The sequence below is a fragment of the Streptomyces sp. NPDC102451 genome (genome assembly GCF_044765485.1).
Classification (GTDB): Bacteria; Actinomycetota; Actinomycetes; order Streptomycetales; family Streptomycetaceae; genus Streptomyces.
This window is the reverse complement of record NZ_JBIWKD010000003.1, coordinates 55,771-171,113: the sequence shown is the minus strand read 5'-3', so window position 1 is coordinate 171,113 and position 115,343 is coordinate 55,771. Positions and strand designations below refer to the sequence as shown.

General features: G+C 71.6%; 98 protein-coding genes and 1 pseudogene (2 of these 99 only partly in view). 64 read left to right on the top strand and 35 right to left on the bottom strand.

Annotated features, from left to right (window positions below; genetic code table 11):
- A protein-coding gene (gene groL, locus ACIRD8_RS07695) for a chaperonin GroEL (protein WP_403987692.1) crosses the window boundary here: on the top strand, positions 1–544 show its end. 1,088 nt of this gene lie to the left of the window's left edge; the window shows 544 of its 1,632 coding nt (coding positions 1,089–1,632); its start codon lies off the left edge, out of view; its stop codon occupies positions 542–544.
- Between the two features lie 78 nt (positions 545–622).
- Here the strand turns inward: groL and ACIRD8_RS07690 are convergent, their stop codons facing one another.
- Positions 623–1,396, bottom strand: a complete 774-nt coding sequence (locus tag ACIRD8_RS07690) for an SDR family NAD(P)-dependent oxidoreductase (RefSeq protein WP_403987689.1) — start codon at positions 1,394–1,396, stop codon at positions 623–625.
- A gap of 117 nt (positions 1,397–1,513) precedes the next feature.
- Positions 1,514–2,188, bottom strand: a complete 675-nt coding sequence (locus ACIRD8_RS07685; protein WP_403987686.1) for an MOSC domain-containing protein — start codon at positions 2,186–2,188, stop codon at positions 1,514–1,516.
- 82 nt (positions 2,189–2,270) lie between these two features.
- On the opposite strand from ACIRD8_RS07685, the gene ACIRD8_RS07680 reads away from it, so the two are divergent.
- Entirely contained in the window at positions 2,271–3,161 is an 891-nt protein-coding gene (locus ACIRD8_RS07680) for a LysR family transcriptional regulator (RefSeq protein WP_403987683.1), read from the top strand.
- Between the two features lie 94 nt (positions 3,162–3,255).
- On the opposite strand, the gene ACIRD8_RS07675 is transcribed toward ACIRD8_RS07680, so the two are convergent.
- Positions 3,256–3,585 (bottom strand): WhiB family transcriptional regulator, encoded by a 330-nt coding sequence (locus ACIRD8_RS07675; protein ID WP_099173812.1) that lies wholly within the window; start codon positions 3,583–3,585, stop codon positions 3,256–3,258.
- Between the two features lie 422 nt (positions 3,586–4,007).
- On the opposite strand from ACIRD8_RS07675, the gene ACIRD8_RS07670 reads away from it, so the two are divergent.
- The 4 genes from ACIRD8_RS07670 (at position 4,008) to ACIRD8_RS07655 (ending at position 8,519) form a co-directional block, all read left to right on the top strand.
- Complete coding sequence (locus ACIRD8_RS07670) at positions 4,008–4,619, top strand: response regulator transcription factor (protein ID WP_003948568.1); 612 nt, start codon at positions 4,008–4,010, stop codon at positions 4,617–4,619.
- A gap of 456 nt (positions 4,620–5,075) precedes the next feature.
- On the top strand, positions 5,076–5,651 hold the full coding sequence (locus ACIRD8_RS07665; protein WP_030123887.1) for a sigma-70 family RNA polymerase sigma factor: 576 nt from the start codon (positions 5,076–5,078) through the stop codon (positions 5,649–5,651).
- Positions 5,652–5,787: 136 nt separating this feature from the next.
- On the top strand, positions 5,788–7,290 hold the full coding sequence (gene guaB, locus ACIRD8_RS07660; RefSeq protein ID WP_403987680.1) for an IMP dehydrogenase: 1,503 nt from the start codon (positions 5,788–5,790) through the stop codon (positions 7,288–7,290).
- 104 nt (positions 7,291–7,394) lie between these two features.
- A complete protein-coding gene (locus ACIRD8_RS07655; RefSeq protein WP_104788355.1) occupies positions 7,395–8,519 on the top strand; it encodes a GuaB3 family IMP dehydrogenase-related protein in 1,125 nt (374 codons plus the stop codon).
- Positions 8,520–8,584: 65 nt separating this feature from the next.
- Here the strand turns inward: ACIRD8_RS07655 and ACIRD8_RS07650 are convergent, their stop codons facing one another.
- Together ACIRD8_RS07650 and ACIRD8_RS07645 are read right to left on the bottom strand one after the other, a co-directional pair.
- A complete protein-coding gene (locus ACIRD8_RS07650) occupies positions 8,585–9,193 on the bottom strand; it encodes a hypothetical protein (RefSeq protein WP_403987677.1) in 609 nt (202 codons plus the stop codon).
- 120 nt (positions 9,194–9,313) lie between these two features.
- Complete coding sequence (locus ACIRD8_RS07645) at positions 9,314–10,576, bottom strand: nucleotide sugar dehydrogenase (protein ID WP_403987674.1); 1,263 nt, start codon at positions 10,574–10,576, stop codon at positions 9,314–9,316.
- 249 nt (positions 10,577–10,825) lie between these two features.
- Between ACIRD8_RS07645 and ACIRD8_RS07640 the strand changes: the two genes are divergently transcribed.
- The 6 genes from ACIRD8_RS07640 (at position 10,826) to ACIRD8_RS07615 (ending at position 23,641) form a co-directional block, all read left to right on the top strand.
- Positions 10,826–12,532: a glycerol-3-phosphate dehydrogenase/oxidase gene (locus tag ACIRD8_RS07640; RefSeq protein ID WP_403987671.1), complete on the top strand. Its 1,707-nt coding sequence runs from the start codon at positions 10,826–10,828 to the stop codon at positions 12,530–12,532.
- Positions 12,533–12,878: 346 nt separating this feature from the next.
- Positions 12,879–14,951, top strand: a complete 2,073-nt coding sequence (locus ACIRD8_RS07635; RefSeq protein WP_403987668.1) for a serine/threonine-protein kinase — start codon at positions 12,879–12,881, stop codon at positions 14,949–14,951.
- 214 nt (positions 14,952–15,165) lie between these two features.
- Complete coding sequence (locus ACIRD8_RS07630) at positions 15,166–18,036, top strand: protein kinase (RefSeq protein WP_403987665.1); 2,871 nt, start codon at positions 15,166–15,168, stop codon at positions 18,034–18,036.
- Between the two features lie 117 nt (positions 18,037–18,153).
- Positions 18,154–19,872 carry a protein kinase gene (locus ACIRD8_RS07625; RefSeq protein ID WP_403987662.1) on the top strand — a complete coding sequence of 573 codons (1,719 nt, stop codon included), beginning with the start codon at positions 18,154–18,156 and terminating at the stop codon, positions 19,870–19,872.
- A 238-nt stretch (positions 19,873–20,110) separates the two neighbouring features.
- Complete coding sequence (locus ACIRD8_RS07620; RefSeq protein ID WP_403987659.1) at positions 20,111–21,748, top strand: succinic semialdehyde dehydrogenase; 1,638 nt, start codon at positions 20,111–20,113, stop codon at positions 21,746–21,748.
- Positions 21,749–21,793: 45 nt separating this feature from the next.
- The gene (locus ACIRD8_RS07615; protein ID WP_403987656.1) at positions 21,794–23,641 is read left to right on the top strand and encodes a GMC oxidoreductase; all 1,848 of its coding nucleotides are present in this window, start codon (positions 21,794–21,796) and stop codon (positions 23,639–23,641) included.
- Between the two features lie 86 nt (positions 23,642–23,727).
- Here ACIRD8_RS07615 and ACIRD8_RS07610 read toward each other — a convergent pair whose 3' ends face one another.
- On the bottom strand, positions 23,728–24,741 hold the full coding sequence (locus tag ACIRD8_RS07610; RefSeq protein WP_403987653.1) for an LAETG motif-containing sortase-dependent surface protein: 1,014 nt from the start codon (positions 24,739–24,741) through the stop codon (positions 23,728–23,730).
- Between the two features lie 299 nt (positions 24,742–25,040).
- On the opposite strand from ACIRD8_RS07610, the pseudogene ACIRD8_RS07605 reads away from it, so the two are divergent.
- Positions 25,041–26,548: pseudogene (locus tag ACIRD8_RS07605) on the top strand (peptidase).
- A gap of 345 nt (positions 26,549–26,893) precedes the next feature.
- Here the strand turns inward: ACIRD8_RS07605 and ACIRD8_RS07600 are convergent.
- A complete protein-coding gene (locus ACIRD8_RS07600) occupies positions 26,894–27,208 on the bottom strand; it encodes a chorismate mutase (protein WP_403987650.1) in 315 nt (104 codons plus the stop codon).
- 313 nt (positions 27,209–27,521) lie between these two features.
- Here ACIRD8_RS07600 and guaA point away from each other — a divergent pair, with 313 nt between their 5' ends.
- From guaA to ACIRD8_RS07555, 9 genes are all read left to right on the top strand, one after another.
- Complete coding sequence (guaA, locus tag ACIRD8_RS07595) at positions 27,522–29,108, top strand: glutamine-hydrolyzing GMP synthase (protein ID WP_399996586.1); 1,587 nt, start codon at positions 27,522–27,524, stop codon at positions 29,106–29,108.
- 144 nt (positions 29,109–29,252) lie between these two features.
- Positions 29,253–30,008, top strand: coding sequence for an SAM-dependent methyltransferase (locus ACIRD8_RS07590; RefSeq protein ID WP_403987647.1), 756 nt, complete (start codon positions 29,253–29,255; stop codon positions 30,006–30,008).
- Between the two features lie 129 nt (positions 30,009–30,137).
- Positions 30,138–31,406 (top strand): hypothetical protein, encoded by a 1,269-nt coding sequence (locus tag ACIRD8_RS07585; RefSeq protein ID WP_403987644.1) that lies wholly within the window; start codon positions 30,138–30,140, stop codon positions 31,404–31,406.
- A 75-nt stretch (positions 31,407–31,481) separates the two neighbouring features.
- Positions 31,482–31,991, top strand: a complete 510-nt coding sequence (locus tag ACIRD8_RS07580; protein ID WP_403987641.1) for a DoxX family protein — start codon at positions 31,482–31,484, stop codon at positions 31,989–31,991.
- Positions 31,992–32,157: 166 nt separating this feature from the next.
- Positions 32,158–32,589, top strand: a complete 432-nt coding sequence (locus tag ACIRD8_RS07575; protein ID WP_403987638.1) for a hypothetical protein — start codon at positions 32,158–32,160, stop codon at positions 32,587–32,589.
- A 63-nt stretch (positions 32,590–32,652) separates the two neighbouring features.
- Entirely contained in the window at positions 32,653–32,799 is a 147-nt protein-coding gene (locus ACIRD8_RS07570; RefSeq protein WP_403987635.1) for a hypothetical protein, read from the top strand.
- A 7-nt stretch (positions 32,800–32,806) separates the two neighbouring features.
- Entirely contained in the window at positions 32,807–34,537 is a 1,731-nt protein-coding gene (locus tag ACIRD8_RS07565; protein ID WP_403987632.1) for a DUF6571 family protein, read from the top strand.
- A gap of 8 nt (positions 34,538–34,545) precedes the next feature.
- Positions 34,546–35,181 (top strand): hypothetical protein, encoded by a 636-nt coding sequence (locus tag ACIRD8_RS07560; protein ID WP_403987629.1) that lies wholly within the window; start codon positions 34,546–34,548, stop codon positions 35,179–35,181.
- 6 nt (positions 35,182–35,187) lie between these two features.
- A complete protein-coding gene (locus ACIRD8_RS07555; protein ID WP_403987626.1) occupies positions 35,188–35,796 on the top strand; it encodes a hypothetical protein in 609 nt (202 codons plus the stop codon).
- Positions 35,797–35,968: 172 nt separating this feature from the next.
- Here ACIRD8_RS07555 and ACIRD8_RS07550 read toward each other — a convergent pair whose 3' ends face one another.
- Together ACIRD8_RS07550 and ACIRD8_RS07545 are read right to left on the bottom strand one after the other, a co-directional pair.
- On the bottom strand, positions 35,969–36,217 hold the full coding sequence (locus ACIRD8_RS07550) for a hypothetical protein (RefSeq protein WP_403987623.1): 249 nt from the start codon (positions 36,215–36,217) through the stop codon (positions 35,969–35,971).
- Complete coding sequence (locus ACIRD8_RS07545; protein ID WP_403987620.1) at positions 36,204–37,538, bottom strand: PspC domain-containing protein; 1,335 nt, start codon at positions 37,536–37,538, stop codon at positions 36,204–36,206. The genes ACIRD8_RS07550 and ACIRD8_RS07545 overlap by 14 nt, the downstream gene beginning before the upstream one ends.
- Before the next feature lie 205 nt (positions 37,539–37,743).
- Between ACIRD8_RS07545 and ACIRD8_RS07540 the strand changes: the two genes are divergently transcribed.
- A complete protein-coding gene (locus ACIRD8_RS07540) occupies positions 37,744–39,045 on the top strand; it encodes a PspC domain-containing protein (RefSeq protein WP_403987617.1) in 1,302 nt (433 codons plus the stop codon).
- Positions 39,042–39,737 carry a response regulator transcription factor gene (locus tag ACIRD8_RS07535; protein WP_099173788.1) on the top strand — a complete coding sequence of 232 codons (696 nt, stop codon included), beginning with the start codon at positions 39,042–39,044 and terminating at the stop codon, positions 39,735–39,737. Before ACIRD8_RS07540 ends, ACIRD8_RS07535 begins: the two co-directional genes overlap by 4 nt.
- A gap of 13 nt (positions 39,738–39,750) precedes the next feature.
- On the opposite strand, the gene ACIRD8_RS07530 is transcribed toward ACIRD8_RS07535, so the two are convergent.
- Positions 39,751–40,506, bottom strand: coding sequence for a GNAT family N-acetyltransferase (locus tag ACIRD8_RS07530; protein ID WP_403987614.1), 756 nt, complete (start codon positions 40,504–40,506; stop codon positions 39,751–39,753).
- Positions 40,507–40,518: 12 nt separating this feature from the next.
- Positions 40,519–41,589: an NlpC/P60 family protein gene (locus ACIRD8_RS07525; protein ID WP_403987611.1), complete on the bottom strand. Its 1,071-nt coding sequence runs from the start codon at positions 41,587–41,589 to the stop codon at positions 40,519–40,521.
- 356 nt (positions 41,590–41,945) lie between these two features.
- On the opposite strand from ACIRD8_RS07525, the gene ACIRD8_RS07520 reads away from it, so the two are divergent.
- Positions 41,946–42,299: a hypothetical protein gene (locus tag ACIRD8_RS07520; protein WP_403987608.1), complete on the top strand. Its 354-nt coding sequence runs from the start codon at positions 41,946–41,948 to the stop codon at positions 42,297–42,299.
- A gap of 145 nt (positions 42,300–42,444) precedes the next feature.
- Here ACIRD8_RS07520 and ACIRD8_RS07515 read toward each other — a convergent pair whose 3' ends face one another.
- Together ACIRD8_RS07515 and ACIRD8_RS07510 are read right to left on the bottom strand one after the other, a co-directional pair.
- Positions 42,445–42,879 (bottom strand): VOC family protein, encoded by a 435-nt coding sequence (locus tag ACIRD8_RS07515; RefSeq protein ID WP_403987605.1) that lies wholly within the window; start codon positions 42,877–42,879, stop codon positions 42,445–42,447.
- Between the two features lie 92 nt (positions 42,880–42,971).
- Entirely contained in the window at positions 42,972–44,135 is a 1,164-nt protein-coding gene (locus ACIRD8_RS07510; RefSeq protein ID WP_403987602.1) for an NlpC/P60 family protein, read from the bottom strand.
- A gap of 448 nt (positions 44,136–44,583) precedes the next feature.
- Between ACIRD8_RS07510 and pcrA the strand changes: the two genes are divergently transcribed.
- Complete coding sequence (gene pcrA, locus ACIRD8_RS07505) at positions 44,584–47,022, top strand: DNA helicase PcrA (RefSeq protein WP_403987599.1); 2,439 nt, start codon at positions 44,584–44,586, stop codon at positions 47,020–47,022.
- A 42-nt stretch (positions 47,023–47,064) separates the two neighbouring features.
- Here the strand turns inward: pcrA and ACIRD8_RS07500 are convergent, their stop codons facing one another.
- The gene (locus ACIRD8_RS07500; RefSeq protein ID WP_403987596.1) at positions 47,065–48,753 is read right to left on the bottom strand and encodes a peptidoglycan DD-metalloendopeptidase family protein; all 1,689 of its coding nucleotides are present in this window, start codon (positions 48,751–48,753) and stop codon (positions 47,065–47,067) included.
- A gap of 248 nt (positions 48,754–49,001) precedes the next feature.
- The gene (locus ACIRD8_RS07495) at positions 49,002–49,652 is read right to left on the bottom strand and encodes a nitroreductase family protein (protein WP_403987593.1); all 651 of its coding nucleotides are present in this window, start codon (positions 49,650–49,652) and stop codon (positions 49,002–49,004) included.
- 109 nt (positions 49,653–49,761) lie between these two features.
- Between ACIRD8_RS07495 and ACIRD8_RS07490 the strand changes: the two genes are divergently transcribed.
- Positions 49,762–50,448 (top strand): IclR family transcriptional regulator, encoded by a 687-nt coding sequence (locus tag ACIRD8_RS07490; protein WP_403987590.1) that lies wholly within the window; start codon positions 49,762–49,764, stop codon positions 50,446–50,448.
- A 6-nt stretch (positions 50,449–50,454) separates the two neighbouring features.
- Here the strand turns inward: ACIRD8_RS07490 and ACIRD8_RS07485 are convergent, their stop codons facing one another.
- The gene (locus ACIRD8_RS07485) at positions 50,455–51,456 is read right to left on the bottom strand and encodes an esterase/lipase family protein (RefSeq protein ID WP_403987587.1); all 1,002 of its coding nucleotides are present in this window, start codon (positions 51,454–51,456) and stop codon (positions 50,455–50,457) included.
- A 342-nt stretch (positions 51,457–51,798) separates the two neighbouring features.
- Between ACIRD8_RS07485 and ACIRD8_RS07480 the strand changes: the two genes are divergently transcribed.
- Positions 51,799–52,212 carry a cobalamin B12-binding domain-containing protein gene (locus tag ACIRD8_RS07480; RefSeq protein WP_403987584.1) on the top strand — a complete coding sequence of 138 codons (414 nt, stop codon included), beginning with the start codon at positions 51,799–51,801 and terminating at the stop codon, positions 52,210–52,212.
- A gap of 60 nt (positions 52,213–52,272) precedes the next feature.
- Here the strand turns inward: ACIRD8_RS07480 and ACIRD8_RS07475 are convergent, their stop codons facing one another.
- Positions 52,273–53,901, bottom strand: coding sequence for a DUF5691 domain-containing protein (locus ACIRD8_RS07475; protein ID WP_403987582.1), 1,629 nt, complete (start codon positions 53,899–53,901; stop codon positions 52,273–52,275).
- A gap of 152 nt (positions 53,902–54,053) precedes the next feature.
- Entirely contained in the window at positions 54,054–55,124 is a 1,071-nt protein-coding gene (locus tag ACIRD8_RS07470) for a hypothetical protein (RefSeq protein ID WP_403987579.1), read from the bottom strand.
- A gap of 175 nt (positions 55,125–55,299) precedes the next feature.
- Between ACIRD8_RS07470 and ACIRD8_RS07465 the strand changes: the two genes are divergently transcribed.
- The 5 genes from ACIRD8_RS07465 to sucD all read left to right on the top strand — a co-directional run bounded on the left by ACIRD8_RS07465 (position 55,300) and on the right by sucD (position 62,477).
- The gene (locus ACIRD8_RS07465) at positions 55,300–56,412 is read left to right on the top strand and encodes an AAA family ATPase (protein ID WP_403987576.1); all 1,113 of its coding nucleotides are present in this window, start codon (positions 55,300–55,302) and stop codon (positions 56,410–56,412) included.
- The gene (locus ACIRD8_RS07460; protein ID WP_403987573.1) at positions 56,409–58,736 is read left to right on the top strand and encodes a DUF5682 family protein; all 2,328 of its coding nucleotides are present in this window, start codon (positions 56,409–56,411) and stop codon (positions 58,734–58,736) included. Before ACIRD8_RS07465 ends, ACIRD8_RS07460 begins: the two co-directional genes overlap by 4 nt.
- An 85-nt stretch (positions 58,737–58,821) precedes the next feature.
- A complete protein-coding gene (locus ACIRD8_RS07455) occupies positions 58,822–60,030 on the top strand; it encodes a vWA domain-containing protein (protein ID WP_403987570.1) in 1,209 nt (402 codons plus the stop codon).
- Between the two features lie 334 nt (positions 60,031–60,364).
- On the top strand, positions 60,365–61,546 hold the full coding sequence (gene sucC / locus ACIRD8_RS07450) for an ADP-forming succinate--CoA ligase subunit beta (RefSeq protein ID WP_403987567.1): 1,182 nt from the start codon (positions 60,365–60,367) through the stop codon (positions 61,544–61,546).
- A gap of 46 nt (positions 61,547–61,592) precedes the next feature.
- Positions 61,593–62,477 carry a succinate--CoA ligase subunit alpha gene (sucD, locus tag ACIRD8_RS07445; RefSeq protein WP_099173770.1) on the top strand — a complete coding sequence of 295 codons (885 nt, stop codon included), beginning with the start codon at positions 61,593–61,595 and terminating at the stop codon, positions 62,475–62,477.
- 116 nt (positions 62,478–62,593) lie between these two features.
- Here sucD and ACIRD8_RS07440 read toward each other — a convergent pair whose 3' ends face one another.
- Positions 62,594–63,466, bottom strand: coding sequence for a sigma factor-like helix-turn-helix DNA-binding protein (locus ACIRD8_RS07440; RefSeq protein WP_403987564.1), 873 nt, complete (start codon positions 63,464–63,466; stop codon positions 62,594–62,596).
- Between the two features lie 149 nt (positions 63,467–63,615).
- On the opposite strand from ACIRD8_RS07440, the gene ACIRD8_RS07435 reads away from it, so the two are divergent.
- Positions 63,616–65,406, top strand: a complete 1,791-nt coding sequence (locus tag ACIRD8_RS07435) for a DUF6350 family protein (RefSeq protein WP_403988677.1) — start codon at positions 63,616–63,618, stop codon at positions 65,404–65,406.
- Between the two features lie 30 nt (positions 65,407–65,436).
- Here ACIRD8_RS07435 and ACIRD8_RS07430 read toward each other — a convergent pair whose 3' ends face one another.
- Positions 65,437–66,309, bottom strand: coding sequence for a hypothetical protein (locus tag ACIRD8_RS07430; RefSeq protein ID WP_403987562.1), 873 nt, complete (start codon positions 66,307–66,309; stop codon positions 65,437–65,439).
- A gap of 239 nt (positions 66,310–66,548) precedes the next feature.
- Here ACIRD8_RS07430 and purN point away from each other — a divergent pair, with 239 nt between their 5' ends.
- The 3 genes from purN to ACIRD8_RS07415 all read left to right on the top strand — a co-directional run bounded on the left by purN (position 66,549) and on the right by ACIRD8_RS07415 (position 70,374).
- Positions 66,549–67,205, top strand: coding sequence for a phosphoribosylglycinamide formyltransferase (gene purN, locus ACIRD8_RS07425; protein WP_403987559.1), 657 nt, complete (start codon positions 66,549–66,551; stop codon positions 67,203–67,205).
- Positions 67,192–68,745, top strand: coding sequence for a bifunctional phosphoribosylaminoimidazolecarboxamide formyltransferase/IMP cyclohydrolase (gene purH / locus ACIRD8_RS07420; RefSeq protein ID WP_403987556.1), 1,554 nt, complete (start codon positions 67,192–67,194; stop codon positions 68,743–68,745). Before purN ends, purH begins: the two co-directional genes overlap by 14 nt.
- A gap of 168 nt (positions 68,746–68,913) precedes the next feature.
- A complete protein-coding gene (locus tag ACIRD8_RS07415) occupies positions 68,914–70,374 on the top strand; it encodes a DUF2079 domain-containing protein (protein ID WP_403987553.1) in 1,461 nt (486 codons plus the stop codon).
- A 62-nt stretch (positions 70,375–70,436) separates the two neighbouring features.
- Here the strand turns inward: ACIRD8_RS07415 and ACIRD8_RS07410 are convergent, their stop codons facing one another.
- Positions 70,437–71,048, bottom strand: coding sequence for a hypothetical protein (locus ACIRD8_RS07410; RefSeq protein WP_403987550.1), 612 nt, complete (start codon positions 71,046–71,048; stop codon positions 70,437–70,439).
- 238 nt (positions 71,049–71,286) lie between these two features.
- On the opposite strand from ACIRD8_RS07410, the gene ACIRD8_RS07405 reads away from it, so the two are divergent.
- The 4 genes from ACIRD8_RS07405 (at position 71,287) to ACIRD8_RS07390 (ending at position 75,518) form a co-directional block, all read left to right on the top strand.
- Positions 71,287–72,165 (top strand): bifunctional methylenetetrahydrofolate dehydrogenase/methenyltetrahydrofolate cyclohydrolase, encoded by an 879-nt coding sequence (locus tag ACIRD8_RS07405; protein ID WP_099173763.1) that lies wholly within the window; start codon positions 71,287–71,289, stop codon positions 72,163–72,165.
- 19 nt (positions 72,166–72,184) lie between these two features.
- Entirely contained in the window at positions 72,185–72,841 is a 657-nt protein-coding gene (locus tag ACIRD8_RS07400) for a DUF3017 domain-containing protein (RefSeq protein WP_403987547.1), read from the top strand.
- 423 nt (positions 72,842–73,264) lie between these two features.
- Positions 73,265–74,353 carry an XRE family transcriptional regulator gene (locus tag ACIRD8_RS07395; protein WP_403987544.1) on the top strand — a complete coding sequence of 363 codons (1,089 nt, stop codon included), beginning with the start codon at positions 73,265–73,267 and terminating at the stop codon, positions 74,351–74,353.
- Between the two features lie 175 nt (positions 74,354–74,528).
- Positions 74,529–75,518 carry a malate dehydrogenase gene (locus tag ACIRD8_RS07390; RefSeq protein ID WP_393762299.1) on the top strand — a complete coding sequence of 330 codons (990 nt, stop codon included), beginning with the start codon at positions 74,529–74,531 and terminating at the stop codon, positions 75,516–75,518.
- Between the two features lie 86 nt (positions 75,519–75,604).
- On the opposite strand, the gene ACIRD8_RS07385 is transcribed toward ACIRD8_RS07390, so the two are convergent.
- On the bottom strand, positions 75,605–76,342 hold the full coding sequence (locus tag ACIRD8_RS07385; protein WP_403987541.1) for an isocitrate lyase/phosphoenolpyruvate mutase family protein: 738 nt from the start codon (positions 76,340–76,342) through the stop codon (positions 75,605–75,607).
- Positions 76,343–76,415: 73 nt separating this feature from the next.
- Complete coding sequence (locus ACIRD8_RS07380) at positions 76,416–76,928, bottom strand: carboxymuconolactone decarboxylase family protein (protein ID WP_403987538.1); 513 nt, start codon at positions 76,926–76,928, stop codon at positions 76,416–76,418.
- A gap of 47 nt (positions 76,929–76,975) precedes the next feature.
- Here ACIRD8_RS07380 and ACIRD8_RS07375 point away from each other — a divergent pair, with 47 nt between their 5' ends.
- From ACIRD8_RS07375 to ACIRD8_RS07365, 3 genes are all read left to right on the top strand, one after another.
- A complete protein-coding gene (locus tag ACIRD8_RS07375) occupies positions 76,976–78,376 on the top strand; it encodes a PLP-dependent aminotransferase family protein (protein ID WP_403987535.1) in 1,401 nt (466 codons plus the stop codon).
- A 146-nt stretch (positions 78,377–78,522) separates the two neighbouring features.
- Positions 78,523–78,798 carry a hypothetical protein gene (locus tag ACIRD8_RS07370; RefSeq protein ID WP_403987532.1) on the top strand — a complete coding sequence of 92 codons (276 nt, stop codon included), beginning with the start codon at positions 78,523–78,525 and terminating at the stop codon, positions 78,796–78,798.
- 8 nt (positions 78,799–78,806) lie between these two features.
- Positions 78,807–79,994 carry a glutathionylspermidine synthase family protein gene (locus ACIRD8_RS07365; protein WP_403987529.1) on the top strand — a complete coding sequence of 396 codons (1,188 nt, stop codon included), beginning with the start codon at positions 78,807–78,809 and terminating at the stop codon, positions 79,992–79,994.
- A gap of 26 nt (positions 79,995–80,020) precedes the next feature.
- Here ACIRD8_RS07365 and rocD read toward each other — a convergent pair whose 3' ends face one another.
- Complete coding sequence (gene rocD, locus ACIRD8_RS07360) at positions 80,021–81,226, bottom strand: ornithine--oxo-acid transaminase (RefSeq protein WP_403987526.1); 1,206 nt, start codon at positions 81,224–81,226, stop codon at positions 80,021–80,023.
- Positions 81,227–81,394: 168 nt separating this feature from the next.
- Here rocD and trpS point away from each other — a divergent pair, with 168 nt between their 5' ends.
- Positions 81,395–82,408, top strand: a complete 1,014-nt coding sequence (gene trpS / locus ACIRD8_RS07355) for a tryptophan--tRNA ligase (RefSeq protein ID WP_403987523.1) — start codon at positions 81,395–81,397, stop codon at positions 82,406–82,408.
- Positions 82,409–82,498: 90 nt separating this feature from the next.
- The gene (locus tag ACIRD8_RS07350; RefSeq protein ID WP_403987520.1) at positions 82,499–83,089 is read left to right on the top strand and encodes a 2'-5' RNA ligase family protein; all 591 of its coding nucleotides are present in this window, start codon (positions 82,499–82,501) and stop codon (positions 83,087–83,089) included.
- A 31-nt stretch (positions 83,090–83,120) separates the two neighbouring features.
- Here ACIRD8_RS07350 and ACIRD8_RS07345 read toward each other — a convergent pair whose 3' ends face one another.
- Positions 83,121–83,879 carry a decaprenylphospho-beta-D-erythro-pentofuranosid-2-ulose 2-reductase gene (locus ACIRD8_RS07345; protein ID WP_403987517.1) on the bottom strand — a complete coding sequence of 253 codons (759 nt, stop codon included), beginning with the start codon at positions 83,877–83,879 and terminating at the stop codon, positions 83,121–83,123.
- Positions 83,880–84,077: 198 nt separating this feature from the next.
- Here ACIRD8_RS07345 and ACIRD8_RS07340 point away from each other — a divergent pair, with 198 nt between their 5' ends.
- A complete protein-coding gene (locus ACIRD8_RS07340) occupies positions 84,078–85,031 on the top strand; it encodes a YihY/virulence factor BrkB family protein (protein ID WP_403987514.1) in 954 nt (317 codons plus the stop codon).
- On the opposite strand, the gene ACIRD8_RS07335 is transcribed toward ACIRD8_RS07340, so the two are convergent.
- Positions 84,979–86,226, bottom strand: coding sequence for a D-alanyl-D-alanine carboxypeptidase family protein (locus ACIRD8_RS07335; RefSeq protein ID WP_403987511.1), 1,248 nt, complete (start codon positions 86,224–86,226; stop codon positions 84,979–84,981). The genes ACIRD8_RS07340 and ACIRD8_RS07335 overlap by 53 nt on opposite strands.
- Before the next feature lie 121 nt (positions 86,227–86,347).
- Between ACIRD8_RS07335 and ACIRD8_RS07330 the strand changes: the two genes are divergently transcribed.
- The 3 genes from ACIRD8_RS07330 (at position 86,348) to ACIRD8_RS07320 (ending at position 89,651) form a co-directional block, all read left to right on the top strand.
- A complete protein-coding gene (locus tag ACIRD8_RS07330) occupies positions 86,348–86,593 on the top strand; it encodes an SCO4848 family membrane protein (RefSeq protein ID WP_403987508.1) in 246 nt (81 codons plus the stop codon).
- A 60-nt stretch (positions 86,594–86,653) separates the two neighbouring features.
- A complete protein-coding gene (locus ACIRD8_RS07325; RefSeq protein ID WP_403987505.1) occupies positions 86,654–87,964 on the top strand; it encodes a metallophosphoesterase in 1,311 nt (436 codons plus the stop codon).
- Positions 87,965–88,097: 133 nt separating this feature from the next.
- The gene (locus ACIRD8_RS07320) at positions 88,098–89,651 is read left to right on the top strand and encodes an ABC transporter substrate-binding protein (protein ID WP_403987503.1); all 1,554 of its coding nucleotides are present in this window, start codon (positions 88,098–88,100) and stop codon (positions 89,649–89,651) included.
- Here the strand turns inward: ACIRD8_RS07320 and ACIRD8_RS07315 are convergent.
- From ACIRD8_RS07315 to ACIRD8_RS07285, 7 genes are all read right to left on the bottom strand, one after another.
- Positions 89,638–90,408, bottom strand: coding sequence for a TetR family transcriptional regulator (locus ACIRD8_RS07315; protein WP_403987499.1), 771 nt, complete (start codon positions 90,406–90,408; stop codon positions 89,638–89,640). The genes ACIRD8_RS07320 and ACIRD8_RS07315 overlap by 14 nt on opposite strands.
- Positions 90,409–90,451: 43 nt before the next feature.
- Positions 90,452–91,042 (bottom strand): hypothetical protein, encoded by a 591-nt coding sequence (locus ACIRD8_RS07310; protein WP_403987496.1) that lies wholly within the window; start codon positions 91,040–91,042, stop codon positions 90,452–90,454.
- Positions 91,043–91,216: 174 nt separating this feature from the next.
- Positions 91,217–91,984, bottom strand: a complete 768-nt coding sequence (locus ACIRD8_RS07305) for a succinate dehydrogenase iron-sulfur subunit (RefSeq protein ID WP_382994016.1) — start codon at positions 91,982–91,984, stop codon at positions 91,217–91,219.
- A complete protein-coding gene (gene sdhA, locus ACIRD8_RS07300) occupies positions 91,984–93,738 on the bottom strand; it encodes a succinate dehydrogenase flavoprotein subunit (RefSeq protein WP_403987493.1) in 1,755 nt (584 codons plus the stop codon). Before sdhA ends, ACIRD8_RS07305 begins: the two co-directional genes overlap by 1 nt.
- Positions 93,739–93,768: 30 nt before the next feature.
- Positions 93,769–94,248, bottom strand: a complete 480-nt coding sequence (locus ACIRD8_RS07295) for a succinate dehydrogenase hydrophobic membrane anchor subunit (RefSeq protein WP_403987490.1) — start codon at positions 94,246–94,248, stop codon at positions 93,769–93,771.
- A gap of 5 nt (positions 94,249–94,253) precedes the next feature.
- Positions 94,254–94,634 carry a succinate dehydrogenase, cytochrome b556 subunit gene (gene sdhC / locus ACIRD8_RS07290; RefSeq protein WP_104788456.1) on the bottom strand — a complete coding sequence of 127 codons (381 nt, stop codon included), beginning with the start codon at positions 94,632–94,634 and terminating at the stop codon, positions 94,254–94,256.
- A 166-nt stretch (positions 94,635–94,800) separates the two neighbouring features.
- On the bottom strand, positions 94,801–95,361 hold the full coding sequence (locus tag ACIRD8_RS07285) for a 2-oxo-4-hydroxy-4-carboxy-5-ureidoimidazoline decarboxylase (RefSeq protein ID WP_403988675.1): 561 nt from the start codon (positions 95,359–95,361) through the stop codon (positions 94,801–94,803).
- 382 nt (positions 95,362–95,743) lie between these two features.
- On the opposite strand from ACIRD8_RS07285, the gene ACIRD8_RS07280 reads away from it, so the two are divergent.
- The 7 genes from ACIRD8_RS07280 (at position 95,744) to ACIRD8_RS07250 (ending at position 105,703) form a co-directional block, all read left to right on the top strand.
- Positions 95,744–97,330: a glycoside hydrolase family 20 protein gene (locus ACIRD8_RS07280; protein ID WP_403987488.1), complete on the top strand. Its 1,587-nt coding sequence runs from the start codon at positions 95,744–95,746 to the stop codon at positions 97,328–97,330.
- A gap of 97 nt (positions 97,331–97,427) precedes the next feature.
- A complete protein-coding gene (locus tag ACIRD8_RS07275) occupies positions 97,428–98,249 on the top strand; it encodes a DUF4328 domain-containing protein (protein ID WP_403987486.1) in 822 nt (273 codons plus the stop codon).
- 74 nt (positions 98,250–98,323) lie between these two features.
- A complete protein-coding gene (locus tag ACIRD8_RS07270) occupies positions 98,324–98,830 on the top strand; it encodes a hypothetical protein (protein WP_403987483.1) in 507 nt (168 codons plus the stop codon).
- Between the two features lie 125 nt (positions 98,831–98,955).
- Positions 98,956–99,567, top strand: a complete 612-nt coding sequence (locus ACIRD8_RS07265; protein WP_403987480.1) for a hypothetical protein — start codon at positions 98,956–98,958, stop codon at positions 99,565–99,567.
- Positions 99,568–99,808: 241 nt separating this feature from the next.
- On the top strand, positions 99,809–103,576 hold the full coding sequence (locus ACIRD8_RS07260) for a S8 family peptidase (protein WP_403987477.1): 3,768 nt from the start codon (positions 99,809–99,811) through the stop codon (positions 103,574–103,576).
- A 373-nt stretch (positions 103,577–103,949) separates the two neighbouring features.
- A complete protein-coding gene (locus ACIRD8_RS07255; protein ID WP_403987474.1) occupies positions 103,950–104,633 on the top strand; it encodes an RNA polymerase sigma factor in 684 nt (227 codons plus the stop codon).
- On the top strand, positions 104,633–105,703 hold the full coding sequence (locus ACIRD8_RS07250) for a hypothetical protein (RefSeq protein ID WP_403987472.1): 1,071 nt from the start codon (positions 104,633–104,635) through the stop codon (positions 105,701–105,703). Before ACIRD8_RS07255 ends, ACIRD8_RS07250 begins: the two co-directional genes overlap by 1 nt.
- Before the next feature lie 177 nt (positions 105,704–105,880).
- On the opposite strand, the gene ACIRD8_RS07245 is transcribed toward ACIRD8_RS07250, so the two are convergent.
- A complete protein-coding gene (locus ACIRD8_RS07245) occupies positions 105,881–106,777 on the bottom strand; it encodes a L,D-transpeptidase family protein (protein WP_403987469.1) in 897 nt (298 codons plus the stop codon).
- A gap of 187 nt (positions 106,778–106,964) precedes the next feature.
- Here ACIRD8_RS07245 and ACIRD8_RS07240 point away from each other — a divergent pair, with 187 nt between their 5' ends.
- From ACIRD8_RS07240 to leuE, 3 genes are all read left to right on the top strand, one after another.
- The gene (locus tag ACIRD8_RS07240) at positions 106,965–108,554 is read left to right on the top strand and encodes a methylmalonyl-CoA mutase (RefSeq protein WP_403987466.1); all 1,590 of its coding nucleotides are present in this window, start codon (positions 106,965–106,967) and stop codon (positions 108,552–108,554) included.
- An 83-nt stretch (positions 108,555–108,637) separates the two neighbouring features.
- Complete coding sequence (locus tag ACIRD8_RS07235) at positions 108,638–109,243, top strand: Uma2 family endonuclease (protein ID WP_403987463.1); 606 nt, start codon at positions 108,638–108,640, stop codon at positions 109,241–109,243.
- Positions 109,244–109,301: 58 nt separating this feature from the next.
- Positions 109,302–109,955, top strand: coding sequence for a leucine efflux protein LeuE (leuE, locus tag ACIRD8_RS07230; RefSeq protein ID WP_403987461.1), 654 nt, complete (start codon positions 109,302–109,304; stop codon positions 109,953–109,955).
- Here leuE and ACIRD8_RS07225 read toward each other — a convergent pair.
- On the bottom strand, positions 109,948–111,366 hold the full coding sequence (locus tag ACIRD8_RS07225) for an FAD-dependent monooxygenase (RefSeq protein WP_403987458.1): 1,419 nt from the start codon (positions 111,364–111,366) through the stop codon (positions 109,948–109,950). The two genes, leuE and ACIRD8_RS07225, sit on opposite strands and share 8 nt — an antisense overlap.
- A gap of 38 nt (positions 111,367–111,404) precedes the next feature.
- Here ACIRD8_RS07225 and ACIRD8_RS07220 point away from each other — a divergent pair, with 38 nt between their 5' ends.
- The 4 genes from ACIRD8_RS07220 to ACIRD8_RS07205 form a co-directional block, all read left to right on the top strand.
- Entirely contained in the window at positions 111,405–112,049 is a 645-nt protein-coding gene (locus tag ACIRD8_RS07220; protein ID WP_403987455.1) for a TetR/AcrR family transcriptional regulator C-terminal domain-containing protein, read from the top strand.
- A gap of 128 nt (positions 112,050–112,177) precedes the next feature.
- Complete coding sequence (locus ACIRD8_RS07215) at positions 112,178–113,143, top strand: glycosyltransferase family 2 protein (protein ID WP_403987452.1); 966 nt, start codon at positions 112,178–112,180, stop codon at positions 113,141–113,143.
- A gap of 3 nt (positions 113,144–113,146) precedes the next feature.
- Positions 113,147–114,502, top strand: a complete 1,356-nt coding sequence (locus ACIRD8_RS07210; RefSeq protein WP_403987449.1) for a polysialyltransferase family glycosyltransferase — start codon at positions 113,147–113,149, stop codon at positions 114,500–114,502.
- Between the two features lie 57 nt (positions 114,503–114,559).
- Positions 114,560–115,343: the 5' portion of a hypothetical protein gene (locus tag ACIRD8_RS07205; protein ID WP_403987446.1), read on the top strand. 500 nt of this gene lie beyond the right edge of the window; the window shows 784 of its 1,284 coding nt (coding positions 1–784); its start codon is at positions 114,560–114,562; its stop codon lies off the right edge, out of view.

Here is a 115,343-nt window from a genome sequence, read left to right as displayed (position 1 = left end):
GAAGCTCCAGGAGCGCCTCGCGAAGCTGGCCGGCGGCGTGTGCGTGATCCGCGTCGGTGCCGCCACCGAGGTCGAGCTCAAGGAGAAGAAGCACCGTCTGGAGGACGCCATCTCCGCGACCCGCGCCGCGGTCGAGGAGGGCATCGTCTCCGGTGGTGGCTCCGCTCTGGTCCACGCCGTCAAGGTCCTCGAGGGCAACCTCGGCAAGACCGGCGACGAGGCCACGGGTGTCGCGGTCGTGCGCCGCGCCGCCGTCGAGCCGCTCCGCTGGATCGCGGAGAACGCGGGCCTCGAGGGCTACGTCATCACCTCGAAGGTCTCCGAGCTCGAGAAGGGTCAGGGCTTCAACGCCGCGACCGGCGAGTACGGCGACCTGGTGAAGGCCGGCGTCATCGACCCGGTCAAGGTCACCCGCTCCGCCCTGGAGAACGCCGCGTCCATCGCGTCGCTGCTGCTCACGACCGAGACCCTGGTCGTCGAGAAGCCGGCCGAGGAAGAGGCCGAGGCCGGCCACAGCCACGGCGGTCACGGCCACTCCCACTAGTACGGCTCCGTACGCCACCGAGGCCCGGTACCCCCGTCGCGGGGGCACCGGGCCTCGGTGCTGTCAGGGGACGGCCGGCTACTGCGGGCCGTACGTCCGGCCCGCGCGGGAGGTGACTCCGCCGAGCAGGCTGCGGGGCGTCAGCTTCACCAGGCCCATCAGCGTCTTGTAGCGCGGGTCCGGGATCGACACCGTCCTGCCGCGGGCGAGGTCCGCCAGGGCCGCGGCCACCAGCTTGTCCGCGTCGAGCCACATCCAGCCCGGGATGTTGCCCGTCCCCATCCCGGCCCGCTCGTGGAACTCGGTCCGCACGAAGCCCGGGCACAGCGCCATCAGCCGCACCCCCGAACCCGCGAGGTCCTTCGCCGCGCCCTGGGTGAACTGGACGACCCAGGCCTTCGACGCCCCGTACGTCCCGCGCGGCAGGAAGGCGGCGACGGAGGCCACGTTCACCACCCCGCCGCGACCGCGCTCACGCATCGAGCCCGCGGCGGCCGACGTCAGACGCAGCACCGCCTCGCAGTGGACCTTCAGCATCGTCAGCTCGTCGGCCATGGAGACGTCCAGGTAGCGCCCCTTGTTGCCGAAGCCCGCGTTGTTGACCAGCAGGTCGACCGGGCTCACACGGTCCGTCAGCCGTGCGGCGACCGCGTCGATCCCGGCGTCCGTGGACAGGTCGGCCGTCAGCACCTCGGCCTCGATGCCGTGTCCGTCGTGCAGCTCCGTGGCCTGGGCCCGCAGCCGCTCCGTGTCACGGGCCACCAGCACCAGGTTGTGCCCGTCCGCCGCGAGCCGCCGTGCGAAGGCGGCCCCGATCCCCGCCGTCGCGCCCGTAATCAGTGCAGTCGTCATAAGCGGCACGTTAGCCGCCGCCCGCGGGGTCGCCCGACCCGCGTCCGCTTCCTGGAAGGCGGGCACGCCGCGGCTGTGCGCTCGGCCGGTGTCCGGTGTCCCTCCCTGCCGTACGCGTCAGGAGGCGGCGGCCTGCTTCGCCACGTACGCCCGGGCCGCGCGCAGGGTCTCCGTGTGCAGCGCGTCACCGGCGTCGAGCACACGGGGCAGCAGCTCCCGTTCGGTGGTCGTCGCCCGGAACTCCAGGGCCGCGGTGATCTCGTGGCCCGGGACGTGCACCACCTCGATCAGGTCGCCGGAACGGATCGTCCCCGGCTCGATCACCCGGAGGTACGCGCCCGTCGCCCCCTCACGGGTGAACCGCTTCACCCAGCCCCGCTCGCCCATGTGGCCCGCGAACGTACGGCACGGGATGCGGCCCGACGTCACCTCCAGGAGCAGCTCGTCGCCGATCCGCCAGCGCTCCCCGATCCGCGCGTTGCTCACGGTGACCCCGGAGGTCGTCAGGTTCTCGCCGAACGCGCCGTTGGGCAGGGGGCGGCCGAGCTGCTTCTCCCAGGCGTCGAGCTCCTCGCGCGCATAGGCGTACACGGCCTGGTCCGACCCGCCGTGGTGCCGGAGATCGCACACCGTGTCACCGGCCAGGCCGCTGCCGCCGCTGCCCTTGGGGCCGGGGTCGGTGACCCGCACGGGGCCGTCCGACGGCTGCTTGCCGATCCCGGTGAGCCCGTCGGGCCCGTCGGTGTGGGGAGAGGGGGTGGGGCGGCCGAGATTCACGGTGAGCACCTTCATAACCGGACAGACTAATCGGGAGTTCCTCAAAGCCGCTCATGAATATTCTGCCCCTGCTGCAAGCGTCGCTTATGGTTGAAGGGTGATCGAAGCCCGTCATCTCCGTGTCCTGCGCGCCGTGGCCACCACCGGTTCCTTCTCCGCCGCCGCGCGGGAGCTGGGCTGCACCCAGCCCGCCGTCAGCCAGCAGATGAAGGCCCTGGAGGGCTCGGCGGGCACCCCGCTGCTGATCCGTACGGGGCGTGAGATGCGGCTGACCCAGGCGGGTGAGGCACTGGTGCGCCACGCCTCCGGCATCCTCGCGGGGCTGACCGCCGCCGAGGAGGAGATCGCCGCCATCGCCGGACTGCGGGCCGGCCGGGTCCGGCTCGTGTCGTTCCCGAGCGGGAGCTCCACGCTGGTCCCCGGCGCCCTCGCCGCGCTGCGCGCCGCGCACCCCGGCACCCAGGTCTCGCTCGTGGAGGCGGAGCCGCCGCGCTCGGTGGAGATGCTGCGCGACGGGGACTGCGACATCGCGCTGGCGTTCCGTTACGGGACGGCCGGCGGCGAATGGGACGACCTGGTGGTGCGTCCGCTGCTCAGGGACCGGCTGATCGGTCTGGTTCCCGAGGGGCACCGGCTGGCGGGGGCGGACGCGGTGGACATCGGGGAGCTGGCCGACGAGCCGTGGATCGCCGGCTGCCCGCGCTGCAGGCGGCAGCTGGTGGAGGTGTGCGAGGAGTCCGGTTTCACCCCCCGGATCGACTTCGCCACGGATGACTACCCCGCGGTGATCGGTCTCGTCGGAGCGGGTCTCGGGGTCGCGGTCCTGCCCCGGCTGGCCCTCGAATCCGTACGGCCCAAGGGGTCGCGCACCGTGACGGTGGAGCCGGCCGTGGAGCGGGAGATCGTCGCCCTCACCCTGCCCGACCTCGCCAGGGTTCCGGCGGTGGCGGCGACCCTGGACCAGCTGTCCCAGGCTGCCGCGCGCTGACCTGCCCGGCCCGCCGCACCCGTGGTGCCGCCCCCGACGGCGGGCGCGCCAGGTGCGAGGAAACGTTTCTGCAATCGGCGGGTCGTGCTGGGTGTCAGGTGTGGCCGGCCTCCGGGGCCGGTCCGGAGTGCGCGGAGATCAGCCGGTTGCGGGCACGGCCCATGAGCTCCTCGCGCTCGTCCTCGGTCAGGCCGCCCCACACGCCGTAGGGCTCCCGTACGGCGAGTGCGTGAGCGGCGCACTCGGCACGCACCGGGCAGCGCATGCAGACCTCCTTCGCCGAGGTCTCACGGGCACTCCGGGCTGCTCCACGTTCTCCTTCGGGGTGGAAGAACAGCGAACTGTCGACCCCGCGGCAGGCGGCCAGCAGCTGCCAGTCCCACAGGTCCGCGTTGGGTCCGGGAAGGCGGGAGAAATCTGCCATTGCGTGTCCCCTCGAAACCTTGCTGGTTCGGAAACGGCTTCCTCGACCGTGGTGCTCGTCGATGACCGGAGTCCCGACCGTACATCTACGGTGTTAGTAGATGTAAATATGACTGATTGCGAATCTAGCCTCAGACGCCAGCAAAAGGGAAGAAAACCCGCTAAATGGGGCAGGCTGTCGAGTGAGTGATCGGTTGGCGGGTGGATGACCCCGTGTCGCTCTCCTCCGTGCGCGGCCCCTCACTTAGAGTGCCGAACCGGATGCTTTGCCCCGTAACTCTTTCGAGTGACCGTCGTTGATGGGGGAGAGGCGGTTGACGGAGAACGAGCTCGGGCAGATGTCCGAGGGGGTCAACCGCACAGGTGACGACTTGTATCAGCCTGGAGGCTCAAGGTGACGCGCATCAGCTGCGGAGGACGGTCATGACATCCGTCCTCGTCTGCGACGACTCCCCGCTTGCCCGAGAAGCGCTCCGCCGCGCGGTTGCGACCGTGCCCGGTGTCGAGCGTGTGACGACGGCGGCCAACGGCGAGGAAGTCCTCCGCCGCTGGGGGGCCGACCGTTCGGATTTGATTCTGATGGACGTACGCATGCCCGGTCTGGGGGGTGTGGAGACGGTCCGGCGGCTGCTCTCGGCGGACCCCGGGGCCAGGATCATCATGCTGACCGTCGCCGAGGACCTGGACGGCGTCGCGCTCGCGGTCGCCGCCGGTGCCCGCGGCTATCTGCACAAGGACGCCTCGCGTGCCGAGCTGCGCGCGACGGTGACCCAGGCGCTCGCCGACCCGACGTGGCGGCTCGCCCCGCGTCGGCTGCGGTCCGCCGAGATGGGGGCGGCGCCGACCCTCACCGCGCGGGAGATCCAGGTGCTCGAAGGGATGAGCCACGGCCGTTCCAACGCGGAGATCGGGCGCGAGCTCTTCCTCTCCGAGGACACGGTGAAGACGCACGCGCGACGCTTGTTCAAGAAGCTCGGGGCCTCGGACCGTGCGCACGCCGTGGCGCTCGGATTCCGCTGGGGCCTGGTCCGCTGATGCCGTGGCGCGGCCGTTAGCCGTGCGATCCCGTCCGCACGCCGGCGGACGGGGCGACGGTGGCGGCGGACCCCCCGGCCGGGCCCTCCTCACCAGCGCTATGTGACGCTTCCTGGCCGATGCCGCATCCTTGAGGTTGTGGAGTTCCTCGGGGAACATTCGGTCGAGCGGAAGGGGAGGGCGCAGGACATGACATCCGGCGCACCCGCTCAGAACGCTGGAGCACTCGCTCGCAACGTTCACAACGCTGCTCACGACGCTCACGACGCACCTGCCGACGTGCACGCCGACGTACCGTCCGACGTGCACGGGGAAGCGCGCGCCGACCGGGCCGTGGCGTCGGCAGGCGGTTCCGGCGCGCCCGTCGAGCGTGGCCGCGCCCCCGCTGATAACGCTTCGGTGCACAACTCGGGACGCGATGCCTCGGATCGGACGGCGCCGGGGCACCATGGTCCGATGCGCGAGGACGGGACGACGGTGATCGGTGCTCTGGTGCACCGTGCCGTCGACGGTGACGCGCAGGCCACCCACGACCTGCTGGCCCACGTGCACCCCCTCGCCCTGCGCTACTGCAGGTCCCGGCTGAACCGGCTGCCCGGTGATGCCCGTCACTTCGTGGAGGACCTCGCGCAGGAGGTCTGCGTGGCGGTGCTCATGGCGCTGCCGCGGTACAAGGACACCGGCAGGCCCTTCGAAGCCTTCGTCTTCGCCATCGCCGGCCACAAGGTCGCCGACCTCCAGCGCGCCGCGATGCGGCACCCGGGATCGACGGCCGTGCCCTCCGACGAGATGCCGGAGCGGCCCGACGACTCGCTCGGACCCGAGGAGCGGGCGCTGCTCAGCAGTGACGCGGCCTGGGCCAAGAAGCTCCTCGCCAACCTTCCGGAGAACCAGCGCGAGCTGCTGGTCCTCCGGGTCGCGGTCGGTCTGACCGCGGAGGAGACCGGACAGATGCTCGGAATGTCCCCGGGCGCCGTCCGCGTCGCCCAGCACCGCGCACTGAGCAGACTGCGGGCCCTCGCGGGCCAGTAGGGACCGGTCCGGCCAGGCTCCCAGGGTGTGGAGGAAGCCACATATCCGCTAGGTGATCTTGCTCGTGGAATGAGACACCCCGTTGGGCCGTTAGCATGGACATCCGCACCGATCAAGGCCATTTGGGGAAGGTGTCATGACTGCAAACGTCGACGGAGTGCCCGAGAAATTCGCGACGCTCGGGCTGACATACGACGACGTGCTGCTGCTGCCGGGCGCATCTGATGTGTTGCCCAACGCGGTCGACACCTCGTCGCTCATCTCGCGGAACGTACGCGTGAACATCCCGCTGCTCTCCGCCGCGATGGACAAGGTGACCGAGGCCCGCATGGCCATCGCCATGGCCCGGCAGGGAGGCGTCGGCGTACTGCACCGCAACCTCTCGGTCGAGGACCAGGTCAACCAGGTCGACCTGGTGAAGCGGTCCGAGTCCGGCATGGTCACCGACCCGATCACGGTGCACCCCGATGCCACGCTCGGTGAGGCCGACGCGCTGTGCGCCAAGTTCCGCATCAGCGGAGTGCCGGTCACCGACGCCGCGGGCAAGCTCCTCGGGATCGTGACCAACCGCGACATGGCCTTCGAGTCGGACCGGACGCGCCAGGTGCGCGAGGTCATGACGCCGATGCCGCTGGTCACGGGCAAGGTCGGCATCTCCGGCGTGGAGGCCATGGAGCTGCTGCGCCGCCACAAGATCGAGAAGCTGCCGCTGGTCGACGAGGCCGGCATCCTCAAGGGCCTCATCACGGTCAAGGACTTCAAGAAGGCCGAGCAGTACCCGAACGCCGCCAAGGACGCCGAAGGCCGTCTGCTGGTCGGCGCGGCCGTCGGCGCCAGCCCCGAGGCGCTGGACCGCGCCCAGGCGCTCGCGTCCGCCGGGGTCGACTTCCTGATCGTCGACACCTCGCACGGCCACAACAGCAACGCCCTCAACTGGATGGCGAAGATCAAGTCGGCCGTGGACGTGGACGTCATCGGCGGCAACGTCGCGACCCGCGACGGCGCCCAGGCCCTGATCGACGCCGGCGTGGACGGCGTCAAGGTGGGTGTCGGACCCGGTTCGATCTGTACCACCCGTGTGGTCGCCGGCATCGGCGTCCCGCAGGTCACCGCGATCTACGAGGCCGCTCTGGCGGCCCGCGCCGCGGGCGTCCCGGTCATCGGCGACGGCGGCCTGCAGTACTCCGGCGACATCGGCAAGGCCCTGGTGGCCGGCGCCGACACGGTGATGCTCGGCTCGCTGCTCGCGGGCTGCGAGGAGTCCCCGGGCGAGCTGATGTTCATCAACGGCAAGCAGTTCAAGTCGTACCGCGGCATGGGCTCGCTGGGCGCGATGCAGTCCCGTGGGCAGGGACGCTCGTACTCGAAGGACCGCTACTTCCAGGGCGAGGTGTCGTCCGACGAAAAGCTGATCGCCGAGGGCATCGAGGGCCAGGTGCCCTACCGCGGCCCGCTGGGCAACGTGCTGTACCAGCTCGTCGGCGGCCTCCGCCAGACGATGGGGTACGTGGGCGCGGCCTCCATCGGCGAGATGGAGAGCAAGGGACGCTTCGTGCGGATCACGTCCGCGGGTCTCAAGGAGAGCCACCCGCACGACATCCAGATGACGGCCGAGGCACCGAACTACAGCAAGAAGTAACGCGACAACGCAGGTGAGGGGCGGTCCGGGGTTCCCGGAACCGCCCCTCCCTCATGTGTCGGGGATACTGGACAGCGCAGACGTAGAGGGAAAGGCCACACATCGTGACTGAGATCGAGATCGGGCGCGGCAAGCGCGGCCGCAGGGCATACGCGTTCGACGACATCGCTGTCGTACCGAGCCGCCGCACCCGGGACCCGAAGGAGGTCTCGATCGCCTGGCAGATCGACGCCTACCGCTTCGAGCTGCCCTTCCTGGCGGCGCCCATGGACTCGGTGGTCTCCCCGCAGACCGCCATCCGCATCGGTGAGCTGGGCGGCCTCGGCGTCCTCAACCTCGAAGGGCTGTGGACCCGGCACGCCGACCCGCAGGCCCTGCTCGACGAGATCGCCGAGATGCCCGTCGAGACCGCCACCCCGCGGCTCCAGGAGATCTACTCCGCCCCCATCCAGGAGGAGCTGATCGGGCAGCGCATCAAGGAGGTGCGCGACTCCGGTGTCGTCACCGCCGCCGCGCTCTCGCCGCAGCGCACCGCGCAGTTCTCCAAGGCCGTCGTCGACGCGGGCGTGGACATCTTCGTCATCCGCGGTACGACGGTCTCCGCCGAGCACGTCTCCGGCGCGGCCGAGCCGCTCAACCTGAAGCAGTTCATCTACGAGCTGGACGTCCCGGTCATCGTCGGCGGCTGCGCCACGTACACCGCCGCCCTGCACCTGATGCGCACCGGCGCGGCCGGTGTCCTCGTCGGCTTCGGCGGCGGCGCGGCGCACACCACGCGCAACGTCTTCGGCATCCAGGTCCCGATGGCGACCGCGGTCGCCGATGTGGCCGGGGCCCGCCGCGACTACATGGACGAGTCCGGCGGCCGGTACGTCCACGTCATCGCGGACGGCGGCGTCGGCTGGTCCGGCGACCTGCCCAAGGCCATCGCCTGCGGCGCGGACGCCGTGATGATGGGCTCCCCGCTGGCCCGCGCCACGGACGCGCCCGGCCGCGGCCGACACTGGGGCATGGAGGCCGTCCACGAGGACGTGCCGCGCGGCAAGCTGGTCGACCTCGGCTCCGTCGGCACGACGGAAGAGGTCCTCACCGGCCCCTCGCACAACCCCGACGGCTCGATGAACATCTTCGGCGCGCTGCGCCGGGCGATGGCCACCACGGGCTACAGCGACCTCAAGGAGTTCCAGCGGGTCGAGGTGACGGTGGCGGACTCGCAGCACCGCCGCTGACGTCCCCGTACACGTGTGAGGGCTCGGACCGCAGCTGCGGTCCGAGCCCTCACGCATGTCGTCGGTCAGCCGGCGCGCTTGGCGCCACCGAAGGCGGCGATCGGGCCCAGGGCGAGGAAGAGGTACGTCATGAAGTCGGCCTCGTGCTTCCAGACGTCCAGGACATCACCGAAGTGGTCGAAGAAGACCTCGGAGAAGCCGACGCCGAGGCCGTCCGCCAGGATCATCGACATACCGACGAGCTGGCCCAGGAAGACCGCGCCCAGGGAGAAGGCGGCGCTGACGACGCCGACGAGCGGGTTGGCTCCGCCGACCTTGCTTGCCGCGAAGCCGACCAGGAAGCCGACACCGACGGCCGCGTAGCCGACCTCGCGCTCGATCGAGCCGGCTATCACGCCGTAGAGGATCGCGGCGACGATCGCGGTACCGAGGGCGGTCAGCACGCCGAGGCCGATGTTGTTGCGGGAGGCCTGCGGGGCGGGCGGGAACGGCGTGCCACCACCGAACTGGCCGGGCTGCTGGCCGGCGAACGGGTTCCCCGTGGGCGCGGCGCCGGGGTGGGCCGGGTACGGGCTGCCGGGCTGCTGCTGACCCGCGTACGGGTTCCCGTCGGTCGGCTGCCCGCCGCCGTAGGGCTGCTGGGGCGGGTTCGGCGGCTGCACGGGCTGGCTCATGGTGGATCTTCCCCCTGGAACGGATGCGCACTGCTGTGCGACGAGTGACGCCGCAGGCTAGCAGGCCCCACCGACACAGGGCACCGGGAATGCCTTGCGGGACTTGGGATCCGGCGGGTTCTAGAGTCGGTGGGCGGCACCCGCAGGGGTGGCTCCCCTTGTGTCCAGGAGGAGTTGGGCCTTCACGGCGAGGCCCTGGAGGTCGTACGTGCGGTGGTGCTGGAGCAGCACCGTCAGATCGGCCCCGGCGGCGGCCTCGTAGAGCGAGTCGGCGCGGGGGACGGGCAGGTCGCGTACCCGCCAGTCCAGGACGTGCGGGTCGTGGTAGCCGATCTGGGCGCCCATGTCCATGAGCCGGGTCGCGATCTCGCGGGCGGGCGAGGCCTCCTGGTCGGCGAGGTCCGGCTTGTACGTGACGCCGAGGAGCAGGACCCGGGCGCCCCGGACGGACTTGCCGTGCTCGTTCAGCAGGGTCGCGCAGCGCTGGATCACATAGCTCGGCATCCGGTCGTTGATCTCCTTGGCCAGCGAGACCATGCGCAACGGGTGTCCGGGCGTACGGCTGTTGTACGGGAAGTAGCCGGGGTCCACCGGGGCGCCGTGGCCGCCGACCCCGGGGCCGGGGCGGAACGGCTCGAAGCCGAACGGTTTGGTCTCGGCGCACCTGATGACGTCCCAGAGGTCGACGCCCAGGTCGTGGCAGAGCACCGCCATCTCGTTGACCAGCGCGATGTTGACGTGCCGGAAGTTGGTTTCGAGGACCTTCGTCATCTCCGCCTCGCGCGGCCCGCGGGCCCGGACGACCTTGTCGGTGAGCCGTCCGTAGAAGGCGGCGGCCGACTCGGTGCACGCGGGGGTGAGGCCGCCGATGACCTTCGGGGTGTTGCCGTACACATGGGTGCGGTTGCCGGGGTCGAGGCGGCCGGGGGAGTGGGCCAGGTGGAAGTCGCGGCCGGCGCGCAGCCCGGAGCCCTCCTCCAGCAGGGGGCGGACGACGTTCTCGGTGGTGCCGGGGGGCACGGCCGACTCCACCAGGACGGTGGTGTGCGGCCGCAGCCGGGCGGCGAGCGCGCGGGCCGCGTCGGTGACGGCGCGGAGGTCGAGGGTGCGGTCCGGTCCGAGGGGGGTGGGGGCGCAGATCGCGGCGGTGCGCACCCGGCCGAGCTCGGCCGGGTCGGCGGTGGGCCGGAAGCCGCCCGAGAGCATCCGGCGGATGGCGGAGGCGCTGAGGGATCCCTCGACCGGCGTACGGCCCGCCGAGAGTTCGGCGAAGGGGCGTGGGTCGGTGTCGTAGCCGACGGTGTGGATCCCCACGCCGACGGCTGCTTGGGCGAGGGGCAGGCCGAGGTGACCGAGTCCGATGACGGCGAGGTCTGCGGGCATGTGGGCCGTCCTTTCCCTAAGGCCAAGAGACAGAAAGTGCAACTGCTGTGGACAGTGCTATGTCAGACTAGGCGTAAATATGACCTATATGTCGCATTCTGTGACTCGTGTGGGGCGGGTGTTGTCCACAGGCGGTGGCTGAAGTCGTGGAGCGCGGACAGAATCGAGGGGTGGGCACGGGCGCCCGGCCTCCGGCCGGTCTCCGCTCCTGTGCCCTACCCGATGCACCGGGAATACCGGGAGGCAGCAGTGAGGACAGCGACACTGGGACCCGCGGAGCGCGCCGAGGCGCTGACCGCGATGGCCGAGCGCGAACTGGACGTGCTGGTCGTGGGAGCGGGCGTGGTAGGCGCCGGGACCGCGCTGGACGCGGTCACCAGAGGGCTCTCGACCGGGCTGGTCGAGGCGCGCGACTGGGCCTCCGGCACGTCGAGCAGGTCGAGCAAGCTGATCCACGGCGGGCTGCGCTATCTGGAGATGCTGGACTTCGCGCTCGTACGGGAGGCGCTGAAGGAGCGCGGGCTGCTGCTGGAGCGGCTGGCACCCCACCTGGTGAAGCCCGTCCCCTTCCTCTACCCGTTGCAGCACAAGGGCTGGGAGCGGCTGTACGCGGGCTCGGGCGTCGCTCTGTACGACGCGATGTCGGTGTCCTCCGGACACGGGCGCGGGCTGCCCGTGCACCGGCACCTCTCCCGGCGCCGCGCCCTGCGGGTCGCCCCCGCCCTGAAGAAGGACGCCCTGGTCGGAGCCCTGCAGTACTACGACGCCCAGATGGACGACGCGCGCTATGTGGCGACCCTGGTGCGCACGGCCGCGGGGTACGGCGCGCAGGTGGCCAACAGGGCGCGGGTGACCGGCTTCCTCCGCGAGGGCGAGCGGGTCGTCGGCGCGCGGGTGCAGGACGTCGAGGGCGGCGCGGAGTACGAGATCAGGGCCAAGCAGGTGGTCAACGCGACCGGGGTGTGGACGGACGACACCCAGGCGCTGATCGGTGAGCGCGGCCAGTTCCACGTCCGGGCGTCGAAGGGCATCCACCTGGTGGTGCCCAAGGACCGCATCCACTCCTCCACGGGGCTCATCCTGCGGACCGAGAAGTCGGTGCTCTTCGTGATCCCGTGGGGCCGCCACTGGATCATCGGCACGACCGACACCGACTGGGACCTGGACAAGGCCCACCCGGCCGCGTCCAGCGCCGACATCGACTATCTGCTCGAACACGTGAACTCGGTGCTGAACACCCCGCTGGGCAGGGACGACGTCGAGGGCGTCTACGCCGGACTCCGCCCCCTGCTGGCCGGCGAGTCCGACGCCACGAGCAAGCTCTCCCGCGAACACACGGTGGCCCACCCGGCGCCCGGGCTCGTCGTCGTCGCGGGCGGCAAGTACACGACGTACCGGGTGATGGCGAAGGACGCCGTCGACGAGGCGGTGCACGGGCTGGACCAGCGGGTGGCGGACTGCGTCACGGAGGACATCCCGCTGCTGGGCGCCGAGGGCTACCGCGCCCTGTGGAACGCCCGGGCCAGGATCGCCGCCCGCACCGGGCTGCACGTCGTCCGGGTGGAGCACCTGCTCAACCGCTACGGCGCGATGACCGAGGAGCTCCTGGAGCTCGTCAAGGCGGACTCCTCGCTGGGCGAGCCGCTGGCGGGCGCCGAGGACTACCTGCGCGCCGAAATCGTCTACGCCGCTTCGCACGAGGGTGCCCGGCACCTCGACGACGTCCTGACGCGGCGCACCCGCATCTCCATCGAGACCTTCGACCGGGGCACCCGCTGCGCCCGTGAGTGCGCGGACCTGATGGCACCGGTGCTGGGCTGGGACACGGACCAGGTCGAGCGGGAGGTGGAGCACTACCGCAAGCGGGTGGAGGCGGAACGGGAGTCCCAGCGGCAGCCGGACGACCTGACGGCCGACGCGGCACGGCTGGGGGCGCCGGACATCGTTCATCTCTGAGGGCTCTCCTGAGGCCCCTTCGGCCGCTGGGGCCGTGCAACTCTTCGCCGTCGGGGGCGTTGTGGAGCGCCCGGAAGAGGGCCGCCGGGGCGGCGGCCCTCGACGGCGGACCGGGGTAGGTAGGACGATGCGGTCGTGAGGTGTGGTTCGCTTGGCGGGCTCGCGGTTCCCAGGCGAGCGGAGTCAGCACCAGCGGGGTGGCGGGCAGCGCCCTGAGTATCGGCACGGCAGGGGGGTTCCTCCCTCCGGCCGCTTCACGGCCGACCCCGGACCCGGCACCATGACCGGTCCCGGGGTGAGGGACAATGAACGCTCTGCCAGGGCGGGTTGATCGCAGAGGGGACGCATGTCGGAGGCGGAGCAGGCGCGGGAGCCCCAACGGGACAAGAACGGACGTCTCCTCGCGGGGCGGTACCGGCTCGGGGAGGTGCTCGGCCGGGGCGGCATGGGCACGGTCTGGCGTGCTGCCGACGAGACGTTGGGGCGTACGGTCGCGGTCAAGGAGCTGCGTTTTCCGTCGTCCATCGACGAGGACGAGAAGCGGCGTCTCATCACGCGAACCCTGCGTGAGGCGAAGGCGATCGCGAGGATCCGCAACACCAGCGCGGTGACGGTCTACGACGTGGTCGACGAGGACGACCGGCCGTGGATCGTCATGGAGCTGATCGAGGGCAAGTCCCTCGCCGAGGTGATCCGTGAGGACGGGACGCTGACGCCGAGGCGCGCGGCGGAGGTCGGCCTCGCCATCCTCGACGTGCTGCGCTCGGCGCACCGCGAGGGCATCCTGCACCGTGACGTGAAGCCGTCCAACGTGCTGATCTCGGAGGACGGCCGGGTCGTCCTCACCGACTTCGGGATCGCCCAGGTCGAGGGTGACCCCTCCGTCACCTCGACGGGCATGCTCGTCGGCGCACCCTCCTACATCTCGCCCGAGCGGGCCCGCGGCCACAAGCCGGGGCCGCCCGCCGACCTGTGGTCGCTGGGCGGGCTGCTGTACGCGAGCGTCGAGGGCCGCCCGCCGTACGACAAGGGCTCCGCGATCGCCACGCTGACGGCCGTGATGACCGAGCCGGTCGAACCGCCGGCCCACGCGGGCATGCTGGAGGAGGTCATCTACGGCCTGCTGGTCCGGGACCCCGACGAGCGGCTCGACGACGCCGGGGCACGTGTCCTGCTCAATGCGGTGATCAACGCTCCGGACGAGCCCGTGGTACCGCCGGCCGACTCCACCCAGGTCATGGCGCTGCCCACGATCGGTGACGGCAGGAGCAACAAGAACAACAAGAGCAACAAGGGCGACTCCAGGGGCGGTGGCAAGAAGGCCGCGGCTGCTGCTGCGGCCGCTGCCGCCGTGTCCGCCCCGGCGGCCGGCGAGGGCGCCGGTTCCGGGGTCTCCGCGGGCTCCGGGAGACCGGAGACCGGCAGCCCGGCCCCCGCGGGCCAGGGCTCCGGCTCCGCTTCCTCCTCCGCGACCACCCCGGTCAGCGCGTCCGGGATCGCCGAAGGCACGCGGGACCGGCTGCGCGGCGCCCTGCGCTCCGTCCGTAACGCGAAGTCGCCGTCGGCCGCCGCCCCGGCCGCCATGGCATCGGCCTCCGGGCCCGCCGCGGGGCCGGGGCGCCCCGCCGTGCCCCGTGCGTCGATCACCGATGTCGTGCCGCGCCGCACGCTGGCGGTCATCGCCGGTGTCGTCGTGCTCGCCGTCCTCGGCACGGTCCTGGCGCTCACCCTCGGCGACGACGACACCGGCAACGAGAGCGGCGGGTCCAAGGGCGACACCACCGCTTCGGCCGGTACGACGGCCGACGGCGACGCCGAGCCCGCCACCGGCGGAGGCGCGGGCAAGGACGACGACAGCGCGAAGGACGGCGGTAAGGACGGCCAGGGAGAGGGCGAGGGAGAGGCGACCGGCGAGGCGTCGCCCTCGGCGGAGACCGAACCGACCCCGGACCCGGACGCGCTTCCCGCCGGATTCACGACGGTCACCAACAAGCAGTTCCACTTCTCCATGGCGATGCCCGGGAACTTCAAGTTCGACAAGATAGCGGGACAGAACTCCGGCGCCATCTACAACGCCGACGGAGGCTTCCCCCGCGTCCAGATCGACTACAACGCCTCCCCGAAGGACGACGCGGCAGCCGCCTGGGCCGGGGCCGTCGCGGCCACCAGGAGCCTCAGCGACGGCTACAAGCACATCGGGATAAAGAAGGTCGAGTTCAACGGCTACCCGACCGTCGCCGACTGGGAGTTCACCCGCAACCAGCAGGGCATCCGGGTGCGGGTCCTCAACCGCGGCTTCAAGGTCGACGCCACCCACGGCTACTCGATCATGATCAGCTGCAAGGCGGACGCGTGGGACGACGAGGAGTGCCGGACGCTGCGTGAAACGGCGTTCGCCACGTTCAAGCCCACCGACTGACCTGTGCCGACGGCCGGCGGCCCGCCTCTCCGGGCGGCCGACCGGGCGGCCGGGTTGCCGTGACACGGCCGCGCGGCCGGGACTTGCCACGTATTGTGAGAGGCCGAGGACCGTACGCAGCCGGAATGGTGGGTCAATTGCACAGCAAGTGACCGCCATTGACGGATTCATGCGGTCTCGGTGACCGGGGGACAGCGCGCTCTGGGGAGGCGTCGTGGACGACTATGCGGGTCGGGTGCTTGCCGACCGCTACCGCCTTCCGCTGCCCCCGTCCGACGCCTTCGAGCTGGTCGAGACGCGGGCCTTCGACACGTACAGCGGACAGGAAGTCCTGGTGCGGCAGGTGCCGTTGCCGGAGGTCGTGGACGCGGAGGTGCTCGACGCCGACGGCCTGCCCTCGGCCAGGCGCGCCACCGGGCGTACGGTGCGGCGGCCCACGGACCCCGCGGTCCGGCGGGCGATCGAGGCCGCGCAGGCGGCGGCCCAGGTCCCCGACCATCCGCGCCTCGACCAGGTCTTCGACGTGTTCGCCGAGGCGGGATCGCTCTGGATAGTGAGTGAGCTGGTCGCCGCCCGGCCGCTCGCCGCGCTCCTCGCGGAGCGGCCCCTCAACCCCTACCGGGCCGCCGAGATCGGCTCCGACGTGCTCACGGCCCTGCGGGTGCTGCACGCGCACGGCTGGACGCACCGCAACATCACGGTCCGCACGGTGCTGGTCTGCGACGACGGCCGCGTCGTGCTGACGGGGCTCGCCGCGGGCGCCGCCGAGGAGGCGCTCTGCGGATACGTCCCGGCGCCGCACCCGGACCCGGACGAGGAGAACGCCTACGGGCCCCCGGCGGTCGAATCGGGCCCCACCGGCCCGTACGAACCCCCGGCCGCCGAACCGGACCCGTACGAAACCGAAGCCGTGGAGCCCGGGCGGTACAAGACCCCGGCCGTGGAGCCCGGGCCGTACGAGACCCCGGCCGTCGGGTCCGGTCCGTACGCGCCCCCGGCGTCGTTCCGGCCGGACGCCGCCGCCCTGCCCGGCCCCGAGGGGCTGTCCGCGCCGGAGGCCCTGCCCGCTCCCAGGGCGTCCACCGACGGCGTCCCGGCCCCCGGCCCCCGTGCCGAGATCGAGGTGGCGCCGTCCCCCTCCCTGCCCGTGGCCGAGCCCGGCGCGGGGAGCGCGGCCCAGCTGCGCGCCGCCCGTGCCGGGGCCATCGCCGCCTACCGCGCGGGGGCCCGCGCCGCGGCCCGCGCGGGCGAGGAGCGCAAGCGCGCGGAGCACGACCGCGACGACGCCCCCGAGGCGGAGCGGCGCGAGGACCCGGCCGCGCCTCCGGCCGCCTCTCCCGCCCCCGGACGGCCCGAGCTGCCCGGCGGCTGGGGCAGGGCGGCCGACGACACGTATCCGCCGTACACCTACACGTACGACGACGATGACGACGACGGCGAGGACGACGACGAGGGACCCGGTCCCACGCCCCCCGGCCGGCGTGTCCACCTCGCCGGCACCTGGGACGACGGCCCGGGCGCCGGCCGCCCCGTACCCGCGGGCGGTTCGGGCGGGGCGGGCGGCTCCGGCGAGGACGCGCTGCGCGCCGACTCCCGGCGCCTCGGCAGCGGCCCCGTGGAGCGGCGGGACCGGCTGCCGCAGCCGGTGGCAGCCCGTACGCCCGCCGGAGGGTGGGACGAGGTCGTCGCCGGGCGGGGTGAGACCCCCGCCTACCGCGGCCCGGCCACCCCCCTCGCCGCCGAACGCGCCCGGCAGGCCCGTATCGCCGTGGTCGGCGCCGTCACCGAGCGGTGGGCGCCCGAGCAGGCGGGCCCGGTCCACGACAACTGGCAGCTCGCCCCGCCCATCGGCCCGTCCACGGACCTGTGGGCGCTCGGTGCGCTGCTCTACCGCGCCGTGCAGGGCCACGCGCCGTACCCGGAGGAGAACGCCGCCGAGCTCGTCCAGATGGTCTGCGGCGAGCCGCCGGCCTTCGCGGAGGAGTGCGGCCCGCTGCGGCCCGTCGTCGAGTCGCTGCTGCGTCAGGACCCCACGGAGCGGCCGGACTTCGAGGAGCTGCGCGGCTGGCTGCGCTCCCTCGTGCGCTCGGCGCCTGAGCCCGAGGCCGGCTCCGACATCGTCACGCTGCCGCCCGCCGACGCCGCCCGCCTTCCGGTCGTACGCCGACGGGGCGAGCTGGTGCGCCGCCGCCGGGGCCGTGGCGGTGCCGCGCACGGCCGGCACCGCCAGGGAAAGCCGCAGCGCCGCGAGCAGCAGCAGACGTACGAGCGTGAGCAGACGTACGAGCGTGAGCAGGCGTACGAGAAGCCGCCGCGCACGCCCCGCGAGCCCAAGGGGCCCAAGGTCCTGCGCCAGCCGAAGCCCGGTGGCCGCGCGCCGCGCCGGCTGGGACGGCTGCTGCTGGTCCTGATCCTGCTGCTGATGGCCGCCGCCGTCGCCTACGCCATGCTGTTCATGCCCGAGTCGGGGACGGGGACGGGTGCGGCGCCCTCCAGCTCCGCACCGGCCGACCCGGGCCCCGGCAACAGCCCGTCCGGCGGGCCGTCGGCATCGGCTTCGTCGGGTTCCTCGGGATCCTCCGGCTCCTCAGGATCGGAGAAGCCGCAGACCAGCCGTTCCGCCGTCGCCCTCGCGTCGGGATACAAGCTGCGCAAGGACGCCGAGGGCTTCGAGATCGGCGTACCGGAGAACTGGCAGCGCAGTCCGGCCGGCTCCGACCGTCAGGTCCGTTACGGCAGCGACGGGTTCACCGTGCTCGTGGTGCCCGGACGGGACACCGTCAAGGCCAACGGGAGCGACCCGCTGGACTACCAGCGGACGGCGGAACCCGAGCTGAAGCCGTTCCGGGAGTCCAGCTGGGCCACCTCGACGGGCCTGCGCCGGGTCGACGTCGGCCGACAGGCCATGGCTGAGGGGCAGTTCACCTGGCAGGAGAGCAACGGCCGCCAGGTGTACGTCCGTAACCTGGTCATGATCGTGGACGGCAGGTACCACATCGTGCAGGTCATCGGCCCGGAGAACGAGCGGGACAAGATCTCCGAGATCTACGCGCAGGCCATCTCCTCGTACCGCGTGGGTTCCTGACAGCGCAACAGCGAAACGCGACAAGCATCACAGTGCGGTCTCGTGAGCGATGCGAGGTTACGTGGCACCGCCTCCCCTCCGTACCCTGGCGTACCGAGGAACGGGGCGAGGACACACGTGGAACACGCGCAGGGCACGAACGCGGGGATCGTACTGGCCGGGCGGTACCGACTGGGTGACGTCCTGGGCAGAGGCGGTATGGGCAAGGTGTGGCGCGCCCAGGACGAGGTGCTCCACCGGACCGTCGCTGTCAAGGAGTTGACCGCCGGGCTGTACGTCGCCGAGGCGGACCGCGCCGTCCTGCACGCCCGCACGCAGAAGGAGGCGCGCGCGGCGGCCCGGATCACGCACCCGGGTGTCGTCACCGTCCACGACGTCATCGAGTACGACAACCGCCCCTGGATCGTCATGCAATACGTCGACGGGCCCTCGCTCGCCGACGCGACGAAGGAGTCGGGGGAGGTCGAGCCGCGCGAGGCGGCCAGGATCGGCCTCCATGTGCTGGGCGCCCTGCGGGCCGCCCACGCCGCGGGTGTCCTGCACCGGGACGTGAAGCCGGCCAACGTCCTGCTCGCCCGGGACGGCCAGGTCCTGCTCACCGACTTCGGGATCGCCGCGATCGAGGGCGACTCCACCATCACCAGGACGGGTGAACTGGTGGGCTCCATCGACTATCTGGCACCCGAGCGGGTACGCGGCGGCGACCCGGGCCCCGCCTCCGACCTCTGGTCGCTGGGCGCCACGCTCTACACGGCCGTCGAGGGGAGCTCGCCCTTCCGCCGCACGTCCCCCATCTCCACCATGCAGGCCGTCGTCACGGAGGAGCCGCCCCCGCCGCTGCACGGCGGCGCGCTGGCACCCGTGATCATCGCCCTGCTGCGCAAGGACCCCGCGGACCGGCCGACGGCCGAGGAGACGGAGCGCATGCTGCTGGACGCGATGGAGGGGCGCAGGCCCCGTGCCGCGCAGGCGCACGTCCCGACGCAGCGGGTCTCCGAGGACGACCTGCGCGCCTTCTCCGCTCCGGACGGTTCCACCGCCCAGCTCGCCCAGCCCCTGCCGCCGCCCGCCGAGCCGCCGTACACCTCGGGGCAGGCCACCCGGAGCGGTGGCCGGGGGCGGTGGCGCACCGTCCTGCTCGTCGTGGCGGTGGCCGCGCTGATCGGCGGGGCGGCGGGCCTGGTCGCGATGAAGACGGCGGACAACGGCCGGGGCACCACCGGAGGCGGGGTGGAACAGGCCGCCGACCCGGCGCCCGCCCCCTCCGGCTCCGCCGCCGATGCCGACGACGACGCCGACAAGGCCGAGGACAAGGCCGAGGACAAGGCCAAGGACAAGGCCGAGGCCGAGGCGGCCGACCAGGCCTCGAAGGACGTCCCCGACGGCTGGAAGCGGGTCGACGACCCCGAGGGCTTCAGCATCGTCGTGCCGGACGGCTGGGAGCGGCAGTTGAACGAGGGCCAGATCGACTACACCCCGGACAACGGCGCGCACCGCATCCGGATCAGCCTCGATCCGCAGCCCGACTTCACCAACTCGTACGCGCACATGCAGAGCATCGAGAAGGACCTGGCCAAGCGGCTGCCGGGGTACGAACGGCTGGCGCTGGAGGAGAAGATCTTCCGCGACCGCCCCGGCTCCGTCTGGGAGTTCACCTGGGTCGAGTCCAAGAGCTTCCCCGGCCCGCGCCACGGCATCGACCAGATGTACTTCGCCGAGGCGGGCGGGCCGGAGTACGCGTTCTACATGACGGGGCCCGAGGAGGACTGGGCCGAGACCCGGGAGCTCTTCGACACGATGCTGCGCGGCTGGGAGCCGCCCGAGCAGACGGACTGAGGCGCCTCACCCGCCCCGGGTGCCCCGTGCGGGTCACCCCGGGGCAGCCGAACGGCTGAAGATTCACCATTCCTGACGCCCAGCCGCGTGAAGGACGACGGATCGCCCCTGATCAGCGGTTATTCCGCCAGTGATCACTGGCTGTATAGCCCGGAGTGGTCCGGCTCTCTGGTGGGCTCTGTGAAAACCTGTTACCCACGGGTACCCAAAGTGGGCGGGTGGACATACTCTCGCCCTCATGACGGACTCGCAGGCCTCCACGACCACCTCCGCCGCCTCCGGCGCCCGCGTCGGCACCAATCCGGTGGCCGCCGCCCCGGCCGGCGCGCGCACCGCCGCCGACGTGGTCACACCCGAGGTGATCGCCCAGCTGACCCGTGACGTCATCGGCTCCGGCCGCACGGCCAACCACAGCCCCTTCACCGGGGAGAAGCTGGCCGACCTGCCCGAGTCCACCCCCGAGGACGTCGCCACCGCCTTCGACCGCGCCCGCGCCGCCCAGCCCGCCTGGGCCGCGACGCCGGTCCGGGCCAGGGCCGCCGTGCTGCTCCGCTTCCACGACCTGGTCCTGCAGCGCCAGTCCGAGGTACTCGACCTCATCCAGCTGGAGACGGGCAAGGCCCGGCTGCACGCCCACGAGGAGGTGCAGGCCGTCACCGTCGCCGCCCGGCACTACGGGCGCAAGGCCGCCTCGTACCTCAAGCCCAGGCGGCACACCGGCGTCGTCCCGACCCTCACCAAGGTCACCGAGCTGCGCCAGCCGCGCGGCGTCATCGGTCAGATCGCCCCCTGGAACTACCCGCTCGAACTCTCCGTCGGCGACGCCCTGCCCGCCTTCGTCTCCGGCAACGCCGTCGTGATGAAGCCCGACACGGAGACCGCGCTGACCGCCCTGTGGGCCCGTGACCTCCTGATCGAGGCCGGACTGCCCGCCGAGGTGTTCCAGGTCGTCCTGGGCGAGGGTCCCGTCGTCGGCCCCGAGGTCGTCAGCCGCGCCGACTACGTCTCCTTCACCGGCTCCACCCGCACCGGCCGCGAGGTCGCCCAGGGCGCCGCCGCCCGGCTCGTCGGCGTGTCCCTCGAACTCGGCGGGAAGAACGCCATGCTGGTCCTGGAGGACGCCGACGTGGAGAAGGCCGCCGCGGGCGCCGTCCGCGCCTGCTTCTCCTCCGCGGGGCAGCTCTGCATCTCCATCGAGCGGCTGTACGTCCATGAGTCGGTCGCCGACGACTTCGTGGAGCGCTTCGCCGCCCGCACGAAGGCCATGCGGCTCGGCAACTCCCTCGCGTACGGCGCCGACATGGGCTCCCTCGTCGGTGAGCGGCAGCTGGAGACCGTCAGCCGACACGTCGCCGAAGCCGTCGAGAAGGGCGCCACGCTCGTCGCGGGAGGCGTCGCCCGGCCCGACATCGGCCCGCTGTTCTACGAGCCGACGATCCTCGACGGCGTCGAGGCGCCCATGGCCGTCTGCGGCGAGGAGACCTTCGGCCCCGTCGTCTCCATCTACCGCTTCGGCGACGACGACGAGGCCGTGGCCCTCGCCAACGCCACCCCGTACGGTCTCAACTCCAGTGTCTGGACGAAGAACGCCGGGCGCGGCCACCGCGTCGCCGCGCGGCTGCGGACCGGCACGGTCAACATCAACGAGGGGTACGCACCCGCGTACGGCAGCGTCCAGTCACCCATGGGCGGCATGAAGGACTCCGGTCTCGGCCGGCGGCACGGCTCCGAGGGCATCCTGAAGTACACCGAGGCCCAGACGGTCGCCCAGCAGCGGCTCATCCCCCTGGCTCCGTCCTTCGGCATGGACGACGAGAAGTACGCCGCCTTCATGAGCCGCAGCCTCAAGGCGATGAAGGCCTTCCGGCTGCGCTGACCCCCTCAGCACCCCTTACCTGCCCTTTTCGTACCGAGGAGAGCCATGTCCCAGGACAGCCCTGCCCAGAATCAGGCCGCCCTGTCCGCTCAGGCGGACGACGACACGTACGACGACGCGTACGACTACGACGTCCTCGTCGTCGGTTCGGGCTTCGGCGGCGCGGTCTCGGCCCTGCGGCTGAGTGAGAAGGGGTACCGGGTCGGCGTCCTGGAGGCGGGCCGGCGCTTCACGCGCGCCACGCTCCCGAAGAACTCCTGGGACATCAAGAACTACCTGTGGGCCCCCGCGCTCGGCCTGTTCGGCATTCAGCGCGTGCATCTGCTGGGCAAGGTGATGGTGCTGGCCGGCGCGGGTGTCGGCGGCGGCTCCCTCAACTACGCCAACACCCTGTACGTGCCGCCCGCGCCGTTCTTCGAGGACCGGCAGTGGGCGGGCATCACCGACTGGAAGGCCGAGCTGGCGCCGTACTACGACCAGGCGAAGCGGATGCTCGGGGTGCGGCTCAACCCGAGCATGACCCCCGCGGACGTCCACCTGAAGGCCGTGGCCGAGACGATGGGCGTCGGCGACAGCTTCCACCTCGCCCCGGTCGGGGTCTTCTTCGGCGACGGCCAGGACGCCGACGGCACGGCGCACGCGAAGCCCGGCGGGGAGACGCCCGACCCCTACTTCGGCGGCGCGGGCCCCGCTCGCAAGGCCTGCTCCCAGTGTGGCGAGTGCATGACGGGCTGCCGTCACGGCGCCAAGAACACGCTCAACGAGAACTACCTGTACCTCGCGGAGAAGGCCGGTGCCGTCATCCACCCGATGACGTCCGTCGTCGGCGTCACGGACGGCCCGGACGGTGGCTACCGCGTGTCGACCGTGCCCACGAACCGGCGCCGCAAGGCGGCACCGTCCGTGCTGCGGGCCCGGAAGGTGGTCATCGCGGCGGGCACGTACGGCACCCAGACCCTGCTGCACACGATGAAGGACGAGGGGCTGCTGCCCCGGCTGTCGTCCCGGCTCGGCGAACTGACCCGCACCAACTCCGAGGGCCTCGTGGGGGCGCAGACCAGCGACCGCCGCTACCGCAAGAAGCACGGCACCGCCAAGGCCGACTTCACCCGGGGCGTCGCCATCACCTCGTCGATCCACCCGGACGAGAACACCCACATCGAGCCGGTGCGCTACGGCAAGGGCTCCAACGCGATGGGCGCGCTCACCATCCTCCAGGTGCCCTACAGCACCCACCGGGTGCTGAGCTGGTTCGGCCAGGTGGCCAGGCACCCGCTGCTCCTGGTGCGCTCGCTGTCCAACCGGCGCTGGTCGGAGCGGACCATCATCGGTCTCGTCATGCAGTCGCTGGACAACTCGCTGACCGCGTACCGCAAGCCAGGCGGCGTCGGCAAGGGCCTGCTCACCGCCCGGCAGGGCCACGGCACGCCCAACCCGACCCAGATCGCCGAGGCCACCCAGGGCGCGACCCTGCTCGCCCAGGAGATCAACGGCTTCGCCGGATCGAACATCGGGGAGCTGATGGGCACCCCGCTCACCGCGCACTTCCTGGGCGGCTGCCCGATCGGAGCGAGCCCGGAGGAAGGCGTCATCGACCCCTACCACCGGCTGTACGGGCACCCCGGCATCTCCGTGGTCGACGGCTCCGCGGTCTCCGCCAACCTGGGGGTCAACCCGTCGCTGACCATCACGGCGCAGGCGGAGCGCGCGATGTCCTTCTGGCCCAACAAGGGCGAGGCGGACCCGCGCCCGGCGCAGGAATCGGCGTACGAGCGGCTCGCCGCGGTCGAACCGAAGGCGCCCGCCGTGCCGAAGGAGGCGTTCGGCGCGCTGAAGCTGCCGTTCCTGGGGATGCCCGCGGTGCCGCCGAAGAAGGCCGCCAGGAAGATGTGAACGCGGGAACCCGGGAACGCGGGAACGCCAAGGGGCTGCACCCCCCTCCGAGTGCAGCCCCTCCACGTACCTGCAGGTGATGCGCCTTACGCGGCGGCGTCACCGTTCTTGCGGCGGCGCACGATGAACATCGCGCCGGCACCCAGCGCCACGGCCGCGCCGCCCGCGAGGGCGATCACCGGAGTGGTGGAGGAAGAACCGGTCTCGGCGAGGCTGCCGGTGACCTTGGTGGTGCCGCCGGCCGGCTTCGTGGCGGGGGCGGGGATCTTGCCGCCCTCCTGGGGCTTCTTGCCGTCGTCACCACCGGCGTCGACGATCTGGAACTTGTAGGCGACGTCCGTGAAGCACGGCTCGGCCTCGAAGTCCTCGCCGAAGACGAGCCCGCCACCGAGGCTGAAGCCGGCACCCACCGGGGCGCTCGCCTTCACCTTGATGCGCAGGTCGAGGTCGACCTCGTAGCCGGGCTTGATCTCGTCGGTCTCACCGACGTAGCCGGACGAGACGCCGAAGTCGTTCAGGTCGGCCCAGGTGCCGTCGGCCTCGTCGAAGGCCTGGAGCTGGACCTGGTCGGAGGTGAAGAGCTGCTCGCCGGCCTTGTCGGCGGCGGCGCCCGCGAAGAACGCCACGTTCTTCACGGTCTTCTTCGAGTCGTTGTAGACGTTGAAGGTGAACCGGTCCCAGCCGCTGCCCCGGACGATCTTGCCGGAGAGACCCTTGATGGAGAGTTCGAGCGGACGCGGCGTGCACTCGTCGAGCGGCTCGTCCCCCTCCTCCTCGTCCTCGGTCTCCGAAGCGGTGGGCGTCGGCGTCGCGGACGGCGACTGCGACTCGGTGGCGGTCGCGGTCGGGGAGGCCGTGCCGGGCTCGGTCTCCTCGGACGACTCGGTGGCCGACGGCGTCTCGGACGGCGTGGCGGACTCGGTGTCCTCCGGGGACGCCGTTTCGGTGGGCGTCTCGCTCACCGTCTCGGTCGGCGTGGCCGAGGGGCTCTCGGTCGTCGTGGTCCCGGGGTCCGCGAACGCGGCCGGCGCCGAGAGCAGGACGACCGGGCCTATGACAGCGGTGGCGGCAGCGAGTGCCAGGGTGCGGCGAAGCTTCATCTTGGGCCTCAGCGGGTCCGTGGTACCGCGCGTGTAGCGGTACGTCTGAAAGGGATGAACGGGCCTGCCGTTGTGGGGCACGGAACGAGCCGGTGTGTTCGCCATGCATGACCTGTGAAGTGGGTTAACGGTTGTCCCTGGTTTCACAGAATCTTTATGTGGCGCTCGACACACCCCGGCACCGTGCTCAATCCGTGATCTTGGCCGGAGCAACTCTTCGTACCGCTGCGTGGTCGAACCCGTACCGCGTCACGGAAGTCACAGCAGTCACACAGCTACGCCGATCCCCGAGGTTCGCGATGACCCGCCTTTCCCCGAGAACAGTGCTGCTCCCCCCGGGAACGGCGTTGCGCCGTGCGGCAGGCGGTCTCGCCGCCGCCGGGCTGCTCGCCGCCGGTTCGCTCGCCGTCGGCGCCCCGGCGCAGGCGGACACCCCCGTCCTCACCCTCGGCGGCCCCGCCGAGACCGCCGTGCACCCGTATCCGGAGAACGGGAGCCCGCGGAAGTCCTCGTTCGGGCTCCCTTCACCCCCTTCACGGCGAAGGTGACCGTCGGCGGCCCCGACCTGGTCATGAAGCGGCTCCCCTTCGAGCAGCAGCTCGAGCCGGGCGACGTACAGCCCGCGCCGATCACCTTCACCAACAAGGGCACCACGGCCGCGAACGGTGTCCTGCTGACCCTGATGTACTCGCGCGGACTGGACATCCCCGAGCGCTACGCCAACTGCGAGTACAACGGCGAGGCCGGGGAAGAGCCGTTCGACGGCTTCGTCTGGGCCACCGCCCTGTGCTCGGTCCCGGGCTCCTACGAACCGGGTGCCACCTACACGCTGGGTGAGCCCCTGTCCGTCAAGGCCACCGGGCGCGCGTTCCACGACACCTTCGTCTACCGCATCCACGAGGACGGCGCGGCGCAGCGCTCCGCACAGCGTGCGGGCGCGCCCTTCACCCGGGGCACGGGCCCCGCACTGTCCCTGAGGAAGGTCACGTCCTCCGCCCGCGGCGCGGACCTGGACCCGCGGGACAACCAGCAGGAGGCCGACTTCCGTACGGAGAACACCGCGAACTTCGTGGCGGTCGGCGGCACGGCACACGGCGCCGTGGGGGAGACCGTCACGGCGGACATCGGCTTCCGGAACGACGGGCCCGCCTGGATCGGAAACCTCCGGTCCGGTGAGCCCGTCGCCACCTTCGACTTCACGGTCCCCGAGGGCGCCGTGGTCACCGGCAAGCCGGCCTCCTGCCGGGGCGTGACGGCGGCCGGCACCTACCGCGAGGACCAGAACGGCGCGCCCCGCTACGTCTGCGACACGTCGATGACCGTGCGCGACGGGGCGGAGACCGCGCTGCCGTTCGACCTGAGGATCACCGAGCAGGTCCCGAACGCCGAGGGCACCGTCCGGATCCGCAACACCCGGCTGAGCGACCCCGCGCTGCCCTTCGACCCGAAGCCGGCCGACAACACCGCGCGGCTGGTGCTCAACGGCTCCGGCTCCGCCGACACGGGCGGCGCGACCGACGGCACGACCGGAACGGGCGGCTCCACCGAGGGCTCAACCAGCGGTGACACGGGTGCGGCCACCGGGGGCCAGGAGGCCGGGCAGACGTCCGGCACCTCGGGTACGTCTTCCGGCGCCGGTTCGAGCGGGAGTACGGACGGCACGTCCGGCTCCGCCTCGACGGACACCGGGGGCTTCCTCGCCTCCACGGGCTCGGTCGCGCTCATGGCCACCGCCGCCGCGGTGACAGCCCTGGCCGCCGGTGGTGTGCTGTACGCGACGACGCGGCGCCGCGCCGAGCGGGTCTGAGGCCGCCGCGCTCAAGAGGGTCCATTCGGCGGCCGGTCCCGGGCGTCCCCGGAACCGGCCGCACATGGGTGACCGGGCTGCTGTCCCCTGCCGCCCGGTCACACGCGCCGGGTCGTGGTCCCACGGCGTACCAGAGGTACGCCACACGTCCCGGCGGAGCCACGCGTGGATTCCTACCGCTGCCGCCCCTGGCTGGCACGGACACCCGGACCAACGAAGCCGCCGGGGGCACGGTCACGCGCCGTACGGGTGAGACCGTGCCCGAACGCGGGTACGGCCGTACAGCCTTCCCGTACGTCACACCCGGCCGCTCGCCGTACGTCACACCCGGCCGCTTGCCGGACGTCACACCCGGCCGCGGCACAGCTCCAGCAGCGTCATGGCGAGCGCCGTGCCCGGCTTGCCGAGGGCATCGCTGTAGTGGCTGAGGACGTCCATCTCGCGGGAGAGGTTCACCCGGCGGCCGCCGGACGTGATCCTCGCCTCCTGGATCACCGCCGAGACGGCCATCCGTTCCTGGACGAGGCCGATGATCCGGTCGTCCAGCGCGTCGATGCGCGTCCGGGCGCCCCCGATCAGGGACGCGGCCTCGTCGGTGTGCGCGCCGGTCCGCTCGGCGGCCGTCTTCGTGGGGGCGGAAGCGGGTGCGGTGCTGGTCATCTGTGACTCCTGGTGGGCTGTGGCCCCCGGAGCGACGGGTCCGGAACGCCAGAACGCCCCGGGCCTGTCGGCCCGGGGCGCCTGGAACGTTGCTTGTCAGTTGCTCAAGCAGCACGACCATGGCAGCCGGCGGGCCGGGTGCCATAGGTAAAGACGAAGATCGTGTGCTGACGCATGGGAGCAAGTATGGACCCGTCCGGGGGCGGGGTCCACGCCGGGCCCGGATCGTGAGACGGGAGCCCGGCGGGGCGATGTCCCACGGCCGGTAGAATTGGGAGGACCGACCCCCTCTCCACCGCCGGAAGGCCGCCCCGTGCCAGCAGCACCCCCCGCCGCCCCCGACACCACGACCGACGTCGTCCTGGTTGTCGACTTCGGCGCCCAGTACGCCCAGCTCATCGCCCGACGCGTCCGTGAGGCCCGGGTCTACAGCGAGATCGTCCCGTCCACGATGCCGGTGGCCGAGATGCTGGCCAAGAACCCCCGGGCGATCATCCTCTCCGGCGGTCCCTCGTCGGTGTACGCGGAGGGCGCGCCCAGCCTGGACCGTTCGCTGTTCGAGGCCGGGGTCCCGGTCTTCGGCATGTGCTACGGCTTCCAGCTGATGGCCACCACCCTCGGCGGCACGGTCGACGACAACGGCGCACGTGAGTACGGGCGCACCCCCCTCGCCGTCTCCAAGGCCGGCTCCACCCTCTTCGAGGGCACGCCCACCGAGCAGCCGGTCTGGATGTCGCACGGCGACGCCTGCTCCGCCGCCCCCGAGGGCTTCACCGTGACCGCGTCCACGGACGTCGTCCCCGTCGCCGCCTTCGAGAACGACGAGAAGAAGCTCTACGGCGTCCAGTACCACCCGGAGGTCATGCACTCGACCTACGGCCAGCAGGTCCTGGAGCACTTCCTCTACCGCGGCGCGGGCATCGAGCCGACCTGGACGACCACCAACGTCGTCGAGGAGCAGATCGCCCTGATCCGCGAGCAGGTCGGCGACAAGCGCGCCATCTGCGGCCTCTCCGGCGGCGTGGACTCCGCGGTCGCCGCGGCCCTCGTGCAGAAGGCCATCGGCTCCCAGCTCACCTGCGTGTACGTCGACCACGGTCTGATGCGCAAGGGCGAGACCGAGCAGGTCGAGAAGGACTTCGTCGCCGCGACCGGCGCGAAGCTGAAGGTCGTCGACGCGGAGAAGCGCTTCCTCGACGCCCTGGCCGGTGTGTCCGACCCGGAGCAGAAGCGGAAGATCATCGGACGCGAGTTCATCCGCGTCTTCGAGCAGGCCCAGCTGGAGATCCTCCAGGAGGACGGCCCCGAGGTCGCCTTCCTCGTCCAGGGCACCCTCTACCCGGATGTCGTCGAGTCCGGCGGCGGCACCGGCACCGCCAACATCAAGTCCCACCACAACGTGGGCGGGCTCCCCGACGACATCGAGTTCCAGCTCGTCGAGCCGCTGCGCCAGCTGTTCAAGGACGAGGTCCGGATGGTCGGCCAGGAGCTCGGCCTGCCGGAGGAGATCGTCCAGCGCCAGCCGTTCCCCGGCCCCGGCCTCGGCATCCGTATCGTCGGCGACGTCACCAAGGAGCGGCTCGACCTGCTGCGCGAGGCCGACGCCATCGCCCGCGAGGAGCTGACCGCGGCCGGCCTGGACCGCGACATCTGGCAGTGCCCCGTGGTCCTGCTCGCGGACGTCCGCAGCGTCGGCGTCCAGGGCGACGGCCGGACGTACGGCCACCCGATCGTGCTGCGCCCGGTCTCCTCCGAGGACGCCATGACGGCCGACTGGTCGCGCCTGCCGTACGAGACGCTGGCGAAGATCTCCACCCGCATCACCAACGAGGTGGCCGACGTCAACCGCGTGGTGCTCGACGTGACGAGCAAGCCGCCGGGGACCATCGAGTGGGAGTAGCCCTCCCCGCAGGGTCAGTGCCGATGCCGTCGCTCATTCGTTTGGGCGGCGGCATCGGCGTATCCGGGTGGGCGGGACGCAGCTCCACGGCGAGCGCGCTAATCCGGTGGCAGGACTCCGCCGCCCGTGGAATGGTGCGGCCCCATGTCCGCCGAAGAAGTCCGCGCCCTCATGTCCGCCCCCGGCAACGAGCACCTCACTTGGAACACCCCGCTCTCCGAGGAACACGCCGCCCAGCTGATCGCCGCCTGCGCCCCCGCACCCGGCGCCCGGATCGCCGACTTCGGCAGCGGCTGGGGTGAGCTGCTGATGCGTCTGGTCGAAGCGGCACCCGGTTCCAGCGGGGACGGCATCGAGACCGACCCGGAAGCCGTGGCACGGGGGCGGCGCCTGGCGGACGAGCGGGGGCTCATCGACCGGGTGCGCTTCCACGAGGTGCCGGCCGCGGAGTACCAGGGCGAGGGCTACGACCTGGCCGTCTCCATCGGCTCCTCGCACGCCTGGCCGGGCGGTACCCCGGAGGCGCTCAAGGCCCTGCGGGCAGCCGTACGCCCCGGTGGCCGGGTGCTGTTCGGCGACGGGTTCTGGGAGCGCGAGCCCTCGCCCGCCGCGCTGGAGGGCCTCGGCGCGGAGCCGGACGACTTCGGCCCGCTCCTGGGCCTGGTCCGGCAGGCGGAGGCGGCCGGGCTCAGGCCGCTCCAGGTGACCGTCGCCGACCAGCGCGAGTGGGACCTCTTCGAGTCCGCCGCCAATATCGGGCGCGGCGAGCGCTGGGCGCTGGCCAACGCCGGGCACCCGTTGCACGCCGAAGTGACCGAGGCCGTCGACGCCCGCCGTACCGGCTACTACGGGGGATACCGCGGGACTCTGGGCCTCGCCTACCTCGTACTCGGCACCTGAAAATCGCACATTTCCACGACACGCGCCCACGGCCCGCCCCGATGCGGGACGAGCCCGCTCCGTACGGCACAATTCGCAGAAATCACAGGTGAGTTGGTTCTACCGGGGCAGGAAAGGGCGGCGTTCTCCGTGGCGTTGGACGAGGCGAGGGCGAAGAGTACGCACGGCGGTGGCTGTACGTGCGGCGACTGCCCGCACGGAGCACGCGAAGGTCACCGGCGGGCCGTGGCGGCCTTCCTCGCCAAGCGGGACGAACTCGCCGCCGGCCAGGGCCTGCCCGGCGGTGTCGCCCAGTCCGTGTCCGCGTCCCGGCAGTGGGTGTCGGACGAGCTGACCGAGTCCGCCCGCACCGTCGCCGACCGCAGCCGTGAGGCCGGTGACGCGTGGCTCCACACACTCTGGCAGCGCACCCTGGCCGTGGTCTGGGGCGGCGTCGCCCTGCTGGTCATCGGCGAGGCGGCCACCGCCATCGGGGCCGGCTGGTCGACCGCCCGCACCGCCGGCCTGCTCGCCGCACTCGTCACCGCGGGCCTGCTGACGGCGGCCGCCCGCGTCCACCGGGCCCGCGGCGGCCTCCTCGCCCCGCTGATCGGCGAGGACAACCGGCTGTCCACGTCCCGTACGGTCGCCGCCTCCTGGGTGCTGCTCGCCGTCTTCGCCGTCCTCGTCCTCGCGCTGCAACTGGCCGGGGCCTCCGCCCACGCCGACCGCGACACCCTGATCGAGGGCCTGGACCTGGTCCGCTCGGCCGGCGTACTGACCGTGCTCGCGCTGGTCTGCGCCGTCGCCGTCGTCGTACGCCGGGTGGTGACCGTACGCGTCCTGGGGCAGCGGCTGCAGAAGCTGCGCGCCGACCGGCCCAGGGCCGCCGATCTGCTGACGGACGACTCCGGGCGCGGCAGCTTCACCGATGTGCAGTACGTGCTGGTCAGCACCGTCGCCGTGCTCTTCGCCGCGGTCCGCCTGGCCCGCCGACCCGAGCAGCTGCCGGACCTGCCGTGGGGCCTGGCGGTCCTGGTGGCCGTCTCGGCGGCGACGTACTTCGCGGGGAAGTACGCGGAGGGCGGCCGCCCGGTCATCCTGTCGGTCGTCCGGGCCAGGGAGGCCGGGGACCTGGACGCCCCCATCCGTACCGGTGACGACATCGAGATCCGCGGCGCCGGATTCGTGCCCCCGGGCGCCGGAAGCCCCGACCGACTGGCACGGGTGGTCGTCAGGATCGGCCGGGTGCACGTCCACGTACCCCTGATCCCGGTCACCGGAGGCTTCGCCAACCCGGCGGACACGGTGCTCACGGTGCCCGTGCCCGTCGAGGTCGAACCCGGCGCGGTGGAGGTACAGGTCGTCACGGCCGCGGGGGTGGAGACCAATTCCTGCCTCATCGACGTTACGGACTGAACCGCACACCTGGTGAGCGGCGCCCCACCGGCGTACGTATGGTCTGTTGAAGGGCCAACGGAAGGCGGGGCAGTGATGCACGGGTACAGGGGCGGTTCCTACGGGCTGGACGAGCCGAGAAGTCTCCGGGACCGGGCACGGGAGTACGCGCTCCTCCCCCTGCGGATCTTCCTCGGCGTCACCTTCGTCTACGCGGGGCTCGACAAGCTGACCGACAGCGCGTTCCTGTCCGCGAGCGGAACCGGCTCGATCGGCGAGATGATGAACGCCGTACGCGACAGCGCGGCGATCCCGGGCCTGGTCGACCTGGCCCTGAAGAGCCCCGAAGGCTTCGGCTACGCCATCGCGATCGGCGAACTCCTGGTCGGCCTGGGCACCCTGGCCGGCCTCTGGGCCCGGCTCGCGGCGCTCGGCGGGGCCCTGATCTCGCTGAGCCTGTGGCTGACGGTGAGCTGGCAGAGCACGCCGTACTACTACGGCAACGACCTGGTCTACCTCATGGCCTGGCTGCCGCTGCTGCTGGCGGGGGCGCCTTACTGGTCCCTGGACGCCCTGAGGGGGCGGCGGCACCGCAGGGGGCTCTGACGGCCGGCGGCCCACGTCGGGCATATCGCATAAGGGTCGGCACTTCGATGTGAGTATTTTGAACCCATGTCCCTCCAGTGCGTTCACCCCGCACGCAAGTTGTTAGCGTGATTGCAGCGTCGGCGTCCACACAGGTCTGCCGACGTACGGGGAAGGGGCAAGCGCCATGGCATGGGATGAATGGGAACAGCTCAAGAGTGACGCCGCGGAAAGGAGCTCCGCGCGCATGCAGCTCAACCAGGTTCCCGCGGAGGGCGGGGGCGGCGGCGCGTCCAGCGGCGACCTCGTCGTGCACGACGACCAGCTGGGGAAGCTGGGTAACACGGCGTACGAACTTCGCCAGCAGTTCGGCACGGCCGGCGACTTCGCCCGCCCCAGTACGTTCACCGCGTCGATCGACCTCTTCAACGACGGTCTAGACATGGGTTCCGCGCTGACCGAGCTGCACGACGCGTGGAACAGCCAGACCGGCACCTTGAAGGAGGCGTGCGCGCACATCTCGAACCACTTCGACTTCACGCGCGCACAGCACTCCAAGGACGAGGTCCACATCCAGACGAGTATTTCGGTGTCGAAGATCGACGATTACATCAAGTAGCTCATCGGAACCGATCGCCGACCGACAACTACGGGGCTGGGCAGCGTTATGGGAGCAGAAACGATGACGGCGCAGGAACTCACCAACCTGCGTCTGGGCACGCTGGACACCGCGGTGTCCGACTGGGAGACCATGCACGGCAAGCTGGACACCCTGGCCACCGGGTGCGGCGGCGGGCGACGGCGACATCCACACGCCGACCGACGATGAACTCGCGGTGGCGGAGCGCCGGGTGAAGCGGGTGCTCTGGGAGGCGAGCGAGACCGACCGCATCGCCGCACGGGCCCTGCGGGCACTCGCGAAGAACAAGCACGACTTCACCGGTGACGGCCCCGGCGGGCTCAAGGAGGCCGACGACCGCCAGGGCAAGGCGGACGCCGACTACTGGGCGAAGAAGGCCCAGGAGTCCAACCCCGGGGAGTGGAGCGACGAGGACATCGCGCGCTTCAACGAGACGCTCAAGGACCAGCGGGACAACCCCGGCTTCAGCGAACGCTTCGCGACGACCCTCGGCGGCGAGGGAACACTCCAGTTCTGGCGGGACATGGCGGCCCCGCCCGGCGGCGCGGTCGAGGGCGACCGGGCCAAGACCCTCGCCGAGGTCCAGGACAACCTGAGCATGACGCTGGCCACGGCCACCCAGAGCGAGAGCCCCGCCATGGACACCTGGAAGCGGGACGTGATCGCGGCCGGCGACAAGCCGTTCCCGATCCAGGGCCTGCCGATGGGCCCCAACGGCTACCAGGTCATGAGCAGCCTGATGGGCAAGGGCAAGTTCGACGACGAGTTCCTGAACGACTACGGCGACAGCCTGGTGAAGTACGAGCGCGAGTACCCCGGGGACCCGGATGTCGCCTGGCGCGACACGGCCAACCTCAACTACCCGCCCACGGACGAGCCCAACGACCCGTTCGCCGGCTTCATGGAGGGCCTGGGGCACAACCCCGAGGCGTCGCTGGAGTTCTTCAACGACTCGACGACGGCGGACGGCAAGGAGATGGACAACTGGGACTACCTGGTGGCCAAGGGCGACGACGCCCGCGAATGGCCGCTGGGCGAGGACGACAAGGCGCTCGGACACGACGCCCTGGGGCACGCCCTCGAATCGGCCACCATCGGTGTGCCGTACGACTCCGACGCGACACCGCCGAAGCACTCGGCCGGCAGCGCGGAGCTGGTCAACCGGATCGTCTCGGAGTACGGGGAGAATCACGACCGGCTCAAGGGGTCTCCGCTGAGCGACAGTCTGGGGAACGTTACAGCCGAGTACATGCGTGACGTCCAGGACGGTTTCAATAGCAAGCGGGATTTCTCGACCCATGGCAGCAACGCCAATCTGAGTTACCCCGACTTGGAAAAAGGACGACTGAAGGATTTCCTCGCCGGAGTGGGGACGGACCCCGATGCCTACGGGGCGATCATCAACGCTCAGCAGGCGGTCACCACCGAGCTCATCAACGAGGGCTACCACAAAAAGGCGACGTACGAAGATTTCTCAGCAGAGCTTGAGAACCGCGTCAGCCCGGGTGGCCAGATCGCGGGAATCATGGCGGAGTCCCGCACCCAAGCTGTCTACGACGACAAGATCGCCGCCGACGCGGAATTCAACGAAAGTCTGGCCACCACGGACAAGTGGGCGGACCGGGCCATCGACATGGGTCTGTCCAGGTTCCCTGTTGCCGGAGATGCCGCCGGAATGATCATCGGAGACATCAAGGAAGCGGTCGTGGACCACTACACCCGCGACTCCAGCGACGAGGCTGGACAGGATCGCAGCGACTTTTTGGAGAGCCAGCAAGGCGCGTCGGCCGACGCCATGTACGACGCTACGTACCAGGCGGCCCACGAAGCAGGAGTTGACCCCGAGAACGCCAGGAGCCAGGCCAATACGGCTGCTCGCCAAGTCCAGGAGGGCTACGCCGTGGGCCGCCAACGGGCAGGGAGCTGAGAAGGACCATGCACAACGACGGGACGGTAACGCCGTCGAGCAGCAACAAGCGGAAGAAGATCGTGTTCGCCTCCCTGGGCGTTCTCGTGATTGCCGGAGGTGGCGCTGCCCTGTTCCTGCCGGATCAGGAGCCGGCGCTCTCCGTGCCGGATCGGGTGTGTCAGGGGTCGGTGCCCACGACACATGTGAAGTCCCTCTTGCCGGAGAAGGGCGAGGCCTTCGAGGAGGGCGCCATCGGCTTCATGGCCGGCCTGCCGAGGGGGCTGGGGAAGTGTGACCTGTCCGGCGGGGGGAATACCGTCGAGATCAGATACAGCAGGATCCAGGACCCTGAATACGACCGGGACTGGGTGCGGAGGGGGGCGGCGAAGCCTGGCAATACTCCGATCTCGCTCGGACCGGCCGGAGGGTACATCGAGAGCCACAACGGGGTGGAGCTGTTCGTCGACTGTCCGTTCGCGAAGGGGCGTAAGGATCTCCTGGAGATCTCGGTCGGGCTCGTGGGCGTCCCCGAGGTCAAGGACAGCGCCAGGACAGCAGAGCTCTCCGCCCTGACGGCAGATGTCGCCCGCGGCGTCGCCCGCGACGTGGTCGGCTGCGAAGGTGCCGCCGATCTGCCCGACACCGCACCGAAGATCGGCTGAGCCCGGATGGACCGCAAGCGCATCGTCGTACCCGTGGGCGTCTGTGCCGCTGCCCTGGTGGGGCTCGGCTCCTGGGTGGTGTGGCAGTCGGAGGGCCCGGCGGTCGTGGTCCCGGACCGTGTCTGTGCCGGCGCGCTGCCCGGCGGACCGGTGCGAGATCTGCTGCCTGAGCGGGGCGAAGCCTACGAAGAGGAGTACCTGTGGGGCTCCTACTCGGCCACTTCCGTGTCGTTGACCTGGAAGTGCTTCCTGAGCGGCGGTGGGCGGACGGTCGAGTTCGCCAAATTCGTCATCCTGCGCGAAGAGGACTACAACGCCCAGGACATCGCCCGGGACGCCACCGAACCGGGTTACTCCCCTCTCTCCTGGGGGGCGGAGAAGGGTTTCATCAAGGGCAACCGAGTCTCCCTCTTCGTCGGCTGCAAGGACAGCGAAGGCGGCCCTGTCCTGCTGGAGGCGGACACCGGTGTCGGTGGGGACGATGACGAGCTGAAAGACCCGGCCGTGCAGCAAGAGGTCGTGTCCTTGGCAGCGGACTTCGCGCGCTTCATGGCCGCCCGCGTGGACTACTGCAAGGCGGTCGAGCTCCCGGACAGTGCACCGGTCATCGGCTGACCTCTTCCGGTCCAGGCCGCCGATGTGCCGAACTCCCTACGGTTCGGGCCGCAGGGGCCGACCAGGATCTGAACGCGCCGCGCTTCACGGCGCGTCGGGTAGGCCCTCGCTCGAAAGTAAGCGAGTTCGGCGCTTTCGGTGTTCTCGCGAGCGGCTGAAGGCCCGGCATCCGTCACAGCGCCTGGGTGGACCCCCCGCGCGACGCCTCCGCCGACGTCTCCCGCCCCGCCCGCCGTCGCCGTAGCCGGTAGCTCACCCACGTCACCGTGGCCGCAAGCCAGAGGCCGCCGAGGAACACGGGGGCGAAGAACGTCCAGGGGGCGTTCCACGCCCCTGCCGCGTCCGCCGCGTAGCCGGCCGCCAGGGTCAGCATGACGAGGCCTGCCACCGCGCGGCCCGGGCGGAATTCATGACGCAGCACGGATGACCTCCAGTTGTCCGATGCCGACTCCCATGCCCAGCTCGACCGTGCCGGCGGGCTTGCTGTTCTCGGCGGGTTCGAGGGTCTGCCGGGTGTGCCGGTCGGGGGCGATGTCCACGTCCTTGCGCAGGTCGGACGGGAACTGGACGTCGCCGAGGCCCGCCTCCGCGTCCACCTTCACCGTCACCCCTGCCGGTACGACGACGACGGCGCGGCCCGCCCCGACCTCGATACGGGTGCGCAGGGTCTCGCCCTTCGGGACGGTGACCCGGGAGAGGTCGAGCTTCGCGACCCCGGTGCCCAGCTTGTACTGCGGCTGGACCGTGGCCACCGAGGCCGGGCGCCATTCCTTGCGGACCCAGTCGGTGCCGATGTCGTCCGGGACGACGGTGGCTCCCGCCAGCAGTCCTGCCGTGATCATGGCCAGCAGGATCGTGCCGAAGCCGGTCCTGCCGAGGACGGAGGCGACCAGCAGGCCGAGGCCGAACACCCCGAGTGCGGCGGCGAGCCCGATCTGCAGGCTGGTGCCCAGCGGATGGGTCTCCCAGCTCAGGCCCGTGCCCAGGCCGCCCGCGACCAGGGCGAGCAGGAAGACGAGGCCGCCGATCGGCCGCGGGCCCCGGGTGCCCGGCGTGCGGTGGGGCGGGCGGTACGGAGCGTCCGGTGTCGGGCTGCTCCGGTCGATCTCCGCCGCCTCGGAGGCCGCGCTCGCCGGACCCCACAGATAGCCCGTCCCCGCCGGGCCGGTCGTGCCGTCCTTGACGATCGGGTCCCGCCACCAGGACGGGCCGCCGGGCGTCGGCGGTGCCTTCACCTCGGGCGGCGCCCCGTGCCCGACGGTGTGCGGCGCACCTCTCGGGGCGTGCGGCGCGCTGCCCGGTGCGTCCTCCGGCGGGGCCGTCCTGCGGTGCTGGGTCCAGACCGAGAAGCCGATCACCGTCAGCGACAGCATCGCGGCGAAGGCCAGCATCCCGCCGTTGTGCAGCATCGACAGCAGCAGCCCGCACCCCACCAGGGCCAGCAGCAGCGCGACCAGCGAGGCACCCTCGACCCGGCCGGACAGCAGCCGGCGCGCCTCGTTCTCCTCCTCGCCCTCCACGGGGAGCAGCAGCCACGCGAAGCCGTAGAAGATGAGCCCGATGCCGCCCGTCACCGCGAGGACGCCGAGCACGATCCGGAAGATCACCGGGTCCACGTCGCAGTACCGGCCGAGCCCGCCGCACACCCCGGCCACCACTTTCTGCCGTGGACTGCGCTGCAGCCGCGGTGCCGGCTCGGGGGGTGGCGTGACGCCGGGGGAGGCGTCCTGGGGAACGGTCATGGGTCCATGGTGACGGCCCGTACGCCCCCGTGGGGCCCGTGACGACCCTGGCCGATCCCTGATATTGCGTCCCGGAGGCCCTCGGGGACCGGCTCGGGCCCGCCCCGGTGCACGTCCCGGGCACCCCGCCGGGGCGCGGCTCCTCAGGGTCGAGTCCGGGCAGACCCTGATGCCACGGCCCGCCGGAACGTGTGACGATCGGTGCATGCCAGCAGCCACGAGCCGAGCCCCGAGCTCCCACGCCCCGGACCCGGAGGAGCCGGCGCCGCGCAAGCTCTACCGCAGCGCCGACGGGCGGATGCTCGGCGGTGTCGCGCGCGGGCTCGCCGGGCACCTGGGACTGCCCGTGGCCTGGGTCCGGTTCGTCTTCCTCGGGCTGTTCTTCGCGGACGGCCTGGGCGCTCTGCTGTACGCCGTGTTCTGGATCGTCGTGCCCCTCGGGGTGGGCGGGGTCGGCGGGGCGGCCGGAGGGGTGGAGAGGTCCCTCTTCGAGACCGCCCCGGACGGCCGGCGCAGGCTCCGCAAACCCGACCGGGGCCAGGTGTTCGCCCTGGTCGCGCTGGTCATCGGGGCCGTGAGCTTCGTCAGCAACGTCGACATGGGCAGTGAGGCGGACCGTTACGTCTGGCCGGCGCTGCTGATAGGCGCGGGCTCGGTCCTGGTGTGGCGCCAGGCCGACAACGCGCGTCGCGCCCGCTGGATCGAGGTCGGCCGCCGCCGCCGTGTGCTGCACCTGGCCCGGGGGCTGGCCGGCGTAGCGCTCGTCGGCCTCGGCCTCGCCGCCTTCGTGGTGGTGCGGGGCTCGGCCGCCCAGCTCGGCACCGCGCTGACCGCCGCCATCGCCGTGCTCGCCGGCATCGCGCTGCTCGCGGGCCCCTATCTCGTACGGATGACACAGGACCTCTCCGAGGAACGCCTGATGCGCATCCGGGCGCAGGAGCGTGCCGAGGTCGCCGCGCATGTCCATGACTCCGTCCTGCACACGCTCACGCTGATCCAGCGCAACGCGGACGACGGCGGCGAGGTCCGCAGGCTCGCCCGCGCCCAGGAACGCGAGCTGCGCAACTGGCTGTACAACCCGGAGGGCACCGGCAAGGAGGAGGCCGAGGAGCCGACGACCCTCGCCGAGGCCGTCAAGCGGGCCGCCGCCGAGGTCGAGGACAAGCACGGCGTCCCGCTGGAGGTCGTCGTCGTCGGCGACTGCCCGCTCGACGAGAAGCTGGCGGCGCAGATGCAGGCCGCGCGCGAGGCGATGGTCAACGCCGCCAAGTACGGTGGCGAGGGCGGCGCCGTCCAGGTCTTCGCGGAGGTCGAGGGCCGCACGGTCTTCGTCTCCGTACGGGACCGGGGGCCGGGATTCGACCTGGACGCCGTACCGGGCGACAGGATGGGCGTACGAGAATCAATCATCGGCCGGATGCAGCGCAACGGCGGCACCGCGCGGCTGCGTTCGGTGCCCGGCGGGGGCACGGAAGTCGAGCTGGAGATGGAGAGGTCGGGCGAATGACCGAGAACACCGAAGCGACCGGGGGCCCGGAGCGCCGGGTACGGGTCGTGCTCGTCGACGACCACCGGATGTTCCGCACCGGGGTCCAGGCCGAGATCGGCCGCACCGAGGAGACCGGGGTCGAGGTCGTCGGCGAGGCGGCCGACGTCGACCAGGCGGTCACCGTGATCACCGCGACCCGCCCCGAGGTCGTCCTCCTCGACGTGCACCTCCCCGGAGGCGGCGGTGTCGAGGTGCTGCGGCGGTGCGCCCCGATGATGGGCGCGGTCGAGAACCCGGTGCGCTTCCTGGCGCTGTCGGTCTCGGACGCCGCCGAGGACGTCATCGGTGTGATCCGTGGCGGCGCCCGCGGCTACGTCACCAAGACCATCACCGGTACCGACCTCGTCGACTCCGTCTTCCGGGTCCAGGAGGGCGACGCGGTGTTCTCGCCGCGGCTGGCCGGGTTCGTCCTCGACGCCTTCGCCTCGACGGACGCCCCGCCGGTCGACGAGGACCTGGACCGGCTGACGCAGCGCGAGCGCGAGGTGCTGCGGCTGATCGCCCGGGGATACGCGTACAAGGAGATCGCCAAGCAGCTGTTCATCTCGGTGAAGACCGTCGAGTCCCATGTCTCGGCCGTGCTGCGCAAGCTCCAGCTCTCCAACCGTCACGAGCTGACCCGGTGGGCCACGGCGCGACGGCTGGTCTGAGCCCTGCCCCGGCTCAGGCTGGATCGAGCGAGATGTTGAGCTTCTCGCCGGTCCTGCGGTAGCCGATGCCGGCGTAGATCCGCTCGACGTCGGGGCCGCCCGGTTCCAGCCATACGGCGTCGAAGCCGCGCTCGAAGGCGGTGCGGGTCAGCCAGGCGGAGAGTGCCGCGCCGACGCCCCGGCGGCGGAATGCGTCGGCGACTGCCAGACCGGCCAGTTCGCCGATCCCGTCGACCGGGACGGAGCAGCCGCCCGCACCGGCGGGCCGGCCGTCCACGGTGGCGAGGGCGGAGACGCCGCCGCCCGCCGTCGCCCCGCGCAGCCAGGCGATCTCGCCTTCGTCGGGCCCGCCCTCCCCGCCGAACCCGGTGTGCTGGACGGCGGCGGCGGAGGTGAACTCCGCCTCGATGACGGGCTCGATGATGCGGAGGCCGTCCACCGGCTTGGGGTCCCGGAGGGCGTCGGCGGTGCAGGCCATGACGGGAGCGCGGTTCTCCTCCGTGAAACCGGCCGCCAGCAGGGCCGGTTCGACGGCGGGAGCCCAGGCGGGCAGGAACTCCAGCCGGGGCAGCCGGTCGTGCGCGCGGAACGCCGTGACCAGGTCGGCGACGTCCTGTGCGGTGGGTTCGGCGCCCTGGTCGGGGATGGCGTAGTTGGCGAACTTCAGCTCCCAGGCCGGATTGTGGCGCACCGTGAACGGGCCGACCCGGTAGTGGTCCGGGGAGCGGAGGGTCAGCGTGCGCGCGTAGTTCTGGATGGCGGTGTCCATGGGCCCGGGAGCTTATGCGACGCGGGTCGCTCCCGCGAAAGGCATTTCGCTGATCGGCGCGATGCGGACCGGGGCGCCGGGGCGCGGGGCGTGGATCATCTGGCCGCTGCCGATGTAGAGCCCGACGTGGGTGACCCCGGAGTAGAAGAACACCAGGTCCCCCGGGGCGAGTTCGGACCGGGATACGCGGCGGCCCGCGTCGATCTGGGTGTACGTCGTACGAGGCAGGGAGACCCCTGCCGCGCGCCAGGCCGCCTGGGTGAGACCGGAGCAGTCGAAGGACGCCGGCCCGGTGGCGCCCCAGACGTACGGCTTGCCGAGCGCCCCGTACGCGAAGTCGACGGCCTGCGCGGCGCGGGCGTTGGGGGCGGCCACGGAACCGCGCGGGACGCCCCGGTCGGCGCGTACGGCGCTGCCGCCGTGCGCGGCGTCGGCCGAGCGCTCGTAGCCGGCGCGCTGCTCGGCGGTGAGGGTGGCCAGGAGCTTCCTGGCGTCGGCGAGCTTGGTGCGGACCGCGTCCTTGTGCTTCTTCAGCTCGGCCCGACGCGAGGCGAGGACCGTGAGCTCGTCCTCGGCCCGGGCGCGGAGCTGGGCGATGTCGCTGATCTGCCGGCGCACGCCGTTGACCGCGCCGGCCTGGCGGTCGCCCGCCCGGTCCTCGTAGGAGGCCCGCTCCAGGTACTCGTCGGGGTCGGAGGAGAGGGCGAGCCGGACGGCGGGGTCGACGCCCGCGCTGCGGTACTGGGCGGTGGCGTACGAGCCGAGGGTGTCGCGCGCGGCGTTGAGGCGCTCGGTCCTGCGGGCCGCCTCGTCGCGCAGGGCGTCGACGGCCTTCTCGGAGGCGGTCGCCTCCTCCTTCGCGCCGTTGTACTTCTCGGTGGCCACCTCGGCGTCGTGGTAGAGCCGGTCGACCTTGGCCTCGACCTGGGCCGGGGTGAGCTGGGGGTCGGCCTGGGCGGCGCCGTCGAGGGCGGTCGCGGTCGCCGCCCCGGCGAGGGCGAGGGTGGCTGCGGTGCGGGCAGCAGGTCCGGTGAACAGACGCTGCTTGGGCTTGCGGTGAGCGGCTTTCCGATCGGCGGCCACGGGGGTGGTGCGTCCTTCCGTTCGACTGCCCGTCGGTGGGTGCCGCGGGCCCGCCGGGGTCCGGCGGCGGGCCACCACAGGGGGGAGTGGCCCGCCGCCGGATTCCTGGCGGGGCGACCGGGGAGCCGCCCGGTACGGGGGCGGTGGTACAGAGCCGGTCACCTGGGAGGGACGCTAAACCCGGCGCACAGGGAAGAGGTGTAATGACAGGTATTGCCCTCATGTGCTGTTTCGCTTCCACCGGATGACCGGAAAAATCAACCGGAGTCAGGCAATTCGCGCAGAGACCGGATGAGTTCATCAGGAAGTCGTACCTGGCCGAAGAGTGGTGATATGGCCGCGGCTAGGCTGCGCCCATGGACGTACTCATCAATGTCTTCGTGGCCCTGCACATCATCGGTATCGCCTCCCTGCTGGGCGGCTTCCTGACCCAGATGAAGGCCATGGGGGCGGGCACGGCCCGGTTCGTCCCGGCGATGCTGCACGGCGCGCTCACCATGCTTGTCACGGGGGTCGCCCTCGTCGGACTCAACCAGGCCGACGACCAGAGCGTGAACAACATCAAGATCGGCGTGAAGCTGCTGGTCCTGATCGTGATCCTGGCGCTCGTCTATGTGAAGCGGGACGACGAGAAGGTGGGCAAGGGCGCGTTCGCCGCCGTCGGCGGGCTGACGGTCGCCAACATCTTCATCGCCACGCTCTGGACCTGAGCGGGACGGGGGCGGGACGGGCGCGACGGAAGCGCGACGGACGAAAGACTTTGGGGGCGGGGCGCCTCAGCCGAGTTCGAGGGGCCCCGCAGCCGAGTTCGGGACTCTCAGTCGAGTTCGGGACTCTCAGTCGAGTTCGGGACCCTCAGTCGAGGCAGAACTCGTTGCCCTCGATGTCCTGCATCACGAGGCACGACTCGTCGAACCCATCAGCACGCAGCAGTTGCACGCGTACCGCGCCGAGCGGGATCAGGCGGGCGCACTCGGCCTCCAGCGCGGCCTCGCGCTCCTCACCCACGAGCCCGGTGCCGACCCGCACGTCGAGGTGCACCCGGTTCTTGACGACCTTGCCCTCGGGAACGCGCTGGAAGTACATGCGCGGGCCCACGCCTGTGGGATCCATGCAGACGAACCCCGCACCCTGACGCTCGGGCGGCAGCGAACGGCCGTAGTCGTCCCACGTGGCGAACCCCTCGGGGGGCGACGGCACGACGTACCCCAGCACTTCGCACCAGAAGCGGGCGACCCGCTCGGGTTCCGCGCAGTCGAAGGTGATCTGGACCTGCCTGACCGAACTCATCGGGCCACCGTAGCGATCGTCGCCGTACGGGTCGAGGCGTTATCGGCCTGCCCCGGGGGACAGGCCGACGGAGAGCCGCCGGTGCGCGCGCGTCACGCCGGGCGCACGCTGCCGTAGATCGGCATGTAGTAGATCGACTCCTCGCGGACGTTGGCGCCCGGCTTCGGTGCGTGGATCATCATGCCGTCGCCCTTGTAGATGCCGACGTGGCTGATGTCGTCGTAGAAGAACACCAGGTCACCCGGTTGCAGATCCGCCGTTGCCACCCGGGTGCCGACCTCGACCTGGTCCCAGGTGGTACGCGGCAGATCGACGCCCGCCGCCTTCCATGCGGCCTGGGTGAGCCCCGAGCAGTCGTACGAGGACGGGCCCGTCGCCCCCCAGACGTACGGCTTGCCGATCTGGGCGCGGGCGAAGGCCAGGACCTTCTCGGCCTTCGAGGCGTAGCCGCTGTCGGAGCCCGTGCCCGAGCCAGTGCCGGTTCCCGTGCCCGAGCCGGCGTCCTCCTTCGCGGCCTCCTCCTCGGCGGCCTGCTCGGCCTTCTCCTTGGCGGCCTGCTGCCGGGCCAGCTCCTCGGCCTTGCGCTTGGCCTCGGCCTCCTTCTTGCGCTCCAGCTCCGCGAGCCGCGCCTTCTCCTCGGCGGTCAGCTTGGACAGCAGCGAGCGGGCCTCGGTCAGCTTCGTCTGCACCTGCTGCTTGCTGGTGCGCAGCGTGGCCTGCGACTCGGTGAGCGTCTCCAGGCTCTTGGTCGCCTCGGCGCGCTTCTCCGCCGCCTCCTTCTGCTGCGTACGGAAGTCGGCGACCGCCTTCTGCTGCTGGCTGGTCATCCGGGCCATCAGCTGGTCCTGGTCGAAGTACGACTGCGGGTCGTCCGCCAGGAAGAACGTCGCCGTCGGGGCGATCGAGCCGGTGCGGTACTGCGCGGCGGCGTAGCTGCCCAGCTCCCGGCGCGTCTCGTTGAGCTTGTCCGCCCGCTTCGCCGCCGCCTCCAGCAGCGCGTCGACCTTGGAGCGCTGCTCGGCCGACGCACCCTTCGCCTTGTTGTACTGCTGCGTCGCGGTGCCGGCCTGCCGGTACAGGGCGTCGACCTTCTTCTGCACTTCCTCGATGCTGGGCTTGGGCTCGGCGGGGGCGGCCGTCGCGCTCTGCGTGGAGAGCAGGGTGACGGAGGCGAGCGCCGCGGTCGTGAGACCGACGGCAGGTGTCGTGGTGCGCACTCGTGTGCGCGGCTTGCGATGCGACGCCAAGGCCGGCATCTCCTTCCGTGGACCGCCTACCGGGTTAGGTGGGGGTACCCCCAGGCCGTTCAGGCACTGGGGGAGGGTTCGGGCGGAACGGAAGGCTGCCCTACGGTCCGGTGGAGACGGACCGATTCACCCCGGTGCTGCGTGTGGGTCCCCGGTTCCGGACACCCGTCGGGGGCGTACGGATTCGGCGGGGGTGCCCGTGCGGCGCGGTTCGCCTCAAGGGGGTACGGGGCACCCGTCGGAGCACGCTAACCAACCCGTGGTGTCCCTGTGAAGGTTGATGTTCGATATGCCCGATACATTTTCGTGACCTTTTCGGGGCGCCGGTCCACGAGGCGGTCATCACCCCTGGAATCTCACGTTCCGTGGGTGAGCGGTCTCGTTACGCGTACGGTCCCGGGCCCTTGTCGCGGATGCGGCCCGGGCTGTCGGTGCGGCCGCCTAGACTCGTGAGGCGATGAGCAGCCTCTTTGACGACAGTTTCCTGACCGGCCTCCAGCAAGCGGAGGACGGCCCCCCGCCGCCCCCTGAGGAGCACGCGCCCGAGGCGGTGCCGGAGGGCCTCTTCGAGGACGTCTTCGACGCGCCTCCGCCGCCGCGTGACGCCCATTACCGCGACGGCGCCCCGCGCCCCGTCATCGACTCCGCCGCGCTGCTCGACGGGCTGAACACCGAGCAGCGCGCCGCCGTCGTGCACGCCGGGTCCCCGCTGCTCATCGTCGCCGGGGCCGGCTCGGGCAAGACCCGGGTGCTCACCCACCGGATCGCCCATCTGCTGGCCGAGCGGGGGGTGCACCCGGGGCAGATCCTCGCGATCACCTTCACCAACAAGGCCGCCGGCGAGATGAAGGAGCGCGTCGAGGACCTCGTCGGCCCGCGCGCCAACGCCATGTGGGTCATGACGTTCCACAGCGCCTGCGTGCGGATCCTGCGCCGCGAGTCGAAGCGCCTCGGCTTCACCTCGTCGTTCTCGATCTACGACGCCGCCGACTCCAAGCGGCTGATGGCGCTGGTCTGCCGCGACCTGGACCTCGACCCGAAGCGCTACCCGCCGAAGTCGTTCACGGCGAAGGTCTCGAACCTGAAGAACGAGCTGATCGACGAGGAGACCTTCGCCGGTCAGGCCGCGGACGGTTTCGAGAAGACGCTGGCGCAGGCCTACGCGCTCTACCAGGCGCGGCTGCGTGAGGCCAACGCGCTGGACTTCGACGACATCATCATGACGGCGGTGCACCTGCTCCAGGCGTTCCCCGACGTCGCCGAGCACTACCGCCGGCGCTTCCGGCACGTCCTCGTCGACGAGTACCAGGACACCAACCACGCCCAGTACACCCTGGTGCGCGAGCTGGTGGGCCCGGCGGGCGAGGCCGACGCCCCGGGTGAGCTGTGCGTCGTCGGTGACGCGGACCAGTCGATCTACGCCTTCCGCGGTGCGACCATCCGTAACATCCTCCAGTTCGAGGAGGACTATCCGGACGCGACCACGATCATGCTGGAGCAGAACTACCGCTCCACCCAGACGATCCTCTCGGCGGCCAACGCCGTCATCGAGCGCAACGAGAGCCGCCGCCCCAAGAACCTCTGGACCAACGCGGGCGCCGGCACCCGGATCGCGGGATACGTCGCGGACACCGAGCACGACGAGGCGCAGTTCGTCGCCGACGAGATCGACCGGCTGACGGACGCCGGGGACGCGAAGGCGGGCGACGTCGCCGTCTTCTACCGTACGAACGCGCAGTCCCGTGTCTTCGAAGAGATCTTCATCCGCGTCGGGCTGCCCTACAAGGTCGTCGGCGGAGTGCGCTTCTACGAGCGCAAGGAGGTCAGGGACGTCCTGGCCTACCTCCGGGTGCTGTCCAACCCCGAGGACACCGTTCCGCTGCGCCGCATCCTCAACGTGCCCAAGCGGGGCATCGGCGACCGGGCCGAGGCGATGATCGACGCCCTCTCGATGCGCGAGAAGATCTCCTTCCCGCAGGCGCTGCGCCGTGTCGACGAGGCGTACGGGATGGCGGCCCGCTCGGCGAACGCCGTGAAGCGGTTCAACACGCTCATGGAGGAGCTCCGCACGATCGTGGAGTCCGGAGCGGGACCGGCGGTCGTGGTGGAGGCCGTCATGGAGCGGACCGGTTACCTCGCCGAGCTGCAGGCGTCCACCGACCCGCAGGACGAGACCCGTATCGAGAACCTCCAGGAGCTCGCCTCCGTCGCTCTCGAATTCGAGCAGGAGCGGGCGGAGGAGGAGGGCGCCGGCACGCTCGCCGAGTTCCTGGAGAAGGTCGCGCTCGTCGCCGACGCCGACCAGATCCCCGACGAGGACGAGGACGGCTCCGGTGTCGTCACGCTGATGACGCTGCACACCGCCAAGGGCCTCGAATTCCCGGTGGTGTTCCTGACCGGCATGGAGGACGGCGTCTTCCCGCACATGCGCGCGCTGGGACAGGTGAAGGAGCTGGAGGAGGAGCGCCGGCTCGCCTATGTCGGCATCACACGCGCCCGTGAGCGCCTGTATCTGACCAGGGCGGCGATGCGGAGTGCCTGGGGGCAGCCCTCGTACAACCCGCCGTCGCGGTTCCTGGAGGAGATCCCGGACCAGCACCTGGAGTGGAAGCGCAAGGGGCCGATGGCCGCCGCGGCGGGTCCGACGTCGGGCATCACGTCGTCGCTGTCCTCGTCGCGCTCGAAGTCCGGGCCGTCGGGGTTCGCGACCCGGCGCACCTCGGAGAAGCCGGTGGTCACGCTGGTGGCCGGGGACCGGGTCACGCACGACCAGTTCGGCCTGGGCACGGTGACGGCGGTCGAGGGCTTCGGGGACCAGGCCAAGGCGACGGTCGATTTCGGCGACGAGCGCCCCAAGAAGCTGCTGCTGCGTTACGCGCCGGTCGAGAAGCTCTGACCCGGGCCGGCCGTCACACGGAGCCCCGTGTGACGGCCGGACTCAGTTCGGGTTGATGCCGTGGCTGCGGAGCCAGGGCATCGGGTCGATCGCCGAGCCGCCGCCGGGCCGTACCTCGAAGTGCAGGTGCGGGCCGGTGGAGTTGCCGGAGCTCCCGGAGAAGGCGATGACGTCGCCGGCCTTGACCGAGCCGGAGCGGATCTTGGTGGTGCTGAGGTGGCAGTACCACGTCTCGGTGCCGTCGGCCGCGGTGACGATGGCCATGTTCCCGTAGGCGCTGTTCCACTGGGTGCGGACGGTGCCGTCGGTCGCCGCCATGACGGGTGTGCCGAAGGAGACGGGGAAGTCGATGCCCGTGTGGACGGACATCCAGTTCACACCGGCCTGGCCGTAGGTGGCGCTGAGGCCGTGCTGCTTCACGGGCAGCATGAACTTCGGACGCGCGGCCTCGATGCGTGCGGCCTCCGCCGCGCGCTTCTTCTTGTCGGCGGCCTGGCGCTCCTTCAGGTCGATGCGCTCCTGGGTGCGGCTGGCGCGGTCGGCGAAGTTCTCGGCGTCGGCGTTGAGGTTGGCGAGCTGGGTGTCCAGCTTGTTGTTGGCCACGGCCGGCTTGACCGTGTCGGCGGCCGCCATGGACGTGGTCTCGTCCTTCGTCTCCTCGCCCCCGCCGACACCGCTCACCGAAGCGGCGGCGATGCCCGCGACGCTCATGACGCAGGCGGAGGGGACGGCGACGGTGAGGAGCGCGGAACGCTTCGCGGGGGTGCGGCGCCGGCCCCGGCCACCGCCGCGCGGGGCGGAGGAGCGGCCGACGGGGTGTACGGACTCCGGCGCGGATGCGGCGGCCATGTCGACGACGTCCGCCGGCGGCTCGGGTTCGCCGTCGGCCTCGGGGGCCTCGGCGTACGGGTCCGTCCGTGTGGTCCCGTCCTCGGCGGCACCGGCGTGGTCGTGGGTGCCGGGGGAGTCGTGAAGCTCGGGGGAGTCGTGAAGCTCGGGGGAGCCGTGGAGGTCGTGGGTGCCGGCGCCGTCGTGGGAGGCGAACTCGGCGGTCTCGTACGGCTCGAAGGGCGCCGGCTGGTGTTCGTACGAGGGATACGACGTCTGTTCGGGTGCGTACGCCGCGCTCTCGGGCGTGGCGCCGGTGTTCCAGGCGGTGGCGTCGTAGGTGCCGGTGTCGGCGGCCGCGTAGCTCTCGTACCCCGCGGTCTCGAAGGCGGGGGCGGTGTAGGTGCCGGTCGCGTAGGCCGTGGTGTCGAACGTGGTGGTGGGGAAGGCGCCGGTGTCGCCCGTCGCCCACTGGCCCGCCTGGCCCGCCTGGCCGGTGTGGCTGGTGTGGTCCCAGCCGGTGGTGTCCCACTGGCCCGTCGCGTCGGGGGCCTGGGGGGCGGTCTGCGCCGGGATCCCGGCCTCGGGCATCCAGGTGGCGGTCGTGTCGTAGCCCTGGGACGCCTGCGGGTGGGTCTGGGCGGCATAGGCGTCGTACGGGGCCTGCTGATGCGCTCCGGTGTCCCACTGGCCGCTGTCGTAACCGCTGTTGTAGCCACTGCCGTACCCGGGCACGTCGTACGCGGGGGCTTCGTACGCAGGGGCGTAACCGCCGCCGTACGTCGTTTCGTGGCTGGTGTCGTGCTGACCCGGCAGGGTCCCGAAGAGCGGGTCGGTGTCGAAGCTGCCGGTGGACTGGCTGTCGTATCCGGCATACCCGGCGTGGGGGTGCTGGTCGTTCACCAACTTCTCTCTCGCCTCGGCAGCAGGACCTGTTCCGGGGTCCGGTGGGGGGATCCCAGGGTGAGCAGTGGCCGCGACTGTACCCGGCGGTAGGTGAGGACGACAATCTTCGGCTGCTTTCCGGCTTTCAGGAAAGGGGCAATCGGCCGCCTTTCGGTGGACCGAGGAGACAGGCTTGGTTCTATGTTCGAAATTCGTTCTATTCGAAGGGGGGTGTGCGGTGTTTCCGGGGCGGGAGTGGTGACGATTCACCAGCGGTCCCAGTGCAGGACCTGCTCGCGCGGGATGCGCCGGGCGGGGCGGAAGTCGGTGCCGACGGTGTACGCGACCGGGATGAAGGCGGCCTGCATGACCTCCGCGTACGGAATGCCGAGCGCCTCCGCGAACTCCCGCTCCAGCGGCAGGTTCCCGGTCGTCCACACGGTGCCGAGGCCACGCTCGCGGGCGGCCAGCATGAAGCTCCAGGCAGCGGGCAGGATCGACCCCCACGTGCCGGCCTGGTGGGTGACGGAGAGGCCTTCGGTGCGCCCCTCTACGCAGGGGATGACATAGGCGGGCACCTCGTGCAGATGCTGGTAGAGGTGTCCGACGCCCGTGTACACCCGGTCCATCACGCCCGGTGCGACCTCGGCCCGGCGCATGTCCCGGGCGGGCAGCGGCTGGTGGGCATCGGGGACGCCCAGGCTCGCCCGCCACAGATCGGCGAGCACGGCCCGGCGGGCCGGGTCGGTGACGATGACGAAGTGCCAGCGCTGCCGGTTGCGGCCGGTGGGCGCCTGGACGGCGAGGTCGACGCACTCCTCCAGGAGTGCGCGCGGTACCGGCCGGGTGAGGTCGAGACGGTGGCGGACGGCCCGGGTGGTGGAGAGCAGGGTGTCGGAAGCGAGACCGAGGTTCATGCGTTGAGCCTCGTACGGCCCGGGCGGGGGCGGGAAGCCCGGGCTTCCACTGAGTGGAAGCCCGACGAAGAGACGACGAAGAGACAGGGGCGGGGAGTTGGGCGAGGGCGTGGCGGGACGGAGTGTGGCGGGACGGCTCTTCTCGGTGCTGGACGCCTTCGAGGGCGGCGGCCCGGAGGCGCTGCGGCTCACCGACATCGCGGCCCGCACGGGGCTCCCGGCCCCGACGGCGTTGCGCCTGGTGCGGGAGTTGGTGGCGTGGGGCGGGCTGGAGCGGGGCGCGGACGGCAGATACCGGCTGGGGCTCCGGCTGCGGATGCTCGGCGCGGCGGCGCCCTGCCCGCGCGGGCTCCTCGACGCGGCGCTCCCGGCACTGCGGGCGCTGGGTGCCCGGACCGGCGGTCACGCGGATCTGGCGGTGCTCTCCGCCCCGGCGGCCGACGGGGTGCTGTGCCTGGTGAGCGGGGAGCGGCAGCCGCCGCACGCGACGGCGTACGGGAAGGTGCTGATCGCTGTCCCGCCGACGGAGCTGCCCCGGCACACCCGGCACACGGTGGTCTCCCCGGGCATCCTCGCCGGCCAGCTAGCCCGGATCCGGGAGGCCGGGCTGGCGGTCTGCGCCGAGGAGTTCCGGCTGGGCGAGGTGTCGGTGGCCGCTCCGGTGCGGGGCCCGGTCGGAACGGTCGCCGCGCTGGGCGTCACCGTCCCCACCGGCGTACCCCTGGACCGGGTGGTGGCTGCGGTTCGGGCGGCGGCCACGGGGGTACGGCCTCCTGAGCCGTCGCCGTCGCCATGAGGGAGATCAGGCGACGGAGGCGGCCCCTGGAGCGCCGAGGGCCGCGGCGTCGGACTCCAGTGCCTGGCGGATCGCTGACGCGACCGCTGGGTGCACCGGCAGGGCGAGATGGCCGATTCCCGTGACACGCACATTGACCGCGTCGAGGTCGGGGTGGTCGACGCAGGCCGTCTCGACGGGGAGCATCACCCTGTCCAGCTCGCTCCAGAAGCTGACGAACCGGGTCCGGCAGCCCGGAGCGGGGCGACGCAGCTCCGCGATCAGGTCCGAGCCGCTGCGCATCTGGCGGACGATGGGGTGTGCGCCTGCCAGCGGGGCGGCGGCGGTGCCACCGTGCGGCGTGCCGAGGGTGACGAGGGTGCGTACCCTGCGGTCCCCGCCGAGCCGCTGCACGTAGTACCGCGCGATCAGACCGCCGAGGCTGTGGCCGACGATGTCGATCTCGCGGTGCCCGGTGCGGGCGCAGATCTCCTCCACATGGCGGTCGAGCAGCTCGGCGGCGGTGCGGATGTCGCAGGTCAGGGGCGAGTAGTTGAGCGATTCCAGGTGGTGCCAGCCGTGCCGGGACAGGGAGCGGCGGAGCAGGACGAACACGGAGCGGTTGTCGATGAAGCCGTGGAGGAGCACGACGGGCGGCCGGTCACCGGTCGCCGTGGGCAGCGTGGTCGCCTCCGCGGTGGCCGAGGTGTCCGCCACGGCTGCCGGTCCTGGTGCATCCGGCCTTCCTGCTGTTCCTGCTGTGTCCGCTGTGCCTGCGTCTGCTGTGTCCGCCGTGTCCGCCGAACGGGTGAACCGGTCGGTGGAGGCGCCAGGTCGGGTTCCGGTTCCGGTGTCCGGGGTGGGTGCGGGGCGCCGGCGCTCCGGGGTGAGGCCGGACGGGTAGATGAGTACGTGCCCGGCGAGGATCACCAGCTCCAGTGCGGTGGCTCTGACCAGCGTCGACGACAGCCAGGCGGGGCGCAGACACGGCCTGCGCAACAGTAGGGGTAGGAAGGACAGGACCTTCATGGCCGACCTCCTGCACTGGCATGCGGGGGAGGCGGCTCCCTGCCCCGTACGCCCTCACGGGGATCGCCGCGGAGGCTACCGGCGGCCCTGATGCGCCGGGGCCGTACCACCGTGCCGTGCGGCTGACGGCACGGTGGTACGGCGACCTCGTTGCGGCTCCCCTGGCGCGCTCCCCGCGCGGCCGATGGACCGCCCGATGCTGGGAACGACGCCGGCGAACATGTCCCATGTGTGATTTCCCCCTCCCGGTCCACCGCGAAACGACGCCGTGCGGGATGCTGTGGATAACGTTCGTTCACATCACCGGCCCTCCGGGTACGGGAAACGCATGTGGAGGCATTGATGGGTGTGACCGGTCCGATCCGAGTGGTGGTGGCCAAGCCGGGCCTCGACGGCCATGACCGCGGGGCCAAGGTGATCGCGCGGGCGCTGCGGGACGCGGGCATGGAGGTCATCTACACGGGGCTCCACCAGACCCCCGAGCAGATCGTCGACACGGCGATCCAGGAGGACGCAGACGCCATCGGCCTGTCGATCCTCTCGGGTGCCCACAACACGCTCTTCGCCAAGGTCATCGAACTGTTGAAGGAGCGCGACGCGGAGGACATCAAGGTGTTCGGCGGCGGCATCATCCCCGAGGCGGACATCGCTCCGCTGAAGGAACAGGGTGTCGCGGAGATCTTCACCCCGGGTGCGACGACCGCCTCGATCGTCGAATGGGTGAACGCGCACGTCCGTCAGCCCGCGGAGGCCTGAGCGCCTGCCCTGATTCCGCCTTGCCGGCCCTGTTTCCGTCCCTCCCGCCTTTCTCCGCGGTCAATCCGTGCCGTCCTGGGCCAGCTCCGCGTCCATGGCGGCGCGCAGACGCAGGGTGGAGACCAGGCGCTGGAACGCCTCCGACCAGTAGCCGCCCGCACCCGGTGACGCGCCCTCCGGCTCGTCCGGCGTGGTGGTGAGCACCGCGAGCCGGTCAGCCTCGGCAGGGTTCAGGCAGCGCTCGGCGAGGCCCATCACCCCGCTGAAGCTCCAGGGGTAGCTCCCCGCGTCCCGGGCGATGTCCAGCGCGTCGACCACCGCCCGGCCCAGCGGCCCGTCCCAGGGCACGGAGCAGACACCGAGCAGCTGGAACGCTTCGGACAGGCCGTGCGCGGCTATGAAACCGGCGACCCAGAGCGCCCGCTCGGGGGGTGGCAGGGTGGCGAGGAGCTTCGACCGCTCCGCCAGCGACGCCGTCCCGGGGCCGTTCGCCAAGGGGGTCGACGGGGCCCCGAGCAGCGCCCGCGCCCAGTAGGGGTCCCGCTGCCGCACGGCGGCCCGGCACCAGGCGGCGTGCAGCTCACCGGCCCAGCCGTCGGCGACCGGCAGTGACACGAGCTGCTCGGCCGTCCGGCCGCCGAACCTCTCCCGCCACACGCCGAGCGGGGCCGCCTCCACCAACTGGCCGAGCCACCAGGAGCGTTCACCGCGCCCCGAGGGCGGTACGGGCGCCACGCCGTCGCGCTGCATCGCCGCGTCGCACTCGTGCGGTGCCTCCACGGCGACGGACATGGCGCCCCCCGTACGGTCGGGGTTCACGCAGGAGGTGGCACGGGCCGCCATCCGGCGGGCGAGCGCCGAACCGGGCAGGGCGGACAGAAGCTCGGCGGCCGTGGAGCGTACGTTGCGGCTGCGGTCCGCCAGGGCCTCCTCCAGGAACGCCTCGTCGCCGCCGGAGAGGCCGGACCGCAGGGAATCGAGGAACATCAGCCGGTCCTCGGCACGCTCCGTGGCCCAGGTGGTGGCGAGCAGGGCCAGGGCCGCGCCGGGATCCCGCTCGCGTACGGCCCCGAGCAGCGCGACCCGTTCGGCGAAGAGGCCCTCCTCCCAGAGCCGGCGCACCGTCTCCGGATCCTCGGTGCCCGGCCGCCGCGCGCCGCGTGACGAAGCGCGCAGCGCGAATTTCCACTCCGGATTCAGTCCGGCCAGCCAGAGTCCGCGCGGCCCCGCGAACGCGAGGACGTGCGGGCGCAGATCCGTACGCGCCCGTGCCGCGTCCAGCAGTGCGGGCAGCAGCTCCGCCGGTGCCCGGTAACCGTGCGCTCCGGCGGAGGCCAGCCACTGGGGGATGAGCTCGGTGAGATCGGGTGCCGCTCCCCGGCGCCCGCCGGTGGGTGGCGCCGAGCGGTCGGCGAGCAGCTGGGCGAGCCGCCGACGGGCGGCGGCAGGCAGCGCCGGCCGGGGATCGGCGGGCGCGGGCTCGGGAAGGGTGGCCCCGCCGGCGGGCCGCAGAGCCGCCCTGCGCCGCACGGTGTGTATCGCCGCCGTGTCCAGCAGCGCCGCGGGACCGACCGGGGCGCCGCCCGCGGCCCGGAGCGGGCGCCGGTCGGTGCCGAGCAGCGCCGAGGTGACGAGGTCTTCCCACGAGGCGTTCACGGGCACGCCTGTCGTCGTGGCGGTGGTGGACATCGGGCGGGTCCCTTCGGGTGGTCCTGGAATCGACGGGTGGGGCACGGGGCGTGCGGCGGATCGGGAGAACAGACCGCCAGGAGAACAGGCCGCTCGGAGAGCAGGCCGCCGGGAGAGCGCGGGCGTCAGGCGGGCACAGACGGGCGCAGGCGTCAGGTGAGCGCCACGGCCGCGCTCGGCGCCTCGTCGCCGGAGGCCCCGGCGCACCAGGCGGCGAGCGGGTCGAAGCCCCGGTGCCCGCACTCGCCGAACACGGTCAGCGGGCCGCCGCCGGAGAGTGCCACGAGCTTCCACAGACCCGGCCGGGACAGCGCCGGGGGTGCCACCGGCAGGGCGGAACCGTCCACCGCGCCGACCAACTGCCAGCCGTCCCCGGACGGCGCGGGTATGACATCGCGCAGCATCGCGGGCCAGGCGTCGAGCCAGGGGTCCTCCCGCAGTGCGTGCCCGTAGGCGGCGAGGGCGTCGGCCGTCGTGCCGCCGGGGGGTGGTGCCGTCGTGACGACAGGCTCGCCGAACTGCTGCCCCAGCTCTCCCCTCAGCCCACCGCCGCCCGGATACGGTGTCACTTCGGCGTCGATCACCGTGCCCACCGGCAGCGACCGGGCGGGGGCACGCCCCGGCGCGCCGTATGACAGCAGCAGCGAGACGCGCTCCGAACCCCTGCCGTACAGCCAGGTGCGGCGGGTGACGATCCGGCCGTCCGGTATGTCGTACTGCGCGAGGACCAGCCAGTGGTCGCGGACGGCCGGCCCTTCGGCCGACGCGGTCAGTCCCACTCTCGCGCGCACGGTCGCCGCCAGCGGGCCCGGCAGCCGGTCGAGTCCGAGCCAGGCCGAGTCCAGCAGGCGCAGGAGCGCGCACTCCTCGAGCAGCCGCGCCGGCCAGCCGGGCCCGGAGGCCGGAACCGAACCCAACTCCCGCACCCGTCCCGCGAGTCCCGGCGCCTGAGCGTCGACCATGCGGGCCGCTGTCTCCTCCCACAGCCCGTGACCCGGGCGGTCCGCCGCCGCGAGTCCGCCGCGCAGCAGATCGGTGAGCCGCTGGTCCAGCTCCTGCGCACCGCCCGTGATGCGCGCGGCCCTGCGGCCCGCACGACGGGCCGCCGCCCGGTCCGCCTCGGACGACGCCTCGTCAGGAGCCCGGTCCGGCACCCGCTCCACCGCATGGCGCGCCGCCGGTCCGGCGGGGCGCCAGGGTTCTCCCCCGTGAGATAGCACCATGGAACCGACGGTAGGGCGCCCCACTGACAATCGGCTCCGACCTGCGATTCCACCTGCCCCGAGGCGGGGTTGACCGCCTCGACCCGACCGGCCCCGGCTGTGCGCCGGGACCGATTGTCAGTGCCATGGTGCACCGTGGAAACCGCATCGGATCGACCGATCCGGAGGGGGATCCATGACCGTGTCCGTACTGACCGACGCAGCCGGCGGCGACGTCCTGAGGTCGCATGCCGAGCATGCCTTCGCCGACGAGCTCAAGGCGCTCGCCGCCGCCGACGACCGCCCCAGGCCCGCCCGTTGGAAGCTCTCGCCGTGGGCCGTCTCCACCTATCTGCTCGGCGGGACACTCCCGGACGGCACACTGATCACGCCGAAGTACGTGGGCCCGCGCCGCCTCGTCGAGGTCGCCGTCACCACGCTCGCCACCGACCGGGCGCTGCTGCTCCTCGGCGTTCCGGGGACCGCCAAGACCTGGGTGTCCGAGCATCTCGCCGCGGCCGTCAGCGGGGACTCGACCCTGCTCGTCCAGGGCACCGCGGGCACCCCCGAGGAAGCCGTCCGCTACGGGTGGAACTACGCGCAGCTGCTGGCCCACGGACCCAGCCGTGAGGCGTTGGTGCCGAGCCCCGTCATGCGGGCCATGTCCGAGGGCATGACCGCGCGCGTCGAGGAGCTCACCCGTATCCCCGCCGATGTGCAGGACGCGCTGATCACGATCCTGTCCGAGAAGACGCTCCCCGTCCCCGAGCTGGGGCAAGAGGTCCAGGCGGTGCGGGGGTTCAACCTCGTCGCCACGGCCAACGACCGCGACCGCGGGGTCAACGAGCTCTCCAGCGCCCTGCGCCGCAGGTTCAACACCGTCGTGCTGCCGCTGCCCGCGACGCCCGAGGCCGAGGTGGACATCGTGTCCCGGCGGGTGGCCCAGATCGGGCGCTCGCTCGACCTGCCCCCGGCACCGGACGGCATGGCCGAGATCCGGCGCGTCGTCACGGTCTTTCGTGAACTGCGCGACGGCATCACCACGGACGGCCGCACCAAGCTCAAGTCACCGTCCGGGACGCTGTCCACGGCCGAGGCCATCTCCGTCGTCACCGGAGGCCTCGCGCTCGCCGCCCACTTCGGCGACGGCGTCCTGCGCCCAGGGGACGTGGCGGCCGGCATCATCGGGGCCGTCGTCCGCGACCCCGTCGCCGACCATGTCGCCTGGCAGGAGTACGTCGAGACCGTCGTCCGGGAGCGCGACGGATGGAAGGACTTCTACCGCGCCTGCCGTGAGGCCGCCGAATGACACCCCGCGGCAAGGGGACCGCCGCTGGACCCGCGGGGCCGCTGCTGCTGGGGGTGCGGCACCACGGCCCTGGCTCCGCCCGCGCGGTCCTGGCCGCCCTGGAAGCCGTACGGCCGAGCGCCGTGCTCGTCGAAGGGCCGCCCGAGGGCGACGCGTTGCTGCCGCTCGCCGCGCACGCCCGGATGCGCCCGCCGGTCGCGCTCCTCGCGCACGCCGTGGACGACCCGGGGCGTGCCGCGTTCTGGCCGCTGGCCGACTTCTCGCCCGAGTGGGTGGCGATCCGCTGGGCATCGGCGCACGGGATCCCCGTGCGCTTCGTGGACCTGCCCGCCGCGCACTCCCTGGCGCTGACGGAGCATCGGGAGGAGAGCGGGAAGGACGGCCCCGAGGACGGCCGGGGCATCGATCCGATCGGGATCCTCGCAGGGGCCGCGGGCTACGACGACCCCGAGCGCTGGTGGGAGGACGTCGTCGAGCACCGGGCGGCAGGCGGCGGCCCGGCCGATCCGTGTGCCCCCTTCGCCGCGCTCGCCGAGGCGATGACCGCACTGCGCGAGGCGTACGGGGACGGCGGGCACCCGCAGGACGCCGTCCGGGAAGCCGCCATGCGGCTCCAGCTGCGGGCCGCCCGCAAGGAGTTCGGTGACGGCATCGCCGTGGTCTGCGGTGCGTGGCACGTGCCCGCGCTCGGCGCGAGGACGACCGTCGCCGCCGACCGTGCGCTCCTCAAGGGGATGCCCAAGGTCAGAACGGAGCTGACCTGGGTGCCCTGGACGCACCGCAGGCTCGCCCGGCACAGCGGATACGGCGCGGGGATCGAGTCGCCCGGCTGGTACGGCCACCTCTTCGGCGCCCCCGACCGGCCCGTGGAGCGCTGGATGACCAAGGTGGCCGGACTGCTGCGCGTGGCGGACCGGCCCGTGTCCTCCGCGGATGTCATCGAGGCCGTCCGGCTCGCCGGGACCCTGGCCGCCCTGCGCGGCCGCCCGGCCGTCGGCCTGGCCGAAGCCACCGACGCGGTCAGGGCAGTCATGTGCGAGGGATCCGATGTGCCGCTCGCCCTCGTCCGGGACAGGCTCGTCGTCGGCGAGACCCTCGGCGAGGTCCCCGACACCGCGCCCGCCGTCCCCCTCCAGCGCGACCTGGACCGGCAGCAGCGCACGCTGAGGCTCAGGCCCGAGGCGGAGCGACGGGAGCTGGAGCTCGATCTGCGCAAGGACACGGACGCGGCCCGCAGCAGACTGCTGCACCGGCTGCGGCTCCTCGGAGTGCACTGGGGCGAGCCCGCCGTGGGCCGGGGCAGCACCGGGACGTTCCGGGAGAGCTGGCGGCTGCGCTGGGAGCCCGAGCTGTTCGTCCGTACCGCCGAGGCAGGGGTGTGGGGCACGACCGTCCTCGGAGCCGCGACCGCCAGGGCCGAGTCGGACGCCGTGTCCTCGTCGTCGCTCGCCGGGGTCACCACGCTCGCCGAGCAATGTCTCCTCGCCGGCCTGCCCGAGGCGCTGCCCGTCGTGATGAGGGCGCTCTCGGACCGGGCCGCCCTGGACACGGACGTGGGCCACCTCGCCGACGCACTGCCCGCCCTGGCCCGCTCCCTGCGGTACGGGGACGTGCGGTCCACCGACACCGCAGCGCTGGGAGAGGTGGCCGTCGGCCTTGCCGAGCGCGTCTGCGTGGGCCTGCCGCCCGCCTGCACCGGCCTCGACGCGGACGCGGCGGCGGAGGCCCATCGCCGGGTGGACGCGGTGCACACCGCGATCGGGCTGCTCTCCGGCGCCGTACGGGCGGACGGGCTGCCCGAGCGGTGGGCCGGTGTCCTGCACAAGCTGGCCGCCCGGGACACGGCCGCCGGTGTGATCCGGGGCCGCGCCACACGACTGCTCCTGGACGACGGACGGCTGGCGGACAGCGAGGCCGCCCGCCTGATGGGACTGGCCCTCTCGCCCGGCACCGCACCACCCGACGCGGCCGCCTGGATCGAGGGCTTCGTCGGCGGAGCCGCGGGCGGCGGCCTGCTGCTGGTGCACGACGAGCGTCTCCTCGGGCTCGTCGACGCCTGGCTGACGGGCATACCGGCCGACATGTTCACCGGCGTGCTGCCCCTGCTGCGCCGCACCTTCTCGGCCTACGAGCCGGGTGTACGGCGGACGCTGGGCGAGCTGGTGCGCCGCGGACCGGATCCCGGCAGGGCGCGCGACGAGGGCGTACCCGCCGCTCCGGGCTTCGGTGAAGGGCTGGACGAGGAGCGGGCGGACGCGGTGCTCCCGGTGCTCCGGCTGCTCCTCGGCCCGGACGCCCCGGGCCGGCGGGCGGCGACCGGATGACGGCGGGCCCCACGACCATGAGGACAGCCCTACGGCCATGAGGGCGGGCCCCACGGACACGCAGGAGAAGAAGGAGGAGAGAACCATGGACCCGACTCCGGCCGAGGACGAGCGGCTGCGGCGCTGGCGCATGGTGCTCGGCGAGGACGGCGCCGAGGGCACGGCGCGCGCGCTCACCGGCCGCGACGCCGCGATGGACGGAGCGCTGACCGCGCTGTACGAAGCGGGGAAGAAGCCCGGCGGCCGGGGCGGAACCGAGCGCTCCGCGGGGCTCGGCGCGTCCGCCCCGTCGGTGGCCCGCTGGCTCGGCGACATCCGTACGTACTTCCCGGCCCCCGTCGTCCAGGTCATGCAGCGCGACGCGATCGACCGGCTCGGGCTCTCCGCGCTGCTGCTGGAGCCGGAGATGCTGGAGGCCGTGGAACCCGATGTCCACCTGGTCGGCACCCTGCTCTCGCTGGGCAAGGCCATGCCGGAGACGACGAGGGAGACGGCCCGGGCCGTCGTGCGCAAGGTCGTCGAGGACCTGGAGCGCCGGCTGGCCACCCGTACCAGGGCCACGCTCACGGGGGCCCTGGACCGTTCGGCACGGGCGGCCCGGCCGCGCCACCGGGACATCGACTGGGACCGCACGATCCGGGCCAATCTGAAGAATTACGTGTCGCTCCCCGGCCGGGAGGGCCGGGAGGGCGGCTCGATCCGCGAAGGGGCCGGCACGGTGATACCCGAGCGCCTCGTCGGGTACGGGCGCACGGACCGGTCCGTGAAGAAGGACGTCATCCTCTGTGTCGACCAGTCCGGGTCGATGGCCGCCTCCGTGGTCCACGCCGCGGTCTTCGGCGCGGTGCTCGCCTCGATGAGGACCCTGGCGACGCGGCTCGTCGTGTTCGACACGGCCGTCGTCGATCTCACCGACCAGCTCGACGACCCGGTGGACGTCCTGTTCGGCACACAGCTCGGCGGCGGCACGGACATCAACCGCGCACTCGCCTACTGCCAGTCGAAGATCACCCGTCCGGCGGACACCGTGGTCGTCCTCATCAGCGATCTCCACGAGGGAGGGATCCGCGACGAGATGGTCCGGCGGGCCGCGGCGATGAAGGCGTCCGGCGTGCAGTTCGTGACGCTGCTCGCCCTGTCCGACGAGGGCACCCCCTCCTACGACCGCGAACACGCCGCCGCGCTTGCGGCGCTCGGTGCCCCGGCCTTCGCCTGCACTCCTGATCTCTTCCCGGAGGTCATGGCGGCGGCGATCGGGAAACGGCCCCTGCCGATACCGGACACCGGCCGGTGAGGCGGACGGCCCGGGTCCGTACCCCGGACCGGCACCGTCCGCACCCCGGACCGGACACCGCCCGACCCCGGGCCACGGGCGGTCCTGGCGGCTCCGCGGAGGTGCCGATTTGTCCCTCGTAACCCGGCCACCAGCGGGGTCTGTGACCGTTATCACCGCTCCGGTGTGATGTGCAATTTAGGGTCCGGTGCGGCGCGGGGGATAACCTGCCGGATGGACATGCCGCGTACCCGGTCACCGTGTGCGCCTCCCTAGTGACTGCGCAGTCACGTTGCCCTCGCGGCACGCCCACGCAGAAAACGAACCGCGAGACCACTAAAAGGGACGGACGCGCGTGGACCTGTTCGAGTACCAGGCGAGGGACCTCTTCGCCAAGCACGGTGTACCGGTGCTGGCCGGTGAAGTGATCGACACGCCTGAGGCAGCCCGCGAGGCGACCGAGCGGCTGGGCGGCAAGTCCGTCGTCAAGGCGCAGGTGAAGGTCGGCGGCCGAGGCAAGGCCGGCGGCGTGAAGCTGGCGGCAGACCCGGACGAAGCGGTCGCTCGCGCGACCGACATCCTCGGGATGGACATCAAGGGCCACACGGTCCACAAGGTGATGATCGCCGAGCTGTCCCCGGAGATCGAGGCGGAGTACTACGTCTCGTACCTCCTCGACCGCACCAACCGCACCTTCCTGGCCATGGCCTCGGTGCAGGGCGGCATGGACATCGAGGAGGTCGCGGAGAAGACCCCCGAGGCCCTCGCGAAGGTCCCGGTCAACGCCGTCGACGGCGTGGACATCGTGAAGGCCCGCGAGATCGTGGCCCTGGCGAAGTTCCCGGCCGAGGTGGCCGAGGGTGTCGCCGAGGCCCTGGTGACCCTGTGGGACACCTTCGTCGCCGAGGACGCGCTCCTCGTCGAGGTCAACCCGCTGGTGAAGACCAAGGACGGCCGCATCCTGGCCCTGGACGGCAAGGTGTCTCTCGACGAGAACGCCGACTTCCGTCAGCCCGGCCACGAGGCGCTCGAGGACAAGGCCGCGGCCAACCCCCTCGAGGCCGCCGCCAAGGCCAAGAACCTCAACTACGTCAAGCTCGAGGGCGAGGTCGGCATCATCGGTAACGGTGCCGGTCTGGTCATGTCGACCCTGGACGTCGTCGCGTACGCCGGTGAGAAGCACGGCAACGTGAAGCCCGCCAACTTCCTCGACATCGGTGGCGGCGCCTCCGCAGAGGTCATGGCGAACGGCCTGGAGATCATCCTCGGCGACGCGGACGTCAAGTCCGTCTTCGTCAACGTCTTCGGTGGCATCACCGCCTGCGACGAGGTCGCCAACGGCATCGTCCAGGCCCTGGAGCTGCTCAAGTCCAAGGGCGAGGACGTCACCAAGCCGCTGGTCGTGCGCCTCGACGGCAACAACGCGGAGCTGGGTCGCAAGATCCTCTCCGACGCCAACCACCCGCTCGTTCAGCGTGTGGACACCATGGACGGCGCGGCCGACAAGGCCGCCGAGCTCGCCGCGGCTGCGCTGTGACGTTGCGCGTCTCCGACACGACAAGGGACTAAGGGACTCCAACACCATGGCTATCTTCCTCACCAAGGACAGCAAGGTCATCGTCCAGGGGATGACCGGCGCCACGGGCATGAAGCACACCAAGCTCATGCTGGCCGACGGCACCAACATCGTCGGTGGCGTGAACCCGCGCAAGGCGGGCACCTCCGTGGACTTCGACGGCACCGAGGTACCCGTATTCGGGTCCGTCGCCGAGGCGATCGAGAAGACCGGCGCCGACGTGTCCGTCCTCTTCGTGCCGCCGGCGTTCGCGAAGGCCGCCGTCGTCGAGGCGATCGACGCCGAGATCCCGCTGGCCGTCGTGATCACCGAGGGCATCGCGGTCCACGACTCGGCCGCCTTCTGGGCGTACGCCGGCTCGAAGGGCAACAAGACCCGGATCATCGGTCCGAACTGCCCCGGCCTGATCACCCCCGGCCAGTCCAATGCCGGCATCATCCCGGGCGACATCACCAAGCCCGGCCGCATCGGTCTCGTGTCGAAGTCCGGCACGCTGACCTACCAGATGATGTACGAGCTCCGTGACATCGGCTTCTCCTCGGCCGTCGGCATCGGTGGCGACCCGGTCATCGGCACGACGCACATCGACGCGCTCGCCGCGTTCGAGGCCGACCCCGACACGGACCTCATCGTGATGATCGGCGAGATCGGTGGCGACGCCGAGGAGCGTGCCGCCGACTACATCGCGAAGAACGTCACGAAGCCGGTCGTCGGCTACGTCGCGGGCTTCACCGCCCCGGAGGGCAAGACCATGGGCCACGCGGGCGCCATCGTCTCCGGCTCCTCCGGTACGGCCGCGGCCAAGAAGGAGGCCCTCGAGGCCGCCGGCGTGAAGGTCGGCAAGACGCCGACCGAGACCGCCAAGCTGGCGCGCGAGATCCTCGGCGGCTGACGCTTCACCGCTTCACCGCGGTAACGGCGCGGGCCCGCACCTCCTCCATGAGGGGTGCGGGCCCGCGCCGTTTGCGTTCTGGGAACCCGCCGGGGCGGTCGTGCCGGGGAGCCCGGTCAAGGGATGTGCGGGATCAGCCGTTCCGGGCCGTGGGTGAGCTCGCTCCGCAGGGACTTCTGCAGCTTCAGGTCCTGCGGCGTCAGCTTCTCGGGTCCACCGAGCGGAGGGACACCGCCGACGCGTTCGGCGGGGGCCAGCGGCTGCTCGTACCGGGTGGGGGCCGTGTGCAGGGTGAAGGCGGTCGTGCTGATGAGCAGCACCCCGAAGCAGAGCGCCGCCCGGGTCCAGAGTTCCGCGACGCGCTCGCCGCGCGCGCGGACGGCGGGGGCCGACGGCGGTTCGGGCACCTGTTCCGCGAGGGCGAGTGCGGCCAGCCGCTCCTGGAGCACCACGGATCTGCCACCGGTATCCACGGCCTGCGCCGGCTCGGGCAGCCGCTCGGCGACGGCGGCCCGGGCGTTCAGCAGTCTGCTCGCCGCGGCGGGAGTGCTCGCCTCCGTCTCCGCGGCGGTCTCCGGCAGCCCCAGTCCCACGGCGTCGTGGAGCAGCAGGGTGCGCCGGTACGAGGGCGGCAGGGCGAGCAGCGCGTCGAGCAGTGCACGCCGCGCCGGGTCCCCGGGCGGGGCGTCGGCCCGGCGGTGGGCGCGGCGCAGCCGGTGCCAGGGCGACATCGCGTACTCGTACGAGGCCGCCCGCACCCAGCCCGCCGGGTCGCCGTCCCTGGCCACCTCGGGCCAGCGCTGCCAGGCGGTCCGGAAGGCGTGTTCGACGGCCTCCCGGGAGAGCCTCCGGCGGCCGGTCAGCAGATACATCTGACGGGTCAGACCGGGTGCGGTGCGGCCGTACAGCGCGTCGTACGCCTCCTCGGCGGTGAGGCGCTCCAGGTGCTCCCGAGGCTGCGGGGCCGGTTCGGCGATGCTCCGCGTCATGTCCGGCCTCCGTCCCCGGTGACACTGCACTGGGTGAAAAAGTACATAAACGTATATTGGGCGACACAGCGGCTATTCGCCCGTTACACGGAATAAGCGCGTGTCGTTGGCAGCATGGCCGCGTGACCCAAGTGACCGAACGCAGCCCGATGTTGCCGGCCGAGCGGAGCAGGTCCGCCGCGCTGGCCTCCGCCTTCGTGCGCGGGGTGCTGGCGGCGGGGCTCGGGCTCGGCTCGCTGGCCGTCCTGGTCATGGTGCTGTGGATCAGCTCCCCGTACCCCGACAGCGGGCCCGGCGGGGCCCTCCATGTGGCGACCGGACTCTGGCTGCTCGCCCACGGCGCCGAACTCGTCAGGGCCGACACGGTGGGAGGCCACCCCGCGCCCGTGGCGGTGGTCCCGCTGCTGCTCGTCGTGGTGCCGGTGTGGCTGGTGCACCGGGCCGCCCGGGACTCGGCGGAGACCGAAGGGAAGGACACGGCAGGACACTCGGCGGTCGGGGCGTTCTGCGCGGTGAGCGCCGGCTATCTGCTGGTGGTGTTCGCCGCGGCGGCCTACGCGCGCGACGGAGGGCTGCCGGCCGACCGCGCCTCGATCGCCTTCCCCGTCACCTTCGTGGTGGCCGGTGCGGCGGCCGCGGGGGTGTGGGCGGCCCGTGGGCGACCGCTGACCCCGCTGCTGGTCTGGGCGCCGCTGAGTCTGCAGGAGGCTGCCGCCCGCTCCAGCTTCCGGTCCGGGGCCTCGGTGGCCGTGCGATCGGCCGCCGCGGGTGTGCTCATGCTGCTCGGCGGCGGGGCGCTGCTGGTGGCGGTGGCACTGATGTGGCACACCGGTGCGGCGCGGGAGTCGTTCGTGGGGCTGGCGGGCGACTGGGCGGGCCGGAGTTCCGTGCTCCTGCTGGCGACCGCGCTCGTACCGAACGCGGCGATGTGGGGCGCCGCGTACGGGCTCGGACCTGGGTTCGCCCTCGGTACGGCGTCCCTGGCCACCCCGCTCGCCTTCACCGGGCCGCCCGCCATGCCGGATTTCCCGCTGCTTGCCGCGGTGCCGTCCCACGGACCGGGGACGGCGGCGAACTGGGCGGCCGTCGCGGTGCCGGCCGTGGCAGCCCTGGCCGTCGCCAGGTTCGTCGCCCGGGGGGCGACCCCGGTGCGCGGGGCGCGTGAGGAGGCCTGGGGGCAGACCCGTACCGCGCTGGTGACCGGGCTGGCGGCCGTCGGCTGCGGGGCCGGGGCCGCGGTGCTGGCTGCGGCGTCGGGCGGCCCGCTGGGCACCGGGGCGCTCGCGGAGTTCGGCCCCGTGTGGTGGCTGGTGGGCCCGGCCGCTCTCGCGTGGACGGCTGTGCTCGGCGTACCGGCGGCGCTGCTGTTCCGGGCGTGGCGGCTGCGGGAGGAACGGTGGGGATGGCGGTGGGAGGCGGCGAAGGGGGAGCAGGCGAAGGCGGAGCAGGCGAAGGCGGAACCGGGCGGGGAGCCGGGGCAGACGACGGAGAAGGGACCCGAGGGAGCGGACCCGGACGCGGAGCCGTACGACTTCCTGTCGGCCGGACCGTGGCACGAGGACGGGGCGAGGGAGGCGCGCTGGGCCGCGCTCAAGAAGAGCTCGGGCGGACTGATGGCGGACTTCCCGGCGGACACGGACGCGGCGCCGGGGCCCGCGCCGGTACCCGTGCCCGCGCCGGTACCGGCAACCGTCGCGCCGGTCACTCCCGCGCCGGTCACTCCCGCGCCGGTCACTCCCGCGCCGGTCACTCCCGTACCGGCCACTCCTGTGACTCCTCCTGTGCCGGCATCGCCACCGGCGCCCGCAGCTGCTCCGGTGCCGCCCCCCGCCCCCGCCGCACCCCCCGGCCCCGAGCCCACCCCCGAGCCCGATACGCCGAACGGCCGGGTTCCGGATGCCGAGGGGCATGCGGAACCCGGCCGTGAAACTACTCCGTAGCGAGCGTTCCGGTGCGCGGGAGCGCGGGGGCTATTCCTTCACGCCGAAGAAGGGCTCCAGCGGGTCGGGCAGCTTGTCGTTGCAGGCCAGGGCGCCGGTCTTGGTGAGCGCGTCGTTCACGCAGGTGTAGTAGTCGCGATAGACCAGCTGGACCGTGTAGCCGGTGGCCACGATCGCCAGGGCCAGCAGCGCCGTCACCAGCCCGCTGACGGCCGCCGTCGTCTGCTGCCGGGTGCTGCCCTGCGCGACGCCGGGGGCGGTTCGGGGCGCGGCGCCCGGCTCGGGCGTGGTGGCCCGGTCCGGGCCGTTCACGGCGGATGCCGTGGCCTGCCCCGCACCGGCCGCCTCGGTCTTGCGCGGCCCACCGCGGAGGGCGCTGATCGCCCAGTACACGGCGAGGGCGCCGAGGAGCATCGCGATCTCGGGGAAGTCGAAGAGGGCGAAGAAGAACGCCCACATGCCGCCCAGCACCGCGTACCGTGCGCGCCGCTGGGCGGGGTCGGTCGGGTCCCAGCGCAGCCCGCCGGGGTTGCCCTCGGGGCCGCCGCCCTGGCCGCTCGGCCCGCCGCTGCCGCCGGGACGGCCGCCGAAGCCGCCGTTCTGACGGCCCGGCTGCTGGTCGCTCCACTGACTGCCCCAGACCGGGCGGTCGTCGGAGTTCCCCTCGCCGCTGTCACCGTTCCCGCCGTTGCCGTGGTTTCCCGGCGCATGCGAGGGGTGGCGGGGCTGCCAGGGCTGGTCGGGCCGGTCCTCGGGCGGTGCCGCGAACGGATTGTCGTCGGACGACCCCGAAGAGGACGGCCCCGACGAGGAGTCCGGCGATGAGGACTGGCGTTCCCGCATCAGCGTGGAGGCCCGCTCGGGCAGCGGGTGGCCAAGGGCGGTGCGGAGGCGGTCCGGCATGTGGTGAACGTCTTCCCCATCTCGTCATTTCCGCCCGGGGGCGGTTCCCTGTCCCCTGACGCTACCTCCCGGCTACGCCCCCGTCCCGTGGGGGCCGCCGGGTGTGCCGGTATCGTTGCTGACGGTCGGACCGTTCGTAGAGTTCCCCGTATCGCGGGACGAGCTTCTTTCGTACGACCATACAAACGCACCTCCTGTACATCGCGTACCAGCTGCACCACGCGAGAAAGGGCCCCCACGTGGCCTCCCCGCCCCCCTCCGCCGCTCCGGCCCGTGTGGTCGTGCTCGTCTCCGGCTCAGGCTCGAACCTCCAGGCGCTCCTCGATGCGATCGGTGACGATCCCGAGGGCTACGGCGCCCGGATCGTCGCGGTCGGCGCGGACCGCTACGGCACCCTCGGCATCGAGCGTGCCGAGCGGGCCGGACTTCCCACCTTCGTGTGCAAGCTCGGCGAGTACGCGAGCCGTGACGAGTGGGACGCGGCCCTGACGGAAGCCGTGGCGGAACACCGCCCGGACCTCGTGGTGTCCGCGGGGTTCATGAAGATCGTGGGCAAGGCGTTCCTGGCCGGTTTCGGCGGCCGCATCGTCAACACCCACCCCGCCCTGCTCCCCAGCTTTCCCGGTGCTCACGGAGTCCGTGACGCCCTCGCGCACGGCGTGAAGGTCACCGGGTGCACCGTCCACTTCGTCGACGACGGCGTCGACACCGGTCCGATCATCGCGCAGGGCGTGGTCGAGGTGACCGAAGAGGAAACGGTGGAGGGCGAAGCCGCCCTCCACGAACGCATCAAGGAAGTCGAGCGCAAGCTGCTCGTCGAGGCCGTGGGGCGGCTCGCCCGTGACGGCTATCGCATTGAGGGACGAAAGGTTCATCTCGGTCATGTCGGTGAATAAGCCCATCCGCCGCGCCCTGGTCAGTGTCTACGACAAGACGGGGCTCGAAGACCTCGCCCGCGGTCTGCACGAGGCAGGTGTCGAGCTGGTCTCCACCGGCTCCACCGCCGGGAAGATCGCAGCCGCCGGTGTGCCGGTCACCAAGGTCGAGGAGCTCACCGGCTTCCCCGAGTGTCTCGACGGCCGCGTCAAGACCCTGCACCCCCGTGTGCACGCCGGCATCCTCGCCGACCTGCGCCTGGACGCCCACCGCGAGCAGCTCGCCGAGCTCGGTGTGGAGCCGTTCGACCTGGTGGTCGTCAACCTCTACCCGTTCAAGGCGACCGTCGCCTCCGGCGCGTCCGACGACGAGTGCGTGGAGCAGATCGACATCGGCGGCCCCTCGATGGTCCGTGCCGCCGCCAAGAACCACCCGTCCGTGGCGGTCGTGACCAGCCCCGAGCGGTACGCCGACGTCCTCGCCGCGGTCAAGGAGGGCGGCTTCGACCTGACCGCCCGCAAGCGGCTCGCCGCCGAGGCGTTCCAGCACACCGCCGCGTACGACGTGGCCGTGGCCGCCTGGTTCGCCGACGGCTACGCGGCCGCCGACGACTCCGGCTTCCCGGACTTCACCGGTGCGACGTACGCGCGCAAGAACGTCCTGCGCTACGGCGAGAACCCGCACCAGCCCGCCGCGCTCTACACCTCCGGCGAGGGCGGTCTCGCCGAGGCCGAGCAGCTGCACGGCAAGGAGATGTCCTACAACAACTACACGGACACCGACGCCGCCCGCCGCGCCGCCTACGACCACGACGAGCCGTGCGTCGCGATCATCAAGCACGCCAACCCGTGCGGCATCGCGATCGCCGACGACGTCGCCACGGCGCACCGCAACGCGCACGCCTGCGACCCGCTCTCCGCGTTCGGCGGTGTGATCGCGGTCAACCGGCCGGTGACCGTCGAGATGGCCGAGCAGGTCGCGGAGATTTTCACCGAGGTCATCGTCGCCCCGGCGTACGAGGACGGCGCGGTCGAGGTTCTGGCCCGCAAGAAGAACATCCGCGTGCTGCGCGCCCCCGAGGCCCCGTCCGCCGAGGTCGAGGTCAAGCCGATCGACGGCGGCGCGCTGCTCCAGGTCACCGACCGGCTCCAGGCCGAGGGCGACGACCCGGCCAACTGGACGCTCGCCACGGGCGAGGCGCTCTCCGCCGAGGAGCTGCGCGAGCTGGCCTTCGCCTGGAAGGCGTGCCGCGCCGTCAAGTCCAACGCGATCCTCCTCGCCAAGGACGGCGCCTCGGTCGGCGTCGGCATGGGCCAGGTCAACCGCGTCGACTCCGCGAAGCTCGCCGTCGAGCGCGCGGGCGAGGAGCGGGCACGGGGCGCGTACGCCGCGTCCGACGCCTTCTTCCCCTTCCCCGACGGGCTGGAGATCCTCACCGCCGCCGGAATCAAGGCCGTCGCCCAGCCGGGCGGCTCGGTCCGTGACGAGCTCGTCGTCGAGGCCGCGCAGAAGGCGGGCGTGACCATGTACTTCACCGGCACGCGCCACTTCTTCCACTGACGCACCGCAGGACCTGCCGCAGGCCGCACCCCTTCCGGGTGCGGCCTGCGGCGCGTCCCGGCGTACGGAGATCAGTCGTCCCTCTGTTCTAATGAATGGCCTTGTCGGGCCGTGGCATGACCGGCGCGACCGGCAGTGACCAGTGAGGGATTCCGTTGCGGGGGCACCGTGCTTGACCTGAACCAGAGCGAGACCGACGTGTCCGGGGAGCAGGCCGAGGGGCCGGCCGAGGCCACGCCGCACCCGGCGCCGCTGCGCCCGTACCTGATCGCCGCCGTGATCCTGTGCGCGCTCTACTTCCTCTACGGGTACCTGCGGTACAGCCACTTCCAGTCGCCCTCCTGGGACCTCGGCATCTTCGAGCAGGAGGTGCGCGCGTACGCCGGTTTCGACGCGCCCGTCGTCGACATCAAGGGCCCGGGCTATCTGATACTCGGCGACCACTTCAGCCCCGTCGTGGCGCTCCTCGTCCCGCTCTACTGGATCTGGCCGTCCGCCGTCGCCCTGCTGTTCGCCCAGGCGGCCCTGTTCGCCGGCTCGGCGGTCGTCGTCGGGCGTACGGTCCAGCAGATCCTGGGCGGACGCGCGGGCCTCTGCGCCACCGTCGCGTACGGGCTGTCCTGGGGGCTCCAGGAAGCGGCGAAGGCCGACTTCCACGAGATAGCCTTCGCCGTCCCGCTGCTCGCCCTGGTCTGCCGGGCGCTGCTCATGGAGCGCTACAGGGCAGTCGTCCTGTGGTCGCTGCCACTGGTCCTGGTCAAGGAGGACCTCGGGGTCACCGTCGCCGTCGTCGGCCTGCTCCTGGCCCTGTACGGGCGGCGGCTCCAGGGCTTCCTGCTGGCGGCGTTCGGTGTGTTCGCGTTCGCGCTGACCGTGCTGGTGCTCATACCTGCGGCCAGCAGCGCGGGAACGTACGACTACTGGAAGAAGATCGAGGAGAACGGCGGGCAGGAGGTCTCCCTGCTCGACTCCGTCCTCGGTGTGTTCGACTCCTCCGTCAAGCTGGAGATGCTGGTCTTCCTGGTCGGGATCACCGCCTTCATGGCGCTGCGCTCACCCCTGGTCCTGCTCGTCCTGCCCACGCTCGGCTGGCGCCTCCTCTCCCAGGACTCCAACCACTGGGGCATGGTCTGGCACTACAGCGCGATCCTGATGCCGGTGGTCTTCCTGGCCATGGCCGACGGCATCCGGCGGAGCCGGCGCTCGAAGCGCCCCTGGCTCGTCTCCTATGCGAACGTCGCCGCTCCCATGGCCGCGGCGGTCGCCATCGCCCTCACCCAGCACCTTCCGCTCCGTGAGCTGCTGCGCCCGGAGACGTACCGCGCCGACGCGCGCACCCACGCCGCCGAAGCGGCGGTGGACGCCATTCCCGTGGGCGCGCGGGTGGAGACGGACATCACGCTGATGGCCCACCTGACCTCGGACCGCACGGTCTACTGGGTCGGCGGGGCCCCCGGGACCGCGCCCGACGTCGTCGCGATCAACCTGGACTTCGGCTGGTCGCAGCCGATCGACGACCCGGTGAAATACGCCCAGCAGCTGCACCCGGAGGCGCGCTACCGGGTCACCCGCGAGGCGGGCTCCTTCGTCGTCATGGAGCGGACCACGCCGGCGCCCGAGAACGGCTGAAGGCCGCACACCCCCCGTGGTCGAGCGGGTGCTGCGGCCTTCATGCGGATTCCGCGTACGGCTCAGTAGCGCGGGCGCTGGAACCAGGCGGCGCCGTCCTGCTTGGCGCAGAAGACGATGATCATGATGCCCAGGGCGATGCTGATGAGGGCGAAGACATTCGTGGTGAGCAGGCTGATGAGGCTGAAGAGCGTCACGACCGAGCCGTAGACGATCGCCGAGATGCGGACGCCGTTCCTGCCGGAGGTGAACTTGGCGGCGGTCAGGATCGCCCAGAGCGCGAAGCCGAGGACCAGGACGCCGAGGATCACGAAGACGCCCATGCTCAGGTCGGCCACGTCCTCGCTGCTGGTGCCGGACGAGCTGTAGGCGTCGGTCTCCGTCAGCTTGTCGCTCAGCCAGGCGCCGCCGGCGACCATGAGGATCGCGCCGATCACCTGGAAACCGCCGAGGACGTAGAGCATGATGCGGGCGGCCTTCACGCCGCCCGGCATCTCGGCCGGCGCGCCCGGGAAGCCGTAACCGCCCTGGACCGGCGGTGCCTGCGGGTAGCCGTAGCCCTGCTGGGGAACACCCTGGGGGGCCTGCTGCGGGTAGCCGTAGCCCGGCTGACCCTGGGGCGGCTGCCCACCCTGCTGCTGGCCGTAGGGGTTGTTGGGGTCGCCGAAGCTCATGGCGAATTTCCTCCGTTGCGGATCTGTGGGGACGACGCGGCCCTGATGCGGAGGAAATCTGCGCAATCCGAACGGTTGGTCCCCCCGACCCTGCCCGCGGTGATGCGGGCCTTATCGTCGTCGTGACATCCACTATGTGTCCAGCTGATTGCCGAATGTGTTGTGCAAGTGCAACCTCACGTCCACGTGGCAAGCCAGAATTGGTACGCGGGCGGGGTCATCCGCGAGGATGGGTGTCATGACTGCCCAGATTCTCGATGGCAAGGCCACCGCAGCTGCGATCAAGTCCGATCTGACCGTCCGCGTGGCGGCCCTCAAGGCACAGGGCATCACACCCGGCCTGGGAACCCTGCTCGTCGGAGACGACCCGGGCAGCCGCTGGTACGTCAACGGCAAGCACCGTGACTGTGCCCAGGTCGGCATGGGCTCCATCCAGCGCGAACTCCCCGACACCGCCACCCAGGAGGAGATCGAGGAGGTCGTACGGGAGCTCAACGCCAACCCCGAGTGCACGGGTTACATCGTGCAGCTTCCCCTCCCCAAGGGGATCGACACCAACCGCATCCTGGAGCTGATGGACCCGGCGAAGGACGCGGACGGGCTGCACCCCATGAGCTTGGGCAAACTGGTCCTGAACGAGACCGGCCCGCTGCCCTGCACCCCGCAGGGCGTCGTCACCCTGCTGCGCCGCCACGGCGTGGAGATCAACGGCGCCCATGTGGTCGTCGTCGGCCGGGGCGTCACCATCGGCCGCCCCCTCCCGCTGCTGCTGACCCGCAAGTCCGAGAACGCCACCGTCACCCAGTGCCACACCGGTACCCGTGACCTCTCGGCGCACCTCAGGCAGGCCGACATCATCGTCGCGGCCGCCGGTGTGCCCCACCTGATCAAGCCCGAGGACGTGAAGCCGGGCGCGGCCGTGCTGGACGTCGGTGTCAGCCGGGACGAGAACGGCAAGATCGTCGGCGACGTCCACCCCGGTGTGGCCGAGGTGGCCGCCTGGGTCGCCCCGAACCCGGGCGGCGTCGGTCCCATGACCCGGGCCCAGCTGCTCGTCAACGTGGTCGAGGCGGCCGAGCGCGCCGCCGCCGAGGCCTCCGCCGTTTCCGCCGGCTGACCCGGACCGGAGGAACGTCATGGGCGCTGGTACGAGTCCGGCGGGCGGTACGCACGCGGACGGGCCGGCCGAGGAGAAAGACACGTCCGAGGAGGCCCGGATGTCCGAGAAGGCCGAGGTGTCCGGCGGGACGGCGGCGCCCGAGGAGACGCCGGCGCCCGCCGACGCCGAGACGGACGGGACCCCGGTGGCGGACGGGACCGGAGAGACAGGCGGGACCGCCGAGACGGACGGGACCGGGGAGGCAGGCGGGACCGGGGAGAGCAGCGGTTCGACCTGGGCGCCCTCACGCCGCTTCTCGCTGACCCGTGACACCGCGCGTCCCGAGGGCGGCGGCCGGGCGGCACCCGGGGACGCCCCCGCGCCGGCCCGGCAGTGGCCGCTGCTCACGGTGCTCTGCGCCGCGGGGCTCGGGCTGCTGATCGTGGGGACCGACCCGTTCGCCGAGGCGTTCAGGGTCGGCGCCATGCTGATGGGTGTCGCGCTGCTGGCCGGAGCGGTGCTGCGCTGGGTGGTGCCCTCCGTCGGCATGCTCGCCGTACGGTCCCGGTTCACCGACATGGTGACGTACGGCCTGATGGGCACGCTGATCGTGCTGCTCGCGCTGATGGCGCAGCCCGGGCCCTGGCTGGACGTCCCGTTCCTGCCGGACGTGGTCCACTTCACGATCCGCTGAAGTGGTGTCCGTCCCCTCCCCCGAGAAGGGACGGACACCGGACAGGGGAACCGGTGCAAGAAGCACCGGAATGCGGTGACTTGAGCGGCCTTGCCCTGTCCTGGGTCAAGCGTCATGGACATGAGGTACCGGGTTCAAGGGATGCCTGGTGCCTGTGGCACGGAGGTGACCATTCCGGCATCGTGTGATCGTCACGCAACGGCGGGAGGCCCGGCTCGGTACGCGCTACGGCGCACAACGGAGCCTGTGCTCATACCGAATGCCCCCGTGCGCCCCTTTGTCCGGAACTGGCATCCTGGATCTGTGCATCCTTCTGGGTAGTCCGGAGCGAGGGACCGACGCTCCGGCGACAGAGGGAAAGGCTCGGCGCCGGGGTCGGGGGCGCGCCGGGGAACGTCCGGGGGAATCGACTGGGGGGAAGCAATGCCTCGTTGGAAGGCACTACCGGAAGAACTCGATCCGCAGGTGCGGGAGTTCGCGGGTCAGCTGCGCAGGCTGGTGGACCGCAGCGGGCTCAGCCTGGCGGCGGTCGCCGACCGCACGGGCTACAGCAAGACGTCCTGGGAGCGTTATCTCAACGGCAGACTGCTCGCGCCCAAGGGGGCGATCGTCGCGCTCGCCGAGGTGACGGGCACTCAGCTCCACCATCTGACGACGATGTGGGAGCTGGCCGAGCGGGCCTGGAGCCGCTCGGAGATGCGCCACGACATGACGATGGAGGCCATCAGGATCTCCCAGGCGCGCGCGGCGCTCGGCGAGGCGGGTGTGGCCGCGGCCCCCGTGTCGAGCAGGCGTGCGAGCCGCGTGGCCGGCGGCGGTACGGGAGTCTCCACCGCGGCGGGGCCCGGAGGGCCCGGGGACGACGGACGGGACACCGCCCGCCCGCCGTCCGTGCCCGTCCAGCGCTCCGCGGCTCCGCGGATTCCGCAGCAGCCGCAGCCGGGTTCCGCCCCGGGCTCCGGCGGAGACGGACACGGACACGGTGCGGGCGGCAGCCCCGGAGCCCGGCAGCAGGGTGGCCGTCGCAGGCTGACGCTGTTCCTGATGGGCGCCGTGGGCGCGCTCCTGCTGATAGCCGGGGCCGTGCTGCTCACCGATCTGGGCGGGGACGACGAGGCCGACGCGGCGCCCGCAACACCGTCCGCCGCGCCCGCCACCAGTGCGTCCCAGCTGCCCGCCGGGGTCGAGTGCAGCGGCGCCGACTGCACCGGCCAGGACCCGGAAGCCATGGGCTGCGGCGGCCAGTTCGCGGACACGGTGGCCAGGGAGACGGTCGGCGGAGGCCTGGTCGAGGTCCGCTACAGCGAGACCTGCGGGGCCGCGTGGGCCCGTATCACCCAGGCGTCCCCGGGGGACACCGTGAAGATCACCGGCGGTTCCGCGGAACAGGACGGCACGGTGGACGCGGACGCCGACGCGTACACCCCGATGGTCGCCGTGAAGAAGGCCTCCGACGCCAAGGCCTGCGCGACCCTCGCCTCCGGGACGACCGGCTGCACCACACCTGAGTGACGCACGGGGCCGCTGCGCTGTGTGACCGACTGTGCGCGGTCCCACAGGGGGGTGGGCGGTCCGGGCGGCGAGGGTCGGATAGCCTGACGGCTGGATATCTCTTCACGTCAAGATTCAGAGATATCCAGCACCAGGGGCAGGGACCCCCACCGCCAGCTGTCTAACGGAGATCGCCATGACCCGCACTCCCGTGAATGTCACCGTGACCGGCGCAGCCGGCCAGATCGGCTACGCGCTGCTCTTCCGCATCGCGTCCGGCCACCTGCTCGGCCCGGATGTGCCGGTCAACCTGCGACTCCTCGAGATCCCGCAGGGCCTGAAGGCCGCCGAGGGCACCGCCATGGAGCTCGACGACTGCGCCTTCCCGCTGCTGCGCGGCATCGAGATCACGGATGACGCCAACGTCGGCTTCGCCGGCGCGAACGTCGCTCTCCTCGTCGGCGCCCGCCCGCGCACCAAGGGCATGGAGCGCGGCGACCTGCTGTCCGCCAACGGCGGCATCTTCAAGCCGCAGGGCAAGGCCATCAACGACAACGCCGCGGACGACATCAAGGTCCTCGTCGTCGGCAACCCGGCCAACACCAACGCCCTCATCGCCCAGGCCGCCGCCCCGGACGTACCGGCGGAGCGCTTCACCGCGATGACCCGCCTGGACCACAACCGCGCGATCTCGCAGCTGGCCGCCAGGACCGGTGCCGCCGTCTCCGACATCAAGCGGCTGACGATCTGGGGCAACCACTCGGCGACCCAGTACCCGGACATCTTCCACGCGGAGATCGCCGGCAAGAACGCCGCCGAGGTCGTCAACGACGAGGCCTGGCTGGCCGACACCTTCATCCCGACCGTCGCCAAGCGCGGCGCCGCGATCATCGAGGCCCGTGGCGCGTCCTCGGCCGCCTCGGCCGCCAACGCCGCCATCGACCACGTGCACACCTGGGTCAACGGCACCGCCGAGGGCGACTGGACCTCGATGGGTATCCCGTCGGACGGCTCCTACGGCGTCCCGGAGGGCATCATCTCCTCCTTCCCGGTCACCACGAAGGACGGGAAGTACGAGATCGTCCAGGGCCTGGACATCAACGAGTTCTCCCGTGCGCGCATCGACGCGTCGGTGCAGGAGCTCACCGAGGAGCGCGACGCGGTCCGCGAGCTCGGCCTGATCTGACCGGGGTCCGGCCACCGGCCGGTACCGGAGCGGTACGAGGGCGCCCCCGGCAGCAGCTGCTGCCGGGGGCGCCCTCGTCCGTGTGCTCAGCGGCCGAGCAGCCGTTCCGCGAGGTCCCGTACGGCGTCCGCCGCCCTGCGCTGGAGCTGCGGGCCGAAGGTGATCCGGGTCGCGCCCAGCTCACCGAGCCGGCGGACGGCGGCGGGGCCGTCGGGGGCGCCGACCGCGTTGAGCGGGACCGGCAGCGCGGCGGCCAGGGCGGGAAGAGTGTCCGCCGGGGCCATGATCGGGTAGACGCAGTCGGCACCGGCCCCGGCGTAGAGCAGGGCGCGGGCCGTCGTGTCCGCGGCCACGTCCCCGGCGGCCGGGTCCCCGTGGATGTACGTGTCGACGCGGGCGTTGACGAAGAGGTGCCCGCCCGCTGCGGCGCGCACCTCGGCGAGCCGGTCGGCCTGTTGCCGCGGGTCGACGAGGACGCCGTCGACCGAGTCCTCCAGGTTGCAGCCGACCACCCCGGCCTCCAGGAGGCGTTCGACGAGTTCGGCCGGGGCCAGGCCGTAGCCGGCCTCGATGTCCGCCGACACGGGAACGGACACCGCCCTGGCGATCCGGGCCACCGCCGCGAACATCTCCCCGGCGGGCGTGTGCCCGTCGGCGTGACCGAGGGAGGCGGCGACCCCGGCGCTGGGGGTGGCCAGGGCCGGGAAGCCGGCCTCCTCGAACACACGGGCGCTCGCGGCGTCCCAGGGGCCGGGCAGGACCAGCGGGTCCCCCGGAGGCCGGCCGTGGTGCAGGGCGCGGAAGGCGGACGCGGGCTCGTTCATCGGGGCTCCCGTGGGAAGAGGCGTGGGGGCGGCGGGGCGGGGGCTTCCTCACCCCGCCGCCCGGGCACGGCGGTCAGTGCTTGATGTCGCCGGGCGTGTAGTGCCCCGGGGTCAGCCGGGCGGTCACACCGAACCGGTTCCAGGCGTTGATCACCGTGATCGTGGCGATCAGCTGGGCGAGCTCGGCCTCCTCGAAGTGCTTCGCGGCCCGTGCGTAGACCTCGTCCGGCACGAAGCCGTCCGTCAGGACCGTCACCGCCTCGGTGAGCTGGATCGCCGCCAGCTCCTTCTCCGTATAGAAGTGCTGCGACTCCTCCCAGGCGCCGAGCTGGATGATCCGCTCGACGGACTCGCCCGCCGCGAGGGCGTCCTTCGAGTGCATGTCCAGGCAGAACGCGCAGTGGTTGAGCTGCGAGGCGCGGATCTTCACCAGTTCGAGCAGGGTCGGGTCCAGTCCCTTACGGGCTGCGGCGTCCAGCCGGACCATGGCCTTGTAGACGTCGGGGGCGAGCTGGGCCCACTGCAGACGGGCGGGGTGCTCGGGGGCGTTCCCGTTGGGCGTGCGGTCGTGTGTGTGCGTGGTCATGGATACGACGCTAACCATCGGATGGCACACCGGTATGGTCCATTTCCATGACAGATTCCTGGGCCGCTTTCGGCGCCGACCTGCACATCGAACCGGTCGGCGCGGGCCTGCGCAGCGGGCTGATGGACGCGCTGCGGGAGGCCGTGCGCACCGGGCGGCTGACGCCCGGCACCCGGCTGCCGTCCTCCCGGACGCTCGCCGTGGACCTCGGGATCGCCCGTAACACCGTGGCCGACGCCTATGCCGAGCTCGTGGCCGAGGGCTGGCTCACCGCACGGCAGGGGTCGGGGACCAGGGTCGCGCAGCGGGCCAGTGCGCCGGGTCCGGCCGCCCGGGACGCCAGGGCCCGGCCGGTGCGCAGGCGTCCTGCCCACAACCTGATGCCGGGGTCGCCCGACCTCTCCTCCTTCCCGCGCGCCGAATGGCTGAGGGCCGCCAGGCGCGCCCTCACCGCCGCTCCCGACGCGGCCTTCGGGTACGACGATCCGCGGGGCCGCGTCGAGCTGCGGAGCGCGCTGGCGGACTACCTGGCACGGGCGCGCGGGGTGTACGCGGACCCGGAACGCATCGTGATCTGCTCCGGGTTCGTCCACGGGCTCACGCTGATGGGGAAGGTGCTGCGGCGCCACAAGGTGCGCGGGGTCGCCGTCGAGTCGTACGGGCTGGACATCCACTGGAACCTGCTGGCCGACGCGGGTCTGCGCACCCCGTGCCTCCCGGTGGACGCGCTCGGGGCCGGGACCGGCGCGCTGGGAGGGGCACCTGGCGTGGGTGCGGTGCTGCTGACCCCCGCCCACCAGTTCCCCACGGGTGTCCCGCTCCACCCCGACCGGCGGGCCGCGGCGGTCGACTGGGCGCGGTCCTCGGGCGGCCTGATCCTGGAGGACGACTACGACGGCGAGTTCCGCTACGACCGCCAGCCGGTCGGCGCGCTCCAGGGGCTCGACCCGGAACGGGTCGTCTACCTGGGCACGGCCAGCAAGTCGCTGGCGCCCGGGCTGCGGCTGGCCTGGATGGTGCTGCCGGAGAACCTGGTGGAGGAGGTCTGCGAGGCGAAGGGCGGCTTCGACTGGATGTCCGGGGTGCCGGACCAGCTGACGCTCGCGGAGTTCATCGCCTCAGGGGCGTACGACCGGCATGTACGGGCGATGCGGCTGCGCTACCGGCGCCGCCGCGACCAGCTCGTCGAGGCGCTCGCCGACCGGGCGCCGGACTTCCGGGTGAGCGGTATCGCGGCGGGGCTGCACGCCGTGCTCGAACTCCCCGAGGGGACCGAGCAGTCGGTCGTCCAGGCCGCCACCTGGCAGGGGCTCGCGCTGGAGCGGCTCTCGCGCTTCCGGCACCAGGACGCGGAGCCGGGCCGCGACGGGCTGGTCATCGGCTACGGCACTCCGTCGGAGAGCGGCTGGGCCGGCGCGCTGGACGCCCTCTGCCGGGTGCTCCCGTAGACGGGGCGCCGGAGCACGCGGGGGGAGTGCACCGGCACCGGGTTCCAGTCGGGGGAGCCGTGCATCTAATCTGACTGGCAGTTGACGGTTGGCGGGCGACGGGTGGGTGGACACCGGCCCGTGGGTACGACGGGGGAGAACAGCACATGGACAGGCGCAAGCTGAGGTCGAGCACCGTCGTGCTCGGCGGCATGGGAGTACTCGCGGCGACACTCACCGCGTGCGGCTCGGAACCGGACGAGCGATGCGTCGACCCGGTCACCCAGGAGATCCTGCCGGACTACGAGTGCGAGGACAGCAGCGGGTCCGGTAGGTACTACTACGGCGGCAGCAGCCACAACAGCCGGGTCTCCGGCGGCAGTTACAACAAGTCCGCGGTCGAGAGCGGCGGATTCGGCTCCTCCCACTCCAGCGGCGGCTGAGACCCCTCATGGAACGCCGCACCACGGAGCCGCGCCCCGGCTGGCAGCAGACCGTCGAGGAGCAGGGGCTGATCTACCCCCTGACCCGCTACCCGGACGGCTCCCTGCGCCCCTACTGGGACGAGAGTGCCTACTACGTCTTCTCGCTGCCCGAGGTCGAGGCGCTGGAGGAGGTCGTGGAGGAGCTCCACACGATGTGCCTGGCCGCCGCCGCGCACATCGTCGCGCACGACCGCTTCGCGGACCTCGGCATCACCGACCCCAGGACGGCGCGCCTGATCGCCGAGTCCTGGCGGCGCCGTGCCGAGCTGCCTTCCCTGTACGGCAGGTTCGACCTGCGGTACGACGGGACCGGCCCGGCCAAGATGCTGGAGTACAACGCCGACACCCCCACCTCGCTGGTGGAGGCCGCCAGCCCCCAGTGGTTCTGGATGGAGGAACGCTTCCCCGGCGCCGACCAGTGGAACTCCCTGCACGAGCGGCTCGTCGACGCATGGCGGCGGCAGGCCCCGCTGCTGCCGCCGGGGCCCCTGCACTTCGCCCACTCCGACGGCGACGAGCTGGGCGAGGACCTGATGACGGTGGCCTATCTGCGGGAGACCGCGGCGCAGGCCGGGATCGACACCGAGGCGCTCTCCGTCGAACGGATCGGCTGGGACCGGCTGTCCGGCCGCTTCGTCGACGAGCGGCTCCGCTTCATCCGCAGCTGCTTCAAGCTCTATCCGTGGGAGTGGCTGACGACCGACCGCTTCGGCCCGCACGTGCTGGACACCCTCGACAACGGCGGGGGCACCGGCACCACCTGCTGGATCGAACCCGCCTGGAAGATGCTCCTCTCCAACAAGGCGCTGCTGGCCGTCCTCTGGGAGCTGTACCCGGACCACCCCAACCTCCTCCCCGCCTACCTCGACGGCCCCCGCGGACTGGCCGGTCCGGGCGGAGCGGGCTACGTCGCCAAGCCGCTGCTCGGCCGTGAGGGAGCCGGGGTCACCGTCCACGAACCGGGCAGCGCCCCGGTGCTCCGCGACGAGGCCTGCTGCTACCAGGAGCTGGCACCACTGCCCGACTTCGACGGCAACCGGGTGGTGCTCGGCGCCTGGGTGGTCGAGGACGAGTCCGCCGGGCTCGGCATCCGTGAATCGGCGGGGCTGATCACGGACGAGTACGCCCGCTTCCTGCCCCACGTCATCCTCTGAGCCGACGACCGACGGCCCTCGCCGGGTCAGCCGGCCAGTACGCCGCGGAGCTGGTCCAGGCCCCAGTCCAGGTCCTCCTTGCTGATCACCAGCGGCGGGGCGATCCGGATGGTGGAGCCATGGGTGTCCTTGACCAGCACCCCGCGGTCCATCAGCTTCTCCGAGATCTCCCGGCCCGTACCGAGAGCCGGCGCGATGTCGACCCCCGCCCACAGCCCCCGGCCCCGCACGGCCTGCACCGCGCCGCCCCCGGCCAGCAGCCCCAGCTCGTGGTGCAGGTGGTCGCCCAGCTCCGCGGCGCGCTGCTGGAACTCGCCGGTGCGCAGCATCGCGATCACCTCCAGGGCGACCGCGCAGGCCAGCGGATTCCCGCCGAACGTGGAACCGTGCTCGCCCGGCCGGTAGACACCGAGGACCGCGGCGGAGGACACGACGGCCGAGACGGGCACCACACCGCCGCCCAGCGCCTTGCCCAGCACATACATGTCGGGCACGACACCCTCGTGCTCACAGGCGAACGTCCGGCCCGTACGGCCCAGGCCCGACTGGATCTCGTCCGCGATGAACAGCACGTTCCGCTCGCGGGTCATCTCCCGCACCCCGGCGAGATAGCCCGGCGGGGGGACCAGCACCCCGGCCTCGCCCTGGATCGGCTCGATCAGCACCGCGACGGTGTTCTCCGTCATCGCCTCGGCGAGCGCCGTCAGATCCCCGTACGGCACGATCTCGAAGCCCGGTGTGTACGGCCCGAAGTCGGCCCGTGCCTCGTGGTCCGTGGAGAAGCTGATGATCGTGGTCGTCCTGCCGTGGAAGTTGTCGGCCGCGACGATGATCTTCGCCATCCCGTCCGGGACGCCCTTGACGCGGTAGCCCCACTTACGGGCCGTCTTCACCGCCGTCTCCACGGCCTCCGCCCCGGTGTTCATGGGGAGGACCATCTCCATGCCGCAGAGCTCGGCGAGCCGCGTACAGAACTCCGCGAACCGGTCGTGGTGGAAGGCGCGCGAGGTCAGGGTCACGCGTTCGAGCTGAGCCCTGGCCGCGTCGATCAGCCGCCTGTTTCCGTGGCCGAAGTTGAGCGCCGAGTAACCGGCGAGCATGTCGAGGTAACGGCGCCCCTCGACATCGGTCATCCAGGCACCGTCCGCCGAGGCGACGACGACGGGCAACGGGTGGTAGTTGTGCGCGCTGTGCGCCTCGGCGGAGGCGATGGCGGTGTCCGTGGTCGACACGGGATCTCCGTTCGTCGTGCGGCGTGGGCGGGGGTGGTACCCACTGTCTATCGTCGGTCGGATCCGGGGAACGGAAACCTTTCCCGCGCGGCGCGCCCCGCCCCGCGTCCTCACATCTTTCCTACACCGGTTGCCGGAGATCGGTTCCGCACCTGAGACAATGAGTTCATGGCCTCTGATCGACCCCGCGTGCTCTCCGGAATCCAGCCCACCGCAGGCTCGTTCCACCTCGGCAACTACCTCGGTGCGGTCCGCCAGTGGGTGGCGCTGCAGGAGTCCTACGACGCCTTCTACATGGTGGTGGACCTGCACGCGATCACCGTGCCGCAGGACCCGAAGGAGCTCCGGGCCAACACCCGGCTCGCCGTGGCGCAGGTGCTCGCCGCCGGAGTCGATCCGGAGCGCTGCACGCTCTTCGTGCAGAGTCATGTGCCCGAACACGCCCAGCTCGGCTGGATCATGAACTGCCTCACCGGATTCGGCGAGGCCTCCCGCATGACGCAGTTCAAGGACAAGTCCACGAAGCAGGGCGCCGACCGGGCGACCGTGGGCCTCTTCACCTACCCGGTCCTCCAGGTCGCCGACATCCTGCTCTACCAGGCCGACCAGGTCCCGGTCGGCGAGGACCAGCGCCAGCACATCGAGCTGACCCGGGACCTCGCCGAGCGGTTCAACGGCCGCTTCGGCGAGACGTTCACGATCCCGGCGCCGTACATCCTCAAGGAGACGGCGAAGATCTTCGACCTGCAGGACCCGTCGGTCAAGATGAGCAAGTCGGCGTCCACGCCGAAGGGCCTGATCAACCTCCTCGACGACCCGAAGGTCACCGCCAAGAAGGTCAGGAGCGCGGTGACGGACACGGACACCGTGATCCGCTACGACACGGAGAAGAAGCCGGGGATCAGCAACCTCCTGGGCATCTACTCCACCCTCACCGGCACCGCCGTCACCGATCTTGAACAGAAGTACGAGGGCAAGGGGTACGGCGCGCTCAAGACCGACCTCGCCGAGGTCATGGTGGAGTTCGTCACCCCGTTCCGGGCCCGGACCCAGGAGTACCTGGACGACCCGGAGACCCTGGACGCCCTGCTGGCCAAGGGAGCCGAGAAGGCCAGGGCCGTGGCTGCCGAGACGCTGGCGCAGACCTACGACCGGATGGGCCTTCTGCCTGCGAAGCACTGAGTCCAAGGACCCTGGCGGGACCACGGCCGGAGGGGCCACACTGGCGTCGGCACGACCGAAGAACAACCTTCGAAGATTGAGGAGAACGATGTGGGGACCGTAACGCTTGGCGTTTCGATCGCGGTCCCGGAGCCTTACGGCAGCCTGCTCCAGGAGCGGCGCGCGAGCTTCGGGGACCCTGCCGCGTACGGCATCCCCACCCACGTCACCCTTCTTCCGCCGACCGAGGCCGAGGCGGCCGACCTGCCCGCGATCGAGACGCACCTCTCGCAGATCGCCACGGCCGGCCGCCCCTTCCCGATGCGGCTGTCGGGCACGGGCACCTTCCGCCCGCTCTCTCCGGTCGTCTACGTCCAGGTCGTCGAGGGCGCCTCGGCCTGCTCCTGGCTCCAGAAGCGGGTCCGGGAGGCTTCCGGCCCCCTGGTGCGCGAGCTCCAGTTCCCGTACCACCCGCATGTGACCGTCGCGCACGGCATCGCGGAAGAGGCCATGGACCGGGCGTACGAGGAGCTCTCCTCGTACGAGGCGGCCTGGACCTGCGGTTCCTTCGCGCTGTACGAACAGGGCGCGGACGGCGTCTGGCGCAAGATCAACGAGTTCCCGTTCGGCGGCGGCGGCAGCGCGCCCGCCGTACCGGCCCAGGGCGGCAGCTCCATGGACCAGCCGTCCCTGCGCCCCTGAGCCCGCCCCGCCCCTGGTCCGGCGCGGCGTCCTACCGCACCGGCAGCAGCCGGAACAGCGGACGCGGCATGTGCCGCAGGGCCGACATCACCACCCGCAGCGCCCCGGGCACCCACACCGTCTCCGAGCGCCGTCGCAGCCCCGTCACGATCGCGTCCGCGACCGCCCCGGGGGTCGTGGCGAGCGGCGCCTCCTCACGCCCCGCCGTCATCCGTGACCGTACGAAGCCGGGACGTACGACCATCACATGCACGCCCGTGCCGTGCAGTGCGTCGCCGAGCCCCTGCGCGAAGGCGTCCAGGCCCGCCTTGCTGGAGCCGTAGATGAAGTCGGCGCGCCGGGCGCGTTCACCGGCCACCGAGGAGAGCACCACCAGAGACCCATGGCCCTGCGCCTGGAGCGCGCCGGCGCACACCAGGCCGGCGGAGACCGCTCCCGTGTAGTTGGTCTGGGCCACCCGGACCGCCGAGAGCGGCTCCTCCTCGTCACGCGCCTGGTCGCCCAGGACCCCGAAGGCCAGCAGGACCATGTCGATGTCCCCCTCGGTGAAGAGCTTCCCGAGCACCTCCTCGTGGGAGGCGGAGTCGAGCGCGTCGAAGGCGACGGTACGGACGTCGGCGCCCAGCTCGCGCAGCTCGGCGGCGGCCCGGTCCAGGGCGGGGGAGGGCCGCCCGGCCAGCCGGACGGTCCGGGTGCGGCGGGCGATCAGGCGCCGCGCGGTGGCCAGGCCGATCTCCGAGGTGCCGCCGAGGACGAGCAGGGACTGCGGGGCACCGAAGGCGTCCTTCACGGGAAAACTCCTAGCGGGGTGACGAGGCGGTGGCGGACGAGCTCCCCGCGCGGGGCGAGGGCGCGGACATGTTCGTGACCGTATCGCCAGGGAAAACCCTTTTGAGGGATTTGTTACAGCACTCACCGAAATGGGTGATTGGCGGTCCAGGCGGTGCCGGAGCCCGGTTTTCTGCGCCCGGAAGGGTACGCGTAGGTCATGGACTGGCTGAAGAAACTTCCCGTCGTCGGGCCGCTCGTCGCCCGGCTGATGGAGACGCACGCCTGGCGCTCCTTCGAGACCCTGCAACGGGTCCACTGGGCCAGGCTCGCCGCGGCGATCACCTTCCTCAGCTTCCTCGCGCTCTTCCCGCTGATCGCCCTCGGTGCCGCCGTCGGCGCCGCGCTGCTCTCCCCTCAGCAGCTCGACAAGATCGAGGACAAGCTCGCCCAGCAGGTGCCCGGCATCTCGGACCAGCTCGGCATCGACAACCTGGTGGCCCACGCGGGCACGGTGGGGGTCGTCGCCGGTGTGCTGCTGCTCTTCACTGGTATCGGCTGGGTCGGCTCGATGCGGGACTGTCTGCGCGCGGTGTGGGAGAAGGACGACGTGGACGAGGGGAACCCCGTCGTCCGCAAGCTCAAGGACGCCGGTCTGCTGATCGGCCTCGGCGGAGCCGCGCTGGTGACCCTCGCGGTGTCCACCGTCGCGTCCACGGCCATCGGCTGGACGGTCGACCGCCTGGGCATCCCCGAGAACGGCGCGGGCGGCGTGCTGCTCCAGGTGGCCGCCGTGGCCGTGGCGGTCTTCGCCGACTTCCTGATCCTGGTCTACATGCTGACCCTGCTGCCCGGGGTGGAGCCGCCGCGCCGCCGGCTGATCGTGGCCGGGCTGGTCGGCGCGGTCGGCTTCGAGCTCCTCAAACTGCTGCTCGGCAGCTATATGAGGGACGTGGCGTCGAAGAGCATGTACGGCGCCTTCGGCGTGCCGATCGCCCTCCTCCTGTGGATCAACTTCAGCGCGAAGCTGCTGCTGGTCTGCGCCGCCTGGACGGCGACGCCGAGCAAGGACGAGGGCGAGGGCGAGGGCGGGAGCACCGAGGCGGAGGACGGGACGGACGTCAGCGGCGCGGAAGGCGACGCACCAGGTCCGGCAGCGGCCAGCGCCGGTTGACCAGGAAGACCCCGGCCGCGAGGACGACCAGCACACCGCCGACGACCGACAGCGCGGTCCAGACCCCGCTGGTGCCGGCCGGACCGGCGGTGGCCGCCGCGGCCGCGTGCTCCTTCTTCGCGTCCTTGGCCGCGCCCGCCGCGGGTTCCGAGCCCTTCGCGGCCACGGCGGACCTCGGCGGGACCAGCTCACCGACCGGGGTCACCTTGCCGTCGGCGGCGAAACCCCAGTCGAGCAGGCCGGCGGCCTCCTTGTAGACGGCGTGGCTCTCCTCGGACGACGGGTTCATGACCGTCACCAGCAGCACCTTCCCGTCGCGTTCCGCGATCCCCGTGAAGGTGTTGCCCGCGTGCGTGGTGTAGCCGTTCTTGACGCCCGCGATGCCCTTGTACGGCTCCACCCCGATGTCACCGGTGATCAGCCGGTTGGTGTTCTGGATCTCGAAGGTCTCCCGCTTCTTGCCCTTCTTCTGCTCGCCGGGGAACTCCGCCGTCGCCGTCGCCGCGTACTCGCGGAAGTCCGCCTTCTGCATCCCGCTCCGGGCGAACAGGGTCAGGTCGTACGCGCTGGAGACCTGGCGCGGGGCGTCGTAGCCGTCGGGCGAGACGACCGTCGTGTCCAGGGCCTGGAGCTCCTCGGCGTGCCGCTGCATCGCGGCGACCGTCGCGGGCACGCCGCCGTACATCTCGGACAGCACGTGCACCGCGTCGTTGCCCGAGCGCAGGAACACGCCGAGCCACAGGTCGTGGACCGTGTAGGAGTGGTCCTCCTTGACGCCCACGAGGCTGCTTCCCTCGCCGACGCCGGCGAGTTCGTCCTCGGTCACCAGATGGGTCAGGGTCTTCGGCTGGAGCGCGGGCAGGACCGTGTCGGCGAAGAGCATCTTCAGGGTGGAGGCGGGCGGCAGCCGCCAGTGCGGATTGTGCGACGCGAGCACCTCGCCGCTCTCCGCGTCGGCGACGATCCACGACCGTCCGGTGAGGTCCTTCGGCAGGACCGGGGCGCCTGGGCCCAGGGTGACCTGGGTGCCCACCTCGCCCAGCCGTTCGCCGCCCACGGTCGACATCTGACCGGTCGGCTTCGGCTGATTGTCGTCGGTCTTGTCCTTGTCGGCCGCCCCTGCGGGGCTGACGACAGATACGGACAGCAACGCGGCAGAGAGGACCGTCATGACGATCTTTTTCAGAGCAGGCACGGTCGGAAACGTACATGGCGTTGCTGAGGATGGGGACCCGGATGGCCTGACCCGCCGTGCATACCGCCGGGACAGCCCACCCCGGGCGATCGGCCGGGAGCGCGGCGGCGATACTGAACCCATGAAGCTCAGCCGCCCCGTTTCCTGGTTCCTGCTCGTCTTCGGAGCGTGGAGCTGGGTCATCTGGGTCACCTTCGTCAAGAACCTGTGGAAGGACGGCAGCGGGCTCGCGTTCGACGACGCGGGCGACCCGACCGCCTACTTCTGGGTCCATCTCCTGCTCGCCATCACCTCGTTTCTTCTGGGGACGGCTGTGGGGGGCATCGGGTTCCGTGGTGTCAGGGCTTTGCGTCGCGAAGGCAGATGACGGCCGGGGCGTGGGCGGCCGTCCGGACAGGATCGTTTCAGCGGGGGAGCGTACGTGGTCGTGGTCTTCGTACTGGTGGCGGTCGCGGTTCTCGCGCTGCTCGCCGGAGTACACCGGTATGTGTGGCGCCGGCTGATCGGTGACACGACGGAGAAGGGCGGCCTCGCGCGCCGCGCGGGCACCGTCGCCGCCTTCGTGCTGCCGCTGCTCACCGTCGGGGCCTTCGTCTCCAGCCGCTCGGGGGTGCCCTTCCCGGTGCAGCAGGTGCTCGCCTGGCCCGGCTACCTCTGGCTGGCCGCCCTCCTCTACCTGACGCTGGCTCTGCTGGTGGGAGAGGCCGTCAGACCCCTCCTGCGCCGGCTGCTCGCCCGCAGGGCCGCTGCGTCCGGCGCCACCACCGCGCAGGAAGCCGAGGAAGCAGCGCAGGAAGCCGCGCCGGTGGCCCAGGTCGCCGCCGCTGCGGCCGAACCCGCCGCGACGGGCGGCGGCAGCACCCGTACGGACCTCGCGCCCGCCGCCGAGACCCCCGCCCCGCCCGTCGCCGACCCCTCGCGGCGGCTGTTCGTCGCCCGTGCCGTCGGCGGGGCGGCGGCCCTCGCCGGCCTCGGTACCGTCGGCTACGGCACCTACGGGGTGCTGCGCGGCCCCCGCACCAAGCGGATCACCGTCCCGCTCGCCGGACTGCCGCGCTCCGCGCACGGCTTCCGGATCGCCGTGGTCAGCGACATCCACCTCGGCCCCATCCTGGGCCGCGCCCACACCCGGCGCGTCGTCGACGCGATCAACGCCACCGGCCCCGACCTGGTCGCCGTCGTCGGAGACCTCGTCGACGGATCGGTCGCCGATCTCGGCCCCGCCGCGGAGCCGCTCGCCGGTCTTGAGGCCCGCCACGGCAGCTACTTCGTCACCGGCAACCACGAGTACTTCTCCGGCGCCGCCGAATGGGTCGACCACGTACGCGAACTGGGACTGCACCCGCTGGAGAACGCCCGCGTCGAGATCGCCGGTTTCGACCTCGCCGGGGTCAACGACGTGGCGGGTGAGAGCGAGGGCCAGGGCCCCGACTTCGCCCGCGCGCTCGGCGACCGGGACCGCAGCCGCGCCTCCGTCCTCCTCGCGCACCAGCCCGTCGTCATCGACGAGGCCGTCGAGTACGGCGTCGGTCTCCAGCTCTCCGGCCACACCCACGGGGGCCAGCTCTGGCCCGGGAACCTGGTGGCGGAGCTCGCCAACCCGACCGTGGCCGGATACGAACGCTACGGGGACACCCAGTTGTACGTCTCGCGTGGTGCGGGCGCCTGGGGGCCGCCCGTACGTGTCGGTGCCCCCTCCGACATCACCGTGGTGGAGCTCGCTTCCCCGCAGGCCTGAACCTGAAACCTGTGAACGCCTGACCTGGCCTTCCATATGTGAATATCGTGTGATTGGGTGAGGGTGAACATGCGGCGGTGATGTGCTTCTCTGTGCACGCGAGCCGGGGTGGGTTGGTAAGGGAGCACGGCACATGCGGTTCATCCGTCTACGGATTCTCGCAATTCTGGCGGTATTGGTCATCGCAGGCGTCGGCGCCTGGCAGCTGCTTCCCTCGGACGAGGAGAACGAGACCCCGATCACGGTCGGTACGTCCGACGAGGTCACCTCGCTCGACCCGGCCGGTGCCTACGACGCCGGTTCCTGGGCGATCTACAGCAACCTCTACCAGTCCCTGATGACGTTCAGGTCCGGGGCCGTCGTACCGGAGCCGGACGCGGCCGAGAGCTGCGGCTTCATCGGCCAGAAGCTCCAGACGTACCAGTGCACGCTCCGCGACGACCTGACCTTCTCCAACGGGCGCAAGATCACCGCGGCGGACGTCAAGTACTCCTTCGACCGGATGCTGAAGATCAAGGCGGACGCGGGCCCCTCGGTGCTGTTCCCCAGCCTCGACACCATCGTGTCCGAGGGCCGCACGATCACCTTCAACCTCTCGGCCCGGGACGCGACGTTCCCGCAGAAGCTGGCCACGGGCGCCGGGTCCATCGTCGACCCCACCCAGTACCCGAAGGACAAGCTCCGCACGGGCGACCAGGTCGACGGCTCCGGCCCGTACGTCCTGAAGTCGTACGAGCCCGGTGTCAGCGCCGCGCTGGTGTCCAACCCGGCGTACAAGGGCGCGCTGAAGGAGACGGGCGCCCCCGTCGACATCCGCTACTTCGAGGGGTCCGAGGCGCTCCAGGCGGCCTGGGACGCCGGGGACGTCGACGTCACGCACCGTCAGCTCCCCTCCGAGCAGCTCGCCGAGCTGGACCCGGGCGCCACCGACGAGCGCGTCACCGAGGCGGACAGCGCCGAGATCCGCAACCTCGTCTTCAACGTCCGGGACGGCTCGGCCCTCGCGGACAAGAAGGTCCGCCAGGCCGTCGCCTGGCTCATCGACCGCGGCCCGCTGGTCACCAAGGTCTACCGGAACACCGTCGAGCCGCTCTACTCGCTGATCCCGCAGGGCTACATCGGGCACAGCACGCCCTTCTTCGACTCCTACCCGCAGTCGGACCCGAAGCGTGCCAGGGCGCTGATGGAGGAGGCCGGGGTGGAGCTCCCGCTGCACATCACCTTCGCGCACCGCGACGACGACGCCAACAAGGAGGAGTCCACCGAGCTGGTCCGCCAGCTGGAGAAGGACGGACTCTTCGAGGTCACGGAGAAGGCCGTGGAGTGGCAGGCCTTCCAGAAGGGCTACGCCGCCGGTGAGTACGACGCGTACACCGTGGGCTGGCTTCCCGACTACCCGGACCCCGACACCTTCAGCCAGCCGCTGGTCGGCCGCGACAACTCCCTCCACAACGGCTACACCAGCAAGAAGATGGACGCGCTGATCGCCTCCACGCAGCAGTACAGCGACCGCGGCCGGACCTCGGCCGACTTCAAGGAGCTGCAGCAGCTGGTCGGCGAGGACGTGCCGCTGGTCCCGCTCTGGCAGAAGAAGGACTACGTCGTCAGCAAGCAGTCCGTGTCCGGCTCCCAGTACCTCTCCGACGGCACCGGGATCTGGCGGCTCTGGGAACTCAGCTGGATCTGACGTCCCGCGCACCGCGTGACGCCCCGGGCAGGAACTCCACCAGCACGTCGTGGACCTGCCGCACGAGCGGCCGCAGCACCCGGAAGCGGGAGAGCGCGATCGCCCGTGCGGCGATCGGCGCGGTGCGCTCGACGAGCCGGCGGCTGCGTTCCGTGCCCTCGGACCGGTCGTAGACCCAGAACAGCACCAGGCCCATCTGCATCAGCCACATCAACTGCGGCAGCAGTGCGGCCAGTTCCGGATCCGCCTTGACCGAGGAGCCCGACAGGCAGCGCTCGTGCACCGCGATGACCGCGTCGCGGGCCGCGGCCGAATCCTCGGAGAAGGGCGAGAGCGGGCTGTCCGGGTCCGCGGCGTTCTTGAAGAACTGCGCGGCGAAGCGGTGGTACGGACCGGCCACGTCCAGCCAGCCCAGCAGCACGCCCCGGATGCGTACGGCGAGATCCTCGTCCCCGGCCAGGACGGGCTGGACCGCCGCCTCGTGCTCGGCGGCGATCCGGTCGTAGAAGCCCTGGACCAGGTGTTCCTTGGACGAGAAGTAGTAGTACGCGTTCCCGACGGAGACGCCCGCCTCCTGGGCGATCGCCCGCATCGTCGTACGGTCGTAGCCGCGTTCCTCGAAGAGCCGGAGCGCCGTCTCCAGGATGAGGGTGCGGGTCTGCTCGCTCTTCGGCGCCTTGGACTTCCCGGCCGCCCCGTCGCTCCCGGCCGGCTTCGGACCGTCCGCGTCCCCAACGTTCTTCTCTTGCTTCACCACGGGCCCAAGGCTAACCGGGCGAGGGGGAGCGGCCGGACCGGGCTCAGGCGCTCATGGACCGCGCGGTGTTGACCTGGGACATGACCCACTGGAAGGTCTCGGGCCCGGTCGCCGGGATCATCGTCTGGTGGTGCCGCCCGCCGCTGGTGACGGTGATCTGCACGAAGCCGGTCGTGCGCTTCTCCTTCATCAGGAGGAACAGCAGGCCGACGAGGCAGAACAGCGCGAAGACGATCGCCAGCACGATGCCCACGGTCGGGATCTTCTCCTCCGTGCGCGACATGTCGGTCGCCGTCCACACCGCGCCCTTGAGCGGCAGCGTGCCGGAGGGGGTCACGATGGAGTCGTTCATCACCGTGATGTCACCGAGCGAGAGCACCGGCGCCCCGCCGCCGCCCTGCTGCACCGGCAGGTTGAAGCCGGGCTCGGTCGGCTGGCCGGGGCCCGGATAGCCGTACCCCGGGCCGGGCTGCGCCGCCGAGTCGGGCAGCGGCTGCGGATAGCCGTACGCCGGAGCGGCGCCCGGCGCCGGATAGCCGTAACCCTGGCCGTCCGGCATCGTAGGCGGATTGCCCGGCGGCTGGGGCGGGCCCCACTTGTATGAGTCGTCCGCGTACGGATTCGGATCGCTCATGACGTTCCCCGTTCTCCATCAAGCCATCTGCTCCCGAGCTGTGCTGCGCCGGGAGAGGTGAGCCGGTCAACGGCTCCGCATGACCGTACCGCCCCGTACCCCCGGACGCACCAAGAGGCCCCGCTTCCCGCACGGTCGGTGCGGGAAACGGGGCCTCCGGATGCAACGCGTGGGTCAGAAGCGGCGGGTGATGAGTGCGCGCTTCACTTCCTGGATCGCCTTGGTGACCTCGATGCCACGCGGGCAGGCGTCCGTGCAGTTGAACGTCGTGCGGCAACGCCACACACCGTCACGGTCGTTGAGGATCTCCAGGCGCTGCTCCCCGGCCTCGTCGCGCGAGTCGAAGATGAAGCGGTGCGCGTTGACGATCGCCGCCGGACCGAAGTACTGGCCGTCGTTCCAGAACACCGGGCACGAGGACGTGCACGCGGCGCACAGGATGCACTTGGTGGTGTCGTCGAAGCGCTCGCGGTCCTCGGGGGACTGCAGACGCTCGCGGGTCGGCTCGTTCCCCTTGGTGACGAGGAAGGGCATGACATCGCGGTAGGCCTGGAAGAACGGGTCCATGTCGACCACGAGGTCCTTGAGGACCGTGAGGCCCTTGATGGCCTCGACCGTGATCGGCTTCTCCGGGTTGATGTCCTTGATCAGCGTCTTGCAGGCGAGCCTGTTCTTGCCGTTGATCCGCATCGCGTCGGAGCCGCAGATGCCGTGCGCGCAGGAACGACGGAACGTCAGGGTGCCGTCCTGCTCCCACTTGATCTTGTGAAGGGCGTCGAGCACACGCTCCTTCGGGTCGATCGAGATCTGGAAGTCCTGCCACTGGACCTCGTCGGAGACCTCGGGGTTGAAGCGGCGGATCCGGAACGTGGCCGTGATGTACGGGGTGTCGGCGAAGCCCGCCTCGGCCTTGTCGGTCTTGTCCAGGGTCGGGGTAGCCATCAGTACTTACGCTCCATCGGCTGGTAGCGGGTCGTGACGACCGGCTTGTAGTCGAGCCGGATCGACTCGGTGCCGTCGTCCGCGACCTCGCGGTACGCCATGGTGTGGCGCATGAAGTTGACGTCGTCGCGGTTCGGGTAGTCCTCGCGGTAGTGACCGCCGCGGGACTCCTTGCGGGCCAGCGCGGAGGTCGCCATGACCTCGGCCAGGTCGAGCAGGTTGCCCAGCTCGATGGCCTCCAGCAGGTCGGTGTTGAACCGCTTGCCCTTGTCCTGGATGGACACGTTGAGGTAGCGCGCCCGCAGCTCGGCGATCTTGTCGACCGCCGTCTTGATGGTCTGCTCGGTGCGGAACACCATCACGTTGGCGTCCATGCACTCCTGCAGCTCCGTGCGGAGCGCGTGGACCCGCTCGGTGCCCGTGGAGTTGCGCAGCCGCTCGACCTGGTCCTCGACCAGCTGCGCCGGGTTCTCGGGGAGTTCGACGAAGTCGTTCTTCGCGGAGTACTCGGCGGCGGCGATGCCCGAGCGGCGTCCGAAGACGTTGATGTCGAGCAGCGAGTTGGTGCCCAGACGGTTGGCTCCGTGCACGGAGACACAGGCGACCTCGCCGGCGGCGTACAGGCCCGGGACGACGGTGGTGTTGTCGGCCAGCACCTCGCCCTCGACGTTGGTCGGGATGCCGCCCATGGCGTAGTGCGCGGTCGGCTGGATCGGGATCGGGTCCGTGTAGGGCTCGATACCGAGGTACGTACGCGCGAACTCGGTGATGTCCGGGAGCTTCGCGTCCAGCTGCTCCGGCGGGAGGTGCGTGAGGTCGAGGTAGACGTGGTCGCCCTCGGGACCGCAGCCGCGGCCCTCACGGATCTCCGTGTAGATGGAGCGGGACACGACGTCACGGGACGCGAGGTCCTTCATGACCGGCGCGTACTTCTCCATGAAGCGCTCGCCGTCCTTGTTGCGGAGGATGCCGCCCTCACCACGGGCGCCCTCCGTCAGCAGGATGCCCATGCGCCAGATGCCCGTCGGGTGGAACTGGAAGAACTCCATGTCCTCCAGCGGCAGACCCCGGCGGTAGCAGGCGGCCTGGCCGTCACCGGTCAGGGTGTGCGCGTTCGACGTCACCTTGAAGAACTTGCCGGTGCCGCCCGAGGCGTAGATGACCGACTTCGCCTGGAAGACGTGGATCTCGCCGGTGGCCAGCTCGTAGGCGACGACGCCGGCGGACTTCTTGACGCCGTCCTCCTCGACGACCAGCTGGTCCAGGACGTAGAACTCGTTGAAGAATTCCACGCCCTCCTTGACGCAGTTCTGGTAAAGCGTCTGGAGGATCATGTGGCCGGTGCGGTCGCCCGAGTAGCAGGCGCGGCGGACCGGGGCCTCACCGTGGTTGCGGGAGTGACCGCCGAACCGGCGCTGGTCGATCTTGCCCTCGGGCGTACGGCCGAACGGCAGGCCCATCTTCTCCAGGTCGAGGACGGCGTCGATGGCCTCCTTCGCGAGGATCTCGGCGGCGTCCTGGTCGACCAGGTAGTCGCCGCCCTTGATCGTGTCGAAGGTGTGCCACTCCCAGTTGTCCTCCTCCACGTTGGCCAGCGCGGCGGCCATGCCGCCCTGCGCGGCGCCCGTGTGGGAGCGGGTGGGGTAGAGCTTCGTCAGCACGGCGGTGCGGCTGCGCTTGGTCGACTCGATGGCCGCGCGCATGCCGGCGCCGCCGGCGCCGACGATGACGGTGTCGTACTTGTGGATCTGCATGGTTTCCCTCTGGTCCCTCTGTCCCGGCGCCTAGCGGATGTTCGGGTCGAAGGTGAAGATCACCAGCGTGCCCAGCAGGACGGTGAACACCGTGGCGGTGTACAGGAGCATCTTCAGCCAGAAGCGGGTGTTGTCCCGTTCGGCGTAGTCGTTGATGACCGTACGGAGGCCGTTGGCGCCGTGCAGCATGGCGAGCCACAGCATCGCCAGGTCCCAGATCTGCCAGAACGGCGAGGCCCAGCGGCCCGCGACGAAGGCGAAGCCGATCTTGGACACGCCGCCGTCGAGCACCAGCTGGATCAGCAGGTGGCCGATGACGAGGACGACCAGCACGATGCCCGACAGGCGCATGAAGAGCCAGGCGTACATCTCGAAGTTCGTGCGCGAGCCCTTGGGGGTCTTGCCCGTGCGCTTGCGCGGGGGCTCGATCACCGGGGCCGGGTTGTCGACGTCGAAGAGGCTTGCGCCCTCGACGTCCCCGATCGCGGGAGTAGGTGTCTCGGTGGACATCGGCCTCAGCTCCCGAAGACTTCACGTACGGCGTGACCGAGGACGGGGTACAGGGCCCCGACCATCAGCACGATCCAGATACCCAGGACGGTCCAGAGCATCTGCTTCTGATAGCGCGCGCCCTTGGACCAGAAGTCCACGGCGACGATGCGGAGGCCGTTCAGCGCGTGGAAGAGGATCGCGGCCACCAGGCCGTACTCGAGCAGCGCGACGAGCGGGGTCTTGTAGGTGGCCACGACGTCGTCGTACGCCTCGGGGGAGACACGCACGAGAGCGGTGTCCAGGACGTGTACGAACAGGAAGAAGAAAATGAGGACACCGGTGACTCGATGAGCCACCCAGGACCACATGCCTTCCCGGCCGCGGTACAGCGTTCCAGCCGGCACGGAAGAACCCTCCGGGAGCGGGGATTGGGGTCGGCCGGCTTGACTGTCGGTCTGACCCGGCCGGGTACGGTCCACCGGCCCTGGCCATCGTAGCGACGCTTTGTCGGTTCCATGGCGGCGGGGCCTCTGGTGTGATCAAAGCGGCAGGCAAACAGGCACGGACGGGCTACCGGGGGTCATATGCCACCGGGGGGAACGGGTCGGGCGTCAGGCCCGCCTCCGCCACCAGCTCGATGATGCGGCCCCGGGCGAGTCGTCGCATCTCCTCCGCGGTCAGGGAGCGCTCCTCGTCGGGTTCGTGCGCCAGCCGGGTGCGGATGGCGGCCAGCACCTGGTCGACGTGCTGGGAGGGGTGCAGTCCGTCCAGGCAGATCACGAAGGCGTGGCCGAAGCGGCTCTCGTACGCGGCGTGCGCGGCGCGCAGCGCCAGATGGGCGGCCCGGGGCGCGTCATGGTGCAGGCAGGGGGCGCTCTCCGAGGCGAGCGCCTCGGAGAGGTCGGCGGGCGCGAGGTCGTACCCCGCCTCGTCGGAGGCCGCGAGCAGGGTGTCCAGGTCCGGGTAGGGGCGGTGGGCCGCCATCCGCATCGCCCAGCGGCTGCTGCCGCAGCACTCCAGCAGGGCGGCTTCGGCCGACTCCGGGGGCCAGGCGTTGAAACGGCCCAGCCCGCTCGAGTGGGCACCGGGGCGCGGGCTCACCGACACTGGTTCCGGAACGGGGGCCTCCACCGGGGCCTCCCGGAGGGCCGGGGCGGTGCCCCGGTTCTGGACGGGAACGGCCGTCCACCCGGCCTGCTGCGGTGGTTTCGGCAGGCCGGCGTGGGACTCGCTGGACCTGGACAGCGGGACTCCTCGGACGAATGACATCTGTGACCCTGGAGACGGGCCGGAGAGCGGCGAGGTTGCGCGGTGAGGGAGTGAGGACTGTTTCCTGTGTGCTGTCACGCTAACGAGGCCGGGCGACGTGCAGCCGACGGATGCGAGAAATTCACCCGGACGGGAGAGTTTCGGAACGTTTGATGGACGAATCAGTGGGGGAAATGCCCGGCTTTCTCATCTTCTTTGACCTTCTTCAATCTGTTTCTCCCCCCGATCCGGAGGTTTCTGACCGATGTCGCCCTCACGCGCACCCCTGGTGGCCGGCGCCGCCGTCGCGGTGGCAGCCGCAGTCACCCTCACCGTCGTCGTCTGGCCCGAGGACTCCGGCCCCGGCGCGGGCAACGGAGCGTCGGCCTCGTCCCGCACATCGGCCTCACCGTCACCCACTCGGAGCTACCCGCTCTCCACGACGCCGCGGACCGTGCCCGCGGTCCGGGAGCACACCGCCGCGCGCGGGCCGGGCTGGAAGCCGGCCAAGGACAGTGCGGTCGTCGCGGCCGACCCCGAGCTCGCCGACGAGGCGAAGCTGCTCGCCGAGGAGCTGAAGATCGGCTACCGGGGCGAGAAGTCCGCCCGGTCCGGTGACGTCGAGCTGGCGCTCGCGGCATCGGGCAAGGGCGACCCGGAGTCGTACACCCTGAAGACCGAGGACAACCGGGTCACGATCAGCGGTCCCGGCCAGGCGGGCGTCTTCTACGGGACGCGCACGCTCAAGCAGTCGCTGAACGCCGACGACAACGTGCCCGAGGGCGTGGTGCGCGACACGCCCGACCGGCCGCAGCGCGGGCTCAACCTCGACATCGCCCGCAAGCACTACACCGCGGACTGGATCGAGGACCGGCTGCGCCAGATGGCCGACCTCAAGCTCAACCAGCTCGGCCTCCACTTCTCCGACGACCAGGCCTTCAGGATCGAGTCGGACACGCACCCCGAGGTGGTCTCCGAGGAGCACCTCACCAAGGCGGAGGTCCGCCGGATCGTGAAGCTCGCGCAGAGCCTCCACATCACGATCGTCGCGGAGATCGATTCGCCCGGACACCTGGGCGCGGTCCTGAAGGCCCACCCCGACCTGCAGCTGCGCAACACGCAGGGCGTCGCGCGGGAGGGCGCCATCGACATCTCGAAGGCCGAGTCGGCGAAGATCGTCGACGACCTGCTCAAGGAGTACGCGGAGCTCTTCCCCGGCAACTGGTTCCACGTCGGCGCGGACGAGTACCAGGCGCTGACCGTGAGCGATCCGGCGGCCTCCTACCCGCAGCTGGCCGCGGCCGCCCGTAAGAAGTACGGCGCCGGCGCCACCGTCCAGGACCTGACGGAGGGCTGGCTGAACGACCGCGCCGCGGTCATCACCGGGGTGAAGAAGATCCCCAAGGCGTGGAACGACGGCTTCTTCAGCGGCGGCTCGGTCACCGGCGACAAGGGCATCGAGGTGGAGTACTGGACGGGCAAGGAGATCGGCGCCCGGCCGCCCCAGGACTACCTCGCCGAGGGCCGCAAGGTGGTCAACCTCAACGACGAGTTCCTCTACTACGTGCTCGGTCAGCCCAACGACTTCACGTACCCGACGGGCGAGCGGATCTACGAGCAGTGGACCCCCTTCGTCCTGCGCGGGACCGAGCCGGTGGCCAAGCGTTATTCGAAGCAGATCCTGGGCGCCCGGTTCGCGGTCTGGGGCGACTTCCCCAACGCGCAGACGCAGGCGCAGGTGGCCGAGGGGATCCGGATGCCGCTCAACGCGCTCTCCCAGAAGGTGTGGGACCCGCGGGAGCCGAAGCTGACCTGGGCGCAGTTCCAGAAGCTCGCCGACGAGACCAGCTGATCCGTACCCGCGTAGGCTCCGGGTTCTCCGTGCCGCGTGCCCCGGGGAGGGGCGCGCGGCACATCTGTCCGAGAACTGAGCCCTGGGGGGTCCCTTCATGCTGTGCACCAAGTGCGGACTGAGACCGATCGAGTCCACCGTGGGACGCTGCGCCCGCTGTGCGGCCCTGTATCCCTCACCACCGGACGGACTGATGGCCGCGGCTCCGGCCCCGCCCGCGGAAGGGTTCCACCTGCTGCGCTCGCCCGTCGGGCTCGCCAGGGCCGCCGTCGCCCTGCTCGGCGCCGTCATCGCGACCGATGTGCTGGCGCTGATCGCGGGGCTGAAGCTCCGCGGTGAGTACGCGGGCATCGGCGACACGGCGGTGTACGACGCGGGGTCGGCCGGCCGTGCCGAGTCCCTCTACGGGGCGGCCGGCACCCTCCAGGGCTTCGCGCTGCTGGCCACCGCGGTCGTCTTCGTCATCTGGTTCCGCCGGGTGCGGCTCAACGCCGAGGTGTTCGACGCGGGTCTGCAGCCCATGCGGCCGGGCTGGGCGATCGGCGCGTGGTTCGTCCCCGTCGCCAACCTCTGGCTGCCGCGCCGGATCGCCGCCGGCATCTGGACGGCCAGCGCGCAGACCCACCCGGACGGCAGCTGGCGCACGGTGTCGAAGGCGCCGCTCAATCTCTGGTGGACGCTGTGGATCGTCTCGACGCTCTTCGCCTGGGTGGCTTCCAAGAACTACGAACAGGCCGAGCTGTCCCCCGGCCTCGCGGACTCGGTGACCCTGATCATGGCCGCCGACGCCCTCGACATCGCCGCCGCGGCCCTGGCCATCGTCTTCGTACGGAAGCTGACGCGGATGCAGGGCGAGCGTGCGGCGCTCGTCATGAAGCCGTTCCCCGCTCCCGGACCGGCGGGCCCGGCTTCCGTATGAGTTGACCCGTTTTCGCGCTTCCCCGTGGTCCCGGGCGGGAAGAATGGCAGCCCGGACCGCGGGGGGAGCAGGACGTGGGTTTCTGGGGTTGCTATCTGGTGGGCCGCAGCGGTGAGCCGCTCATCGGCCATCCCGCCTTACGGGAAGCACGCGGGCTGCTGACACTGCGGGAGTACCGGGCCGACGGCTGGCAGGTCTGGTCCCACCCCACCGAGCCCTCGCTCGGCAGCATGACCGCGCTCGCCGAGGCCGCGCGGGCCCCGGTCCTCCTCGGGTTCGTCATGGACGGCGCCTGCGTGGCGGTCGAGGCCGCGGCGCCGTACAGCGGTTCCTGGTACGCCTGCCTCGGCAGGGCGCCGATGGCCGCGCTTCTCGGCCGGGACGACGCGACGGTCGAGGACCTCTTCCTGCCACCCGAGGACGCCGCGGCGCGGGCCGTCGGTTGGGCGGCCGAATCCGGCCGCGGCGTCCTCGAAGGGCCCCTGCTCGAACTGCTGAGGATCGAGCGGCCCGAGTGGTCCGCTGAGGAGCTTTTCTTCGCTTTCCTGGACCGTCTGGGCATCGAGAGCCTGTCCGACTGAGTCCCGCTGTGGTCTCCTGTGTCGCAAGAGTGACGCTTTTCAGCCATCTGGCGCTGTAGGCGGTAACGGGAAGCGGTGTGCTCCCCGAGGACCGGGGGACCGGTGAACCGATGGGGGAGGCGTCGATGAGTCTGCTGGAGCTGATCGCTCGTGCCGACGAGCGAGGGCTGGCGGCGAGCGGCGTCGCCTGCCTGGACCGCTGTCTTCCGCCTTCGGAGGACGGGAGCGACCCGGAGCCGCTGCGTCCGCTCTGGGCGGGCTGCGAGAGCGGCGCGGAATGGGCCGCCCGGCTCGACGCCGTACACGCGGCGCTGGAGGGTGCCGCGGCGAGGGACGCCACGGCGGACCGGGTCCGTACGCTGCTCGCCGCCGCACCCGAGGATTTCGCCGCCGGGCCGCTGCGCGCCTGGGCGGACGCCTGCTCGCTCCTCGCCCTGGACATCCACCGGGAGTCGGACTTCCCGGCGGACGACGGGACGCGGACGTCCGAGGACTTCCGGGCAGGCCGGGCCACGGGCGGCGGTCCGCTCGTCATGGGAGAACTCCGCCGCCAGGCCGAGATCCTGGAGAGCCTCACCGGGACCTCCGGGACCTCCGGGACCTCCGGGACGGAGAGCGGTCCGACCGGCCTGCGCCGGGCCCTGGACATGTCGACCGAGGGCCGGCGGGTACTGCGCGCGGTGAGGTCCCGCCGCGCCCGTGGCCGGACGCGTCCCGGTGATGTGTCCCTGAAGTGACGTCAGGGGAGGCGGGGGACGGCGGCGAAGCCGCCCTCGCATCCCCGGACGCACTGCTGCCTGCCGTGCCGTGCCGCACCGACGACCGGTCGTGGCGGAAAAAGGCCACGGCATAAATCCGCCGTTGCGCAGCATCCCTGTGCTGCCGGTCGCTCTGTCACTGTGGCGCCACCGCAGCACCAACAGTTTCCGGAATACGGCCTTTCGGGGCCACCCGTTCCGGTCTCACCTGGGGAGAGCAATGCGTCCGATATCGCGTACGGCATGGGGGGCGGCAACCGCCGCGGTCCTCGCCGTCACGGTGATCGCGCCGTCCGTGGCAGCGCCACAGGGCGACACGACCGCGAAGAGACCGCTGACCGGTAGCGCGGCCGCTGCCGCCGGGGGGAGCAAACCGGTCACCGTCACACTGGTCACCGGTGACAAGGTGCTGGTGGGCACCGACCGTTCGGGCGCCGCGTCGGCCACCGCCCTGGCCCGCGAGGACGGCACCGTCCCCCTCGTGCAGACCCGTCGCTCGGGCGACGACCTCTACGTCTACCCGGAGACCGCCGCGAAGGCGCTCGCCGACGGCATCGTCGACGAGGAGCTCTTCAACGTCACCGGCCTGATCCGCCAGGGGTACGACGACGCGCACGCGGACTCCGTACCGCTGATCGCCACCTACTCCGAGGACACCGCCCGCAGCGCCCCCGCCACCCCGCGCGGTGCCGTGCGCGGCCTCGCCCTCCCGGTCATCGACGGAGTGGCGCTGAAGGCGGACAAGGAGAAGGCCGCCGGATTCTGGTCCGATGTCACCGGCACCCGGTCCCGCTCCACCGCCGGGCTGAAGAAGCTCTGGCTGGACCGCAAGGTCGAGGCCAGCCTCGACCGGTCCACCAAGCAGATCGGCGCCGACCTCGCCTGGGCCGCCGGCTACGACGGCAAGGGCACCGAGGTCGCCGTCCTGGACACCGGTGCCGACGCGGAACACCCGGACCTCAAGGGCCGGATCACCGCGTCAAAGAACTTCACCGACTCCGACACCACCGACGACCGCCAGGGCCACGGCACGCACACCCTCTCCACCGTGGGCGGCACCGGCGCCGCCAGCGGAGGCAAGAAGAAGGGTGTCGCCCCCGGCGCCGGCCTGCTCGTCGGCAAGGTGCTCAACGACCGGGGCTCCGGCGACTCCTCCTGGATCATCGCGGGCATGCAGTGGGCCGTCGACCAGAAGGCCGACGTCGTCTCGATGAGCCTGGGCAGCTCGGCGCCCACCGACTGCACCGACCCGATGAGCCTGGCAGCCGAAGAGCTCGCCAAGAGCAAGGACACCCTGTTCGTCGTCGCGGCCGGCAACTCGGGCCCCAGCCTGAACACCGTCTCCTCGCCGGGCTGCGCCCCCGGCGTGCTCACCGTCGGAGCCGTCGACCGCGACGACTCCACCGCACAGTTCTCCAGCCGCGGCCCCGCGATCGGCGCGCACACCCTCAAGCCTGAGATCGCCGCCCCCGGCGTCGACATCTCGGCCGCCGCGGCCGGTGGCCGCGGCGTCTACGCGTACCGGTCGATGTCCGGTACGTCGATGGCCACCCCGCATGTCGCGGGCGCCGCCGCCATCGTCAAGGAGCGCCACCCCGACTGGACCGCGCAGCAGGTCAAGGCGGCCCTCGTGTCGTCCGCGAAGAGCGATGTCCCCGGCGACGTACGCGAGACCGGCGGCGGCCGGCTCGACGTCAAGGCCGCGATCGACACCACCGTCACCGGCGCGCCCGCCGTCCAGGGCGGCACGTACAACTGGCCGCAGGACAAGACCGACCGCACCACCGTGCGGATCCCGTACACCAACGCGGGCACCGAGCCGGTCAAGCTGTCGCTGAAGCTGGGGAGCGTCACCGGGAACGACGGTTCGGCCGTCGGTTCGCCGGTCGCCGCACTCGGGGCGAAGAACGTCACCGTGCCCGCCGGAGCGACCGTCGAGGTCCCGCTGAAGCTCGACCCGACCGCGAAGCTGCAGAAGAGCCAGTACGGCGATGTCACCGGCCGCGTCCTGGCCACCGCCACCGGCGGCGTCAAGGTCTCCACCCCGTTCTCGCTGTACGTGGGCGCCGAGACCGTCAGCCTGCGCGTCAAGCTGATCGACGCCGACGGCAAGCCCGCCGCGGGCTCCTCGTCGCTGGACGTCATCGGCACCGACACCGCCACCGGCGAGCGCCGCTTCAACGACGGTTCGACGGACCAGGTGTACCAGGTCCGCCCGGGCGCCTACTTCGTCTCCAGCTTCATCACCACGGCCGACCCCGAGGACGCCACCGGGCGCCTCGCCGGCTCCGTCGGGTATCTCGCCAGGCCGCAGCTGGACGTCACCAAGGACACCACCCTGGTGCTCGACGCCCGTAAGGCCCACCGGATCAAGGTGAGGACCCAGGACCGGGCCAGCGAGACCCGTGGCGCCACCCTCGCCTTCGGCCGCAGCTGGGACGACCGCTGGGTGCACTCCGGGTCCATCTCCGGCGGCAGCATGATCAAGGACTTCCGCGCCGACATCCGGGGCAAGGCCACCGACGGCGACTTCGAGTTCGACAGCCTCTGGCGCGCCTACGCCCCGCAGATCGAGAAGCTCGCGGTCGTCGGCGGCGCCACCCTGCACCCCGTCCCCGCGTCCACCGGCTCCGTCAACCTCGACGGCACCGGCCGGGCCCCGCTCGTCGACGCCGGCGCCGGCACCCCCGAGGAGCTGAAGGCCGCCGGAGTCTCCGGCGGGATCGCCCTGGTCGCCGTCGCGGACAGCGGTTCCGTCATCACCCAGGTGCGTGACGCGCAGGCCGCCGGAGCGGTGGCGATCATCGTGCACCGCCCCTCCGCGGGTCCCTGGCAGCCGTCCATCGGGTTCGGCTCGTCGCCCCTGCCCGCGCTCGGCATCCAGGCCGACGAGGCGAAGGCCCTGTCCGACGCGCTGGCCGCCGGGCCGGTGAAGCTGAGCTGGAAGGCCACCGCCGTCAGCCCGTTCGTCTACAACCTGGCCTTCTCCGAGACGGGCGACGTCACCTCGGACCGCACATACCAGGTCAAGGACAAGTCGCTCGGCGCGGTCGACTCCACCTATGAGTCCATGGGTGTCCAGGCCGACTTCGTGGACACGCTGTTCCTCTCCCGCCCGTACGGCGCGAGCTTCGGGGTCGGCGGGTTCGACAGCGTCGCCGCACCGGGCAAGCGCACCGAGTACTACACGGCGGGTGACAGCGGCTGGCAGCAGGCGCTCTCCTCCAGCTTCCCGTGGGGCGAGTTCATGATGGACAAGTACCGCACCTACAAGGCCGGTTCGAAGCGCACCTCGGAGTGGTACCGGGGCCTCCTCGTCCCGTCCGCGCCCCGCGACGACGCGGGCGCCGAGCAGCTTGCCGCCGAACGCCAGGACAATCTGATCGGCGTCGCCCCGGGATTCTGGAGCGACACCGAGCACAGCGGCCTCCAGGGCTCCTTCGGCGACACGGGCAACATGCGGCTCACCAGCGGCGGCGAGGTGATCGGTACGTCCAGCTCGACGTCCGGGGTGTTCACCGTGCCGGCCGAGGACGCCGCGTACGAGCTGACCATGACGACCATGAAGTCGGGCAGCCCGGCCAAGGTGTGGAAGCGGTCCACCCGGACCGCCACCACCTGGAAGTTCCGCTCGCACCGCGACGAGAGCGCCTACTCGCAGGGCATCCCGCTGCTCTTCCCGGGCTACGACCTCCCGTCGGACGGCATGAAGACGCTGGCGGCGAAGGACGGCGGGAAGATCGGGCTGAGCGTCACGGGCCACGCCGGCTACACGCCCGGCAAGGTGACCGCGGCCGAGGTCTCGTTCTCGTACGACGGCGGTGAGACCTGGACCGAGGCCACCACCGCGCAGAAGGGCGGCCGCTGGACCGCGACCGTGAACCACGCGGGTGCCTCCGGCCGGCCGGTGACCCTGCGGACGGAACTCACCGACGCCAACGGCAACTCCGTCGTCCAGACCGTGACCGACGCCTACGCCGTGCGCTGACGCCGATCATCCGACCGGTCCGCCGGGCGTCCTACCCGTGGGGGGTGGGCCGCCCGGCGGACCTTTGTCATGACGGCGCGAGCGGCGTCCGGCACAGCCTCAGGCCGGAGCGAGGAACAAGGGGACGACGACCGGGGCCGCCACCCCCCACAGGAGAGGCCCCGGCCGTCTTCCACAGGGCCGCAGAGCGACCCCGTACTCATCTCAGCGCCAACGGTGCGTTTTCTGTCACACCGCGCTGTGTCAGGAGACAGTTGCAGGTTGTACAAGTCATGGACGGGGCACCGTCCGACCACGTAGCGTGCTGAGTCGCGCAGCGTGGCGCAGTAGTGGTGACCAGCTACGATTCGGATCAGCAGGGCGGGTTGAGGGAGTGCTGGGGGACGACGCGGAGCTGACCGCCGCGGTGCTCGCGGCACAGGACGGGGACGAGGACGCCTTCCGGACTGTGTACCGCGCCGTGCACCCGCGGCTGCTGGGCTACATACGGACACTGGTCGGTGAACCGGACGCCGAGGACGTGGCGTCGGAGTCCTGGCTGCAGATAGCCCGTGACCTCGACCGGTTCAGCGGGGACGCCGACCGGTTCCGCGGCTGGGCGGCCCGGATAGCGCGCAACCGCTCGCTCGACCACATACGGATGCGGGGCAGGCGCCCCGCGATCGGCGGTGACGAGAGCGAACTTGCCGGAGAGCCCGCCGAGTCCGACACGGCGGGCGAGGCGCTGGAGTCACTGGCCACCGGGCGCACCATGTCCCTCATCGCCCAGCTGCCCCAGGACCAGGCCGAGGCGGTCGTACTCCGTGTGGTGATCGGTCTCGACGCGAAGAGCGCGGCCCGGACCCTGGGCAAGCGCCCGGGTGCGGTGCGCACCGCCGCCCACCGCGGACTGAAGCGGCTGGCGGAGCTGGTCGGGGCCGACCCCGGCCCGGAGGACGAGATTCCGGCGGCGGGCGCGGAGCTCGGTGCCGTGCCCGCACAACGCCCCGGCCGTCAGGGCGCGGTGGCGCCCGCCGGTGTGACGCATTCGCGTCCGTGGACGCAGAAGGACATGTGATGGCCGACGAGCAGCACGAGTGGCTCGACGCGGACGCGGCGGAGATGTTGCTCCGTGGCGAACCCGTCGAGTCCGTCGACGATCACGCGAGGACAGAGGTCCGCCGGCTGGAGGCCGCGCTGGGCGCGCTGCGGGCCCCGAGCCCCTCCGGTGACGAACTGCCCGGTGAAGCCGCCGTACTGGCCGCCTTCCGTGAGGCGGCCCGGGGCGGGAAGCGGGCCGGAGCCGCGAGCCCCGCCGGCCAGGCGCGGCAGCAGGACGCCCTGCACACCGTGCGCATCGGCGCGACACGCACGGCCACGCCCCGGCGCCCCCGCTGGACCCGTCCGCTGCGCTACGGCCTCGCCGTCTCGCTCGCCGGGTGCGCGCTCGGCGGGGTGGCGGTCGCCGGGGGTACGGGCATGCTTCCGGCACCGTTCGGCAACAGCGGTTCGCCGTCCCCGGCCGCCTCCGTCTCGGCGGCGGCGACGCCGGAGGAACTGGGTGCCGAGCTGCCCGACGCCGGTGAGCCCCCCTCGCCGCTGCCCTCCGCCTCGCCCGGCGCGCCCAGCTCCCCGGCGGCCCCGGAGGTGCCGGACGGCGGGACGGCCGGGGACGAGGGGCCGACCGGGCCGGACGGCGGCGGCTCCAAGGGCCGCGAGGACGCCGGCCCGGACGGTGGCACCGGCTCCACCCAGGACGAGACGGACGGACGCGAGGTGCCCGGCGGAGCGGCGTCCCGGGCCGAGGTGCTCAAGAAGTCGATCAAGGCGTGCCGCGGCTACCGCGACGACACCCTGAGCCAGGAGGAGAAGTCACGGCTCCTCGAACTGGCCGACGGGGAACGCAACCTGGACCGCTTCTGCGACCGCCTCCTGGGCACGGACGGCCGTGACGGCGGGAGCGACGAGGACACCCAGGGCGACGGAGGCGACGACGGGAACGACGGCGGGGACGGTTCGGGCTCCCTCCCCTCGATCACCTTCCGCAGCCCGTCCGCGGAGAGCACGCGGGACAACGCCTCACAGGACGACGGTGACCCGTCGCCGACGGCGGGCTCCTCGTCCGGGCTCTCTGCTGTAACGCGCTGACCTGCGCGAACGTGCCAGCTGTAACGTTCTTGGGCCGCCCGGCGCAGTAGTGAGTGCCGACTGGTCATCGGCCGCGCAACGAGCCGGGGTTCCCCCCGTACCTTCGGCTCAGCGCATCCGGCGCGGGCGGGACACGTTCCCCCGGTCCCGCCCGCGCCCCCAATTCGGTTGAAGGCTCTACCAGTAAATGACGACCTTGTCGCCGTTCCGCACCTGGTCGAAGAGCGACGCGATCTTCCCCTCGTCCCGTACGTTCACACAGCCGTGCGAGGCGCCGCTGTAGCCGCGTGCCGCGAAGTCGGACGAGTAGTGCACCGCCTGGCCGCCGCTGAAGAACATGGCGTACGGCATGGGGGAGTCGTAGAGCGTCGACACGTGGTGGCGGGACTTCCAGTACACCGAGAAGGTGCCCTCGCGGGTCGGTGTGTACTGCGAGCCGAACCGCACGTCCATCGACGAGACGACCCGGCCGTCGATCATCCAGGACAGTGTGCGGCTGTTCTTGCTGATGCACAGGACCCGGCCCGTGAGGCAACGGGCGTCGGGCTTCGCGGCTGCCGGCGTGGCGGCCGGGGGGTCGAGCTCCTTCGCCGTCGGCTTCCGCGTCATCGCGAGCAGCCGTTCCCAGGTCACCGTGTCGGTGCGCCCCGTGCGGGCCAGGCCGCGCTTGCCCTGGAAGGACTGCACGGACGCGACGGTCGTGGTGCCGTAGTACCCGGTGGGGCTGCGGTCGAAGTGGCCGATCTGGCGCAGCCGGGCCTGGAGCTCCCGTACGCGCTTGCTCCGGTCGCCGACGGACATCAGGGTGCGGGGCTCCGGCGAGGGCCGCACGCTCGGGGTCCGTGAGGGAGTGGCCGAGGGGCTCGCGGTGCCGCCGCCCGGTTTGGCGTCGTCGGCGGGGGGTGAGGACGCGGGGTGCGAGCTCGCCGTCGCCGGGGGAGCGGTGTTCTCCGCGGCGCCCACCTTCTCGACCTTGCAGCCCGCCGTCAGTGTGGCCAGCGCGAGTACACCGACGGCTGCCGCGGCCGCCGTGCGCACGCCCCGCGCGTATCTGTTCGTCCGTGTGCGTCTCATCCTCGGCCCCCTGGCTCGTCCGTCGCCGCCCGGTCGCGCGTGACCCGTCACGTGACCCGTCGTGCGACCGTCACGCGGCCCGTCCCGCGCGGCGCGGATATCTCATGAGACGGATTCCCGTCCTGCCCGGTTGCCGAATCGTGCGCATGATGGTCGAACGAAGTGGCTTGAACGGGAGGCACAGCAGATGACGCGTGAGTCCGAGTCGGGACTGCCCATCGAGCCGGTCTACGGGCCGGACGATCTCGACGGCTGGCGGGCCGAGGAGAAGCTGGGCGAGCCGGGCGCCTTCCCCTTCACGCGGGGTGTCTACCCCTCGATGTACACGGGCCGCCCGTGGACGATGCGGCAGTACGCGGGATTCGGCACCGCCACCGAGTCGAACGCCCGCTACAAGCAGCTGATCGCCAACGGCACGGCCGGCCTCTCCGTCGCCTTCGACCTGCCGACCCAGATGGGGCACGACTCGGACGCGCCGATCGCCTCCGGTGAGGTCGGCAAGGTCGGCGTCGCGATCGACTCGATCGACGACATGCGCGTCCTGTTCGACGGGATCCCGCTGGGCGAGGTCTCCACCTCGATGACCATCAACGCCCCCGCCGCGCTCCTCCTGCTGCTCTACCAACTGGTCGCCGAGGAGCAGGGCGTCCCGGCGGACCGGCTGACGGGCACCATCCAGAACGACGTGCTCAAGGAGTACATCGCCCGGGGCACGTACATCTTCCCGCCGAAGCCCTCGCTGCGGCTGATCGCCGACATCTTCAAGTACTGCCGGGCCGAGATCCCCAGGTGGAACACCATCTCCATCTCCGGCTACCACATGGCGGAGGCGGGTGCCTCGCCCGCGCAGGAGATCGCGTTCACCCTCGCGGACGGCATCGAGTACGTCCGTACCGCCGTGGCGGCCGGCATGGACGTGGACGACTTCGCGCCCCGGCTCTCCTTCTTCTTCGTCGCCCGTACGACGATCCTGGAGGAGGTCGCCAAGTTCCGGGCCGCGCGCCGGATCTGGGCGAAGGTGATGCGGGAGGAGTTCGGTGCGAAGAACCCCAAGTCCCTGATGCTGCGCTTCCACACCCAGACCGCCGGGGTGCAGCTCACCGCCCAGCAGCCCGAGGTCAATCTGGTCCGGGTCGCCGTGCAGGGCCTGGGCGCGGTGCTGGGCGGCACGCAGTCGCTGCACACCAACTCCTTCGACGAGGCCATCGCCCTGCCGACGGACAAGTCGGCCCGCCTCGCGCTCCGCACCCAGCAGGTCCTGGCGTACGAGACGGACGTGACGGCCACCGTCGACCCCTTCGCGGGCAGTTACGTCGTCGAGAGGATGACCGACGACGTCGAGGGCGCGGCCCTGGAGCTGATGCGCAAGGTCGAGGACATGGGCGGCGCGGTCGACGCCATCGAACGCGGCTTCCAGAAGGGCGAGATCGAGCGCAGCGCGTACCGCATCGCGCAGGAGACGGACAGCGGCGAGCGTGTTGTCGTCGGCGTCAACCGCTTCCGCCTCGACGAGGAGGAGCCGTACGAGCCCCTCCGCGTCGACCCGGCGATCGAGGCCCAGCAGGCCGCCCGCCTGGCGAAGCTCCGCGCCGAACGCGACCAGGGAGCGGTGGATGCGGCCCTGGCGGAGCTGAAGAAGGCGGCGGAGAGCGACGCGGGCACGGCCAACGTGCTCTACCCGATGAAGGACGCGCTCCGGGCGCGGGCGACGGTGGGCGAGGTCTGCGACGCGCTGCGGGAGGTCTGGGGCGCGTACGTCCCGACGGACGCGTTCTGAGGCCACCCGCGCGGGTGATCTCCCGTCGATCACCGGCGCCCGTGGATAGGCTCATGAACAGTGGTCTCCGAAAGGAGGATGCCGTGGCTGTGATACAGCACGAGGAGCTGGTGACGATGCAGTCGGAGCTGACGATCGGCGAGGCGGCCGAGCAGGCCGCGCGCTCGCTGCCTGGGCATCGCGTGGAGATTCTCCAGGGGAGGCTCACTGTGACACCACCGGCCGACGTATCTCATGCGCTGGCGCTGTCCTGGCTCAGCGAGGAGTTCGGTGCGAGAGCGCGCGGGGTCGGGCTGAGACTGGTCCAGGCGGTCGGGATCTGGCTGCCCACCGGTCCGGACGACTACGTGATCCCCGATCTGTCGGTCGTGGAGGCCGACATCCGCGACGCGCATGTCATGAAGAACTGCTACGCCCCGCACGTCTTCCGCATGGTCCTGGAAGTCACCTCCACCAACTGGGCGGACGATCTCGGCCCCAAGGTCGAGGGTTACGCCCAGGCGGGCATCCCGGTCTACGTCGTGGCCGACCGCAAGCACGACCAGGTGCTCGTCTGCACCGATCCGCGCGGCGGCGAGTACCGGAACCGGACGCCGCACAAGCGGGGGATGACCTTCACCGTGCCGGACGTGGTCGGGGTGGAGATGGAGCTCTCCGTGGACCGGCTGCTGGACGGCGACGAGGACTGATCCGCCGGATCGCGGACCACCTGGACGGAGTGTCGTACCCGCGTGCGACACTCCGTTCATGCTAGGTGTCACCGATCTCCCGACCTATCTCGCCGGCCTGGTGCTGATCATTCTGCTTCCGGGTCCGAACTCGCTGTACGTGCTCTCCGTCGCCGCCCGGCGCGGGGTGCGCACCGGTTATGTGGCCGCTGCCGGGGTGTGGACCGGGGACACGGTCCTGATGACGCTGTCCGCGCTGGGCGCCGCGTCGCTGTTGCAGACGACGCCGCTGCTGTTCGCCGTCGTCAAGTACGCGGGCGCGGGCTATCTGACCTGGCTGGCGATCGGGATGATGCGGGCGGCCGTGTCGATGTGGCGTGAGCGGCACCAGCGGGTGGCCGAGCTGTCGGAGGAGGGCGGGACGTCCGGGGCGGGGTCGGAACACCCCTACCGGCGCGCGCTCGTGGTCAGCCTCTTCAATCCGAAGGCCATCCTGTTCCTGATCTCCTTCTTCGTGCAGTTCGTCGACCCCGGGTACGCCTACCCGGCGCTCTCCTTCCTGCTGCTGGGCACGCTGCTGCAGATCGGCAGCTTCCTCTACCTCTCGACGCTCATATTCGGCGGCACCCGCCTGGCCACCGCCTTCCGCCGCCGCAAGCGGCTCTCGGCGGGGGCCACTTCGGCGGCGGGTGTGCTGTTCCTCGGATTCGCGGCGAAGCTGTCGCTCAGCTGAGGCCGAGGCCCAGGGGGCGCGCGTACTCCGCGAGCCCCGTGGTGTCCTCGCCCGCCCAGCCGATGTAGCCGTCGGGCCGGACCAGGAACAGGCCCTTGCCGTAGGCCTCGCTCTCCTCCGTGCGGAAGGTCTTCAGCAGTGCGCCGTCGTGCGTGGGCAGCGCGGCGTCCGTGCCGACCGCGAGCAGGGTGAAGTGCGGCCCCCGGAAGACGTCGAAGAGCCGCCTGCCCTCGCCCGCGGGGCCGTCCGGGGCGCGGTCGCCGGCCTCCAGGAGGCCCGCCCGGCCGGATGCCAGCGGGCCTTCGCGGTAGCCGAGCCCCAACTGCTGCGCGGCGGTGCCGCGTTCCTGTTCGCCCCGGTGGATGCGGGTCGAGAGGCCCAGCATCTCGGCGGCGACCGGGCGACGCTCCTGCTCATACGTCTCCAGCAGGGCGGCGGGCGCTCCGTGCAGCAGCACCTGGCCGAGCTTCCAGCCCAGGTTGTAGGCGTCCTGGACGCTCGTGTTCAGCCCCTGGCCGCCGGCCGGGGAGTGGATGTGCGCGGCGTCGCCCGCGAGGAGGACCCGGCCGTCGCGGAACCGGTCGGCCAGCGCGGCGCGCGGCCGGAAGTCGGACGACCAGCGCACCTCGGTGACGTCGTCCGCCCTCAGGTGGGTGCGGGCGGCGACGAGCGCCCGTACGCCCTCCGGTGTGGTGTCGGGCGCCCCGTCCTTGAACTGGGCGACCAGCTGGAAGTCCGGGGTGCCGGGCAGCGGGCACAGCGTGAGCAGGCCCGCCTCGCCCAGGAAGATGTGCCAGTCGTCCCGGCCGAGAGCCGTCTCCGCGAGTCGTACGTCGGCCACCAGCGTGGGTGAGGGGTCGACGGTCTCGCCCTCCATCGTGATCCCGAGCGCCCGCCGGACCGTGGAGCGTCCGCCGTCCGCCGCCACCAGGTAGGAGGCGCGCACCTCGCCGGTCGTGAGCCGCGCGGTGACCCCGTCCGCGTCCTGCGACAGGCCCGTGAGGGCGGTCGAGAAGAGGACGTCGCCGCCCAGCTCGCGCAGACGGGCGAGCAGGATCTCCTGGGTCCGCCACTGCGGCATCATCCAGGGCTCCCCGTACGGCTCGGCCTCGGTGGGCGCCGCGCGGCGGAACATGTCGTACGCGCCCTGGCGCTCGCCGTCCTTCCAGGTCATCCCCACCGGAGCGGTGCCGCCGTGCTCGCGCACCGCGTCGCCCACCCCGAGGTCGTCGAACACCTCCCGGGTGCGCGGCTGGATCCCCTTGCCGCGCGAGCCGGGGAAGAGCGAGGGGGACTGCTCGACGACGAGCGCGCGCACTCCGCGACGGGCCAGGTCGCAGGCCAGGGCGAGAGCGCAGGGACCCGCGCCGGCCACCAGGACCTGAGTTTCCTTAACAGTGTTAAGTTCCATGATTGGGAGTGTGTGCTTAACGCTGTTAAATTGTCAAGGTGGGTACGACGAAGATCGACCGGGCGCGCGTCGCGGACACCGCGCTGGAACTGCTGAACGAGGTGGGCCTCGACGGGCTGACCCTGCGCGCCATCGCCAGGGAGCTGGACGTGAAGGCGCCCGCGCTCTACTGGCACTTCAAGGACAAGCAGGCGCTGCTCGACGAGATGGCCACGGTGATGTACCGCCGGATGCTGGCGGAGGAGCTGCCCGGACCCACGCCTGAGACCTGGCAGCAGCAGATGGTCGCGTACCAGAGCGTGCTGCGCCGCGCACTGCTGCGCTACCGCGACGGCGCCAAGGTCTACACCGGCGCCCGGTTCACCGGCACCGACTACGCCGACGGCCTGGAGACCCACCTCCGCACGATGGTCGACGCGGGGTTCGAGCTCCGGCAGGCCGTCCGCGCCGGCACCACGGCCAACGCGTACACGCTGGGATTCGTCACCGAGGAGCAGGGCGTCCAGCCCATGCCGGACGAACGCCGGGAGGGCTACGACCTCGACGAGCGGGCCGGGCGTCTGGAGCGCTACCCGCTCGCGGCGGCGGCCGGCGCCGAGATCTTCACCAACTACGACGAACGCTTCGAGGACGGCCTGTGGATCGTCGTCGCGGGCATCGAGGCGCGCTACGGCGTGACCTGAGGCCTTCCGGGCCCGGCACGGGTCACCCCGGCGACGCCCAGAGTTCACCGTTCGTCGGGCCGGGCGACACCCTTCCCTCTCTCCGCGTCACTAGCGTGTGCGGACCATGATCGAAGGCGAGGGTCCGCGTGCCGAAACTGTCCGTTGTCGTTCCGTTCCACAATGTCGGCGCCTACGCCGGCACGACGCTGGGCAGTCTTGCCCGTAACGCGGGCCCCGACATCGAGTTCCTGCTGGTCGACGACTGCTCCACGGACGACACACCGGCGGTCGTCGACCGCTGGGCCGACAGACTCCCGCAGGCCGAGGTCATCCGGCACGAGAAGAACGTGGGCATCGCCGCGGCCCGCAACAGCGGCATCGACGCGGCCCGCGGGGACTTCATCACCTTCCTCGACGGCGACGACTGGTACGCCCCCGGCCACCTGGGCCGGCTGCTGCACGCCGCCACCGAGCTGGACTGCGACTTCGCCCGCACCGACCACGTCCAGGCCACCGGGACCAGCAGGGTCGTGCGCCGGGCGCCCGCCCGGCTCCGCGACACCGTGCTGGACCCGCGCGAAGGCATCGCGGCACCCGAGTGGGAGACGATGGTCGACTACCCCTTCGTCTGGGCGGGCGTCTACCACCGCCGGCTCTTCGAGGACGGCGGCCACCGCTTCACCACCCGGCTGCGCACCGCCGAGGACCGCCTGTGGATCTGGCAGCTGCACCTGCGGGCCCGCACCTGTGCGGCGCTGAACCTGTACGGCGTCTTCTACCGGCGCGGTGTCACCACGTCCCTGACGCAGATCAAGGACTCCCGCCAGCTGGACTTCTTCCCCGCCTACGACACGCTGCTCGACGAGATCCGCGAGGACCCGGACGCGCAGCTCTTCCTCCCCAAGGCGGTCCGCACCTACTGCGCGATGATCGCCTTCCACAACGAGAAGGCGGACGCCTACGAACCCGCGACGTTCCGGCGCCTGCGCCAGGAGTCGGCGGCCGCGCTGCACCGCATGCCGCAGCAGGTCCTCGACCACACCTTGACGATGATGGACACCAGGCGCAGCACCCTGCTCAACCGCCTGCGTGACAAGCAGAAGGCCGCCTGACCCATGCCCACGCGCACCCAGATCTTCCAGGTGTCGACCCTGTACGGGGCGGCCACGCTCGCGGCGGCGCTGGACGCCGGCCGGTTCGGACCCGGGCAGGACAGCCACCGCGTCCTGCTCGTCTCCAACAACGCGGCGATCCCCGAGACCGCACTCCGGCTGGAGGAGATGCGCGGCTACGGCGACATCGCCGCCCGCTTCGACTCCGTCGTCGACTGGAACGACGCCATCAGCCCGCACCATCCGAGCGGCTGGGGCCCGCGCGCCGAGGAGACCGAGCTCTGGCAGCGGGCCTTCCGGCTCGCCTGGGGCATCGACCCGGAAGGCCCCGTGGACCTCGCCGTCGAGTCCATCCAGGTCAACCCGGCCCGCGCACTGGCCGCGATCTTCTCCGAGAGCGCCGTGCACGTCTACGCGGACGGCCTGATGAGCTACGGCCCGACCCGCAACAAGGTGCCGCGGTCCCTCGCCTGCCGTATCCAGCGGGTGCTCCACCTGGACCTCGTACCGGGACTGCGCCCGCTGCTCCTCGCCGAATCGGGCGTCGAGCCCGAACTCGTCCCGGACGACGCCTTCCGCAAGGTGCTCGGCGAGATCGCCGGGGCGGCGGACGGCGACCGCGGGCTCGCTGCGGCCGAGGCCGAGGCGCCGACGGCCGTGCTCCTGGGCCAGTACCTCGCGGCGCTGAACATCCTCACGGCCGAGGAGGAGGAGGACCTGCACCTGCGCATGCTGCGCGGCGCGGCGCGGGCCGGCCACACCTCCGTCCTCTTCAAGCCCCACCCCACCGCACCGGCCCGCTACTCCAGGGCCCTGGACGACGCGGCCACCGAACTGGGCGTACGGCTGACCACGCTGGACGGCCCGCTGCTCGCCGAGACTCTCTACGAGCGGTGCGCGCCCACGCTCGTCGTCGGCTGCTTCTCGACCGCGATGTTCACCGCCGCCGCGTACTACGGCATCCCGGTGGCCAGGGTCGGCACCCGCCTCGTCCTGGACCGCATCACCCCGTACGAGAACAGCAACCGCGTCCCGCTGACGATCGTCGACCACCTCGTGCCCGACCTGGACGAGCACGACGGGCAGGACGGCGAACCCGTGCCCGGACTCCCCTCCACCGCACCGGAGACCCTCGCGCCGCTGGTCCGGACGGTCGGCTACTGCATGCAGTCCGGGCTCCACCCCACCCTGCGCGCCGAGGCGGAGGCCTGGCTGCGGGACCACCTCGACAGCACCACCCAGCACTACTTCAAACGGCGCCGCCTGCAGAAGCTCACCCTGCCCGGCGGCGGCCCGCGAGGAGCGGCGATCCGGCTGCGCCGCACCGTACGTCGCACCCGCAGCAGCCTGGGCCTCTGACCCCGGGACCGGGGCAGCACCCGGGCCGGCCACTGATGACAGAACGGCGGAACGAGCATGGGCCAGACCTTCACGGGGCTGCTCACGGCAGTGCGGGCGAGAACCGGGCAGGGCGGTGCGGCGCGGCAGGAGCCCACGGCCGCCCTGCGCCTCTGCGGCGACCACCTCGCGGGCCTCGCCGCGAGCGGACCCCTCGGCGACGCCCGGCAGGCCCGGCTCGTCGCCGCCATCGGCGGCCTTACCACGGCCACCGGCACGGACGGCCTGTTCGACGCCCTGCTCCGCACCGGGCAACGGGCCCTGGAGGCCGGCGGGGAGGCGGAGACACACCTCGCCCTGGGCCTCGCCGTCGAGGCCACCGGGATGCGCCCCAGGTCCAAGGGCGCCTGGCGACTGCGCGGAGGCGCGCTGGACGCGCTGGGCCGCCGGGACGAGGCGGTGCAGGCGTACGAACGGCACCTGGCACTCCAGCAGAACCCGGCGGCGGCCGCTGACATCGTGCGCCGGATCGCCGTCCTGAACGAACTCCGCGGCTGCCTGGACGAGGCCGCCGGGCTGCTCCCCGGCGAGGACGGCGCCCGGCTGCGGGCGCTGCACGACGCCCCCGCCGGACAGGCCCGTACCGCCTTCGCCGAGGTCGTACGGCGAAGGACCGCCGAGGGCGGCGGCACGGCAGACCCGGCCGTCCGCCGCATCGTCGCGCTGTACGCCGCCCACCGCCGGCTCCTCGACCGGGACAGGATGGCCGACCCCCTGCTCGGCGGCGCGGAACCCGTCGGGGTCACCGAACTGCGCCGTCTGGTCACCGGCCGCTCGGTCTGTCTGGTCGCCGGAGCCGCCC

Coding starts and splice junctions, on each gene's coding strand:
- ACIRD8_RS07260 (WP_403987477.1), top strand. CDS start 99,809: ATGCGTCCGATATCGCGTACGGCATGGGGGGCGGCAACCGCCGCGGTC.
- ACIRD8_RS07265 (WP_403987480.1), top strand. CDS start 98,956: ATGAGTCTGCTGGAGCTGATCGCTCGTGCCGACGAGCGAGGGCTGGCG.
- ACIRD8_RS07330 (WP_403987508.1), top strand. CDS start 86,348: ATGAAGCTCAGCCGCCCCGTTTCCTGGTTCCTGCTCGTCTTCGGAGCG.
- pcrA (WP_403987599.1), top strand. CDS start 44,584: ATGAGCAGCCTCTTTGACGACAGTTTCCTGACCGGCCTCCAGCAAGCG.
- ACIRD8_RS07520 (WP_403987608.1), top strand. CDS start 41,946: ATGGACGTACTCATCAATGTCTTCGTGGCCCTGCACATCATCGGTATC.
- ACIRD8_RS07225 (WP_403987458.1), bottom strand. CDS start 111,366: ATGGAACTTAACACTGTTAAGGAAACTCAGGTCCTGGTGGCCGGCGCG.
- ACIRD8_RS07370 (WP_403987532.1), top strand. CDS start 78,523: ATGGACAGGCGCAAGCTGAGGTCGAGCACCGTCGTGCTCGGCGGCATG.
- ACIRD8_RS07320 (WP_403987503.1), top strand. CDS start 88,098: ATGCGGTTCATCCGTCTACGGATTCTCGCAATTCTGGCGGTATTGGTC.
- ACIRD8_RS07590 (WP_403987647.1), top strand. CDS start 29,253: ATGTCCGCCGAAGAAGTCCGCGCCCTCATGTCCGCCCCCGGCAACGAG.
- ACIRD8_RS07430 (WP_403987562.1), bottom strand. CDS start 66,309: ATGCCGGACCGCCTCCGCACCGCCCTTGGCCACCCGCTGCCCGAGCGG.
- ACIRD8_RS07530 (WP_403987614.1), bottom strand. CDS start 40,506: ATGGACACCGCCATCCAGAACTACGCGCGCACGCTGACCCTCCGCTCC.
- guaB (WP_403987680.1), top strand. CDS start 5,788: ATGACTGCAAACGTCGACGGAGTGCCCGAGAAATTCGCGACGCTCGGG.
- ACIRD8_RS07635 (WP_403987668.1), top strand. CDS start 12,879: ATGTCGGAGGCGGAGCAGGCGCGGGAGCCCCAACGGGACAAGAACGGA.
- ACIRD8_RS07665 (WP_030123887.1), top strand. CDS start 5,076: ATGCGCGAGGACGGGACGACGGTGATCGGTGCTCTGGTGCACCGTGCC.
- ACIRD8_RS07310 (WP_403987496.1), bottom strand. CDS start 91,042: ATGAGCGATCCGAATCCGTACGCGGACGACTCATACAAGTGGGGCCCG.
- ACIRD8_RS07460 (WP_403987573.1), top strand. CDS start 56,409: ATGACACCCCGCGGCAAGGGGACCGCCGCTGGACCCGCGGGGCCGCTG.
- ACIRD8_RS07390 (WP_393762299.1), top strand. CDS start 74,529: ATGACCCGCACTCCCGTGAATGTCACCGTGACCGGCGCAGCCGGCCAG.
- sdhA (WP_403987493.1), bottom strand. CDS start 93,738: ATGCAGATCCACAAGTACGACACCGTCATCGTCGGCGCCGGCGGCGCC.
- ACIRD8_RS07245 (WP_403987469.1), bottom strand. CDS start 106,777: ATGAGACGCACACGGACGAACAGATACGCGCGGGGCGTGCGCACGGCG.
- ACIRD8_RS07375 (WP_403987535.1), top strand. CDS start 76,976: ATGACAGATTCCTGGGCCGCTTTCGGCGCCGACCTGCACATCGAACCG.
- ACIRD8_RS07545 (WP_403987620.1), bottom strand. CDS start 37,538: ATGACCGTTCCCCAGGACGCCTCCCCCGGCGTCACGCCACCCCCCGAG.
- ACIRD8_RS07400 (WP_403987547.1), top strand. CDS start 72,185: ATGGGCGCTGGTACGAGTCCGGCGGGCGGTACGCACGCGGACGGGCCG.
- ACIRD8_RS07340 (WP_403987514.1), top strand. CDS start 84,078: ATGGACTGGCTGAAGAAACTTCCCGTCGTCGGGCCGCTCGTCGCCCGG.
- purH (WP_403987556.1), top strand. CDS start 67,192: ATGTCGGTGAATAAGCCCATCCGCCGCGCCCTGGTCAGTGTCTACGAC.
- ACIRD8_RS07210 (WP_403987449.1), top strand. CDS start 113,147: ATGCCCACGCGCACCCAGATCTTCCAGGTGTCGACCCTGTACGGGGCG.
- ACIRD8_RS07570 (WP_403987635.1), top strand. CDS start 32,653: ATGACGGCGCAGGAACTCACCAACCTGCGTCTGGGCACGCTGGACACC.
- ACIRD8_RS07480 (WP_403987584.1), top strand. CDS start 51,799: ATGGGTGTGACCGGTCCGATCCGAGTGGTGGTGGCCAAGCCGGGCCTC.
- ACIRD8_RS07515 (WP_403987605.1), bottom strand. CDS start 42,879: ATGAGTTCGGTCAGGCAGGTCCAGATCACCTTCGACTGCGCGGAACCC.
- ACIRD8_RS07600 (WP_403987650.1), bottom strand. CDS start 27,208: ATGACCAGCACCGCACCCGCTTCCGCCCCCACGAAGACGGCCGCCGAG.
- leuE (WP_403987461.1), top strand. CDS start 109,302: ATGCTAGGTGTCACCGATCTCCCGACCTATCTCGCCGGCCTGGTGCTG.
- ACIRD8_RS07380 (WP_403987538.1), bottom strand. CDS start 76,928: ATGACCACGCACACACACGACCGCACGCCCAACGGGAACGCCCCCGAG.
- ACIRD8_RS07470 (WP_403987579.1), bottom strand. CDS start 55,124: ATGGTGCTATCTCACGGGGGAGAACCCTGGCGCCCCGCCGGACCGGCG.
- ACIRD8_RS07385 (WP_403987541.1), bottom strand. CDS start 76,342: ATGAACGAGCCCGCGTCCGCCTTCCGCGCCCTGCACCACGGCCGGCCT.
- ACIRD8_RS07280 (WP_403987488.1), top strand. CDS start 95,744: ATGTCGCCCTCACGCGCACCCCTGGTGGCCGGCGCCGCCGTCGCGGTG.
- ACIRD8_RS07540 (WP_403987617.1), top strand. CDS start 37,744: ATGCCAGCAGCCACGAGCCGAGCCCCGAGCTCCCACGCCCCGGACCCG.
- ACIRD8_RS07510 (WP_403987602.1), bottom strand. CDS start 44,135: ATGCCGGCCTTGGCGTCGCATCGCAAGCCGCGCACACGAGTGCGCACC.
- ACIRD8_RS07620 (WP_403987659.1), top strand. CDS start 20,111: ATGACGGACTCGCAGGCCTCCACGACCACCTCCGCCGCCTCCGGCGCC.
- ACIRD8_RS07275 (WP_403987486.1), top strand. CDS start 97,428: ATGCTGTGCACCAAGTGCGGACTGAGACCGATCGAGTCCACCGTGGGA.
- ACIRD8_RS07495 (WP_403987593.1), bottom strand. CDS start 49,652: ATGAACCTCGGTCTCGCTTCCGACACCCTGCTCTCCACCACCCGGGCC.
- ACIRD8_RS07610 (WP_403987653.1), bottom strand. CDS start 24,741: ATGAAGCTTCGCCGCACCCTGGCACTCGCTGCCGCCACCGCTGTCATA.
- ACIRD8_RS07535 (WP_099173788.1), top strand. CDS start 39,042: ATGACCGAGAACACCGAAGCGACCGGGGGCCCGGAGCGCCGGGTACGG.
- ACIRD8_RS07405 (WP_099173763.1), top strand. CDS start 71,287: ATGACTGCCCAGATTCTCGATGGCAAGGCCACCGCAGCTGCGATCAAG.
- ACIRD8_RS07560 (WP_403987629.1), top strand. CDS start 34,546: ATGCACAACGACGGGACGGTAACGCCGTCGAGCAGCAACAAGCGGAAG.
- trpS (WP_403987523.1), top strand. CDS start 81,395: ATGGCCTCTGATCGACCCCGCGTGCTCTCCGGAATCCAGCCCACCGCA.
- sucD (WP_099173770.1), top strand. CDS start 61,593: ATGGCTATCTTCCTCACCAAGGACAGCAAGGTCATCGTCCAGGGGATG.
- ACIRD8_RS07575 (WP_403987638.1), top strand. CDS start 32,158: ATGGCATGGGATGAATGGGAACAGCTCAAGAGTGACGCCGCGGAAAGG.
- ACIRD8_RS07580 (WP_403987641.1), top strand. CDS start 31,482: ATGCACGGGTACAGGGGCGGTTCCTACGGGCTGGACGAGCCGAGAAGT.
- ACIRD8_RS07475 (WP_403987582.1), bottom strand. CDS start 53,901: ATGTCCACCACCGCCACGACGACAGGCGTGCCCGTGAACGCCTCGTGG.
- ACIRD8_RS07555 (WP_403987626.1), top strand. CDS start 35,188: ATGGACCGCAAGCGCATCGTCGTACCCGTGGGCGTCTGTGCCGCTGCC.
- ACIRD8_RS07295 (WP_403987490.1), bottom strand. CDS start 94,248: ATGTCCACCGAGACACCTACTCCCGCGATCGGGGACGTCGAGGGCGCA.
- ACIRD8_RS07650 (WP_403987677.1), bottom strand. CDS start 9,193: ATGAGCCAGCCCGTGCAGCCGCCGAACCCGCCCCAGCAGCCCTACGGC.
- ACIRD8_RS07675 (WP_099173812.1), bottom strand. CDS start 3,585: ATGGCAGATTTCTCCCGCCTTCCCGGACCCAACGCGGACCTGTGGGAC.
- ACIRD8_RS07455 (WP_403987570.1), top strand. CDS start 58,822: ATGGACCCGACTCCGGCCGAGGACGAGCGGCTGCGGCGCTGGCGCATG.
- ACIRD8_RS07440 (WP_403987564.1), bottom strand. CDS start 63,466: ATGACGCGGAGCATCGCCGAACCGGCCCCGCAGCCTCGGGAGCACCTG.
- ACIRD8_RS07365 (WP_403987529.1), top strand. CDS start 78,807: ATGGAACGCCGCACCACGGAGCCGCGCCCCGGCTGGCAGCAGACCGTC.
- ACIRD8_RS07395 (WP_403987544.1), top strand. CDS start 73,265: ATGCCTCGTTGGAAGGCACTACCGGAAGAACTCGATCCGCAGGTGCGG.
- ACIRD8_RS07645 (WP_403987674.1), bottom strand. CDS start 10,576: ATGCCCGCAGACCTCGCCGTCATCGGACTCGGTCACCTCGGCCTGCCC.
- ACIRD8_RS07690 (WP_403987689.1), bottom strand. CDS start 1,396: ATGACGACTGCACTGATTACGGGCGCGACGGCGGGGATCGGGGCCGCC.
- ACIRD8_RS07485 (WP_403987587.1), bottom strand. CDS start 51,456: ATGAAGGTCCTGTCCTTCCTACCCCTACTGTTGCGCAGGCCGTGTCTG.
- ACIRD8_RS07240 (WP_403987466.1), top strand. CDS start 106,965: ATGACGCGTGAGTCCGAGTCGGGACTGCCCATCGAGCCGGTCTACGGG.
- ACIRD8_RS07685 (WP_403987686.1), bottom strand. CDS start 2,188: ATGAAGGTGCTCACCGTGAATCTCGGCCGCCCCACCCCCTCTCCCCAC.
- ACIRD8_RS07670 (WP_003948568.1), top strand. CDS start 4,008: ATGACATCCGTCCTCGTCTGCGACGACTCCCCGCTTGCCCGAGAAGCG.
- ACIRD8_RS07250 (WP_403987472.1), top strand. CDS start 104,633: ATGGCCGACGAGCAGCACGAGTGGCTCGACGCGGACGCGGCGGAGATG.
- ACIRD8_RS07465 (WP_403987576.1), top strand. CDS start 55,300: ATGACCGTGTCCGTACTGACCGACGCAGCCGGCGGCGACGTCCTGAGG.
- ACIRD8_RS07615 (WP_403987656.1), top strand. CDS start 21,794: ATGTCCCAGGACAGCCCTGCCCAGAATCAGGCCGCCCTGTCCGCTCAG.
- ACIRD8_RS07410 (WP_403987550.1), bottom strand. CDS start 71,048: ATGAGCTTCGGCGACCCCAACAACCCCTACGGCCAGCAGCAGGGTGGG.
- ACIRD8_RS07435 (WP_403988677.1), top strand. CDS start 63,616: ATGTTGCCGGCCGAGCGGAGCAGGTCCGCCGCGCTGGCCTCCGCCTTC.
- ACIRD8_RS07305 (WP_382994016.1), bottom strand. CDS start 91,984: ATGGCTACCCCGACCCTGGACAAGACCGACAAGGCCGAGGCGGGCTTC.